The organism is Sulfurovum sp. AR (genome assembly GCF_000296775.1).
Classification (GTDB): domain Bacteria; phylum Campylobacterota; class Campylobacteria; order Campylobacterales; family Sulfurovaceae; genus Sulfurovum; species Sulfurovum xiamenensis.
The window spans coordinates 115,343-228,891 of sequence record NZ_AJLE01000006.1 but is presented as its reverse complement, the minus strand read 5'-3'; the positions used below and the strand labels follow the sequence as shown (position 1 = coordinate 228,891).

Here is a 113,549-nt window from a genome sequence, read left to right as displayed (position 1 = left end):
AAAGAAGAAAGCAACTACACGTTGGGTGCATCTCTGATATCCAGTTGTGATATAGCAGATCCTTTATGGAAAATGGCTTTTTCAGATGCTTTATACGATAGTGATACAAATTATATAAAGATCTATGGGGCAAAAGTATATTTATGGGATATTCCTGTGTTTTACACACCGTATTTAGCTTTTTCTACTGATAAAGAAAGAAGTTCAGGGCTTCTCTTCCCTGCTTTTGGGTATTCATCCAATGGGGGATTTTTGTATGAACAACCTATCTTTTGGGCTATTTCTCCAAGTATGGATATGGAGTTTAACCCTCAGATTCGAACGGCAAGAAGTATAGGGATGTATAGTACGTTACGTTTTGTTGACTCAGCGTATTCATCTGGAAAGTTAAGGGTAGGATATTTCAAAGATAAAACGGAGTATATAGAGGAGAATTCTCTTCCAAATGGTAGTCATTATGGGGTAGAGTTCAACTATGAATCTTCTAAAGTATTTTCTCATAAATTACCCACTGGATTTACAGATGCTCTCTATATCAATACCACTTATCTGAATGATATCGATTATTTGAATTTACAGCAAAGTCATTTGAAACATTTTGGACTTATTCCTTTACAGGAATCCAGAGTGAATTATTTTCTTTATAACAATGATTATTATGCAGGATTCAATAGCAAATATTTTATCGATACAAGAAAAGAAGATAATAGTGATACATTACAGATACTACCTTCTATACAATTACATAAATACTTAAGTCATTTACTATGGGATAATCTTACCTATAGTGCAGATCTCCGTATCAATAATTTTGATAGAGAAAAAGGTACAACTATGCGTCAGGCAGAGATCAAGGTACCAGTGGAATTCACGACCTCCTTTTTTGATGATTTTTTGAACCTCTCCTTTGGAGAAGAGTTATATTACAGTAAATTCTTTTTTGGTAATGGAGAGTACCTTTATGATGATTTTGAGTATTATAGTAATATACATAAGGTAAAACTTTTTACAGATCTAACGAAAAAATATGATGGCTTTATCCATGTACTGCAACCGGCTTTAGCATACATTAGACCTGGGAATGAATACAAGTCCCCTTCATTGTCTGCACTGGATGTGAACCAAACAGCATTGTTCACGGTAGGGTTACCAGAAGAGCACTATGCATTTAATTTAAGCCAATACTTTTATGATGAAATGATGAATTTAAAGTTTTTTCAAAGATTGACGCAGACCTATAACCCTGACAGAAGCTATGAGTTTGCTGATCTGAGTAATGAAATGCAGTACAACTGGAATGGGTGGAGTTTGTATAATAATGTGATCTATTCATATGAGTATGGTAAAATACGTGAGTCAGCCAGCCGTGTTACCTTGAATGAACAAGGTTCCCATTTTAGTTTGGGGCATACCTATAAACAAATATTACCTGATGTACCGACGTATATTACCGGTAATATCAATGCAAATGAAGTCTATTTTTCTTTTGAATATACACTCAATGAACAAATGCAGTTGAATGGCGGTGTCACATATGATGTGGATGATGCATCAAGTAAGCAGTGGAGATTTGGGGGGAGTTATCATCGTGATTGCTGGAATGCTACAGCTTCTGTTCGACAAGACATTGTACCTAGGCCAACAGGCTATACAGAGGATACTACTTTCTATTTGCAGTTGAACTTTATTCCTTTTGGTGCAGTAGGAACAGAATAATGAATATCAATCCTAAAGATGAGATAGAAAAAGCGTTAGAGATATTACATCTGCCTAAGTTGATCAGCAAAGCAGATATAAAAAAACAGTACCATTTTTTGGCTAAAAAGAATCACCCTGACCTGGGTGGAGAGGTTGAAAACATGGAGCAGTTAAATCATGCGTATAAATTATTGATGAAGTATATAGAAGAGTTTCGTTATACTTTTGATGAAGAAGAGATTTCCAAACAATTCCCAGGAGCAGATTATGCCCAACGATTCAAACCCTAATGCCTATTTTGAAGATAGAGAAGATGCCTCAAAACAGTTGATCGAGACGCTTCCTATAGAGCTATTCACAAAAAATGAAACGGTAGTGATAGGTGTCAGTGAAGGGGGCGTTTATTTTGCAGATAAGATATCCAAGTCTATTAATGCACAGATGGATATTTTACTCGCAGAACCTATATTGGCACCGAATAACCCTGAGTTGGCTATCGCAATGGTCTCCGAAACAGAAGATGTGGTGATACATAAAGCACTGGTAGATGCATTTGAGATCAATGAAGACTATGTCTATGGCGAAGCCCACAGAAAGTATGAAGAAGAAGTACTCTCTTATGTCTATAAATATCGAAAAGGCAAGGATTTGATCTCTCTCAAGGGGAAATATGTTATCTTAGCTGATGAGTGTATAGAAACAGGACTGACCATGATGGTTGCACTGAAGTCGGTCATCGCAAGAGGAGCTAAAAATATTTTTATTGCAACACCTATATTGGATAAAGGTGTCTATCAAAATCTTCTTACGGTGTGTGATGGTGTATTTTGTCCTCATAAGATACAAGACTATATTTCGATAGAATACTATTACAAAGATTTTGAAAGATTGAATTTTGAAGAGATATCCTTCATGGTCCATGATCAAGAAGTAAAACCAAAAGAAGTAGAATAAATATATTTTTATGAAAATAAACATGCAAAACAGCATAGTATGAAAGTATTTAACAGTTAAAAGGAAAGAGAAACGAATGAAAGAACAAAACATAGAGATCAAGGTAAACAGTCTCGAAGAAAAATATGAATTTAATAAAATAGCAAAGCAGGCAAGTGGTGCAGTGATGTACCGACAGGGGAAAGCGGTACTGATAGCAGCTGTTGCAGTCGATGAAAAAGCAGTCGATGAGGATTTTCTTCCTTTAACTGTGCAGTATATGGAAAAATCTTATGCTGCAGCCAAGATCCCTGGCGGTTTCATCAAGAGAGAGACAAAGCCTGGTGACTTTGAAACACTGACATCTCGTATTGTTGACCGCTCTTTACGTCCGTTATTCCCTAAAGGGTTTCACTATCCTGTAACGATCACAGTGATGGTGATAAGTGCAGATTCAGAGGTTGATATGCAGGTAGCTGCTTTACATGCGGCAAATGCAGCACTGTATGTTTCAGATATCCCAGTGACCACAAGTATCGCTGCAGTCAGAGTTGGTACAGTCGGAGATGATATCGTTATCAATCCGACACTTACACAACAGGCAGAGAGTGAACTGGATCTTTTGGTTGTTGGTTCAGGTAAAGATGTAGTGATGATAGAGATGCGTACACTTGCCACTGAGGGTGAAGAGGGACAAAGTGCCAATGAGTTTGATGAGTCAGCACTGGTTGATGTGATCGCAATGGCAGCAGAAGCTATAGATGCAGCATCAACTGCTTATGCAGATGCCTTTACTCCTATGGTAAGACAACCGCTGGACCTACCATTAGCTGAAGAGAAAATAGATGCATCACTGTATGCAATGATAGAAAAGAATTATGCAGCGGATGTCGAAAAAGCTATCTCACATATGGCAAAGAGTGAGCGTTCTACTGAACTTAAAAAAGTGCGTACGAAAATCATGGAAGCTCTAGAATCAGAGGGTAAAGAGGCAGATAAAGAACTGGTATCCAAAGTCCTGGAACGCTACAAAAAAACAGTGGTTAGAGCGATGATTCTAGATAAAAATATTCGTGCAGACGGCAGAACACTCGATGAAGTAAGACCTATCAGCATCGAGACAAATCTTTTACCTTCTGTACACGGGTCATGTCTTTTTACACGTGGCCAGACTCAGGCACTTGTCACGGTGACACTTGGCGATAAAAAAGATGCACAGATGTATGAACTGATCACTGAGAAAAACGCTCAGTCAGAGAACTTCATGGTACATTATAACTTCCCAGGTTACTCTGTAGGAGAAGCGAAATTTATAGGTGCGCCTGGTAGAAGAGAGCTTGGACATGGTAATTTAGGAAAAAGAGCATTAGAGCCTACTTTAGATCTAAACTATGATGGAAGTATCCGTTTGGTCTCGGAAATTTTAGAAAGTAATGGTTCGTCCTCTATGGCGACTATCTGTGGTGGTGCATTGGCATTGCGTGCTGCTGAGGTACATACTACAGCACTTGTGGCAGGTATCGCTATGGGTCTAGTGAGTGAAGGTGACAAGTATGCTGTACTGACAGATATCATGGGGCTGGAAGACCATGATGGGGATATGGATTTTAAAGTAGCAGGTACTTCAAAGGGTATCACCGCACTTCAAATGGACATGAAACTCGGTGGTATAGACTTGGCTGTACTAAGAGATGCATTACAAAAAGCCAGCCAGGGTAAGAATCATATTCTTAATATTATGGAAGAAGCAGAAAAAAACATTGTTTCAAGTGCTGCACTTCCTAGTACAGAACATTTTACAGTACATCCAAGCAAGATAGTAGATATCATCGGGAAAGCAGGTGCAACGATCCGTGAGATCATAGAAAAGTTTGAAGTCTCCGTTGATCTTGACCGTGATGTAGGTGGCGTAAAAATTTCAGGTGAAGACAAAGAAAAAGTAGCAGACGCAAAAGCCCATATAGAAGAGATCGCTTCATCCCCTGTGAAAAAGCAGATGGAATATAAAGTCGGTGAGAGCTATGAAGGTAAAGTGAAAAAGATCGTAGATTTCGGACTCTTTGTTGAAATGCCAGATGGCTTTGATGCACTGCTCCATATTTCAAAAGTAGCCAAAGAACGTGTTAATAACCTTTCAGAAAGATACAGCGAAGGTGATACGATCACTGTTGTAGTGATGGAACAAAAAGGCAAAAAGGTTGAGTTGGCAACCCCTGAGTTTTTAGCGTAAATTTTTTCTTCTATACTTTGTCCATTTTTGGCAAAAGTACAGAAGGTTTATTCTCAGTATATGTTATATACTTTTCTACATATTCTATAAAATTCGTATTTTAAAAATCCCTTTTCTCCCTAAGTAATTTCAATAAATATAATTATGATTAATATTGATATTTTTATATTATTGATGTACAATAAAATAATATACGAGGAAGGGAAAGAAAATGAAATTAATCAAATTAATAATGATCTTAGGTGCACTGTTGTTGACAAATCTTTCGGCTGCAGTGATTTCAGGCTATTGTTTTGAGGATGTGAATGGGGATGGTATTAAAGATCCCGGGGAAATTTGTGCAGAGGAGGCTGTTTGGGCAAAGATTGTAAATCTTTCTACTGGGCATGTAGAGGTATCTAAAAATCTTTACAGTATAGATCCTGAAACATCAGGTTATTTTGAGTTCAATACACATAGTAAAACAGGACAATTTAAAGTTTTTCTTGACAATAATGCTGATGGAAAAGATACAGTAGCTACCCCTCCGGTAAATACTCACTTCACAGTGGATCCATTGGGTGATGGGACTGATACAAACCGAACAAACGGTGAGACATACTATACTATTGATCCTGGAGAAGAGGATACAATTTATGAAAATCAGGACTTTGGATTTCAATTTGGTGGGGATTGTGTCTGTGAGGGTGCAGATGGCATTATTATTAAAAAAACGATAAATATTAACGGTGATGTTAGTGATTGGGAAAGTGTTCATACGGATGCCGACAATAATGTATGTGACCATGGAGATTCAGAAGACAAAGATGCGATTGTTCAATCTACAGGTAGAAACCTGGTTCAGTTTACATGGACGGGAGATAATGACTTTGCCTATGGATTTACGCGAAGAGTAGGTTCAAGTACCAATACTCAGACATTTATCTATTATGCAGATAGAGATGGTGATGGTAGAATGGAAGCAGAGGATTTCGCACTTGTAGCTGGTTGGCAGGGTAATACGGGAGCAACATCACTGTATTATTATCCTTATTTACCTGCTGATCTTGTGAATGGTGATTCTATGGTATGGACACAGGCAGATATAGATGCAGGTAAATTGCCTCCTGGTGGACAGACACCAGACACTTCTTGGATAGGATCTGGAGATGGCTATACGCTGGCAGGAAATCTTGATACAGGCAGTGGTGTAGATTTAATCGCTGCAGGTAATGGTCTTGCACAGGGAGTGACTGAAGCTAGTGGAGGACTTGATGATGCAGGTGTTACAATGGAGTGGCGTGTTCGCTGGGATGCCATCGGATTAACGCCATTCCAGGGAATTACTTACCATATCAGTACTATGAATTCTTCAGTCAATGATAACAATCCTCCAGGTCAGGTTGATGATAATATGGCAGGATGTTATGGTGAAGCGACACTTAGGTATTGTGGTGTTACGTTGGTGCCGGATCGTTCTATCATACTTCCTAGTGGTTCTGTTGGACCAGTTTACTTTGAACATAATCTTACCAATACTGGAAATGGGGATGAGAATTTAACTTTAAGTTTAACCCAAACAGAGAGTGATTTTACTGTCACCTATATAGAGTATTATAATGATGCTAATGGTAATGGTGTAGAAGATCTAGGTGAGGAAAACTTAACCGGAGGACCTCTAGCCCTTGGTGCAGGTGAATCGATCAATCTCCTTGTCAAAATAGGACTTCCAACCGGTTTGGATGATAATATTGCTACGGGTGAGATCAATGCTACAACTACGAGCTGTGCAGTTAACAAGAGTGCCGTTGTATATGATCAGATCCGTGTGCTTCCTCTTAATTTTGACCTTGACATCACAAAAGAAGTCAGTGATGATAATGCAAGTTGGGTGGACACAATCGAGCTCAGTGAAGGAAGTCCAGCTTATTACAGGATAACCGTTACCAATAACGGACCAGATGGTGCAACGGATGTTACGGTAAATGATGTGCTCCCTGCTAACGTGAACTATATCGGCTATTATGCCACCCAGGGAACATATGGAGCTGGACAGTGGATGGTTGGTAATTTGGCTCTTGATGGTAGTGCAGAGCTATTTATCGATGTCAATGTAAGTCAGACAGCAGGAGATTTGACAGTGATTCAAAATATCGCATCTACTACTGATACAAATGATACCGATACCAATGATCAGGATGATGCAAACATTACTGCCATTCATATCCCTGTGGTTAATCTCCAAATAGTCAAAACTGTCAGTAATCCAACTCCTTATGAGGGAGAAGATATCAACTATACTATCACAGTGACAAAATTTGGTATTGATGATGCGGAAAATGTTGTAGTGAACGATATCTTGCCTCCATGGGTCAGCTATGTTGATTCTACTGCATCCGTAGGAAGTTATGATGAGACAACTGGAATATGGGATATTGGTACAATGAGTAATTCTGTTGAGACTCTCATAATTCAAGCTACTGTTGATACCAATGCAACATTACATAATCCTATTGTAAATACAGCATCTGTGAGTACTGACACCACTGACACCAATCCTGATGATGATATTGCATCTGCTACATTTAATGCTAGTAACCCTGCAGACTTGGGTATAACGAAAACAGTAGATAATCCAAACCCTCAAGAAGGTGATACTATTGTATATACGATCAGTGTGACAAATTATGGCCCACTTGATGCAACTAATATTTATGTCCAAGAAGAGCCATTTGATGGTAATCTTTCAATCACAGGGACAGATACTACACTTGGAACCTTCAATGCACCATGGTGGCATATACCTGAGCTTAATGTTAGTCAAACAGCTGTTCTAACGGTTACAGCAATGGTAGATCTCAATAGTACGGGTGATATACTGATCAACAATGTTATAATCGATACCGAGAGACTTGACCAGAATGATACAAATGGTGAAAATGATAAAGCTACTGCAATTGTGATAGTTGGCTGTCCATGTGACAACATTTCAAGTGATAGTGCTTCAGCTATGAATAAAACAGTCGGTCTATTGATGATATGTATGACTCTGCTGATCGGACTTATTTTTGTCAGAAGAGAAGAAAAATATAACAGAAATGAAAGATAAGGGAGGGGTAAAGATGAAAAAAACAATACAAATAATGACGCTTAGTTCACTTATGGCAACAAGCAGTCTATTTGGAGGGGGTAATATCGCTCCAGTGGTACCGATAGAAGAGGTTGATCCAAATCCTTTTTATGTCGGTGTAGGTCTTCTTTGGGCAGGAATAAGCAGAGATTGTTTTTGTCCTCCTGATAGAAATGTCAGATTGAAAGATTCCACATGGGGAGGAATAGTAAGAGCAGGGTATGATTATAATCAATATATCGGGATAGAAGCTCGTGCACTTCAATCAAGTATAGAGAGTGACTGGGCAGATAAAACAACACATTACGGCATTTTTCTTAAACCAATGATGCCAGTAGGTGAACAGATGAATATCTATGGTCTTCTTGGATATGGTCATACAAAAGTCGAAACTGACTGTCCTTTTCTAAAGGATGAATATACCTATAATGGTTTCAGTTATGGTATAGGACTTGAATATGACCTTTCTGATAAAGAGGATGACTATGAGGCCCACAAAGAGAATGAATCGGATGTTCTGACTTTTGATAGAGAATTTGATGGACATGGCGATCAAGAAAAAGGCTGGGGCCTTTGGATAGATTATCAAAATCTTATGCATAATAAGGGACCAGATAACTATAAAACAAATATAGTTAGTTTCGGTATCACTTACGACTTTTAATAAGAAACTACAGAGTTAGAGAATGATCTAACTCCGTTTTCTTGATAGTTTGATAAATGCTATAAAAAGTCCCAATCCAACACTTATCAATAGCGCATTGCCAATAAGGTCATGCGACCAATAAAAATTTTCTTGTTCTCCTTCTTGTTCTACAAAATAGACTACTAACAATATACGAAAAACATTTATAAATGAAAATATTGTATATCCAAGACTCATCCACACTATTTTATACCATAGCCCAGAAGGGTATGCAAGTATGGATGCAAACAAAAAGAGTATAGGTATGATGCCATTACATGTATGGTTAATAATAATTTTATACTGGGGGTTTATCCAAATATCAATACCTTGAAGTTGTCCTGGCTGTAAAAATATTTCCAGAAAAAAAAGTGTGAGTTTTGTTTGTACTTCATTGATAAAAGTACTCAATATTGAAGTTTCATTGTAAAACAAGATAAAGAGTACTATCAAATATAAAAAGTATAAAGATACAAATCGTTTCATAATAATACTATAGCACCATAGTGCTTATTGCACACCATATGTAGTTTTCAGTCAAATAGTACATATTATGAGGGGGGATAATGAATGTATCAATCCCTATACGGGTAGGGTAGTACAAAAGTGATTCTAAATAGATTTGCATTTAACAAAATTTAATCATGATAAAGATATAATTCGACGTTATTTGAAGTGATCAGTAGGGAAATGTAGGCATTTATGTCTATGTTGGCGATCATTTAGTATCGTTTACGCTATCCGAACAGACTTCTAGAACAGTCGAAGAGACTTAAAACCCATTAATTTAAAGGATATAAAATGAAAAAGTTTTTCTTACTTTTCTTAGCACTTGGTGCTGTTGCATTTGCTGGTGAAGCAGATGGTGAATCTATGATCAAAGCATATTCAGTAGTTGCTGCTGGTATCGGTCTTGGTCTTGCTGCACTTGGTGGTGCTGTTGGTATGGGTAACACTGCTGCTGCGACTATCGCTGGTACTGCTAGAAACCCAGGTCTTGGTGGTAAACTAATGACTACAATGTTCATCGCTCTTGCAATGATCGAAGCACAAGTTATCTATACATTGGTAATTGCGCTTATCGCTCTTTACGCTAACCCATTTATCGGTTAATCTTAAAGACACTGAAAGGTTGTGATGGATATAATCCGTCACAACTTTTCAAACCCTCATTTTGTAAAGTCCAGTAGTACTTTTAAACTACAAGTCTATGTGCGTCAGTGGTGGAACGGTAGACACGCTACCTTGAGGGGGTAGTGCCCTACGGGTGTGGAGGTTCAAATCCTCTCTGACGCACCATCTTTCTCAAACCTTTTAAATAGTTATATTTCATCCTGTATCTTTACTGTATTGATATCCATACAAAATTCGATTACTGCACTTTTTTATTTTCTGACATTCAAATGCTATTGTACATATTGGTTCAGGTTTTGAAGTGTTTCGTGTTTATATAGAGAACTAATTTGATTATCAAAAGGTACATAATTTTATTTTTAAGGATCTATGTCAGATGAATGGAATGATGCTTACACCGTCTTTTATAGGCCATATTGTCATGATATAGGCTATAGAATATAATCTATACGTATATTAACTATTATCTATTTAAATAATATAATATTATATTTAGTCTTTTTTTTAACAAAAGTGTATGAAATGCCGTAAAATAGGGCTTTTTATTATATTTTTATCTTTTTTTAAGAATTAGTTGTGATATAATGATTCCATCTTAAAAACAAGGAAGTAGAATGACAAAAGCAGATTTCGTAGAATTGGTACAGAAAAACGGTGAGTTTGAAAGTAAAGCAGCAGCAGAGAGAGCGGTAAAAGCATTTATCACTTCAGTAACTGAAGCATTAGTAAAAAAAGAAACTGTATCATTGGTAGGTTTCGGAACATTCTCTACAGTAGACGTAGCAGAAAAAAGTGGTAAAGTTCCAGGAACTGATAAAACTTATACAAAACCAGCACACACAGCACCTAAGTTCAAAATGGGTAAAACACTTAAAGACGCTGTAGCAGGTAACTAAGTTCATTACCATATCTACTACCTAATGGTAGTAGATACTCTTCACGTTATTTCCCCTTACATTTTTAAAACACCCTATAACCATCCCTAAGATATACTACATTATTATTTTTTCTAAGGATATTTATGCAATTACAACATACAATATGTTTAGGTGTGGCAGGGAACTTTGCACACCATTTAGAACAAGCAGGTGAACTCAAAGATTTCGAAAATGTCATGACTGCTGAACCTGATGCACCCAAAGGTATATTTCCTTTTTATCTCCCTGGATCAGATTCTTTTTTAGGCGTGTACTCTATAGGTACAGACAGACTTACCCTTCCAGAGTATGAAGCCAATGCACAAGTTGAACCGGAGATCGCTGTACTCTTTGATATAGTCTATGATGAGGGGAAAAAGGTCATTGATCTCATCGCTCAAAAATTTACTACGTTCAATGACTGTACTATCCGTAAAGAAGGGGCAAAAAAGATTTCAGAGAAAAAGTCATGGGGGCGCAATTCTAAGGGTATTGGTGATACATGGATACCTATTGACAGATTTGAAGAGGGTGGTGTGATGGATCATTATCATTTATGTTCTTTTGTAAAACGTGAAGGTATCTTACATCCCTACGGTGTGGATGCCCCACTGTTAGGATACTCTTACTTCTATACGAAGCTGAAAACATGGTTGATCGACAAAATGAACACCCAAGAAGATTTCGGACCTCTGGAAAACATCGCTGCACATCTTCAAGCAACACATTATCCTAAACAAGCCCTCATCTCTATAGGTGCGACAGCCTACGCAGAGTTTGGTAAAAAGAATTATTTAAAAAGTGGAGATGAAGTCTATGTCATTGCTTATGACCATCGTACAGAGGACTCAAGTATAGAACCATCGGCTCACAAGGTTATATTACACCAAAAAGTAAGCTCATAGTTTAAAAAGAATGAGGCTTGCAGACATCACAAGCATACCGATCACAAGGCCAAAGATGGTGGTATGGTCATTACCATAGACTCTAGCAGCAGGTAAGAGTTCATCAAATGAGATATAGACCATAATACCTGCAACCACACCAAATGTGATCCCTAATGCCAGATCTCCCATGATAGGTACCAAAATGAGGAATCCAATGATCGCACCTACAGGCTCTGCTAATCCAGAGCCCAAGGCATAAAGAAAGGCTTTTTTACGATCTCCTGTTGCATGATAGACTGGAAGAGCGATGGCCAATCCTTCTGGAATGTTGTGAAGTGCTATGGCTAGTGCAATAGATATCCCGGTAGTCATATTATTTAGGGCTGATACAAAAGTAGCAAATCCCTCTGGAAAGTTATGTAAGGCAATGGCAATAGCCGTAAAGAACCCCATACGTGCCAGTGGTGCTCTATAGTTTTGGATAGTTTGTGTATCCTTGTTATCTATACTGTTTTCAATATCAAGGGTATGGTGGGGATTGATATTGTCAGGAATTAATTGATCAATGACAAATGAGAGTGCAATACCTACAAAAAAAGCAACAAGGCCTAAGCTTTCACCTAAAATCTCTCCATATTTTAACGTAAAAGCATCTTGGGATTTGACAAGGATCTCTACAAATGAGACATAGATCATAACGCCTGCAGAGAAGCCTAGACCTACGGATAAAAATTTTGTATTTTTCGCACCGCCCCAAAAAGTAAAGAGAGCACCAAGGGCAGTAGAAAGACCTGCAAACAAGGTTAACAAAAATGCAGGTAACATCTCTGCGATGGTCAATGCTTGCATCTTTCTACTCCATCATATTTTATTACATTATGAGATACTCACTATCTGTCAGCCTAAGTTTCAATCATCACTTTTTAGTGCATATTTTTTTTGAGGTCTGTTATAAACTCAGTGATATCATCATGTAGTGCCTGAAGATCCTCTTCATGTTCTACCTCATCTGCAAGTATTTCTGAGACGATGTCATACGTTACGATATCTTTATCTCGTGTCATATCTGCGAGTTTTGAATAGACTGAGATAGCACACTGTTCTCCTTTAATTGAATCTTCAAGTATACTTACTACATCAAAATCTTTTGGTTCTTCATATCCACAGTTCGTATGCGTAAACCACTCTTGTGGATTGAGGAGAGGAGTCCCACCAAGCTGAAGAATTCTGTCTGCTACCATATTTGCATGTCTGAGTTCATCTGTCGCATGCTGTGTCAGTTCTGCTATAGCTGCATCCTTCATAATACCCTTGATGACTTTGGCTTCAATGAAATATTGATAATAAGCCAACCATTCATCCGCATACGCTTTATTGAGCATTGAAATAATCTCATTGATATCTAAACCTTTGATAATCGAATTACCTCTTTTTGCCATACTAGATCCTTTCAAAGTTATTAAGGAAAAAAATTATCCTTTGTTCATTGTAACGCTATTAAACTTAAAGGGAAATAGTTCTTTTTTTATGTACTAACGAAAAATTGGCTAAAATACTGAAAAGAGATAGAGAGGGTAGAATTTGAAAATAAGATATTTTTTTCTGGCAGTGGTATTGGTAATATTTTATGGATGTGAACAGGGTAATGTTTCTAAAGCCCGTCTGATGGAAGATACGACGAAAAAACAGGAGGCTGGAGCATCTGATAAGCAGGCATATAAAGAAGCGAATGAAACCTTGGAACTTCAAAAACTGGTCGGGGCTAACCAGATCGCTTTAGCAAAAATCGAATCAGAGAAACTTCAGCAACTTAAAACACTGGAACTGGAGCAGACAAAACTGCAAGCGCAAGAGGCAGCTAAATTACAGGAGAGTAAATTAGCGTATGAAAAAGAGCTGCAGGGCATGAAACTTGCTCAGGAGAAAGAACTTACTATGCTTCAGGAAGAACGGCTTCTATCTAACCAGGGGAATCAAAACAGACTGTCCCAGATCATACTCATCGTAAGTACGTTGCTTGTATTGCTTATTTTACTACTTCTGCTATGGATCCATAAAAAGAACAAAGCCCATGAAGCAAAGATGCATGAAGCCTCTTTAAGACACGAGGAGTTTATGCAAGCAAGTCAGCAGCATCATGAAAAGGTCACAAAAATGTTAGAGATCGTAGTGGATGAAAAAACAGATAAAAATATCAAAAAAGAGTTAGTGAAAATGCTCAAAGAACAGGGAGAAGACCCAGTTCTTTTATTAGAAGATAAAAAAAGCTAAAGGCTAGTTGCCAAACCAGCTTTTAACTCTGTCAAATGCTGATTCGAAAGTGCTTTTGTGTGGTCTACTCTCCACACCATAACTCTCTTGGAGTTTTTCGAGAAGCTCTTTTTGTTCATCACTGATCTTCTTAGGAAGTACCATACGTACTTGTGCGATAAGACGTCCTCTTCTTCCGCTATGTACATCAGCCACACCTTCACCATTGAAGACGAACTGTTCTTTATCTTTGGTGCTTTGTTTAAGCTCCAGTTCCAATTCACCGTCAAGCGCAGGGATGGAGATAGTTTCTCCTAGGATCGCTTGTGTGAAGAAGACAGGTACTTCTATATAGATATCGTTTCCATTACGTATGAAGTTTTCGTCTTCTTCTACATGGAAGGTAAGGTAGAGGTCACCACGTTGTCCGTTTTTGGCTTCGTTTCCGTAGCCTTGTGCTCTTAGGCGGTTACCAGAATCTACTCCAGCAGGAATGTTCACAGTAACGGTATCTTCTTTTTCATGATACCCTTTACCATGACAGCTCCCACACTCCTCTTTAATACTTTGTCCTTGACCATGGCATTTTGGACATGTTTGGGCAAACTGCATAGGCCCTTGTCTCATTAGCACCTGTCCCTGTCCTTGACAATAGTCACATGTTTCCAGTTTTGCATCTTTTGCACCCGTACCTTGACAGTCATCACAAGGTGTTTTGTAACGGATCTCTATTTTCTTTTCACAGCCAAAGACCGCTTCATGAAATTTTAAAGGCACTTCTATCTCAAAGTCCAGTGCATATTTTTGGCCCGGGTCTCTGCGCGCTTGGCCAAAACCGCCGAATCCACCGCCAGAGCCTCCGAACATAGAGTTAAAGATATCCATGATATCATCCATGTTCGCACCGCCAAATCCACCGCCCATGCCGCCTTGGCCTTCGAGACCTGCTTTACCGTAACGGTCATAGATCGCTCTTTTTTCTTCATCGCTGAGTACCTGGTAGGCTTCGTTGACTATTTTGAACTTATCTTCCGCTTCTTTATCATCAGGATTTCTGTCTGGATGATATTTCATCGCAAGTTTTCTGTATGATTTCTTAAGCTCAGCACCTGAACAGTCTTTGCTGACTTCAAGTACTTCATAATAATCTAAATCTGTCATTGATATATCTCCATAGCTAGGGAATGTTTTGGGGCGAATTCTACCATAATTTGGTTATAATCACAAAAATATAAATAATAGGTAGTTTATTATGGTTGTACATATCGTCACATTTAAATTTAAAGAAGAAAATAAAAAAGCCAATATCATACAGGCAAAACAGATGTTGGAAAATCTTATGGGGGCGGTACCGACACTAAGAAGTATAGATGTAGGTTTGAATTTCTCTACGGAAGAACGCGCGATGGATCTCAGTATCATTACGGTATTTGAAAGCAAAGAAGGATTGGATGCTTATGCGATACATCCAGAACATCTTAAAGTGGTAGACTTTATCAAAACAGTGGTTGAATACTCTAAAGTTGTAGATTATGAGAAGCGTTAAGAAATGATGAATAGTTTCATGATTTTAGCTTCGGAACCGAAGTGGTCGGAACGTAGTATAGCTATGAAGGCGGCGTCCTAATGAAACACTACAAGATAGAAGCCTTTGAAAACCTGGTGGAGGCCTTTGGTTCTTTACCTTCCATTGGTAAAAAAACAGCGATTCGTTTAGCCTATCATGCAGTGATGGAAGACGGATTTGGGGCTATGAAACTAGCACATGCACTGGAAACAGGTGTCAATGCCATACAAAAATGCAGCAAATGCCACAATATGAGTGAAGATGAGCTTTGTGCCATTTGTTCCGATCCCTACAGAGATAATACAAAACTGTGTATTGTACAAAGTGCTAAAGATATCTTGACCATAGAAGAGAGTGGACAGTTTGACGGTGTCTATTATGTGGTAACTGAGGTAGGCGATCTGGATGAAGCACATCTATTTTATGCAGTAGGAGGGGTGGATGAGATCATCTTTGCATTTCCTCCGAGCATTGCTACAGATACAATGATCCTTTACATAGAAGATAAGCTTAAGGGGCTTGAGATAAACTTTACGAAGATCGCCCAGGGTGTACCTACAGGGGTAGACCTGGAGAACATAGATGTGATGTCACTTTCACGTGCTTTAGAAGCGAGAGTGAAGATCTAGCAGTGTAGCGGATAGAGAGTCTATTCGCACTTCTTGTCTATATACTCCTGCACAAATTGACGTACCTCTGCATAGACAAAAGAATCTTTATACCCCTCTATTTTTCCACCGCTCGCATTGGGGTGTCCACCACCATTTCCGATGTGAGCAGCCATAGCAGAGACATCCATTTTGTTGTTACTTCTCAGTGAAAAATGTCCTCTGAAGTTCACATCCATATAGAAGTCATAGTCATCATTTTCTACCATACAGGCATTTCCTATGAGGGAAGTATTCCCTACATTGTAGCCAAGTATACCCCTATAGCCTTTGTAGTGGATGGTAAGTCGTTGTTTGTCCTTGGTAAGCAGGTCTGTGACATAAAAGGCAACCAGGTTGTCTTTGGTGTTGTTTTCACCTTGCCTAAAAAATGCTTTTTTGATCTGGTGTAGATCATCATCCAGTTGTATGGGTGCATCTTCTTCGCTTACTCTTTGTTTTGCAGCTTCTATAAGAGAGAGTTTAAAGGCTCTGTCCTCTGCCGGAAATAAAATACGGTTGACTTCTCTTGCCCCGGAGATCATACCAAGCATCACTTTTCCATATTCGAACAGTGTATCATCACTGAGCCAGATATCGATGGCATTGATCGCGTTTACGATAGTAGCGAAATCACTGCTCTTATCAAATTCATAATGTTGCTGCAGCCAGTCATAGGTAATAAGCGTAGCACAACGTGTGGTGTCAAGTTTATACCAGGCAAAACGTTCTGCAGCAGGTGCTCCTGTAGCATGATGATCAAGCAGTTGAAGCTTCGCACCGATACGTACAGCTTCATTCTCTATCCAAGTACCCTCTTTGGTAGTAAGATTGAGGTCTGTAATGAGAATGAGTGCTTCGACATCATCTCCATGTAAAAACTTATCCTGTTCGATCTTTTTAACGATCTCAGCCAGTCTTGCCGTTACTTCCGGGCCATAGTTTGCATTATAGCAGTCGATGATGTCGAAACATTGTTCTGAGAGATATTGACATCCGTAACCATCAAGATCGATATGGGAGAGGTGGTAAACATGTTGTTTCATAAAAATATGCCTTTTGAGGGTAAAATATAAATGTATTATACAATGAAGTACTTGTAGGTCGATAGAATCGACCCCTGAAGAGATGTAAATGGTGATAGGGTTAAAGTATGTCGCCCAGTGTTAAACCATTTAAAAAATCATCTATCTTCGTTTGAAAATTGATGAGAAAAGGTGAGATAGCACAACTTCCTATGGTCCCATTTGGACAGGTACTTGTATAGCTGGTACAGTCAAAGACAGCAGGTGCTTTACCTTCAGCAGCAATAATGATATCTTTCACACTGATCTCATTTACTTCTTTGGCTAAGATAAATCCACCATGCGCACCTTTGCGTGATTCAAGGATACCTTGTTTTGCAAGACTTTGTAAAATCTTTGCAAGAAAACTTTTAGGGATACAGAGTTCATTAGCCAACTGTTCTGCACCGATAGGACTGTCAGATTTTCGTATAGCATCTAAAGAGAGTAGAGCATATTCACTTGCACGGGTCAATAGCATAATCAAACCTTTTTCTTAATTAGGAGTATTTTACTCTAATTATTATTAAAATATAGGCATGGTATCTGCCAATATTCGTCTAAGCTTATTATGCTATGATTGCGTTCCCAAATTGAATTTTGGAAATTAAATACCAATCAGGAGGTCATTATGGCTTTAGATCAGGCGAAAAAAGCAGAAATTATTGCTAAATATGCTAGAGGAAACGGCGATACAGGTTCAACAGAAGTACAAGTAGCTCTTATTACAGAGAGAATTAAATACTTAACTGATCACCTTAAAACAAACAAAAAAGATCACTCTTCAAGACTAGGACTACTTAAACTAGTAGGTCAAAGAAGAAGACTTATGAGATATCTTAAAAATACAGATCTTGCTAGATGGAACACTATCAAAGCAGATCTTGGTATTAGAAACTAATACTTCATCTCTTATCAGCCTTTGGGCTGATAAATTCTATACACACTAAACTACAAATACTTTTCCCATCCAATTCCCAAAAACACTTTATTTTACACACAAGTTACACATCAATTTGCTAACTTACAAATAGACATTTAGGCACTTTTTACTAAGTTTAGTCATATCAACTCAACTAGTACTTGACAAAGATACACTCAATGTTGTATAATTGCCGCAAGCATTAGATATGAAGATGCACTATTTATAAAATTTATAAACAAAAGGAGGTCTGTATATGAGTCAAGAGAATGAAAATCTTGAGGAACCTCAGGCAGAAGAACTCGAAGAGCAGACAGAAGGAGAGGAGACTGCGGAAGTTGATCCCCTTGAAGCTGCACGTGCAGAAGCTGCTGACTATAAAGATAAGTACCTCAGAGCCCATGCTGACTTTGAAAACACTAAAAAGCGTTTAGAGAAAGATAAAATGAATGCTGTATCTTATGCAAATGAAAGCTTTGCAAAAGACATTTTAGCAGTTATGGACTCTTTTGAGAACGCACTTGCATCTATGAAAAGTGCAGATGAAGAAAATAGTTCGGAAGTACTTGAAAAGATGAAGGAGGGAGTCAACTTAACCTATGATCAGCTTAAAAAGATATTGGAAAAAAACCATATCAAAGAAGTGGAGTGTGAAGGTGAATTTGATCCGGAAGTGCATCAAGCGATCATGCAAGTGGAAAGTGATGCACATGAAGCAGGTGACATCGTTCAAGTGATGCAAAAAGGGTATATGATCAAAGATCGTGTATTGAGACCAGCGATGGTTTCAACCTGTAAATAAGAAATGAATATAGAATAATTAAGGATTTAATATGGCAAAAGTATTAGGAATAGATTTAGGAACAACAAACTCTGCGATGGCAGTGTATGATAATGGTGAGGCAAAGATCATTGCAAACAAAGAGGGTAAAAATACCACACCTTCTATCGTAGCATTTACAGATAAGGGTGAAGTACTTGTAGGTGAGTCTGCAAAAAGACAAGCGATCACAAACCCTGAGAAGACAATTTACTCTATTAAAAGAATTATGGGTCTTATGATGAGTGAAGAGAAGGCTAAAGAAGCACAAAGCAAGCTTCCTTACCACATCATAGACAGATCTGGTGCTTGTGCTATCGAAGTGGCAGGTAAAACGTATACACCACAAGAGATCTCTGCAAAAGTACTTATGAAAATGAAAGAGGATGCAGAAGCATATCTTGGTGAGACTGTAACAGATGCAGTTATTACAGTACCGGCATATTTCAATGATGCACAAAGAAAAGCAACAAAAGAAGCTGGAACGATCGCAGGATTGAATGTACTTCGTATTATCAACGAACCAACATCAGCTGCACTTGCATATGGTCTTGACAAAAAAGAATCAGAACAGATAGTAGTATATGACCTTGGTGGTGGTACATTTGACGTTACTGCACTTGAGACGGGTGATGGTGTCGTTGAAGTTATGGCAACAGGTGGGGATGCATTCCTTGGTGGTGATGACTTTGATAACAAGATCATTGATTTTGTAGCCAATGAGTTCAAAGCAGATACTGGTATAGATATAAAAGCGGATGTGATGGCGCTTCAAAGAGTTAAAGATGCAGCAGAAACAGCAAAAAAAGAGCTTTCAAGTTCAACAGAGACGGAAATCAACCTTCCGTTCATTACTGCTGATGCATCGGGACCAAAACACTTAGTGACAAAGATCACTAGAGCAAAATTTGAATCGCTTATCGGTGATTTGGTAGCAAGTACGATCAAAACAGTACAAGGTGTACTTAAAGATGCTGGGCTTAACACTTCTGACATTAACGAAATCGTTATGGTTGGTGGTTCTACAAGAGTACCATTGGTTCAAGAAGAGATGAAAAAATTCTTTGGTAAAGAACTTAACAAATCTGTAAACCCTGATGAAGTGGTTGCACTTGGAGCGGCTATCCAAGGTGGTGTACTTGCAGGTGATGTAAAAGATGTACTATTGCTTGATGTAACACCACTTTCTCTTGGTATTGAAACATTAGGTGGTGTAACAACTAAAGTGATTGAAAAAGGAACAACAATTCCAGCGAAGAAGTCACAAGTGTTCTCAACAGCTGAAGATAACCAGCCAGCAGTGAGCATCCATGTACTTCAAGGTGAAAGAGAGTTCTCTAAAGACAACAAATCACTAGGTATGTTCGAACTTAGAGATATCCCGGCAGCACCAAGAGGTGTGCCACAGATCGAAGTAACATTTGATATCGATGCGAATGGTATCTTGACTGTATCTGCACAAGACAAAGGTACTGGTAAATCTCAAGAGATCAAGATCACTGGTTCGTCAGGACTTTCTGATGAAGAGATCGAAAAAATGGTTCAAGATGCTGAAGCGCACAAAGCTGAAGATGAAAAAAGAAAGGCAGTAGTTGAAGCAAGAAATCAGGCAGATGCACTGGTTCATCAGACGAAAAAGTCATTGAGTGATCTAGGCGAAAACTTTGATGAGACAGAAAAAGCAAGTATTGAAGCGGCTATTGAAGAGCTTGAAGCTGTAATTAAAGATGACTCTGCAACAAAAGAGCAGATAGAAGAAAAAGTAAAAGCATTGACTGAAAAAAGTCACAAGCTTGCTGAAGCTATGTACGCTAAAGAGCAAGGCGGTGCAAACCCAGAAGCAAAAAAAGCAGACGATGACGATGTTATCGATGCTGAAGTAGAGTAAGTCTCTGCTTTGATAAGCCATACTATTCATAAGAGGCATACGCCTCTTATGATTGGAATAAAATTGAAAATAAGAGATAAAGATTTTTTATTTTGAGTTTTACTTCTTCTATAAAATATGACTATAATCAAGTGTTCTATGAATCAAAAGTCAAATGGATGCTGTGCCATCAACCATAGGTACGTACCCTCTTCACTAGTTGCTACATCAAACCGTATCGGTAATTCGGATACCATGGCACGTAGACTGATCCCTGCATCATATTTCATGTCATTGACAAGATCAATCGTGTATTGATCATGTACCCTTCCGGCTTCTGCAAACAGAACGACCTGAAACCAATCTACTTTTGCTGGTATCCAGGAGATGTCCTTCAGAGGATTGTAGTCGATGATAGCTCTGTATTCCGCAGCAGCGTACAAGGCTGCCTTGTCTGAAAAACGATCTTGATCATAGCCTCTCATCCTGTTAAATCCACCCAGTCTTGCCCCTTCCCACATAGGGGGACGATGTGCATCAAACCCGGTAGAGATCTCTGTATCATTATCCCAGGAGAATGAGTACCCTGTCCATAGACTTAAAGCCAGGACATTTTGTTTTGTGAAAGAAAAAGTGTCAAGTTCAAAGTAGTGATTATACTTAAACTCTAAAAAGTCCCAACTCTGAAGAGAGTCTCCCCAGCCAAAATCTTTTGAGTATTGCACTTGGAACTGGTATCCTCTAGAGGGGTTAATATCAAGATCAGTGTTATCATGAGTAAGAAAAAATCTCACTCCATTGGTATTCCATGTGGGGCGAGATGTCCCGTTTTCCCACCAAATAGAATCTTCCCACATCTCTGTATTCTCTGTATTGTCTGTTTGGGAAAATGTCCGTATCCCTACAGAAGTTCTACCGGTTATGAAAGGTACACCGCCTCCACAATCCTCTCTACCTACACAAAAACCTCCTTCCAGTCTATAGAGGCCTTCAGGGTTGTCCACTCCTTCTCCTATGGGAAGTGTGTATCTGAAGGTAGTGGTAAAGAAATCTGAATCACCTGAACTTATGTAGACATCATCTTTATTAGATGTATGTGAGCCATCTATATAGTAGCGGTTTTTTGGGAAATAACTTTTGAAAGCCATAAAAGAAAAAAAGAGTCGATCGGTGTAAGGAAGTTTATAGTCTGAAAAGGAAATAAATCCTCCGGAAAAGGTCGCTTCATCCGGCTGCTCATTGATGGTCACATCTTGTGGAAGGCCGGTAAAGAGTGTGGCTGTAAATCTAGTTTGAGGTTGGAACAAGCTTCTTCTCATTGTACTTATCCCTCCTGCAAATCCTGTAGCATCACTGGAAAATGCATAAGGTAAAAAGATCCATGTTTTACATTTTGTTGTATTACTGTCATTTTCCACTGCACTTAAAAGTGTGCTACTTAACAAAATAAATAATAAATACTTTTTATTCTTCATTCGACTATTATATCCAAAATATTACTTTGGATATTTTAGGCTATAATACATCTATGATAGCGATACGATTTAAGGATAGAATATGGAAATGAAAAAGTGTAGCACACTTGAAGAAGCGAGAAGTGAGATCGATAGTGTGGATAGAGAGATAGTAGAACTGATTGCTAAACGCAATGAGTATATTAAACAGATCGCACATTTTAAAACCAGTGTAGATGAGGTCAAAGCAGAGGATAGGATCGCAGATGTGATCGCCCATGTAAGAGAACAAGCTATTTCTCTTGGCCTCTCTCCTAATCTTATCAATGATCTCTATGTAAGAATGATAGATGAGATGGTGGAGAGTGAGATCTCCGAATTTAAGAATGCACAGAGATATTAATCTTCTTCATCATCTTCATCGTCTGAACCTGTAATGACACCAACTGTACCCCCTGCGACATCTAAGGTGGTACCCACAACAGAACCTGCAACAGAGATGGGTGCAGTTACCACTTGCGTACAGCCGGATAAGAAAAGAAGAGTGATGAATAGATAGAGTGTTGATTGTTTAAAACTTGGCATAGAGTGCCTCCCTGTAATGAATTGTTAACCCTTGTCGGGCGGGATTATAGCATAGACTCTTTGTGTACTCATCTACACAAAGAGTATGATAAAATATATCATTGAATTAAAAGAAGGTTTAGCATGAATATCTTACTACTTGAAGATGATGTGATATTACAGGAGATCATAGAGGAGTTTCTTGTAGAAAAAGGGTATCAAGTAGAGAGTTTTTTTGATGGTGAAAAAGCACTTGACGCGATAGGTTCCGGTTCTTATGATATGCTGCTTTTAGATGTGAATGTACCCAATATTGATGGTTTTGAAATACTCTCCTATCTACGTGAGATCGGTAATACAACACCAGCGATATATATCACCTCTCTTTCAGGGATAGAGGATCTCAAAAAAGGTTTTGATCTGGGTGCAGATGATTACTTGAAAAAGCCTTTTGAACTTGAAGAATTAAATGCCCGGATTGAACATATTGTTAGACTTTACCGATTACAAGAAGAGATAGAGTTTGACGGAATGAAGTTTATTCCTAAAGCACATCAAATTTTTCTAAAAGACGGTGTGATCGAGATGAGACAGAAAGAATCACAGGTACTGGAGTACTTTATCCGCAATATAGGAAAGATCATCTCTTGTGATGAGATCATAGAAAATGTCTGGGATGATGAAAATATTCCTGCCCATGCGACCATACGTACGTATATTAAAAATCTGAGAAAGATGTTTGATAAAGAATATTTTGAGAACATAAAAGGAGAAGGTTATCGTTTTAACATCGTATGAGCGTAAATCACTTTTTAGTTTTTTAGCTGTTTATTTGATATCAGTCTTTATTTTACTTGCTATCATAGGATACCTTTTCTTTGAAAATAACCGTGTTTCTATGCAAAATGCCATGAAATTTGAAATGATGTACCAGGCGCGTATGTTGTCATCATCCATCGTGATGAAGGCTATGGATGATGACACAAAAAACGAGATGGATTTGGCGAGTCAACATGACTTTTTAAAACATTTAAAACATTGCCGTTTTCAAGTAGGATACTATGATAAGGACAAAAAACCTATATACTCAGAAGTCGATGAGTTTAAAGTGACGGATCAAAGCTTCTTTATTGAAGATGGAAGTGCTTACACAGTTATGGAAGATAAGAGCGACCATTTAGGTGTGCATTATATCGTGTTAAAAGAGAATGCGCTTTCAAAAAATGTACAGAGTTTACGTATCAAGATCATAGGCTATCTGGTATTATCATTCATACTGATGGGAATCGTAGGATATTTTTTAGGCCGCCTGTTTCTAAGACCTGTCAGAGAACAGATAGAGTCTTTGGATAATTTTATTTCAGATACTACACATGAACTCAATACACCCATTTCAGCCATATTGATGACGATACAGTCTCTTAAAGATATCGAGCCTAAAAAATTGCAACGTTTGGAAGCCAGTGCCAAAAGGCTTTCTGTGATGTACAGTTCTCTCACCTATAGACTTGAGGGGAAGGTAGAGCCCTCAGAAGTATTGTGTTTTTCCGATGTGGTAAAAGAGAGGGTTGAGTATGTGAAGGAACTCATTGATTCCAAACGTCTGCATATATCATTGGATCTTGAACCTACAGAAGTGCTGATGCCTAAAACCTCTTCATATAGACTCATAGATAATTTACTCTCTAATGCTATTAAATATTCTGATGTAGGAGATAGCATTGGTATTACGTTGAAAGATCATGTCTTAAAAGTGAAAGATACGGGGGTCGGTATAGATAAAAATGTACAGGAGGATATCTTTAAACGTTATTATAGAGAAAATGATGAACGTGGAGGTTTTGGGATAGGATTGAATATCGTACTTGCTATTTGTAAACAATACAAAATAAAATTAGACCTGGAGTCTAAAAAAGGAGAAGGAAGTACTTTTATACTTACTTTTCCTGTCGTAAAAAAATAAAGTTATTCTACGCTGTCCATAAGGATACCAATGATATCGGTCATGGTGAGGATACCGTAAAGTTCATTGTTATCAATGACCAGTAGACGTTTAATACTGTTTTGTACCATCATTTTTGCCGCATATTTTACATCTAGTTTTGCAGAGACTGAGAAGGCTGGTGTTGTAGCGATATCATAGACATTAAGCAGGTCTATGTCACCATCTTCTGCAACAATACTTTGTAGAATATTTTTAAAGGTCAAAAGACCATAGGCACCATCTTCTGTGTTTTTATCTACAATAACAGAGCGTACTTTATGTTCTTTCATTAACTTTAGTGCTTCTCTTACTGTAGACATCGGTGAGATCACTATCAATTTTTCTTTAGGTGTCATTACATTTTCTACTAACATCTATTCCTCCTTTATATCATCGATTTGATATCATGTTCAAATTTGTGTAACTCTTTTGTATCAAGACCTGCAACATGCGTTAATGGTAGCGTAAATGCCAAGCCACTGTTTTCCGGGTTGTCCAGATCGAACTTTTCACGAAGTAATCGCATGACCTGCAGTGAGAGTTTTCTTGGTAAGACAAAAAGCAGCACAGAGACATTTTCTTCAAGTGTAAGACCAAAGAATACCTTTTTCTCTTCAAGCCCGATATTCTTTCCATGTAGGATGGTCACAGAGCCTGCTCCTGCTCCCTTGGCAGCTTCGATAGCGGCTTCTTCATCTTTATCTTGTATGATGACGATCAGTGCTGTAAATTTCATAATACTTCTCCTTCAATATTGGATGGTTCTACCTTCTGTCTCTTTTTATAATACTCTGCATGAATACCATACCCCATCACAGTAAGCATTGGAAACAGGGAGGCAAAGGCAATGAGACCAAATCCATCTATCAATGGATTACGTCCCTCTATGTTCTCTGCCAATCCCAAGCCCAGTGCTGCCACCAATGGTACAGTGACCGTTGAAGTAGTAACCCCACCACTGTCATAGGCAATAGGTATAATGTAATTTGGTGCGAAATAGGTAAATATAATAACAAAGATATAGCCTACAATTATATAGTAATGTATCGGATCACCGGCAACGATACGGTATGAGCCTAAACCAATCCCAATAGCTACACCAAATGCGACTATCATTCTAAGTATATTTTGTTTAATTTTCCCTTCACTTATCTCTTCTGCTTTGATTGCTATAGCCAAAAGAGCAGGTTCTGCCATCGTTGTAGAGAAACCTATGAGAAATGCAAACAGATAAATAAGCAGGTTGTTGCCCATATCTGTGAGCTGAAAGGCAATCGTCTCTCCTATAGGGAAAAGCCCCATTTCAAGTCCTACGATGAATGCATACAGTCCCAGGATCACCATAATGATACCAGTAGCTATTTTATGTAAGTGTGCTACAGGTTTTTTGATAATGAGATACTGAAAAAAGAATATGACTATGAGAATAGGGGCAACATCCTTGATCACACCCAGAAGTTCCATAAAGGTATCCATTGCAGAAAATGTATATGCAGTTGCTGCAGACCTTACAGTTTCAACTACTTCTGAAACAACGGGTGCTGCGCTGCTTGTCTCTCCTAAACTATAGACAATAATGCCATAAATCTGTACAAATATCATAGGTGTCAGAGATGCAAAAGCGATGAGACCAAAACCGTCTATGGCAGGGTTACGGCCTTTGATACTTGAAGACAAACCGATTCCCAGTGCAGCAACCAGTGGCACTGTGACCGTAGAAGTGGTGACTCCTCCACTGTCATATGCCAGTCCTATGATCTCTTTAGGCGCAAAAAATGTTACGAGTACGACCAAGATGTACCCTGTAATGATATAGTAGGCGATAGGATGACCCAATAAGATACGAAGTGTCCCCAATGCAATGGCAAAACCTACAGAGAGCGCCACGGTCATACGAAGCCAGAATGCATCTACCAGACCATTAGATATCAGTGCAGCCTTATCTGCAATAGCGATAAGTGCAGGCTCTGCGACAGTGGTTGAAAATCCTATGGTAAAAGCAAAAAGCAATAGCCAAAAGACCGAGCCTTTTTTAGCAAAGTCTATGGCCAATCCTTCACCTATAGGGAAGATACCCAGTTCAAGACCACGGATAAAAAGCGCCAAGCCTACAGCCACTATCGTAAGACCTATGATGATCGAAGTGAGATTATCAGGCACAGTTCGGATGATAATACCTTGAAACAGCGCCACGACAATGATAATGGGAAGGAGATCTTTAAAAGAATTTTTTAGATCTCCGTAAAATATATTTAAACTTTCTTTCATAGAAAGAAATTATATCTATTATAAGATTATTATATGCCATAAAAGTATATTTTCTTCGATAGAAATGTAAAATTGTATCCTTTGGTTTCAAGTCTCACAGTTCAGGGTTTAAAACTTAATCTTTCTTCGGGTTACATCCAGTATTGATCCCAAACAGGGCATAGGGTGGACACCATCCGATGATCGCAGTAAAGAGAAGTACGCCTCCAACCACATCAGCAATGATATTGCCATTCATGATACCCCAACCCAGTAGTGCTACACCCAGTACAATCCTAATGATTCTATCTACTTTTCCTATATTGCATGTCATGATCGACTCCTTTAATGATGATAATGCCATTATGACATAGTGGTGGGGAGTAAGTGTGTAACGCATGTTGTATCTTTGTAGCATAGAATATGTAATCTTACCTCTCTACAAAGATTTTGCGGTATATTTTCATTTTCAACATGATATTGATTTGTAACTACGGTACAGGAAATGGTGAAAATGATTCAAAAGTATTTTTTTGTTTTTATTTTAATAATTGTTATCAATTTAATAAACTCTTAAGAATTCTTTTGATAAATTTCCGCCTAGGTAATAATTTAGATAATAATTATCAATTTAAATGAAAAAAAGAAAAGGGAATACAAATGAAAAGAGTAACTACGGCATTAAGCCTAGCAGCTATATTGGCAACAGGAGTTCAAGCAGCATCACTAGAGGAGAGAGTGACAGCATTAGAAGAACAGAACACAGTACTTACAGAAGAGGTACTTGCTACACAAACAGGTGGTTTTACACTGGTAGACACACAAAAATCATACAGCGGTATGGGACCAGCAGCTTCTAAAGTCTATTTCTCTAAAAACCCACTCTCTATAGGTGGATATGGCGAGATGTTCTATGCAAATCCTGATAATGGAGATGATTTTGCAGATGTCTATAGATTCATTACCTATTTTGGATACAAATTCAATGACTGGATCGTACTGAACACAGAGATAGAGTTTGAGCATGGTGCTGATGCTGGAAATGGTGGTAAAGTAGTTGTAGAGTTTTTCTATCTTGACTTCTTACTTAGTGAGCAAGCTAACTTAAGACTCGGGCATGTACTTACACCAATGGGGCTGGTAAACCTCAGACATGAACCGACACTCTTCAACACAGTACAAAGACCAGATATTGAAAAACACCTTCTTCCAAGTACTTGGCATGAAAATGGAGCATTGGTCTATGGTAGATTCGACAGTGCAGATATTGACTATACAGTGGGTATGATCAATGCATTGAATCTAAACAGTGAATATACAAGAGGCGATGATACTCAGAGTAAATGGATAAGAGAAGGTAGACTCGGTGCGAGTAAGGATGCATCTTTTGAACCTGCATTTGTAGGACGAGTGGATTATACTGGTATCAATGGACTGATGGTTGGTGCTTCTGTATATTATGGCGAAGGTTCAAACCTTAAAGATCCAAAAGCAACTGATCCAATTCAGGATGTATCTGGACTCACCACTACAATGTTTGATATCCATGCAAGCTATGATAACGGTCCATTCTCAATGTACGGGCTTTACACACAGACAAACTTGGATGGTGCAGAGAAGTTAAGTGGTAATGCAGTTGAAAAAGCAAGTGGTTATTATGTGAATGCATCTTATGATGTCTCTTCGTTAGTAGGACTTGATTATAAATTACCGGTTTTTGCACAGTATCAAGACTTTAACCCTGTAGAAAAGACAGTGAATGGATCAAATGAAGATACATTTCAGACAGAAATTGTTACAATCGGTTTAAATTTCTTCCCTGCGGATCAGGTGGTCTTGAAAGCTGACTACGCGATGAAAGAAGTGAATAATGTAGATACTAATACATTTTCTTTCGGTCTAGGCTTTATATTTTAATACGTGGATACACAATGAAAAAAATCTTGTTTACACTGCTACTCGGGACACTGCTGTCCCAAAGCAGTGTTGCCGGTAGCAAAGCGTCTGTAGATGATGTGATCAAATCTTCATTTACCGATGTGACTACCATAGATCCAAAACAGATTATACTGACAAAAAAACAGTTTTCTCAGGTACAGTCCAGAGCGAAAACAGCTGTGAGAACTAAAATTTACCGTTATTACGATATTAAAAGTCAAACTGAAAGATTAGGATATGCGGTATTGATAGCAAGAAAAGTAAGAGGAAAGAAGGCCACAGTACTCTATGCATTTGATAACTGCGGTACCTTGAAATTTACGGAAATTATGGCATTTGGCGAACCACCGGAGTACATACCGAACAAAACATGGATGGGCCAACTGCAGAATAGAGATGCGTCGGCAACACTGACCGTAGGAAAAGATATCCCTACGATCAGTGGTTCCACTCTTTCTGCTAGGTCGATCACAGAAGGTGCAAGAGTAGCCAGAGCCATTTATGAAATTGTTTTGAAGTAATCGATTATGAAATTTTTAGTGACAAAAGATCTGGCACACTCTACCTTACTCAATTATCTGATGGGCAGTGTTGTATTTGCGATATTTCTCTATCTTGGATTTGATGCAGTGCTTCACGCGTATGTTATCGGTTTGGATATCGATAGTGCTTCAGTGACACTTTTTGGGGATGTAGAGAACTTTGTAGAACCAATACTGATAGATTCACTGCTGCTTCAAGTGCATATTGATCTGTTTATGACACTCTTTGCACTCTTAATACTTTCCTCTATCTATATTCGTCTTTATTCGGATAAAGTGATGACAAAATGGGTTGTACATCTTCTCTTTATCATGGGAATGTTAGCACCTATGACATTGTTACTTGCCTATTTTGTCAGTCCGTCATTTACTGCTATGTGGTTGATCAGTTTTGTACTATGGCATGTGCTGGCTTCTATAGTTGCTATTATCATTTTAAAGAAACTCTTGTTCAAATGAAAAATATAGCACTCTATAGTCTTCCTATCAGATATATGCTCATTTATGTTCTTTTGATCTTAATGAGCGGAATATGGCTTTTTTTACTTTCTCAGGGATTAGAGTGCAGTGACACTGTGATAAGTACACTGAAAAATATCATAGCATCTCCTGTAGAAAAGAGTGTAGAAGGTCTGATAGAAGTAGCTACGCCGCATCTTTTTGCTATAGGAACACTGATCTTTGTCACAGCACATTTTATGTTGTTCAGTACCAAATTTTCACAAAAATTGTCTTTTATCGTGGCAATGTTTCTCTTTGTTTTTGCATTGTTTGATATCTTTTCTTATTTTGCCATTGCCTTTGGACTTGTGGTATCGGGATGGATCAAACTCGTAGCACTTTCAGGTTTTGTACTGTTATTTTTACTTATACTTGGACTGGTCGGGTTTTCCTTATAATCTAACCACTCTATGTCAAGGAGATTGGTTAAATTTCCATAAAGTATCTTTCCTTCTTTATCTACCACTACAAAACCAATCTCTTTATTTTTTTTAAAAATGCCAATGCTTCTGTTCTGGACATGACAGAAAGTGCTGTGGCATAGGCATCGATCTTTGCATTGTTTGCAGTGGTAAAAAGTGATACGGACACAAATTCACGGCCCTGTGAAGCTGTTTTTGGATTGATGAGGTGATGTTCTGATTGTGTGGTGGCAAATCTCCTGTAGGTCCCGCTTGTAGAAATGGAGAGCTGAGGGTTTTTACTTTGGATTTTGGCAAATGTCTGTTCAGAGTAGGGTGACTGAAGATAAACCTCACAACGATCCAAACATCTGATATCTCCGCTCAGAGCGATGGTCCCTTTTGTAATATTTTTATCGTTAAGGTATTCGGAAACCTTATCTGCACCATAGCCTTTCCCCATACCACCCAAGTCTATGGTGATGTTTTTATCTGTGATGATCTGCTTGTTATCTATCTGGATACCGTGGATATCCAGATGGGCACTTTGCAATGCTTGTCTAGAGGGGGAATAGGTTTTTTCTTCACCAAAATGATAGAGTTTTTTGGAGATCGATCCAATTGTAATATCAAAATAACCATTAGTTTGTTCATAATAATCTCTTGATAGTGTAAGGGCTTCAGCCAGATAAGGATCATACTTTACATGATGGTCCTTATTCAAGTTTGCCAGTACAGCAGTCTCATCATAGGTAGAGAGGGAATTTTCGATACGTTTGAGTAGTTCAAATGATTGGGTGATCTCCTGATTGTATTTTGGTGGTAATGAAATGCTTACAAAAGTACCCATAAGTACTTGTGTACGTGTTTGCAGTTCCTCTTGTGCAAGTACAAACAGAGGAAATAAAAGAACAAAGAGACGTCGCATTAACGTTTCTCTAAAATTTCTATGATGCCTTTAAAATCTTTTTCATGTCCAAAACAGCTGTTGGAATTACACAGCATAAAACCGTCATTGGTGTCATTTTTCAATAGCGAGAAAGGATGAGGGAGGATATCTAGCTCTTTTATATGTGTTTTCAGGACATCCTCTTTGGCTTTGATAATGACATCATCTTTGAGATAACGGACCACCATGCGGCTCATACGTGGAGTAGAGATGGGTTGGCGCATAATATCATAAGAGTAGATCTCGAGTGTTTTAAAGACAAACTTTTTATAGACGACATCCACCAAAGAAGAGATGCTGTAAAGCACGGAGAGCATGGTAGCAACGGAAGAGGGATAGGAGCTGTCATAGATGTCCGCATTGGTTTCAAACTCTCCGCGTGAGAACTTCCATTTTCCCTGGACAAAGTATTTTTCAATGGCACTGTTCGTCAGTTTGGTTGCCGTCATAAGATAGGTTTCATCAAGTGTACTTTCATAGGCTTCAATAAGCGTTTCTGCAAGATAGGCATAATCTTCCAAAAATGCTTTGATCTTTGGTTTTTTACCCATCAGCGTAGAGTGAAAGAGTTCAGAATTGATGTACATACTTTTCAGTAATGCATCCAGGGATCTGAGCGCTGGTTTTAGATAAGCATTATCTGCACGAGAGGCTTTGAAGAGCGTTTTGATCATCATAGCATTCCATGAAACAAGGACTTTTTTATCTATGAAAGGGTGAGTACGCTTTTCTCTACGTTTTCTAAGTGCCTGTATCGCTTCATCATAGTAAGGGATATCGTTATGTGTGGGATCCTCTATACGTACAATGTTTTTACCTTCAAAGTTTCCTTCTTTTGTGATATGCAGTGCCTCGGCAAGAGCAGTGTGCTCCTCCTTAGGGATACCTGCTTTATCAAAAGACTTTAACGCTTTTTCATAGGTATAGACAAAGTATTTGCCTTCTTCTCCTTCCGTATCGGCATCAGAGGCAGAGTAGAAAAGACCATCCTCACTCATTTCTTCTATCATAAAATCTATCGTTTCAAAAGCAACAGATCTGTAAAAATCCTTTCCACTTACATGATAGGCTTTGAGGTAGACTTCTGCCAGCAGGGCATTGTCATATGTCATCTTTTCAAAATGAGGTACGAGCCATTCATTATCGGTAGAGTAACGGCAAAAACCACCCTCCACAAGATCTCTCAATCCACCTTTTGCCATACAGGTGAGTGAGTGTAGTGCCATGTCACGTGTCTCTTTATCTCCTGTGATACGGTAGAGGTCTAAGAGTAGATCAAGCATCGAGGCTTGAGGGAATTTAGGCGCTTTGTTAAAGCCGCCGTTTGTATTATCAAAGAGTTGTTTGGCCTGGTCTGAAACCCTTCCTATGATGCTGAGGTCCAATTTTGTAGCCTGTATTCTATCTTCTTTAGGATTGAGAAAACGGAGTATCTCATCGGCTTTTTCGGTAAGCAGAGCTTTTTCTTTGCTGTATTTGTCAGCGATGACTTCGAGTAGGCTTGAAAAGCTCATCATCCCATAACGTGGCTCATCAGGTATATATGTAGCAGAGTAAAAAGGCTTTCGTTCTTGTGTGAGAAAGATGGACGTAGGCCAGCCCCCCGGACGCTGGTTCATCAGCTGGTAAACTTCCTGAAAATGTTTGTCTATATCCGGACGCTCTTCCCTGTCTACTTTGACTGCAACAAAGTGTTTATTCAGTATCTTCGCAGTCGCTTCATCTTTAAAAGATTCATCTTCCATCACATGGCACCAGTGACAAGAACTGTACCCTATGGAAAGAAAGATCGCCTTGTTTTCTTTTCGTGCTTTTTCAAAGGCTTCTTCTCCCCAAGGGTACCAGTCTACAGGATTATCAGCATGTTGCTGTAAGTAAGGGGAGTGCTCATTTTTAAGACGATTTGCCATTTTTAACCTTTATTGTTAACCAATTATTGGTAATATTACACAGCGTATACACGAATAGTACAATAGAATACTATAAAAGTTTAATATAAAAGAGAAAATAATGAATGATTTAGTAAAAAAGTTACTCTTATTGAGTTTCCTTTTCAGTACATTTGCATCTGCAGGGTTTGAGAGTGTACTGAAAAAACAGAAGTTTTTATCGCCGGATGAAGCATTCCAAGTAAGTGCAGTACTCAAAGATGAAGTGATAGAAACCAAGATCAACATGGCAGATAAAATTCATGTGTATGAAAATTCACTAATATATAGAATCATTTCTCCTTCCTCTATTGCATTGACCGTTACAAAACCACAAGCACATGATTTTGATGGTGATATGGTGTACGAAAAAGAGGTACTTGTCCTTATTCCTGTCAAAGAGATCGCGTCCAAAGTTAAAGGTGATTACACACTTGAGATCGAGTTTCAAGGGTGTTCAGATGCAGGCATCTGTTATCAGCCGATTAAAAAAACTTTTGATTTCAAAGGAGCAGAACTCGGTCTGTTTGATAAGATATCAAAACTCGTAAATGAGGGTAATACAGCGAAAATAGCAGATATATTGGTGAATGAAAGCTCTATATTCATCTTGCTTCTTTTCTTTATTTTTGGTTTATTGCTATCGTTGACACCATGTATTTTCCCTATGATACCCATCTTGTCTTCGATTATCGTTTCGCAGCAGGGAGGAAATGAAAAACCAAGCGTAGCCCAGGCATTTTTCACCTCTTTGGTCTATGTCGTTTCTATGGCGCTGACCTATACAGCGGTAGGGATCATAGCGGGACTAGTCGGTGCAGATATCCAGACCGCGATGCAGACACCTTGGGTCTTGACGCTTTTTGCAGCGATGTTCGTGGCTTTGGCATTCTCCCTATTTGGATATTATGAGATAGGGCTTCCAGCTTCATGGCAGTCGAAATTAAGCAGTGTAAGTGACAATGCCCAAGGTAAGGGTATCTTGGGTACGGCTGTTATGGGATTGCTCTCTGCATTGATCGTCGGGCCGTGTGTTGCACCACCGCTTGGCGGGGCTGTACTGTTCATTTCCCATACGGGTGATGCACTTCTGGGAGGGGCAGCACTCTTTATCATGAGTATAGGTATGGGTATGCCACTACTTATTGTCGGACTGGGAGCAGGTAAATTTATGCCAAAACCTGGTGGATGGATGACAGCGGTTTCTCAAACATTTGGTGTGATGATGCTGGGTCTTGGTATCTTTATGCTTTCACGTATACTTCCGGACAGTCTTACGATGATATTGTGGGCATTGTTGTTGATAGGTTCAGCACTCTATATGGGAGTATTTAATCCTAGCAGTGCAACACATGGCGCAAAGAAACTGTTTCAGCTATTGGCTATGGTATTTTTACTCTACGGGGTATCACTCTTCATCGGCGGTATCAGTGGTGCAAGTTCAATGATCAGACCTTTTGAAAAATTTACACAGGTGCAAACCAGTGTAACACCTACTGCATCTATGAGTGCAGACAAAGAGAGTCACAGAGGCTATAGTGTTGAGCGACTTATGAAAGAGGTACGTGAATCAGAGAAGCCTGTAGTGGTGGACTTTGGGAAAAAGTCTTGTACTGCATGTACAGAACTCGAAGAGATCACATTTCCCGATCCACGTGTACAAGAGCATCTTAAAAACTTCACGTTTATCAAGATAGATCTTACAGACAATACGGATGCAGACAAAGCATTACTGAAGAAGTTTGAACTCTTCGGTACTCCAAACATCATCTTTTTTGATAAAGCAAATAATTACTTGCCTGAAAAAAGTTTGACAGGATTTATCCCTCCTGAAGATTTCGCCACACATTTGGAGCGTATCACGCAATAAGCTTTCATGCTTTTTGCTATATAAAGCATTTTTCTTCTTTTTTCTATTGAATCTTATAGGGTCCCTATGATGTTCAAAGGTGCAATGTATGCGAAAGGTGATGCTGCAACGAGTTATGTAGATACGAATAAATACTGGGTGATGTTTGATTACAAATACTAATGGGGTTTATATGTAGAAGGATAGTTATCTTTCTGCAGCCAATTATAGTACAGGTTAGTACATTATTCAGCTATAATGTCACTATCACATTGTGAGTATATCACAATACAAAGAAACGGAATAACACAAATGAATGAAAAATCAAAAAACTTACATATAGAGATCGGAAAAATCAATACCCTCGAAGTTGCTAGAGATACGGATTACGGATTATTTTTAGAAGCAAAAGATGACAGTGAAGTACTGCTTCCGAATGTATACGTCATGGAAGATGAGATGCCTATTGGCGCACTGATAGATGTATTCATCTATACAGACAGTGAAGACCGCCCTGTAGCGACTACTAAAATGCCTTATGCCAAATTGGGTGAGTATGGCTATTTTACGGTGGTGGACTATAAGTCTTATGGTGCATTTGTAAACTGGGGACTCCCTAAAGACCTCTTTGTGCCTCTTTCCCAACAAAAAGAGTATTTTAATATCGGCAAAAAGTATCTTTTACGTGTCTGTCTGGATGAACAAACGGGCCGTCTTTATGGTACGCAGAAAATAGGTAAATATTTCAACAGAGACATGAGTGGCCTGCATCAAAATAAAAAATTGGATGCCATTGTTCTGGCTAAGACACCACTAGGTTTTAAAGTTGTAGCGGACAACCAGTATGAGGGGATGCTTTTTGATAATGAGATCTTTGAAGTGATACGTGTAGGTGACCGTAAACAAGTCTATATCAAAAAAGTAAGAAAAGACTATAAATTGGATCTTTCGTTACAGCCCATTGGAAAACAAGCAAAGATAAGTGAAGCTGAAGGCACTATCTTGCAATTATTGAAAGAAGCGGACGGCACTTTGCCTTTTACCTATAAAAGTGATGCCGAAGAGATCAAAAAAGTTTTCGGCATGAGTAAGAAGAATTTTAAACGTACGCTGACAGAACTTATCGAAGCTAAAAAGATAGAATTGCTGGATGATGCAATTGTTCTGTTGTAATATACTGGGTATAGAAAGAGAAAAGGAAAAGATATGGAATTAGCAGATTTATTGAAAACGGCAGCTTCTATGATACAAAAAAATGGTGATGATACAACCGCTGGACTTGATGAGAATCATATCGTTAATGCGCTCAATACCCTTGTAGGAAATGGAGCAGGAGGACTTGATCTTGTGAAATTTGTAGGCGGGTTGTCTCAAAATGGTCTGGGTGAGATCGTGGGATCATGGTTAGGAAACGGCGAGAACAAAGCTATCTCCATGGAGCAGATCACGACACTGCTGGGTGCTGAAAATGTGGCTACCTTTGCTTCTGATCTTTGTCTATCCAAAGAGAGTGCAGCACGTGCTTTAGCCAATGTCATACCCCAGGTTGTAGATCTGGCAACAAGAGGAGAAGGTACGATTATGGATGAAATGCTTGCCAATACAGGTGGATCTAATGGGGCTATGGAGATGCTGAGCAAAATGTTCCGTTAAACCGTTTAGATAGATATTTCTCTAATTTCTCTCATACCTTATAAAACCTTCTATATAGAACATTTTATAAGGTTTTCTATTGAAGAGTAAAGATTTATAGTCTACAAACGTTACTACAGTGAATAACCTTATAAAATATGTTAGATTATAAGGTTTTGATTCTTATGAGATAAAACGTTTGTCGTGAGCGATAATTTTCTGCTTGCGTAACAGATTGCGTTCCGCGTATTCATTATATGTTTTAAAAAAGTTATATACAACTTAACAAGTCTGAACTGACAACTTCCAAAGTTTGCTAAAACTTTGTAATATATTACCCTTACAAACTCTTATACCATTTTTTAAAAAGTTCATAAATATAAAAAACTAGAAAATAATAAATTACGAATATTAGTATAGTTAAAAAACTTTTTGGATAAAAATATATGAATACCCATGCCATTGATTTATTAATTTCTGGAAATAAAAAGAGAGGGAAAGCAATTAATGTTGGATAGAGTTGAACAATTGGTATGAATAGTAGTAATGAAAGTAGTATTGTTTTTTCTATTACTTTAATAGCTATTGGATTTTTTAAAACAATTTTTTTCCAAAAAATATCGATTTTTATTATTTTGATAATTAAAAAAATCATCCAGTATAAAACTGAGTAAATTACTGCTGTAATTAATTGTCCATATAGTGTAGGAAGATACCAGTCCACATTTTTGACATGTATAAAAAATGGTTCACCTAGTTCCCGCAAGGGAAAGTAATAACCTACATAAGCTAATTGACCGGGTATGCCTAATAGAAGTTTTAATACGAAAAATATAGTAGGTAAAAAAATAATTATCAACCATATTAATATTGACTTTTTATTCATAATTCTCCTAATTTGAGCATTTTCATATAACTATTTATTAGCCGAAGACTTTGTCCTGCTATTATGATATTTCAGTATTAAGAGTATATAGAAATAGCTTGTTCTAAAACCTTATAAAATATATAACTTTATAAGGTTTTGAATCTCATGTATTTACTCTTTGTATGACAATATGTCATACTTATCGTATTCTTTTTTATACTTCGATAGAATGTTATTAAAACTATGGGGTTTATGTGCGATACTTGCTTTTATTTTTACTGCCACTATTAATTTTTTCCAAACCTTTTAAAGTAGCCACTTATAATGTGGAAAACCTTTTTGATGCAGAGTATGTCGGTACGGAGTATGATGACTACACGGTAAAACACAATTGGACACAACGTATGGTGGACATCAAACTGAACCATACTGCTGAGGTCATCTGTGATCTTGATGCAGATATACTGGGGCTTCAGGAAGTAGAGAATGCTCATATACTTCAACAGCTGATGACCCGGTTAAAGAGAGTAGGATGCCCCTATAGATATTCGGCAATCACTCATAAAAAGAATGCATCTATTCAGGTGGCTCTTTTATCTCGTTATCCTATAAAAAGACAAAGTGACATTGAGGTGAGTGTGGCTGCAGGTGTGAGAAATATATTGGAAGTGGAGGTAGATATAAAAGGGAAACCCTTAACATTGTTTGTGAACCATTGGAAATCCAAGGCCTATCAAGGGTATGAGAGTAAACGTATCAAGTATGCGAAGGCTTTGCAGTCTCGTATCGCAAAGATGCCAGAGACAAAAGAGTATATCATATTGGGAGATTTTAACAGTGATCATAATGCTCATCTAACTTTAGAGAATAAGATCAACGACACGCATGGTAAAACAGCATTCAATGATGTGCTGAAAACCAAAGTAGGTGACTATCTCGTCGAAGAAGACGAAATGGTAAAAGCAGATAAAGGGGTGCATTATACATTGTGGAAGGAGTTACCGGTTGATCAGCGTTGGAGCCATAAGTTTTATGGAAAAAAATCCAGTTTGGATCAGATCGTACTTCCCAAACAGATGTTTGACAAGAAGGGTGTAGATTATGTCAACAACTCTTTTAAAGTCTTTAAGAGATCGTATCTTTTTACAAAGAAAGGGTACATCAACAAGTGGGAGTATAAAAATGGTAAACACAGGGCAAAAGGATATTCTGACCATTTACCTGTGTATGCCTATTTTGATACAGCGCCTTATATCGCTGAAAAGAAAAAAAGAAATGTACAAAAAGTAGAGATAAAGTGTATTGAGGATCTCTATACTATAGAAGCATTGGAAGGGAAGATCAAACTTGAAAATGTCGTAGTGGTATTAAAAAGAGGTCGTAGTGCCGTAGTGAAACAGAGTATACATGGACGAGGTATTTACTTATACGGTTGTGCAGACAGATTGGAAGAGGGGCATAGGTATGATCTTCTTGTAGAGGGTATCAAAACATATCACGGATTAAAAGAGATCACCCATGCCTATAGAGTCAAAGACAATGGTGCTGTAGATAATGAACAATATATGCTGAGTAGTGATACATTTATGCCAAAAAAGATACAACAGAACGAAGTGCTTAAAGGGATCTCAGGTATGTATAAAAATAATTTTTTGTATGTCAACGAGAAAAAGGTTCCAGTCTATTTTAAAAAGAAGAAACTTGCCCCTGAAAATGGTAGTCGTCTAAAGATACACTATGCACATCTTGGTTATTATAAGAAGCTACAAGTAGTGATATACACTAAAAAAGATTTTGAGGTATGGGAGTAAATATGGCATATTATAGTTGGATCTTGGCATTTCACGTGATGAGCTTTGTCTCTTGGATGGCGATGTTGTTTTATCTGCCGAGATTGTTTATCTATCATCGTGAAAATGCTGATACGAAAGCATTTACAGATATTGTGGAGATACAAGAGTATAAACTCTTTAAATATATAGGTGTGCCGGCTATGTGGGCAACGATCATCTCCGGTGCGTTTATGCTTTATCTGAATTCAGGCATTTTCTCAAGTGGCGGATGGATGCATGCCAAATTGCTGCTTCTTGCGTTTCTTATAGCCTATCACTTCTCTTTAGAGAGTATTCGAAGAACACTGATCGATGATCCACACTATAAAAGCAGCAAATACTTCAGGATCTATAATGAAATACCGACCCTGCTTATGATATTTATTGTGATTATGGTAGTAGTTAAGCCCTTTTAATGCATTTGTGTTATAATCAATCACTATAATCTTGAGTATATACCAAAGCTTTAGTGCGTACCATCAGAGAGCTTTTAACCTCTCAAAAATATATTAGAAAAGGAGAATAGTATGCAATTACCAGCTATCTCATTACCAAAAGTAGAATTTCCGTTTGATATCCCTGTTTTATGGCACCCTGTCGTAGACCATTTCGTGATCGCTCTACCAGTTGTGATCCTCTTGTTGGAGCTTGTCAATTTAGTGTTGAGAAAGAAAGCAATCAGCGGTATGTCTTTCTTTTTGATTCTTTTCACTGTGTTCGCAGCGATTGGCGCATATTTTACAGGACTGGTGGATGGAAGCGAAGCTTACCCTACATTGAATGATGCGGCTAAAGAAGCTCTTGCTGCGCACAAAAATTTAGGGACCTACCTGATGTTGGCCTCAGGGGTTCTTTTACTTTTCAAATTAATCTCCATGCTTACAGATAAAAGTATTATAAGAGTCATATATATCTTCATTCTTATCGTATTTGTTGCAGGTATTTTTGAACAAGGTGAAGAGGGTGGAGAACTTGTGTACAAACATGGGCTAAATGTTGCACAAGTTAAAGTACTCGATGATGAACTCTTTGATGTGCAAGAAGAACTTGATGAAACGATAGAAGAACTCGAAGAGATGAAAGCTTCAGTAGAAACAGAGAAAGAAGAGAACATAGAAACAAACACTACTCAGACTGAAGCAGAAACAGCTGTAGAGACTACGCCTGTTGAAACTGAAGTGAAAAAAGAAGTGGAAACACTACAAGTAGAAGGCATGCCAGAAGAGATGGTACAACCGGAAATTGCTACACATTAAGTAGCCATCTTTTATCTTATGATCCGCCATCTCCGGCGGGTGTATACTCTATTTCATAACGCTCATCATCCACTTTTGTTTCCAGATTTGATAGATACTTTGCCATCTCTATGGTTTGATTTTGATCAAGTGCTTTGGCAAATGATACCATGATCGTACCAAAAGCAGAACGGGTCTTTCCCTTTTGTAGATCTTTAAGTCTTCTCAATAATACCTCTTCCCTTACCCCTTGCAGTCTGGGGGATGCACCCATACCTTCTCCATACATTCCATGACATCCATTGCATCCATTTTGCAGGTAGAGTGCTTCCATTTCGTTATTCGCATGAGAAAAGCATAATATGGCGGTAAAAATAAAGAGTTTCTTCAAAAGGTATATCCTTGCTGTATTGTTATGACATTCTAACAAAAAATTGTAGATAGAAAAAGAAAAGGGTCATCCATAGACAATTCTTGAAAGATAAAGTCCTTCCGGAGGAGCAAGTTTGGTGGTATGTTTTTTTTGGCATGTGAGTTGTTCTTGAAGTTGTGTGATACTCATATCCCCCCTGGCACAACGCATCGCCGCATCCACCATCATACGTACCTGAGAGCGTAAAAAGCCATTGGCTTGAAAATAGATAAAGTGATATCCGTTACGTTCGACATAATCGGTACGATAGATCTTCCGGATAGTAGTATGTGTAATCGTACCTGTCTTATGAAAGAAATTAAAATCATGTTCGCCCTCAAATATTTTGAGTGCATTGATCAATAGAGCAGGATCGAATGCTTCATAATATGAAATATATTTATGTTCAAAAACAGAAGGTTTGTGTGTTTTAAATACATAACGGTAGACTCTTTTTTTCGCACTGAAACGTGCATGAAAATCATTGGCTGCAACCGAGATATGTTTGAAAGAGATATCCGTCAATTTTCGGTTTAAATTATGTTTGAGTTTCTCCAGGTCGCTCCAGAAATCCGGTAGGTCAAAGTGTATGACCTGACCGGTAGCATGTACGCCGGAATCTGTTCTTCCACTTCCAACGATAGGTGAATCTATCTGTAAAGAGGCAAGTGCCTTCTCTATAGCAGCAGTAATGGTCATTTTGGTAGATTTTTGTTTTTGAAAGCCCTGATAGGGACTTCCATCATAACTGATCACAGCTTTTACACGCATAGAAAGCCCCTTAGAAGTACTTGGCTACACGTTTTTTAAAGAGCCATTGACCTAGTATGGTAACAGCACTGATAGTAAGGACCAAGATAAGAGGATTTCCCCATTTTTCTAAAGACGACGCGATGACATAGAAGAACAGTGTCGTGACAAAGATGATAAGAAATGAACGGTTTTGTTGATAACGAGGATTGATCATGGTAAAAGAAGCAACAAGATAGACTGAAAGCAAAGGAATAAGGCTTGTGAAAACATAAAATAGGATTCTATGCATTACCTTCTCTCTGCTTTCTTTCCCTTCACTCCAATAGGAGAGGATACTTTGAAATTGAAATCCTTGGCTTTTAGACCTGTCAAAAACTTCCATGGTTTCATATTCTGCCTGTTGTAATTTTGTTTTTGCATAGGTATATCCATATCCCTTATGCAGAAGTAGAGAAGTCAGATTTTCATTGTTATTGATGTGACCTGTTTGAGATGAAAAGAACTGTTCATCTGCTTTATTTGTATGGTTATAGATGACAATATCATGAAAAGTATCCCCTGTTTTCTCTTTGACATACATATAATAGTCTCCAAATTTTTGACCCAGTTCACCAGGAATGATGTTCAGTTTTGCTTCATTTTTTTTCTCTTCTTTGAAGGCTTTATAGAATTGTTTACTCAATGGCATAGCTAGAAAAGAGATACTGGCCAATAGGAGTGAAAAAAGAAGACCGAGCAGCAGCAGACTGCTGAGTATCTTTTTTGCTTTCAGTCCGAGTGCATAGAGGGCAATAAGTTCATTGCCCTGAGAGAGATTGATCAGTACATTTGCCAAGGCGGCGACAAAAGAGAGGGGTATCGTATAAAAAATAATTTCTGGTATAGAATAACTGTAAAGGAGGATCAATTCTGCAAAACTGATCTGTATTTTGGAGGTCAGTGCTGATATTTTGACAAAAAATACGAGAGATATAATAATGAAAAATGGCAGGAATATCATCAAAAATGACTTGGTAAAGTTTGATGATATATAGCCTTTGACATTAACCATAAATGATTGTTTCCAAGAGTTGTGTGGCTTGTACATCATAGAGATATACAATAAAGGTAGCTAAAGCTAAGAAAGGTACGAAAGGTACGCCTTTATCTCTCCATATCAGTGCAGGGATCATGGCTAACAGGGCAGAGAGGAAGAGTGCAACAAAAAAGTTTGGGAATCCAAGCAGTGCACCCATGGTTCCAGCAACAATGACATCTGCACCACCCATCGCTTGCTTTCTTGCGATCAGTGATGAGAACAGGCCTATCAGGTAAAGTCCACCCGCAGCAATGCTTGCATAGAGAAGTGCCATCAGAAATTCAGGTTGTACAAGGGCAAAAATGAGTGCTGCAAAGTTTACATTGTCCGGGACTGCCATATATTTGAAATCTATCATCACAAGCGCAAGCAGTGCGGCAAATGAAGCAGCAATAAAAGGCAGGTACCAGACCAATCCTAGTTTGAAATAGAGTGCTATAAAAATAATACCTGTCAGGAATTCAACGATCGGGTACTGTGCAGATATCTTCTCTTTACAAAAACCGCATTTACCACACAGGACTATCCATGAAAAGAGAGGGATATTATGATACCACTTAAGCGGGGTTTGGCAGCTTTGGCATTTGGATGCGGGGAAAACAATACTTTCACCTTTTGGTATACGGTAGATGACTACATTCAAAAAAGATCCTATCATAATGCCAAATATAAAAACCAGGATGCCTGTCACTGTTTCTATCATTTAATACCTCCAAAACGTCTATTACGTTGTTCAAAATTTTCTATAATTTTCTGCAACTCTTTACTTGAAAAATCAGGCCAGAGTGTAGGGGTGAAATAGAGTTCACTATAAGAGATCTGCCACAACAGGAAGTTGGAAATACGTTCTTCCCCACTGGTACGGATCAGCAGATCTATATCGCTGTACGGTGTCTGCAATGCTCCAGAGATATCCTCTTCTGTTACACTTGTCTTACCTTCTGCAATAAGGCTATTGACCGCAGAGGTTATTTCTGCACGACCACCGTAATTTAATGCAAGCACCTGTGTAAGACTGGTATTGTTTTTGGTGAGTTCTTCCGTTGTTTTAATACGATCCTGTAAAGACTTGCTAAAGGCTTCAATATTGCCAATAGCTTGAAAACGGATATTATGTGATTGATAAGTTTCCAGTTCTTTTTGGAGATATCGGTTAAGCAGTTTCATGAGGTATTCCACCTCAAGTTTAGGACGTTTCCAGTTTTCGGTACTAAAAGCGTAAAATGTAGCGGTCTCTATACTTGGGTGTTTCGCGCAGTACATCGTAATATCACGAATGATCTCTGCCCCTGCTTCATGTCCTTTGGTACGTTTCAGACCACGCTCTTTTGCCCATCTTCCATTACCATCCATAATGATAGCAAGATGTTTTATTGTATTTTCAGACATTAGTCTCTTCTTCATTGATAAGTTTTTTGGATTCATCTAGTATCTTAGTAGAGAGCGTGAGTTTATCTGCACGACCTAGAGAAACTTGTGTTTCCTTGGTAATAAAGGTGATTTCATTTTCATTACCACCAAAGCTTTTGGCATCTTTTAAAAGGTTGTAGCACACTGCATCCACACCTTTTTTTTCTAAAAGGGCTATGGCATTGTTTAATCCTTCCTGTGTATCCATTTCAGCTTTAAATCCCACCGTTTTGATAGCATTTTTGTCGATCGAAGCCAGTACATCAGTAGTCTGCTTGAGTTCAATATTCCACGTATCGCCAAGCATGGATTTTTTTAGTTTACCACTTTGCGGCGCTTTAGGTGTAAAGTCTGCAATCGCTGCTACCATAAAAAGATAAGGTATTTTCATCTTGTGGCTGCTTTCTGCTGTGACTTTTTGAATAGCGTGCTGCGTGGACTCTAAAATATCTTGTGCATCGTTAGCTTCTATGGTTGTAATGGCAGAGGGCAGGTCATCGAATCCCATCGTAGAGATATACGAAACATCCGCACCTCTCAAATAGAGTGCGACAGAGAGTGCTTTGGCCATTTTCCCTGATGAGAAGTTTGATATATAGCGTACTTCATCCAGCTTTTCTCGCGTACCTCCACCTGTCACGATGATAGATCTGTTTTCCCAAAATGGATCACGATATAGTGCTTTGGCGACTTCAAAAAATACCTCAGTCGGTTCTGCCAGTGCACCAGATCCCACATCTCCACAGGCAAGGAGTTTATCCTGGGGATTGATCATCGTATAATTATTCTCCTGTAAAAAGGCAAGGGCATTACAGGTAGCAGTTTTTGCTAGCATCTGTGTATTGGCTGCAGGAGCGATGAGAATCTTATCTTTAAATGCCAATGCCGTTTGCGTTAAAATATTATCCGCGATACCCTGTGCAATTTTGTTAATGGTATTAGCTGTGGCTGGGGCGATAACAAACACATCACACTTTTTACCCAACTCTATATGATTGAGCTCACTGGCCCAAGATTCACTCTTCTCTGTTAACACAGGATTACGTGTCAGGGCCTCAAATGTGAGTGCAGAGACAAAACGCTCGGCAGAGGGGCTCATGACTACATGTACCTCTGCACCTGCTTTGACAAATAGGCGGGCGATCTCACAGGCCTTATAGGCAGAGATACTGCCAGTAACGCCTAAGAGTATTGATTTACCCGTTAGATCAATTTGCATATTATTTGTCTCCGAAAAATTTATAAAAGAAATTTTTCACCGTTCTTAGCGGTGCTCTAGAGATGGCAAGCTCACCTTGTGCAACGTTTTTGTTGATGGTACTTCCTGCTGCTATCATCACATCATCTTCTATGGTCACCGGTGCGACAAGTTGTGTATCAGAACCCACAAAGACATTTTTACCGATCTTGGTTGGGTATTTGTTCTTTCCATCGTAATTACAGGTAATGACACCTGCACCGATGTTCGTACCTGCATCTATAGTTGCATCTCCCATGTAGGAGAGGTGTCCGGCTTTGACTCCTGTCAGTGTGGATTTTTTTACTTCAACAAAGTTACCGATATGTGTATCAATGAGTGTTGAATGCGGCCTTACCCTTCCCATAGGACCGACATCGGAATTCTCTATATGTGCATCTTCTATGACAGAGTGCGTTTTAATATGTGAAGCAATAATATACGCAGCACCCTGGATGCTGACACCATTTTCCAAGATACACTCACCTTCAAAAGTGGCACGTGAATCAATGTAAATGGTCTCAGGCAAACGCATAGAGACACCGGCTTTCATCCACTCTGTTTTGATACGTCTTTGCATGATCTCTTCTGCATGTGCCAGATCGAGCTTGGAATTCACCCCTTTGAACTCCTCTTCATCCACCATGACAGGGTGGACGATCTTCCCCTCATCTACTGCCATCTTGATGATATCTGTTAGGTAGTACTCTTTTTGGGCATTATCGTTATTGAGATGCGGGATGTAGCGTTCCAGTAATTCTTTTTTGACGCAGTAGACACCTGCGTTGACAGTCTGTATCTCTTTTTGTGCAGGAATGCAGTCCTTTTCTTCTACGATCTCCACGACATTACCTTGGTTGATGACGACACGTCCATAGCCCGTAGGATTGTCCAGTTTGATCACAGACATATTGATGTCAGCATCTCCCTGCATCAGTGACTCCAGTGCAGACATCGTGACGAGCGGCATATCACCATTGAGTATCAATGCTTTAGAGTGTTTGACCGTGACACCTTTCATAGCCCCACCCGTACCTGGAAACTGTACGGAATCCTGCATGTGAAAATGTATACCGCTGTAGTATGCCTCTATGGTTTCTTGGATCCGTTCCGCCTGATGGTAGAGTACCACAGTGATATCATCAGAGATCTTCTGTGCGGCATCAATGGCATGGAAGAGCATAGGTTTTCCGGAGATTTCATGAAGTACTTTGGGGGTCGTGGACTTCATTCTTGTACCTTGACCTGCTGCGAGTATGACAACACTTATAGACATTTTGGACCTTTTGGGTAAAATTACGAAATTATAATATTATTGTGATTATATCCAATGCAAATTAAAGGTATGAAGTTTGAATTGTAAACATTTTGGAAGTTGTGGTTCCTGCGGACTCTATGAGATAGGCTATGAGGAACAATTAAAGCAGAAACAGCAGTGGGTTTCCGGGCTTTTGGAGCCTTTTTATCAGGGTGACTTAGAGGTTTTTAATTCGCCTTCCGACCATTATAGGGCCCGAGCAGAGTTCCGTATCTGGCATGAGAGTGAGAGATGTGATTATGCCATGGGGAACATCGAGAAAAATGCTGCGATCACTGTAGAAGAGTGTCCCAAAGTCATCGAAGCTATAGAAAAACGTATGTGGAAGCTGCTTGAAAAGATCAATGCATCGACAGATGTGTTGAAGCAGCGTCTTTTTGCCGTGGAATTTTTGGCAACGACTACCGATGAATGTCTTATCACGATGTTGTATCACAGAAGACTTGATGATGTGTGGAGTGCTGAGGCCAAGAAACTTGAAGCAGAACTCAACTGTAAGATCATGGGGCGTAGCCGTAAACAAAAAGTGATCCTTTCGAATGAATTCGTTACAGAAACGTTGGATATAGAGGGTCAAACATTCACTTATGTACAGTATGAAAGCGGTTTTACCCAGCCAAACCCTGCTGTGAATGTCAAAATGATTGCGTGGGCCATTAAGCAAGCCAAAACGGTAGGGTATGGGGATTTCTTAGAGAGTTACTGCGGTCTGGGGAACTTCACACTGCCTCTCTCTCATTACTTTGATAGAGTATTGGCCACAGAGATCAGTAAACGATCCATTCATGCAGCACTGGAGAATTGTGCGCTCAACGCTATTGACAATATCACTTTTGCAAGACTAGCATCAGAAGAGATGACAGAAGCTTTGAATGGGGTAAGAGAGTTTTCCAGACTGAAAGGGATAGATCTGAAAAGTTATAACTTCAGTACGGTTTTGGTAGATCCGCCAAGAGCAGGATTGGATGAGGGGACCATAGCGCTTATTTCAAATATAGAAAATATTATCTATATCTCATGTAACCCTGAAACACTTGCAAGAGATCTTGCAACACTGACCAAAACACATGATGTGATTGAAGCAGCGATGTTTGATCAGTTCCCACATACGGAGCATGTGGAGAGTGGTGTATTTTTGAAGAAGAGATCAGTGTGATTCAAGGTGCACGATCTAGGTTGTCGTAGAGAGCAGCCTTGATGAGGATGGCGTATTTGCCTTTGAAGCTTGTCTTTTCAGTAATAAGATCTTGATCTATCTTATGCATATGCTTTTTCTTACGGTAGGTAATGATCATGCCATCTGGATGCTTTTTTATGAACTTAGAGATCTTTTGTTTACCTGATAAGACGATGATAGGATCATGGAGTCTTCCTAAAAAATGAAACTGATCATGGTATTTTTTATCTTGTGCTACTGGTATACCTTTTTGTTGCAACGATGATATTGTTCGTGAAAAGTCCGAAATATCTTGTGCGGCTAAAAAATTGTGAATGGAAAAATGTACGGCAAAAACAGCCACTATGATACTTAATGCCATAGCCTTTATGGCATTGTGTTGCAGATTGAAATGCTTTTTTAACAGATAGAATCCAAGAACGAACAGTAAAAATGCCGACAGCAGAAAAGCAGTGTGATCCACAGGAAATGTGATGGATTTTGGTGCAACAAAAGGTGCAATGGCAAATACTATAGCAAAGAAAAGGTAGGTATACCCTAGAGACTTTGTATAGCCTTTCATGTCAGGATCAGTAGTCGTGAGAACCCTTGAAGCAAAGAGGGAAAATGCAGCGATTTCGGGTAAGATATAATGCACCTGTTTGCCGCTGATAAATGAAAATATCAGCAGTGCAAAGAACATCCAGATCAACAGCATTTTCAACCCGTGATCCATCGTGATCTGTTTGAATGAAGTATAGAATGCCTTATGGAACGACCATGGGAAAAGGAGTAATGGTAATAGAGCAAGATACCACCAAATAGCTCTTTGGTGTGCAAAAGAGTTGACCATCCTATCGGCTGTCTGCCCCCAAAAAATAGCATGTTGATAGGCTTCACCACCTGCGATACCTGCAGGGATCGCCCAGCAAAGTGCAATGACAACACCCCCTAAAAATGCTAAGAAAAATTTAAGATATACACGTTTATCTATTTTTTGAGCATTCCAATAGGATGCCAGTATTAAGAGTGGAAGCAAGTGGACTAAAATAACCGGTCCTTTGGTCAGTATGCCAAAGCCAAATGAAAGTGAGATAAAACCAAAGGAGAGAGGGGTCTGTTTTTGTATAGCCTGTACGATACCCAAAACACCGAGAAATACCCAAAATGTCAATATGATATCAAACATAAACAGTGAATTGTAAAAAGTAAATATCAAGGTACCTGCCAAGATCAAAAGGGTGTTCTGGGCACCTTGAAGATCTTCTTTCCAGAGTGCAAGATAGAGTCTATAGGCCAGTACCAGTGTCCCAAAACCAAATAACATAGGTATGAAACGTACAGTGGTTTCATTCACACCAAAAAGTGACCAGTTCAAATGCACCAACCAAAATATAAATGGAGGTTTGTGGTGGTAAGGTTCACCATTGAGTAGTGGAACCAAAAAGGAGCTTTTATCCCACATCTCCCATGCGACACTTAGATAACGTGTTTCATCGATGATCCAAATAGGACGAAAATAGATGCCGATAGCTGCCACCAGGATAAGTATGAAAAAGGGAATGGAGAGATGTTTTATCATGACTTGTACTTTTTTCCTTCAGTAGAGATAGAGATAAAATACATATCGTTTTAACTTTTTGAGATAGAATGAACTCTGTCTTGAGTCTAAAACGTATGATGGTGTATGTGACGAAAAGTATATCCTTATTCTCTTTAACATCATTCTCAATGGTTGAAATTTTATCTCTATCCTATGTGAAGATCCATAAAAATCCTCCATAAAAGTAGTAAATATATATGCCTGGAAAATCATTGAGAGCTTTTATATTATAGTACGTTATAATATTGGGAATCTACATTAAAAAACATATGGAAATAGTATGATATGAAAAGTAACTATAGAATGAGTATCATTGTACCTGTCTACAATGAAGTGGACAATCTAGATAGGATAGAGGCTGTTTTTACAGAATATTTTGCTCACAGTAACACCAAAAGTAAGGTCATATTTGTCGATGACGGCTCTACGGATGGCAGTTTTGAGAAAATAATGGAAATTTGTAAAAAAGATGATTTCAGCTATATAAAATTCGATAAAAACTATGGATTGAGTACGGCTATTAAAGCAGGGATTGATGTGTGTGATACAGAGCTTGTCGGGTATATCGATGCAGATCTGCAAACCACACCGTTTGATTTTGATCTACTCCTTGAAGAGATAGACCAGTATGAGGCAGTTATTGGATTTAGGGGTAAACGAAAAGATACGTTAAGTAAGAAAGTACAGTCCTCTTTTGCCAACTCTATCAGACGTGCCTTGATCGATGATGGCGTGATCGATACCGGATGCCCTCTGAAGGTCATGAAAACTGATGTGGCAAAAAAAATACCTTTTTTTGACGGGATGCATCGTTTTATTCCTGCTTTGATCAAACTTCAAGGCGGTCAGATACAGCAAAAAAGCGTTCAACATTTTGAACGAACGGCAGGGGTATCAAAATTTAATATCTTTAATCGTTCCATTAAGCCTCTTCAAGATGCCTTTGCCTACCGCTGGATGAAAAGCAGATATATTACCTATAAAGTTGAAGAAAGTAATCCTAGTGTATGAGTAGTGGATGGCTCTCGTATGGACTCTTTGTCTATGTTATAGGATTCAGTGCACAAATTCTTTTTTCGGCACGTCTTCTTGTACAATGGATACAGTCAGAAAAAGTGAAAAAAGTACTCACCCCGGAACTCTTTTGGGAATTGAGCCTTATGGCCTCTTTTTTACTCTTTGTATATGGGTGGTTACGTGATGACTTTGCTATCATGTTGGGACAGTCAATCACCTATTTTATCTATATAAGAAATATGCAGCTTCAAGGATCTTGGAGAAAGATCCCTTATTTTTTACAAATCTTTTTATGGTTTTTCCCTCTATTTATTGTTCTTTATGCCTACAACAATAACGTGATCGATATGCATCGTCTCTTTAAAAATGAGGATATCCCTTTGTTTCTTTTACTCTGGGGAAGCATCGGACAAATTCTTTTTACGTTTAGATTTGTTTACCAGTGGATCTACTCAGAACGTATGAAAATATCTCATCTCCCACTTGGTTTTTGGATGTTAAGTCTGACCGGTTCATTCATGATATTAAGTTATGCCATTTTCAGAAAAGATCCTGTTTTGCTTCTAGGACAACTTTTTGGGTTTATCATTTATACCCGCAATATTATGATAGGACTCAAAAATAGTAATAAAGAGTGAAGTGAAGTCTTAAACAGAGATAGAGGATATATTTTGTTTCTGAAAATTGTATGATGCATAGAAATAGAGAATAGAGAAGCAACCCTTCAATGAAGAAGGGCAATGGAACTTACTATCTTCATAGTAAGTTCAAAGAGAATGGAAATTACTTCCAACCCTCTTTCACGATTTGTGCAGATTTTTTATAAGGGTATTTTTTCACCAATTCTTTGACTGAAAGTTTTTGGTCTCCTTCTCTCATGAAGTGAGCCAATGTAACTGAAGCCCAATAGTCATTTGCATATTCCGTTCCTTCAAGTTGAACAGGTACCCCATTATTATTGACGGTGTGACATGCAGTACAGGTCACTGGTCCGGTATATTTACCATCAGGACTATACTGAAGTGCTTGCTGGTGTGTTGTCACATCTACGGATCTTTCATCACCGTCATATCTTGTAGAATAAAGACCATGCGTCGACTCATGACACGTTTGACATGCAAGGTTACCATGTGCTTTAGAGTATCTATAGAGTGAATATTTGTTAGGCTGATCGATCGGGAAGTATTTACCACCGGTATCCTGCTCAACAAACGGTGCTAAGTGACAATCCGCACAGTGAGGTTCAGAAGCGGACAACCACCAGTCGTTACCAGCAGAAGCTGCTGAATATGGTACATCTCCACCTGTTTTATGGTTCCAAGGCTTGAGATCGAGTTTACCGTCTTTACCTACATTTTTAACCAATGTTGCAGACTTGTGATCTGTGTAGTAACTAAGGACTTCATCCTTCTCACCAGCTGATTTAGGGTCTGCCCAGGAAGCAAATTTCTTCATGTCTCCACCTGTGATACCTGCTACCATTTCTTTAAGAGATTTGTTTCTAAGTGTTTTCCCCTCTTGTTTGGAATCATTGGTCAAGTCATCTGCAGCATAGAGTGCTTGCGCCACTTTCGTGTGACAGTTCGTACAGTATAGACCTCGAAGTTCACCAGCATCTTTGCCATGCTCATCTTTGGTCGCAACGTTCTCAAGCTGCCATTTCCCATAAGCATTAAGGAAGAATGGAGGTTTTGCATTAGGGTTGGAGTGTGCATCACGTCTTACATAACATCCACCACCAGACTTTCTGATATCACCTTTAGAGAATCTTGCTTCACCATATCTGTCTGTTACACGGAACGGGTTCGTGTCATCATTCATATTAGGGTTTTGGAAGTGTGTTGGGTGACAGGATTGACATGATTGTGATCTACCAGCTGCATCAGGCATAGGCACCATGGCAAGGTGGAATCCGTGTACTGCTTCTGAAAGAGGTTTTGCTTTCACCGTTTTGTAACCGCTAGCCGTTACTCTTGGCTCTTGTAGGTTCCCAGAAACATTATCCCCGTGACAGTCTGTACAATTTACAAAACCGACTTTACCTAAACGCTGTGCAGGCGCATCCGGACGATAGTCTGAAAGAAATGTCGTACCATGATGCTTATCGTGGAGTGAAAGGATGTTGATAGAACCTTCAGAAAGTCTTGCCATATACTCGGATGTATCAGGGTAGGATTTCCAGTAGTCATACTCTTGATCTCCTTGTTTAAGACCTTCATCTCTGGCCATTTGAGCGGCTTTACCGGTACGTGAGTGACAGGAATAACAGTTAGGAATATCCACCGGGTTTGTACCGAAGTAAGAAACCGCGCTTCCATCAGGCTGTTTTATCTGCTGTCCTGCATCTGTATGAAGTTCAACAGTGGAGTACTGGAAGGGTTGGAAATCTCTTTCTGTGACCGTACGAAGTGAACCTTTTCTTGTACTATCGTTGAATGCTGTTAAAGGCAGACCCAGTGCATCCCATAAGTGTGAAGCAGTTAGGACAAGTTTAACATCTTTTACTGGAGGCACGAGGGTATCGGTCATCACAACATTACCGCCATCTTTACCGGCATAGGTCATATACCCGGTCATAGGTGCACCGGAAGGACCATGATCCACTTTGACCTGGATCTGACGACCTACTCTAAGTCTGTCTTTTTCTGTGACACCTGCAGGCATGGTACCTTCAAGATCTTTATAGATAAAGAGGTGTGTCCATACATAGTTGGCAACATTATCACCCGGACTATCAAGGTGCCCATCCCCATCGGCATCTTTCGCTACCATCCAGTACTTCATTTTATTCCCTTCAGAGTATGAGTTGTCTCTGGTATAGGCAAAAAGTTTGACATTGTCATTGGGTGTCATAAGCTTAGGAAGGCTGCTCCCTTTTCCTACTCTGATCGCTTGTGACTGTATGGAGTTGTATGGAGGGATGACACAGCAGTAGCTCATATCAAAACCAACACAGTGCATACCAAGTTCATAGTTTACAAACATGCTATAGTCTGCTTTGGGTTGATAGGCAGTTTTCCCTTTTATTTTTACTGCCTCTAATTTATCCATCGAAAACGGCGGCGTTTTGTCATAATCAGCGGCAGAAAAAGCAGCAGTAGAAAGAAGTGACAAGGTTACTGTGCTTTTTAGAATTTTTGAAATCATTTTAGTCTCCTTTTAAAAATTGATTACTTTTTATTTTTGCATGTGTGTTGTTAATAAAACTTTAAATTATCGTAAAAATACAAATCTTCTAATATAATAAATGATTATTATTTTTCCTAAGAATATTTATTATAATTTTTTCGAATAACTATGAGAATATGAGGTTTTAATGGGGTAATAAGTACGTCAGTTTACAGAGGAAAAATGTGTATGCATCCATTTGATCCTATGAATGTTTATTGTTATAGGTTAAAGGATGTATGAGAGGTACAGTTTACTGCTTAACGGTACTTTTGTATCTCAGTATAGCAGAGTCTGTCTCCCTGGTACTATTTGACTTTTCTATTGTTCGGGTTAAAATCTAAACCATGAAGTGCTTCAATGGTCGTATCGGGTTTTTTAGCTTGTACTTTTTTCATGATATTGATAGGCCTGTCCATTTTATAAAGTTCCATTCTGGTCACTTTCCCATCTTTGTCATACCATCGTTTTTCACCCTCTTTATATCCATGTCTATACATAACATCGTTGTCGAGTATTCCGTCCTCATTATACTCTTTTTGTAACCCCTCTTTTTTGCCGTTTTTAAACGTGACTTCAGAGGCGAGTTTACCTGTACTGAAGTAGTACTTCTCTGAACCCTCTTTTTGATCATTAATATAATTGACCTCTATACGCAGTGTACCGTCAGCATAAAATATTTGATTGATGCCATGGCGTTTACCTTTTCGATAATGGATCACTTCAAGATGGTTTCCTTCTCTGTCATACCAATTGAGCGGTCCCTCTCTTAATCCTTTAACATTTTTCACTTCAAATGCCAGTTGACCGGTATTATAATAGACCTTTTCTAGTCCATCTTTGACGCCCTCTGCAGTTTCTGTTCTTGTACCTTTTAGATATTCAATCTGTGATTTGACCACACCATTTTCAAAATGATCTGTGAAAAGTTCTGCCTGAAGCACAACTGTACCAAGTAACGTAAGTATGATTAAAAGTGTTTTTTTCATAGTGGTCCAAGTTATGCGATTAAGGCTTGATGTTCAATTTTACTACAGTAATTCTGTACCACTTTCATTCCTGCCTCTTTAGCTTTTTGTGCTGCAGCATTGTTCACTAGTCCAAGTTGACCCCAAAATACTTTAACGTCACCTCTTCTAATGCAAGCATCTGCAATCGCATCAAATGCACTGGGTTTTCTAAAGATATTCACCATATCAATTTCAAAAGGGATATCTTCAAGTGAACGGTAGACTTTTTCCCCTAATATCTTCTCTTCTTTGGGATATACAGGGACTATTTTATACCCTGCATTTTTAAGATATCTTGCAACCATATTACTTGCCTTGCTTTCATCTGGTGAAAGACCAAGGATCGCGATCGTCTTGACACTTTCAAAGATTTCTTTCATCTCTTCACGATTAGAGTTGACCAGCGGCATTTCACATTCCATGCTTTATCCTTAATTTTGATATACTTCGGACAATATAATAGCTAGGAAAGATAATGTTAGACTTAAAAAGTATCCAAAAAGCCTATGAAAGAGTATCGGATGTTGTACACCGTACACCCTTTTCGTATGCCCCTATTTTAAGCCAAATGAGTGGCTATGAAGTGTACCTTAAAAAAGAGAATCTTCAACGTACCGGTGCATTTAAACTCAGAGGAGCATTTAATAAAATTGCTTCTTTGATAGAAGCAGGTGACAGAGGTGGCGTTGTTGCTTCATCTGCGGGTAACCATGCACAGGGTGTGGCTTTTTCAGCAAAACACTTTGGTATCGAAGCAACCATTGTCATGCCAGAATCCACACCGCTTACGAAAGTGATGGGCGTGAAAGAGTTTGGTGCCAATGTGATACTTCATGGCTCTAACTATGATGAAGCCTATGCCTATGCCGTCAAATTCGGGGAAGAGAACAACTATACATTTGTACACCCTTTTGAAGATGATGAAGTCATGTCAGGTCAAGGTACAGTTGCACTTGAGATAATTGAAGAGATGAAAGATCTTGATGCTATGGTTATATGCGTAGGTGGAGGGGGACTGATCTCAGGTATGTCTGTAGCAAGTAAGGCACTGAATCCTAAGTGCAAGATCATCGGTATCTCTTCAGCAGGAGCACCTGCGATGAAACAGTCTTATGATGCAAAGACACCTATAGATACGACTTCGGTAAGGACGATCGCTGATGGTATCGCCGTAAGAGATACGTCACCGATCACTTTAGAGTATATTCTAAAAAATGTAGATGTGTTTGAGACAGTGGGTGAAGATGAGATCGCTGCTGCCATACTTTTTTTGTTAGAAAAACAAAAAGTGTTGGTAGAGGGGGCAGGTGCCGTAGGTGTTGCTGCCCTTTTACATGGAAAGATAGACTTGCCTAAAGGTTCAAAAGTGGCTGTGGTACTGAGTGGAGGAAACATTGATGTGACAATGCTTTCTCTGATCATCGAAAAAGGATTGATGAAGTCTGCACGTAAGATGAAACTGCTTGTTACACTTGTAGATAAACCGGGGGCGTTACAGGCATTAACCGAGATACTCACAAAAGTAGGAGCGAACATTGTACAGATAGGGTATGATAGAACCTCTATAGATCTGGAATTCGGTGATGCAAATGTCTCTGTCTCCTTGGAAACCAAAGGTGTGGAGCATCAGGAACAGATAAGAGAGCAACTCAAAGAGGGTGGGTTTGCTTTTAAAGAAGAGCATTAATGATAGCGATAGATCTAGGTTCAAATACTTTACGTGTATTGGAGTATGAATGTAGCACGGGCAGACAGATAGCTGAATTTGAAAAGATCGTGAAGACGGCAGATGGTCTAGCGCAGTATGGGTTGATCAATGACGAGGCTGTAAAAAGGGTCATCTCAGGCATACAGGAAGCACAAGAACAGATCGATTTCTCTTCTTCTGTAGTAAGGGCTGTGACAACAGAAGCTGTACGTAGAGCAGAAAATTCAGAGGAAGTCCTCTTTCAGATCCAAAAAGAGACAGGGGTGCATTTTGATATCATTTCGGGTGAAGAAGAAGCAAGACTCACTTTACTTGCAGTAAAGCATAGACTCTCTGTATTACAAGATACTTCAGAGAGTTTTGTACTGATTGATATAGGTGGAGGTTCTACCGAACTTATCTTCCATTATGGAGATGAAACGATCTCTAAAAGTTTTCCTTTAGGGATTGTAACTATTGCACAAACCCATGAAACATTGGAAAACATAGACAAAGTCCTTCCTGAAGAGATGGCTGAGATGCAACGATTTTGTAACCATCTTTATGAGAAAAAAGGTAAAGTCAATACTTTCGTAGCCACAGCCGGTACACCCACTACCGTAGCTGCGATGAAACTCGGACAAAACTATGAAACCTATGATGCATCAAAGATCAACGGTATCTCTCTTGAGATAGATGAGTTAGACTTTTACTTGAAAAAATTACTCTCTATGCCATTTGAAAAGAGAGAGATCGCTGTAGGTACCGGACGTTCTGATCTGATTGCTGCAGGTATACTTATCTATAAACAACTCTTTACATTATTGGGGTTTGGAAGTTGCATTGTGATAGATGATGGTCTGCGCGAGGGTGTGGCCATAGAAGCTTGCGGGCACGAGACCCATTAAACTCTAATCTTTTTTAGATATAATCAAAAAAAATTTAAATGGAGTGTAGACCATGCAAATGAGTGGTGCACAAATGGTGTGTGAAGCGATCATCGCTGAGGGTGTTAAGACCGTATTTGGTTATCCCGGCGGAGCGATCATGCACGTTTATGATGAAATTTACAAACAAGAAGGGTTTGAGCATATCTTGAACCGTCACGAACAGGCAGCGGTTCACGCAGCAGATGGTTATGCAAGAGCTACAGGTGAAGTAGGTGTTGCAATGGTGACAAGCGGGCCAGGATTTACAAACGCTGTCACTGGGCTTGCAACAGCCTATATGGATTCAATTCCTATGGTTGTTATCTCTGGACAGGTGCCTTTATCGCTGATCGGTACAGACGGGTTTCAAGAGATAGATGCTGTAGGTATATCCAGACCATGTACAAAACATAACTTTCTGGTACGTTCGTTGGAAGAACTTCCGCGTTTACTGAAAGAAGCATTTTATATCGCGCGTTCTGGACGACCAGGACCGGTACTTATCGACATTCCTAAAGATATTACCGTAGATATCGGTGAGTTCGTGTATCCTGATTCTGTCAATATTCCTACGTATAAGCCAACATACAAAGGAAACAAAAAGCAGATAGAAAAAGCGGTTGAAGCGATGAAAAAAGCAAAGAAGCCTTTGCTTTATATCGGGGGTGGAGCTGTACTTTCAAATGCAAGTGACCTTGTACGTGAATTGGCTGAAAAAACACAGATCCCTACCGTTGAAACATTGATGGCAAGAGGTGTAATGGGTGCAAAGAATCCATTGCTTCTTGGTATGTTGGGGATGCATGGGAACTATGCATCCAATATGGCAATGTCAGAAACAGACCTGGTAATCTCTCTTGGTGCCAGATTTGATGACAGGGTTACAGGTAAACTTTCTGAGTTTGCCAAATATGCAGACATTATCCATGTAGACATTGATGCAGCGAATATTGGTAAACTTGTGGATGTTGACTATCCTATAGTAGGTGATGTAACAGAAGTACTTGAAGCGATGTTACCGCTTCTTGATGGTATAGATACGGACAGATTCCAGGCATGGAGAGAGATACTCAAACGCTATGATGAGCTTCACCCTCAATCTTATGTTGATTCTGATGATGTCATTAAACCGCAATGGGCCATAGAACGTATCGGTGAACTGGTAGGTGAAAATGCCATCATTACTTCAGATGTTGGACAGCACCAAATGTGGGCAGCACAGCATTACCCGTTTGACAGACCGCGCCAGTGGATCAATTCCGGTGGATTGGGAACTATGGGCTTTGGTTTCCCTGCAGCATTGGGTGCGAAAAGAGCCTTCCCGGATAAAACAGTGATCAATGTCACAGGTGACGGTTCAATTTTGATGAATATGCAAGAACTTGTAACAGCGGCTGAGTATAAAATACCGGTCATCAACCTGATACTCAATAACCATTTCTTAGGGATGGTTAGACAGTGGCAGACGTTCTTCTATGAGAAACGCTACTCTGAGACAGACCTGACATTCCAGCCAAACTGGAAAGCCTTGGCCGAGGCATGTGGCGGGATCGGGTATGATGTTACCACGAAAGAAGAGTTTGACGCAGCGATCAAAGACGCTATAGCACAGGACAAAGTATGTTTCATGAATGTTGCCGTGAACCGTTTTGAAAATGTACTTCCTATGGTACCAGCTGGAGGAGCACTGTTTAATATGATGTTACCGCAAAAAGGAGAGAAATAATGGAAAATGCTATGAATGAAAGACGTGTTATTTCCGTTATCGTATTGAATGAGAGTTCTGTACTTGCACGTGTGACATCACTTTTTGCAGCGCGTGGCTATAACATCGCATCACTCACTGTGGCACCAATACCCGATAGTGAAATGTCACATATTACGATCGAAACGAATGGTTCTCCTAAAGTGATGGAACAGATCACGAAACAACTGCATAAACTCATACCCGTCTATAAGGTTATAGAGCATGAAGAGATGGTTGAAAAAGAGATGGTATTGGTGAAGTTCCCTATTACCGAACACTTAAGTGATATCGGAGCATTGTGTGCAGCCTATAATGGTGGCATCGCCAATGTGGGTAAAGAAATGATCATTGCCATGGTTGCAGACGAACCTGTACGTATTCAGCATTTTATAGAGGCAGCTCAACGCTACAATCCTTATGAGATAGTACGCGGCGGTGTGGTTGCCATAGAAAGATAAAAATTATTCTACCTCTATCACTCTCCTTGCTTACAGGAGAGTGACATCTACTTTAAGTTAAAAGGACCACTTTATGACTTACACACTCTCTCAAATAACAGAACATATCGGTGTAGATTTTCATGGTGAGGATATCACTATCGAAGGGATACATACCTTAAGTGAAGCTACTTCCACACAACTCAGTTTTTTTTCGGACAGTAAATATGCTTCACAATTGGCAGATACCAAGGCTGCTGCTGTATTGATCGATGAAAAGCATGCTGGATTGCTGCCTTCCGGAACGATCGCACTGGTCACAGATGAAGCGTATCTTAAACTGGCACTTGCCTCTAAATTTTTTGCACATAAACTTGAGAGTGGTTCATCAGAACCTACAGTAGGGAAGGGATGTGATATAGATAAGAGCGTCTCTTTTGGTAAAAATGTGACACTTGGAGATAACGTGACTATCTTACCCGGTTGTTATCTTGGAGATAATGTGACTGTTGGTTCCGGAACATTATTGCATCCCAATGTAACCCTCTATCATCATACAAAAATTGGTTCTGAGTGTATCATTCATAGTGGTACGGTCATTGGTTGTGATGGGTACGGTTTTGCACATACAAAGCTTGGTGAACATGTGAAGATCTATCAGAATGGTAATGTGGTTGTAGAAGATGATGTAGAGATCGGTGCAAACTGTGCCATAGACAGAGCTGTGTTTGGTACCACCTATATACGTAAAGGCACCAAACTGGATAATCTGATACAGATCGCACATAACTGTGATGTGGGTGAACACACCCTTTGTGCTGCCCAAGTGGGTCTTGCAGGTTCTACGACTTTAGGCAGAAATGTAGTCATGGGTGGACAAAGTGCCACTGCGGGACATTTGGAAGTGGGTGCCTTCGCAATCATCGCAGGAAAAGGTGGTGTGACCAAGTCCCTTGAAGGGGGTAAAACCTATGCTGGTTTCCCTGCGATTGATCATAAAATGTGGTTACGTCTGCAGGCCAAAATGATGGGTTTGCTCAAAGGTAAAAAATAGTTAAGTCATTGTAATATAATCATTGATATTAAAAATTTAAAGGAGAAGATATGAGTGGCACAGTGACAAAAATAGATGAAATGGGTTTGAGTGGTACAAAAGATGGGAAGATCACGATTACGACAGTAGCAGAACCTTATGGCCCAAAGAGTGAAAGTGTAGCAAGTATCGGTATTTCACTGCAGGCAGGTGCTGAAGAGCCGGATTGGAAAGTGCATATTCCTAAAGCAAATATCGATGCAGTGATCGCGGCATTGCAAGAGGCAAAAAAGGCTTTATAGCCTTTGATATACTTTTTGGTTAATGGGTTGCCCCATTAACTACACTTCATCATTCTTCATGACCTTGTATTTGTCAAAAGCTCTTTGCATAAGGTCTTTATCTGGGATCTTTCTTCCTGCGATATATCCGATGAGATTGCCATCATCATCCAATTTAGGTTTGATCCATACAACCACATTGTAATATTTACCTTCGCTTGTCATATTTTTGACAAAACCTTCCCAGTAGTTTCCACCTTTGATTGTTTCCCATAACTCTTTGAACGCTGCTTTTGGCATATCCGGATGTCTGTTTATGCTGTGTGGTGCTCCAATGAGTTCTTCTTTCGTATACCCGGTAAGTTCACGAAATTTACGATTGGCATAAGTGATGATACCTGCCGGATCTGTCTCCGTGATCATTACACCACCATCAAATGGTACTTCTACATCTATAGGATCTGGTTTTGTGATCTCTTGACCGGTAATAATATTTTTAACTGTTTTTCCCATTTTTTCTCCATGGACAATAGATATGTTGTATTAAAGGTTTATAGGACACAATGAAGTACAAATGCAGATCAAATACATTTGGCAGTTTGGCGATCTGCATTGAGACCCATAACTTTCTGCCCTCACTTCACAATGAGTTTAGCCTTATATTATGATACATTATATAGTATCTATCTATAGCTTATATGGACATAATACACTACCTTACGACCAAGATTTAATCATATTTTCTTCATACTTTGCTACAATTACAGAATTATGATAAAGGGGCGTTTTTTGTCTATTACAGAAACAATCAAATCACTTTTACAAGAGCGTATACTCGTCATCGATGGTGCAATGGGTACACAGATACAAGACCTTAAAGTTCCGGCTGACGCATGGTTGGATGACAAAGGTATTTCTCAAGAGGGGTGTAATGAGTTATTGAATGATACAGCACCGGAACTTATAGGACGTATACATAAGCGTTATGCTATGGCGGGTGCCGATCTATTAAAGACAAATACATTTGGTACTATGCCATGGGTACTTGATGAATATGATATGGGTGAACGGGCCTATGAACTTTCTAAAAAAGGTGCGCAGCTCGTCAAAGAGGTATGTAATGAGTACGGTACTGAGGAGTCACCGAAGTTTGTCTTAGGTTCTATAGGACCTGGAACAAAGCTTCCTTCTCTAGGGCATATTCATTATGATGAGATGTATGAGGGGTATAAACTTGTTGCGCTTGGACTTATTGATGGGGGATGTGATGTTTTCCTTTTGGAAACCTGTCAGGATCCTCTACAGATCAAAGCAGCACTTCATGCCTGTCAGGATGCAAATGATGAGAGAGAAGTTCAGCTTCCTATCATGGTTTCTGTCACGATCGAACTCAGTGGAACCATGCTCATAGGTACCAATGCCGAGACGATAGTTACCATCCTTGAACCGTTTGATATATTATCGCTTGGATTTAACTGTGGTACTGGACCGGATCAGGTAAAAAAACATCTCAAGACACTCTCTGAACTCTGGCATGGACCTATCTCAATCCATGCGAATGCCGGACTGCCTCAAAACCGTGGAGGATACACCTACTATCCAATGGGACCAGATGAATTTACTGAAAAGCAATTGGAATTTACAGGGTATGATGGAGTAAGCTTTTTAGGTGGATGTTGTGGTACTACGCCTCAGCATATTCAGGCGCTTAAAAAAGAAGCGGAAGTGATAATTCCTAAAAAACCAACAGGGAGTATCAAACCAAGTGTGGCATCTCTATTTAACACGGTAGAACTTTTCCAAGAACCGGCTCCTTTACTGATAGGAGAGCGTTCCAATGCGACGGGGTCAAAAGCATTTAGAGAGCTCATTCTGGCCAGTGACTATGAAGGTACACTTACTGTTGGTCAGGCACAGGTACGTGATGGAGCGCATATGCTTGATGTCAATGTGGAGTTTGCAGGGCGTGACGGTGCTAAGGATATGAGAGCGGTTATGGAGCTCTATAACCAGAAGATACCACTTCCTCTGATGCCAGATGCTACACGACCCAATACCATAGAAGAGGGACTGAAGTGTATCGGTGGAAAGCCGATCATTAACTCAACGAACCTTGAAGATGGCGAAGAAAACTTTGCAACCTATTGTAAATTGGCTAAGAAGTATGGGGCTGTGCTTGTCTGTCTTGTGATCGATGAAGAGGGGATGGCAAGAACCAAAGAGAAGAAAGTAGCAGTGGCTAAACGCATGTACGAACTTGCCGTGAACACACATGGGCTGGAACCGCAGAATATCATGTTCGATATGCTGGCCTTTACTGTGGGTACGGGTGAAGAAGAAGACAGGTTTGCGGGGAAGAATGCCTATGAAGCCATCAAAGAGATACATGAGATCTATCCTGAGGTAGGTTCTACTCTTGGACTCTCAAATATTTCATTCGGACTGGAAAAACATGCGAGATTCTACCTGAACTCGGTCTTCTTACATCACTGTGTACAAGCAGGTATGACATCCGTGATCATCAATGTGAAGCATATCATTCCACTTGCAAAAATGACAGCAGAGGATATTGCTATTTGTGAAGAATTACTCTTTACACCAGATGAGAAATCATTGTTTAAATTCATCGATCATTTTGCAGATGCAGTGGTAGAAGATGAAGGTGCAGATGAAGCCTATGAGGCTATGAGTCATGAAGAGAAGATCAAAAAACTTCTTATGGATGGTGACAAAGAACGTATGCTGCCACTTGTAGAAGAGGCTCGCCATGAGATACACCCGGATGTGATAGTGAACGAAATTCTTATTGACGCGATGAAAGTGGTGGGTGAACTCTTTGGTTCAGGACAGATGCAACTTCCTTTTGTTCTACAAAGTGCTGAGACGATGAAAACAACGGTAGATTACCTCAATCCTTATTTGACCAAACAGGAAAAAGAGACAGATACCACACTGGTGATCGGTACAGTCAAAGGTGATGTCCATGATGTGGGTAAAAACCTTGTAGACATTATCCTTTCGAATAATGGTTTTAAAGTGGTCAATGTAGGGATCAAAACTGAACTTCAAGAGTACCTTGATGTGATAGAAAAACAACCCATACAGGCTATAGGGATGAGCGGTCTCCTGGTGAAATCCACAGCAGTGATGAAAGAGAATCTTGAAACGATGGCCGAGATGGGTATGGAGATACCTGTACTCTTGGGTGGTGCAGCACTGACACGCTCTTTTGTGGATGATTTCTGTAGACCTATCTATAAAGGCCCTATATTCTACTGTCGTGATGCATTTGACGGTGTGATCGCTATGAGCCGTATAGAGAAGTTCAATGAAGACCCAAGTGTAGGACTGGATACACGTCTGGCTGGAGATATGGTAGAACGTGTAGAGAAAGAAGTAAAAGAGGTGGTGATACCACCATTTGAAGAGATAGAGATGCCTGAGAAAGTGGAGATACCTACACCGCCATTCTGGGGAAGAAGAGTACTACAAAAAGAAGACTTGGATCTCTCCATGATCTACGAGTGGATCAATACACGTTCTGTCTTTAAGATGCACTGGGGCTATAAGAGTAAAGGTATGGATAAAGAGGCGTATCAAAAGCTCATTGATGAGACGGTCTATCCTGCTTTTGAACGCTTGAAAAAAGAGTTTATCGAAAAAGATCTTTTTGAACCAACGATCATCTATGGATATTATCCTTGTAGGAGCGATGATCAGGAATTGTTCTTGTTTGATGAGAGTGAAGGGTGGAATGTCGATGCCAATGCCAACCGTGAACCTTTAAACAAGGTTATCGGCAGGGCAGTCACGAAATTCTCTTTTCCTAGACAAGGCAGAAAACCTCACCGGGCACTTTCTGACTTTTTCAGACATGACAGACACGATGTCATTGCACTTACCTGTGTCAGTGCAGGTGCGAAATTCAGTGCCTATGAAAAAGAGCTTTACGATGCAGGTAAATACCTGGAGTACAATATGGTACATGGGCTCTCCGTTGAACTGGCTGAGGCATTGGCTGAAGTCGTACATAAACAGATACGTTTGGATCTGAATATCACTGCGAACGATGAAGGCAATACGTTACGTGATGTGCGTATGAACCGTTATCAGGGGGCGAGATATTCGTTCGGATACCCGGCATGTCCAGACCTTGAACAGAGTAGAGAGTTGTTTGATATGTTAAAACCCGAGGAGTTTGGTATCGAACTCTCTGAGACATTCCAGATCGTACCAGAGCAGAGTACTACGGCACTGGTGGTACACCATAAAAGTGCGACCTATTATTCTTTATAAGTTTTGAGGACTTTATCTGATTCCCATAATCTATATGGGAATCAGTGTCATATGTTCATATGACACTGATGTTTTTCCAGATCAAGCTTTACTTCCTCCATGGATCATATCTGAAATGATCCCTTGTTCATCTCTGCTTTCAGCAACAATAACCCCGATGATATGCAATGGCACAAAGATCAATACGGCATTATAAACAAGTTCATGTATCTCTTTGATATCATGGGCTGTATCTTTTGTAAGAGAAAGTGCTTCATAAAAGTGAATGGTCAATCCTGTAATGGCCATAAAAAGCAGGACAGCATAGAAAACGATATAACTCATAGTGACCATTTTTTTATGGAAGGTCTTTTCTTTGAAGTTTTGATAGTTGCTTTTGCCACTTTGGGTAAAAAAGAGCAAGAGTCTCCACAGGAGTAAAACTGCAAATGCATACCCTAAGAGGATGTGCCACTCCCACATAGGTGCACGGATAGCTGTGGCAAGTGTTTTCGCTTGATCAGCTGTGACTTCAATATTGATCTCTGAAAGTTTTTGAGTAAGCAGCTCAGAGTTCGATCTCCAACTTAAAAAGGTTTTACGTAAAAATACTGTTCCAAGCAGGCCTAAAATAACCGTTGCATGTACCCAGTGCCACACTCTAAAATCTAAACGCCACTGTTTCATTGTCTATCCTTTTACATAAAATCTATAATGATTAGTATATTATAGTATCTTTAATGGAAAATGGTATAGACTAAAGTAAATAGTTGAAGAGAAGGATGTTTAGAATGAAATTGGAAAAGGGAGTGTATAGACACTATAAAGGAAACCTTTATGAGGTGTTTATGACAGCACAACACTCAGAGACTGAGGAGTGGATGGTGGTCTATAAGGCTTTATATGGGGATCAAGGAATGTGGGTGCGTCCGTATGAAATGTTTGTAGAAAAAGTTGAGGTAAATGGTCTCTTCATCCCCCGCTTTGAAAAGCTGGAGGGTGAAGGTTAGATCCCTTCCATTCTTCTGGCCTCAAAGCTCACTAACACTTCCCCCAAAAACCTGAAATGAAGTTCTATAGGACGACAGCAGACTTCACAGTCTTCAATATACTCACTCTCTTCCTCCGAACTGTCCAGTATCATGGAGATGCGTTCCCAGCAATAGGGACAGGTAAAAAAATGTTCCATGCAGACTCCCTGTTTTTTTATATGATTTTACTATAATTTGGAAAAAAGAGTCTATATGTCATCCATTATCGAGCACTTTCAAACCCTCACACAGATCCCGCACTGCAGTAAAATAGCAGATAGGTTATTGGAATTTTTAGTAGCGTTTGCTGAAGAAAGAGGATATGAAGTTGAAGTTGATGATGTTAAAAACATTTACCTCTCAAAAGGCAGACCGACACTCTGTCTTCAGGCACATTATGACATGGTCTGTATGGGCAAGGCTCCTGTTCTAGAAACCTATATAGAGGATGGCTGGATGAAAGCCAAAGGGGCTTCACTGGGTGCAGATAATGGTATGGCCATAGCGATGATGATGCAGCTTATGGATGAAGGCCAAGAGTTGGAGTTTCTGTTGACTGCAGATGAAGAGGTGGGGCTCATAGGAGCAAATGAAGTTGCCTTTGATCTGAAGAGCCCATACATGCTAAACCTGGACAGTGAAGATGAAGCAGAAGTTTATATAGGGTGTGCAGGCGGTGTGGATATTACAGCCTCAAAACAAGACAACTATGTGGATGGAAGCGGGTACTGTTATGAAGTGGCGGTCAAAGGACTGGTCGGTGGACACTCAGGTGTAGATATCGATAAAGGTATTCCTTCGGCAATCAAAGTACTGGGCGAGTATTTACATGAGCATCAGGTCACACAGTTGGCAAGTATCTATGCTGGGGAACGCCGAAATTCTATTCCAGCCAATGCAGTGGCCATTGTACGTAGTGCATCGAAGTTGGAGAACATAGCGTTGGTCAAGGTACGTGAACTAACTGAGAGACCGAAAGTGTTGAGTGAGGGTGAAAAAACTATAGAGATGATACATCGATTCAAGCACGGCGTACATGCACAGAATGAGGAGCTGGGCATTCCTGACGTCAGTATCAACCTGGCGATTATCACTGCTGATGAGAAAGGGGGACTTCTTGTGGAAACCAGTGCACGTGCCATGGATGCGGTGAAGCTGGAAGATATTTCACAAGAAACATTGGCGTTCTTTAACACTTACGGTTTCCACGTAAAACTTGAAGATAAATACCCTGCGTGGAAACCGGATATCAGTGATTTTACCAATCTTGTAAGCCAAGAAGTGCAATCCGTGTTCGGTAAAACAAAGATGATGGCGATACATGCAGGACTTGAATGCGGCGTTATCGCAGAGAAATACCCTGACATGAAGTTTGCCTCCATCGGGCCAACGATCCGTTACCCTCATTCTACCAGAGAGATGGTGGATCTAGAATCTGTAGAGCGTACGTTTAAGGTAGTGAAACAGATCATAAGATCAGTGAGTGAAGAACAGAAAAGGGATTGAATAATGACTAAGAGAATTCTTACACTTTAAAGGTTTGTTTTGTTTTGCAATGGGCCTCCATAAAGCATCCTTCACACTCAGGTTTGACCGCTTTACATCTGTAGCGTCCAAAGAGTACCATGGCCTGATGGAGCAGGTGTAGGTCAGTTTTAAACTTCTTACTTAACTCTTCTTCACACTTTACAGCGGTTTTGGCATCAGAGAGTCCTAAACGGTGTGCAACCCTGAACACATGGGTATCTACAGCCATGAGATTGGCTCCTGTGTACTCTATCATGACGACATTGGCTGTTTTTTGACCTACACCTGCAAGTTTGACCAGTTCATCACGTTCGAGTGGTACTTCATTCCCATAGTTTTCGACGACGCTCTGTGCCATTTTGATAAGGTTTTTGGCTTTGTTGTTGAAAAATGAACAGGTATTGATGTATGATTTGACTTCATCCAGATCAGCATTGGCAAGAGAGACTGGGTCAGGATAGGCTTCAAAAAGAGCAGGGGTGATGATATTGACACGTTTATCTGTACACTGCGCAGAGAGCATGACTGCAATGAGCAGTTCATAAAGATTACGATACTCTAATTCAGTGACAGAATCAGGATAGTGTTCAAGAAAGATACTTTTTATCTCTTCTATCTCTTTTTTGGTTGCTTTTTTGACTTTTGCCATACTGATTTGCCTTCTTCTAATAAAATAGTAATTAGAATAGTAACACATTAATAAATGATTTACCCAAGAGGGTTATACTTCTTGGGTAAATTTAAGTCATTAAGGATAATTCAATATGTTAAAACTAGCAAAAACTTCACTTCTTGCTGTCGCTGTCATGGCAACATCAGTAGTGGCGTCAGATATACTTGTAACAGTCAATGGTAAAAATATCACTAAGCAGGATGCACAAGCATTTGTAGCTGCCTCTGCACCTCAGGCAAATTTCATGGAACTTCCACCAGCTGAGAAAAAAATGGTTACAGAGAGACTAGTAGAAAAGGTCCTTTTTACAGAACTTGCAGCACAAGAGGGTATAGATAAAAAACCTGAATTTAAAAGAAACATGGAAAAGATAAGAGATGAACTTATGGTAAACATGTGGATGAAAGAACAGTTGGATAATGCCATTGTCAGTGAGAGTGAAGCAAAAGCATTTTATGATAAAAATACCGACAAATTTATGGAAAAAGCTTCGATGCATGCAAGACATATCTTACTTGAAAATGAAAAAGATGCACAAGATATTATTGATACATTAAAGTCACTGAAAGGTGAAGCACTCAAAGCCAAGTTTATCGAGTTGGCTAAAGCGAAATCTACAGGACCTTCTGCACCTAATGGTGGAGATCTTGGTACATTTAACCAAGGTCAGATGGTTCCAGAGTTTTCAAAAGCAGTGTGGGCACTTGATAAAGGTCAAATAACGACAAAACCTGTTAAAACACAGTTTGGTTATCACGTGATCTACCTTGAAACAAAAACGGAAGCAAAACCCGCCTCTTATGAGAAAGTTAAAAATAATATCATTACTTTACTAAAGCAACAGCAGTTTACTGTTAAAATTAAAGAAGTTGCAAAAGAACTTAAAAGTAAAGCCAAAATTGTTGATATGACAGAAGAGGTAAATGCAACTAAGTAATTTTAGCCATTAAAATAGGGAAAAGAGTATGACAAAAATTTTTATGGGGGTAGGAGTATCGTTTAGTTTAATGATGACTTCAGTCTCTGCAGATGATTTAAAAAACAGTTTAACAGATATGTTAAAGACGAAAGAGACATCAGGTATGGTGGATCTGGGTAATATAAACCTGGATGCAAAGCCAAAACAGCCAAAAACACGATCTTCTAAAGCAGTGATCGCTACGGTCAATGGGCATAAGATCATCAAAAAAGAAGCAGACAGTTATCTTGATCAGCGTACACAGGGTAAGGTAACCAACTTTGACCATTTGCCACCGGAACAACGTTCAAGACTCATTCAGGAACTGGCGCTTCCTATGATGGTACTGGATGCTGCACAAAAAGAGCTGTCTGAAGAAGAGAAACAGGCAGTCTATACACGTGCATGGATGCAAAAAGAAGCACGCAAGATCAATGTCACGGATGAACAGGCTTTGACAGTGTATAATCAGTTAAAACAACAAGCCGAAGAGAATAATACTACCCAAAATATCCCACCATTTGAAAGCATTAAGGATAAACTTAAAATCCAAATTATTGAGAAGACCTTGGTCGATAAACTTATCAAAGATGCAAAGATAGAAGTATTGTAAGAACGTTTATTAATGAGTAATTGGTAAATATTAGGTAGAATACACACAACATTATACAAAAGGAAATAGAGAATGAAAAAAACTCTTGTACTATTAGGTCTTACGCTGGCATTTACAACACATCATGCAGTAGCTGCAACGGCTGCGGGTACAGTGAATGGTATAACCATTACTGTTGAAGAAGTAAACAGTGCACTTAATACACTTACCAAAGGTCAGAAGACTTGGGAAAAACTTACAGCCGCTGAGAAAAAACAACTGATTGAAATGATGGCACCGGCTAAACTGGTAGCGGCAGAATCAAAAAAATCTTTAAACGATAAAGAAAAAGAAGCGGCACTTGCAGGTTTCTGGATGCAGAAAAAAATGGCAACAACCGAAGTGACTGACAAAGAAGCAGAAGATGCATATAATAAGATGAAAAAAGCAGCCGAAGAAGCAAAAAGTACCCAAACAATACCGCCATTTGATGCAGTGAAAAATAACATCAAGATGCAACTTGCACAAGAAAAAGTTGTGACTCAGCTCATGAAAAATGCAAACATTAAAATAAAATAATTGCATAAAAAGGAAATTGTAAATGTCTACAAAAGTTCTAGATGTAGTGCCAGCGGGTGTAGTGACAGGGGATGACCTTCAAACATTATTTAAAATTGCAAAAGAGAACGGGTTTGCCTTACCTGCGGTGAATGTGGTGAGTACCCCTTCAGTGAATGCTGTACTCGAAGCTGCTAAAAAAGTTAATTCTCCTGTCATCATCCAGTTTTCAAATGGCGGTGGTGCATACTATGCAGGCAAAGGATTGCCTTCAGACGAAGCAGCGATATTAGGGTGTATCTCAGGTGCCCAGCATGTACATACGGTAGCCAAAGCCTATGGTATACCTGTTGTGCTTCACACGGACCATGCAGCAAGACCACTTCTGCCTTGGATAGATGCATTGTTGGATGCAAGTGAAGCACATTACAAAGTACATGGTATCCCTCTTTTTTCTTCTCATATGTTAGATCTTTCAGAAGAGCCTATAGAAGAGAATATCGCTACATGTAAAGCCTATTTGGAGCGTATGTCAAAGATAGGTATGACACTTGAGATAGAGCTTGGTGTCACAGGTGGAGAAGAAGATGGGGTTGATAATACCCATATCGATAATGCATTGCTCTATACACAGCCTGAAGAGGTAGCGTATGCGTATGAAGAGCTCTCAAAGATCTCTGATAAGTTCACGATCGCTGCTTCATTTGGAAATGTGCATGGGGTGTATAAACCGGGGAATGTTTCACTTACACCAAAGATCCTTGACAATTCTCAAACGTATATCGAAGAGAAGTACAATACCGCTAAAAAACCTGTCAATTTTGTCTTCCATGGTGGTTCAGGTTCTGAACTCTCGGACATCAGAGAAGCGATAGGTTATGGTGTGGTTAAAATGAACATCGATACAGATACTCAGTGGTCATTCTGGGATGGTGTACGTAACTATGTTGCTAAATATCATGATTACTTGCAAGGACAAATCGGTAACCCGGAAGGTGAAGATAAGCCAAACAAAAAGTATTATGATCCAAGAAAATGGTTACGTGCTGCTGAAGAGTCGACAGTTGTAAGACTTGAGAGAGCATTTGATGACCTTAACTGTTTAAATAGAAACTAACATAATGTTCATTATCCCGGGGATCTACCCGGGAATTTAGAAATGAAAACCTTACATTTTCCCTCTCCGATCCAATCAATCACTTTTGATAATCATCATTTTTATCTGAAACGGGATGATATGATAGACGCTGATTTTTCCGGCAATAAAGCACGAAAATTTTACTATTTTCTTCAAAATGATTTTCCTAATGTAACTAAACTTGTTTCTTATGGCTCTGCACAGTCCAATGCCATGTATTCACTCTCTGTATTGGCAAAGATGAAAGGATGGGAGTTTGAGTATGCAGTAGACCATATTGCTGACTATTTGAAAGAGCACCCTCATGGGAATTACAAGGCTGCACTGGAGAATGGCATGAGTATCATCAGAAAAGAGAATATTTCTTCCAACTATCCTGAGAGTGTTCTTTTTATAGAAGAGGGTGGACGGCAAAAAGAGGCAGAATTTGGACTACAGGCATTGGCTGAAGAGATCATATCATGGCAAGAAGAGAATGATGTGACACCATTAAATATATTTTTGCCTTCCGGTACCGGTACAACAGCACTTTTTTTACAAAAATATCTTCCTTCACACAAAGTATATACAACCGCATGTGTTGGAGATGAGCATTATCTCAAAGAACAGTTTTTAGCGTTGGAAAAGGATGAAAATCTTCATCCTGAGATATTGATTTTGGAGAAAAAGCACCATTTTGCTAAACTTTATAAAGAAAACTATAAAATTTGGCTAAAATTACAGCAACAAACGGGAGTGGAGTTCGACCTCCTTTATGACCCCTTGGGATGGAGAGTTTTACTTGCACATCCTGAGGTCTTTTCTCTCCCTACACTCTACATCCATCAAGGTGGTGTGTTAGGCAATGAGAGTATGCTCCCGAGATATGAACGAAAATATAAAGATATAGATAAGGATATATTGTGAAAATATTTTACAGTAGTGACGATACATTTGATGCAAATTTTGATGAATTACTTCAGCGTGGTAAAATGGACATTGAGGGTGTGACAAGCATCGTAGCCGGGTTACTGAAAGAGATACAGACCCAAGGAAATAGTGCAGTAAAAAGTCAGATAGCGAAGTTTGACAGATGGGAACCGGCAAATGATGAGGCACTTTTGGTTTCTACAGAAGAGATGGCAAAAGCCTATGATGCGATTGATCCTGACCTTCGTGATGCATTGCACCTTGCGTATGACCGTATAGAAAGCTATCATCAGAAACTGATGCCAAAAACATGGATGGACAAAGAGGCCAATGGAACAATTCTGGGGCAAAAGGTCACTGCTGTAGATAGAGCAGGACTTTACATTCCTGGTGGAAAAGCGGCTTATCCAAGTTCACTATTGATGAATGTGATCCCCGCACAAGTTGCAGGTGTGAATGAGATAGTGGTATGTACGCCTACACCGGATGATGAGATCAATGAACTGTTACTGGCAGCTTGTCACCTTTGTAAAGTGACTAAAGTCTTTAAAGTAGGTGGTGCTTCTGCGATCGGTGCAATGGCGTATGGAACTGAGACCATTCCCAAAGTGGATGTCATTACCGGTCCTGGAAATATTTTCGTGGCTACAGCAAAAAAACTGGTTTACGGTGAAGTGAACATAGATATGATCGCAGGACCATCTGAGATAGGGATACTTGCAGATGAGAGTGCAAGAGAAGACTATATTGCTATTGATCTTCTTTCACAGGCAGAACATGATGAAATGGCAAGTTCTATCCTCATTACTACTGATGGAGAACTTGCGAATAGGGTCAGTGATAAAGTAGAAGAGTTCCTTGAGACCCTTTCACGTGAAGAGATAGCCAGAAAGTCTATCGAGGAGAGAGGTGCAATCATTGTGACCCAAGATATGGATGAAGCGATCGAACTGATGAATGAGATCGCACCTGAGCACTTGGAAGTGATCACGAATGATCCAATGAGTTTACTGGATAAGATTAAACATGCAGGTGCTATCTTCCTGGGTGAAAATACACCAGAACCTATAGGTGACTATGTGGCAGGACCAAACCACACACTACCTACAGGTGGAACAGCGAAATTCTATTCTCCTTTAAGTGTAGAGCACTTCTTGAAGAAATCTTCTATTATCTCCATGAGTAAAGAAGGGATGCAGGAGATCGGTGATGCGTGTGCTATGATCGCAAATACAGAAGGGTTAACGGCGCATGAAGAGTCTGTGCGTATCAGACTTAGGGATTAATCTTCTTTTTTTCGTTGCTATGATCTCCATAGTAACGAATGCTTCACTTCTAAAACATACTTTCTTTACTATTCAAGTTTCTTTTTATTCCTTTTTTTCTTTGTTGATGCAACAAAAGAATAAAACGAATCCAAAAAAAGAAAATGCAAAGAACTGTCGTACATCACAAATTTCCATTTGTTTTTGAACTTTTAAACACGTAAATATTGTAAATGAATATTTTTTTAGTTTTTGAATAAAGAGATAAAAATTTAAGTGATTTTTTGAGAAAATGGCGCGGCGGACGAGACTCGAACTCGCGACCCCCTGCGTGACAGGCAGGTATTCTAACCAACTGAACTACCGCCGCACCTAAACCAAATAGATGGCTGAAAAGAATTGTACATAAACTTACTTAAATGTACATGGTGGTCGCTACAAGACTCGAACTTGTGACATCTACCTTGTAAGGGTAGCGCTCTACCAACTGAGCTAAGCGACCAGTATTTAATGTTTATTTGGACAGATTGGCGACCCCTAAAGGATTTGAACCTCTGTTTTTACGTTGAAAACGTAATATCCTTGGCCACTAGATGAAAGGGTCATCAAGAACCATAAACATAAATTGTCAAAAATGGTGGTCGCTACAAGACTCGAACTTGTGACATCTACCTTGTAAGGGTAGCGCTCTACCAACTGAGCTAAGCGACCAAACATCGTATATTGTGGTGACCCTTCATGGATTCGAACCATGGGCCCACTCCTTAAAAGGGAGTTGCTCTACCAACTGAGCTAAAAGGTCATAAGATATTATGGCGCGGCGGACGAGACTCGAACTCGCGACCCCCTGCGTGACAGGCAGGTATTCTAACCAACTGAACTACCGCCGCACCTATAAAAAATAATGGTGGTGACCCTTCATGGATTCGAACCATGGGCCCACTCCTTAAAAGGGAGTTGCTCTACCAACTGAGCTAAAAGGTCACACGTTTTTTTGCACTCATTTTTTGAATAAGTGGACGGAATTATAGCTCAGAAACCTTTGATTGTCAAGAGAATTATGGGAAATGTTTTTAAATTTCCAATACTTCAGCCAATTTCTCGATAGCAAACAGGGTAGATTGTTCTTGAACTTCTTCTCTTGTGCCATCAAAGTTACAATGAAACACCTCTTTGGAAAAAGGTGTTTGTACCCCGATATATACGGTTCCTACAGGTTTGAACTCTGTACCGCCTGTAGGGCCTGCTATACCGGAAACAGCTATAGCATAGTCAGAACCTGCCATTTTTTGTATACCATCTAGCATTTGTGAGACACAAGGTTCACTTACGGCACCATGGTTTTCGAGTACTTCTTGAGTGACACCGAGCCATTGATGCTTGATATCGTTCGAGTAGGTGACACATGAGCCATGGAGAACCTCAGAAGCTCCCGAGATTGCAGTGAATGCTGCAGCGATCCGACCACCAGTACAACTCTCAGCAAAAGAGATGGTTTGTCCCTCTTTGGTCAATTTTTGAATAATTTTTTCTGTAAGTTCTTTTATATTTTTCATAAGATAATTGTATCAAAAGTAGCTTCTAATACTCTTTTAGGTACAATCACGGGATAATATAAGACTAAGGTATTATCAAACATGGATTTTAAAGACACACTCCTCCTCCCAAAAACCGATTTTCCAATGCGTGGGAATCTTCCAAACAATGAACCTAAAAAGTACAATGCATGGTTTGATGCCGAGATTTATGAACAGATGAAAACAAAACGCGCGGGCGCTGAAATGTTTACACTTCATGATGGACCTCCCTATGCCAACGGTGACATTCACATTGGACATGCACTGAACAAAATACTTAAAGACATCATTTTAAAATATAACTATTTCCAGGGTAAAGCGGTACGTATGACTCCGGGCTGGGATTGTCACGGTCTGCCTATCGAGCAGAAAGTTGAAGAGAAACTGGGTAAGAGCAAGAAAGAAGCGATGCCTACAGAAAAATTCAGAGAGCTTTGCCGTGCGCATGCAGCGAAGTTTGTAGATATACAAAGAGACGGGTTTAAAGCTCTGGGTGTTATAGCAGACTGGAATAACCCTTATGTAACGATGGACTTTAAGTTCGAAGCAAATATCTATAGAACACTTTGTGAAGTAGCCAAGAGAGGGTTGTTGGTTGAACGCCACAAACCTATCTTCTGGTCATGGGCAGCTCAAACAGCTTTGGCAGATGCAGAGGTAGAGTATGAAAATAAAGAAGACTACTCTATCTACGTACACTTTGAACTTAGTGATGCTGCTAAAGAGAAGATGGGAATTGAGGGTAAAGCAGGTCTTGTAATCTGGACAACAACCCCTTGGACGCTTCCTTCAAATACAGGTATCGCGATCAATCCTGAAGAGATGTATGTATTGACTGATGATGGGCACATCGTGGCAGAAGCTAGATATGATACTATGATCGAAGAGGGTGTGGTAAGCGGACATGCAAGTAGAAAGCTAACGGCTAAAGAGATGGAAGGAGTCTTAGCGATCAATCCACTCAATGGACGTAGTTCAAAAGTCGTACTGGGTGATCATGTAACAATGGATGGTGGTACAGGGTGTGTCCATACGGCTCCGGGACATGGTGAAGATGACTATAGAGTAGGACTTAAGTATGGCCTTGATGTTGTGATGCCTGTAGATGAAAGAGGGTGTTATGATGAATCTGTGGTAGGTCTTCATCTTCTTCCAAACCCTCAAGAGTTTGTGGGAATGCATATCTTTAAAGCGAATGAGCCGATCTTGGAACTGCTTGGTGAGAACTTACTAAAACAAAGTAAGTTTGTTCACTCTTATCCACACTGTTGGAGAACCAAAAAACCTTTGATCTATAGAGCAACGAACCAATGGTTCATCTCTGTAGACGATACGGCAAAAGGTGAAGATACATCTCTTCGTCAAACAGCACTTGATGCGATCGAAGATGTAGCTTTCTTCCCTGCTTCAGCTAAGAACAGACTCAAGCCAATGATCGAAGGACGTCCTGACTGGTGTATCTCCCGTCAAAGAAGCTGGGGTGTACCGATCGCATTCTTTAGAAGTAAAAGTACTAAAGAAGTGATCTTGGATGAAGATGTACTTGAACATATCGCATCATTCTTTGATGAAAAAGGTGCAGATGCATGGTATGAGATGAGTATTGCTGAGCTATTGCCTAAAGGAAGTAAATATAACCCTGATGACCTAGAGAAGATCAATGATATTCTTGATGTTTGGTTTGATAGCGGTTCAACATGGAATTCAGTGATCAAGAGCGGTAACTATGATGCAGGAGAATATCCAACATCACTCTATATCGAAGGAAGTGACCAGCATAGAGGTTGGTTCCAAAGTTCACTGCTTCTAAGTGCTGCGATCGAAGGTAAATCCCCATATAAAACACTCATCACTCACGGGTTTACTGTGGATGAGAAGGGTGAAAAGATGAGTAAGTCCAAAGGTAACGTCGTTGCTCCGGACAAAGTCGTCAAAGAGTATGGTTCAGAAATTCTCAGACTCTGGGTAGCACTTTCTGATTATCAGTCAGACTTGAAGATCTCTGACAATATTTTGAAACAGACAGCTGAACAGTATAGAAAGATAAGAAATACGTTCAGGTTTCTACTTGCAAATGTGGATGATCTTGAAACCTATGTGAGTACTGATGACTATGGTGAATTGGACAGATGGATACTCACTAAGGCAGCAGAGGTATTTGCATCGGTCAAAAGTTCATTTGATGCCTATGATTTTCTTAGAGGATTTGCAACATTGAACCACTTCATTACCAATGAACTTTCAGGTATCTATATGGATATCACCAAAGACAGACTCTATTGTGAAGATAAAAATGATCCTGTTAGAAGAGCTACACAGTCTGCTATGGCACACATTGCCAAAGCGATGTTGGGACTCGTGGCTCCGGTATTGACCTATACAGCAGATGAGATCCTGGAGTATGCACCGGCACTTTTCAAAGATGGGATGGAGAATGTATTTGATCTAGTCTATGTTGCAGTGCCAACAGTTGAGGCAAGTTTTGATGATACCATACTTATCACGGCACGTGAAAAATTCTCTGAAGCGGTAGACAAACTCAAAAAAGAGAAATTGATGAAATCTACGCTTGAAGTGGAGATCTCAGGAGATATAAGTGCATTTGCCATCAATGATAGTAAAGACCTTGAAGACTGGTTTGTTGTATCGGCGATGAAATCAAGCAGTGAGGGTGAAGAGGTCGCTTCGTTTGAAGTTGAGGGCAAAACGTTCACAGTACATAAGGCAACTGCTTCAAAATGTCCGAGATGTTGGAGATTTACAAGCAGCAGCGATGAGTGTGCCTGTGAGAGATGTACCAAGGTTGTTGCCTAATGTTCGATATGACTCAACCGATACAAATGGAAGTGATCGTTGGTTCGATCGTTTTTATCTTTGGATTGGTGGGGATAGGTTTGGCAGTAGTAGAATATTATAAGAGAAAAGGAAGCAATTCGTGATAACACTTAAAGAAGCGCTAACAAAATCTAATGAAGAATTAGAAGAGATAAGAGTACAACTTGAAGTTAAAGCCAAAGAGAGTGGACTCAATGCTTATGTAGGATTTGAAAGTTCAGGTGAGGGGGTACCGATCCTTATCAAAGATAACATTCAAGTCAAAGGGTGGAGTGTGACTTCTGGTTCTAAAATTCTTCAAGGATATATCGCTCCTTATGAGGCGACAGCTATCACTAACCTGAAATCAAAAGGGATGATGGCATTCGGTAGAGCCAATATGGATGAGTTCGCTATGGGTTCAACCACAGAGAGCTCTTTTTATGGCCCTACGAAGAACCCGCATGGAAAAGACCGTGTACCTGGAGGGTCTTCAGGCGGGTCAGCTGCAGCTGTTGCCGGAGGCATTGCTATTGCTGCACTCGGATCAGATACTGGTGGATCTATCAGACAACCGGCAGCCTACTGTGGTGTAGTGGGGATGAAGCCTACTTATGGAAGAGTCAGCCGTTTTGGTCTTGCAGCCTATGCTTCTTCTCTTGATCAGATAGGCCCTATCACCCAGAATGTTGAAGATGCAGCAATATTGTATGATGCGATCAAAGGGCATGATCCAAAAGATTCAACTTCAGCAGATTTTGAGATAGAAGATATCGCCAATAACATAGACTCTGATGTTAAACTCACGATTGCAGTGATCGATAACTATATCTCTGAAGCAGATGAAGATACACAAAAAGCCTATGCTCAGACAGTCAAGGCACTTGAAGAAGCAGGTCATACGATCGTACATAAAAATATGCAAAACACCAAGTATGACATCGCGACCTATTATATTCTGGCTACGGCAGAAGCGGCAACCAACCTTGCACGTTTTGACGGGGTACGTTATGGAACAAGGGCTGAATCAAACACCACCGAAGAACTTTTCTATCATACACGATCCGAAGGCTTTGGAGAAGAGGTAAAAAGACGTATCCTGCTTGGTAATTTTGTCCTTTCATCAGGATATTATGATGCTTATTATGTCAAAGCACAAAAGGTAAGACACCTTATCAGAGATGAGTTCAACGCTATTTTTGAAGAGGCTGATCTGATACTTTCACCGGTTGCCCCATCGGTTGCACCGAAGATAGGATCGTCTGAAGACCCGCTTGAAATGTATAAAAGTGATATGTATACCATCGCTATCAATCTTGCAGGACTGCCTGCCATTTCACTGCCAGTTGCTAAAAATGATGAGGGAATGCCTATAGGGTTACAACTCATTGCCAAAGCATTTAACGAAAAAACACTTTTTGACGGTGCCGCAAGCATGGAAAAAGCTGTAAACTATATTAAATAAACGAAGGAAATAAAAAAATGAGAATTAAAAAAAGAGCATTAACATTTGAAGATGTATTACTAGTACCACAACATTCAGTTGTGCTTCCTAAAGAAGTTTGTTTAAAAAGTAACTTGACCAAACGTGTAACATTGAATACACCTATCGTTTCTGCAGCGATGGATACTGTCACTGAGTACAAAGCAGCGATCGCTATGGCACACCTGGGTGGTATCGGAATCATTCATAAAAATATGGATATAGCAACACAGGCTAAGCAAATTATGAAAGTAAAGAAGTCTGAGAGCGGTATTATCATCGATCCAATATTCATAGGTCCAGATAAGACAGTGGCAGATGCGGATGCATTGATGGGCGAATATAAGATCTCTGGTGTACCTGTAGTGGATGATGAGTTGAAACTTATAGGGATCATCACAAACCGTGATATGCGTTTTATCACTGATATGAGTTTGAAAATTGCTGATGTGATGACAAAAGCTCCTTTGATAACGGCAAAAGTAGGTATCACTCTTGAGGAAGCAGCAAAGGTATTGCAAGAGCATAAGATAGAAAAACTGCCAATCATCGATGACAATGGCGTACTTCAGGGGCTTGTGACCATTAAAGATATCGAGAAAAAAGAGAGATTCCCTAATGCAAATAAAGATCAGCATGGACGTTTAAGGGTAGGTGCAGCGATCGGTGTAGGTCAGATTGATCGTGCGACTGCACTGGTAGAAGCAGGGGTAGATGTGATCGTACTTGATTCTGCACATGGGCACTCACAAGGTATCATCGATACATTGAAACTCATTAAAAAAACACTTGATGTCGATGTGATCGCAGGGAATATTGCAACTGGGGCAGCTGCACAGGATCTTATTGATGCAGGTGCTGATGCAGTTAAAGTGGGTATCGGACCTGGGTCAATCTGTACGACTCGTGTCGTTGCAGGTGTGGGTGTACCTCAAATATCAGCAATTGATGAAGTGGCACAAGTAGCAAATAAAGCAGGTGTACCTGTGGTCGCTGATGGTGGTATCAGATACTCTGGTGATGTAGCAAAAGCCTTAGCTGTAGGTGCCAGCTCAGTGATGTTGGGTTCTGCTCTTGCAGGAACCTATGAAGCACCGGGTGATATGATCCTCTTTAACGGAAGACAGTTTAAAGAGTATAGAGGTATGGGAAGTATCGGTGCGATGACCAAAGGAAGTACAGACCGTTACTTCCAGGAAGGTACCGCAGCAGATAAACTTGTACCGGAGGGGATTGAAGGACGTGTGCCTTACAGAGGGCGCATTGCGGATGTTGTGCATCAAATGGTAGGTGGACTTCGTTCATCTATGGGGTACTGCGGTTCGGAGTCGATCAAAGTATTCTGGGAAAAAGCGGAATTCGTTGAAATTACTTCTGCCGGACTTAGAGAGAGTCATGTGCATGATGTGACGATCACCAAAGAATCTCCAAACTATTCTTCTTAAAGATTCTCATCATAATCCCCGTATGTGATACGGGGATTCCTTTCGTCTATAAATACGATATCTTTTCTTCCAATTAATCCTCTCTTCAAGCAAGCACAAGCTATAATTTACCTATATTATGAAATAAGGAATTGTAATGCACGAACAAACACTGGCCGTCCATGCAGGATATGAGAAAGATGCACAAGGGACTATGGCAGTACCTATCTACCAAAGTACAGCGTATGAGTTTAGAGATACGGAACATGCAGCGAATCTCTTCGCACTGAAAGAGCTTGGAAATATTTATACACGTCTTATGAACCCTACTACGGATGTGTTTGAAAAACGTTTTGCGGCACTGGAAGGTGGAGTGGCTGCGATCGGGACTGCATCTGGAATGTCGGCTATTTTTTACGCTATCGCAAACGTGGCTGAAGCGGGTGATAATATCATCGTCGCAAAACAAGTGTATGGCGGAACAACGACACTTACCGGACATACGATCAAACGTTTTGGTATCGAGACACGTTACTTTGATGTGAGAAATCCCTCAGAGATAGAAGCTTTGGTTGATGAGAGAACAAAGATCATACTTTTTGAGAGTATTACAAATCCGAGTATTGATGTGGCTGATTTTGATGCTATCGTGGCTATCGCAGAAAAACACGGTATCTTGACTTGTGTGGATAATACTGTTGCAACACCAGTGTTATGTAAACCCATAGAACATGGTGTGGATCTGAGCGTACATAGTACAAGTAAATATACGACAGGACAAGGGTTGGCACTCGGTGGTATTATCGTTGAACGCGAGAATCTGGTAGAGAAGATCAAGGGTAATGCACGTTATGATCACTTTAACACTCCAGATGCGAGTTATCATGGACTTGTGTACTCTGATGTACCTCTTCCTATTTTTACACTGAGAGTACGTTTGGCACTTCTACGTGATCTTGGTGGTGCACCAAGTCCATTTAACTCATGGTTGCATATTCAAGGTCTTGAGACTCTGCCACTACGAATGAAACAGCATTCCAGTTCTGCACTTGCTATAGCAGAGTTTTTAGAGGCACATCCAAAGGTGAAAAAAGTGAATTATCCAGGGTTAAAGTCAAGTGATCAAAATCCATTAGTTCAAAAGTACTTTAAAGAGGGGATGGCAAGTGGTCTTCTTTCATTTGAAGTCGAGAGTAAAGAGTTGGCACAGAGTATTGCTGATGCTACAGAGATCTTTGCGGTGGTTGTAAATATTGGTGACAGTAAATCGATCATCACTCACCCTGCAAGTACGACCCACCAGCAACTTTCAGCCAAGGAGCTTGAAGAGGCTGGTGTTCCTGGAGGTTTAGTACGACTGAGCGTAGGTATAGAAGATACACAAGATCTTATCGATGATTTGGCAAAAGCACTTGGATAGTTATAAAGCGCAAATTAGATAAAATACGACAAAATAATATAATGAATGGACATGATGCTTGTATGTGACCCCGTCGCATGAGCCAGGAGTTGAAGTTATCGCTAGTATATCATTCTGTATGTCATAGTGACAATAGGGTTTTTGGCTTAGCTCAAAAATGTCCAATAAATAAAAAAGCAGTCTATGGAAATCACAACTAAAACAGCACAATTTAGCTCTCCTCTCTACCTCGAGAGTGGGCGTATCTTAGAACCGTATGAGATCGCCTATGAGACATATGGAGCGTTAAACGAAGAGAAATCCAATGTTATTTTAGTCTGTCATGCCCTAAGTGGTTCCCATCATGCAGCCGGAACCTATGAAGGTGAACGAAAGGCCGGATGGTGGGATGGACTGATCGGTGATGGTAAAGCGGTCGATACCAACAAATATTTTGTGATCTGTACCAATGTGATAGGGTCATGTTTTGGCTCGACAGGACCTATGAGTAACAATTATCCCAGTGAAGACCCTTATAGACTTCGGTTTCCTGTAGTGACCATCAAAGATATGGTACGTGCACAGATGCATCTTCTCTCGCAATTAGGTATTTATCATGTACGTGCGATCATAGGTGGTTCTATGGGAGGTATGCAGGCACTGCAGTTTGCTGTGGACTACCCTAACTTTGCAGATGAGATCATCTCTCTTGCCGCGACATATGCAACAAGACCCTGGACCATCGCATTTAACAAAGTGGCAGTTGAAGCGATCAGAAGAGATCCTCGCTTTAATCATGGTAACTATGAGAAAGATGCATTCAAAGAGGAAGGACTGGATGGATTGGCTATAGGACGTATCGCAGGGCATATCTCTTACCTAGCACCGGACTCTATGGATAATAAGTTTGGACGTAACTATGTGAACAATGATGGACTTTTTGAACTCTTCGGACGTTATGAAGTCGAGAGATACATGGAGTACAATACCAATAACTTCTCACGTATATTTGATCCGCTTTCCTATCTATATATAGTAAAAGCAATCAATACATTTAATTTAAGTCGTGGATATGATTCGTTACATGATGCGGTTCTACGTATTAAAGCCAATGTGCATTTGATCAGTTTTTCATCTGATTATCTCTTTTTCCCTTGTGAGATGGAACATATCGCAAAAATGATGGAACGTAATGGACAGTCACATACGTATTTGGAAGTTCAGAGTAGTTATGGACATGATGCCTTTTTAGTGGAGTTAGATAAATTTGAAGACCATATTAAGGATGTATTGCAATGAAATTACCTGAATTGTTAAATGAAGCTTTAGTGAGAGGAATTGGAGATGAGCTTTGCTTATCTCCAAGGAGAAAGGGATAATATGAAAAATGAAACATTTGAAGAAAAACTAGAACATTCAAAAGAATTGCTTGAAAAATTGATGAATCCCGAGATCACACTTGAAGAGTCGGTCAAACTGTATGAAGAAGGTTTAAAAAATATCAAAGAGGCACAGACACTGATAGAAGAAGCTAAAACAAAGATCACAGTGATAGAACAGGCCAATCAAAACAGAGGAGATACTCAGTAATGGCACAACTTGTTGTAGCTGCACTCCAATTACCAACATTGGGTATGAATGCAACAAGGCTTGAGTTTTATCTCAAGCAAGCCAAGCAGAGAAATGCAGAGGTCATGCTGCTTGGTGAGTATGTACTGAATCATTTTTTTAAAGAGTTTGCTACGATGTCACCCAATATGGTGAAAGAACAGACGCGCAAACATACAGAACTGCTTAAACATCTTGCGCAAAAATATGATATCGTCTTTGTTGCTCCTATTATTGTCACGAAAAAAGATGGATATCATAAAACCATTGTGAAGATCACGCCTAAGACTACAAGATACTATGAACAGCAAATCCTTCTTCCTTATGCACATTGGAATGAAAAAAAGTTTTTTGCCAATCCTATCACAACACTAAAGGATCCTATGACCTTCAATATCAAAGGATTCAGAGTGATGGTCATGGCCGGATTTGAACTTCATTTTGATCATTTCTGGCAAAGAGCAACGGAAAAAAAGATAGATCTTGTATTGCTTCCTACCGCTTCAACATTTGGATCCCATAACCGTTGGAGAGAGATCATCAAAACCAAAGCCTTTTTACATGGATGTTATATACTGAGAGCAAATCGCTTAGGTGAGTACAGTGATGATGAAGTCAAATGGAAATTTTATGGTGACACGATGCTTGTTTCTCCAGAGGGGGAAATAGAGATGATGCTGGAAGATAAAGAGTCTATGCTGGTTGAGGTGATAGATAAAAGTGAAGTGCTGGAACACAGAAAAGCATGGGCGTTTGAAAAAGAGTTGCAGTTAAGAATGGGTTAATTCTTTCTTGCCAAGAGAAAGACTTTGATAAAAATGTATAAAAAGGATTTGATATGACACCAGAGCAATATTTTAACAGACAAATACAGTTATGGGGTGAGGCTACACAAAAATCACTTCAAAATAAAAAGATAGCCATCATTGGTTCTGGTGGTCTGGGTTCTACTTTAGCGATGGCACTAGGTACTTCAGGTATAGGTGAGATACACATGGTGGATTTTGATATCGTCTCAAATCATAACATCCATAGACAGATCGCATTTACACTGAAGGATGAAGGAAAAAATAAAGCCAAAACTGTAGCTGCATTGATAGAATCTAAAAACCCATTTGTCAAAGCGCTTGCTTTTGATATGGATTTTGATGCCTTCAAAGAATTGGGAAACACGTATGACCTCATACTTGATGCCACAGATAATCTTCCGGTAAGAAGTGAGATAGATAAGCATGCCAAAGCAACCCATACACCTTGGATTTATGCAAGTGTTGAAGAGTTTAACGGACAGGTCTGTTTCTTTGATCAGGCAAATTTTCAAGTATTCAATATTTCTGATCATAAACCTGGCGGTATTACAGCTCCTATCGTGATGCACATCGGATCTCTACAGGCAAATTTGGCATTACGCTATCTTGCCGGGCTTTCTGTGACAAAAGATAAACTCTATTATCTCTATTTCAATGATGAGGGCGAGTTAATGACACAAAAATTTGGTATGCCAGAGGCGTAAACCTAAAACAAATAGTGTTAAAATATGATAAAGGATCACTATGAAACTTAAAACATTATTTATATCAGGAATGATTTTGTTCTTTGCCGGGTGTACACAAGAGACTCAGAACAGTTTGAGCCGTTCACTGCAAAACTGGACAGGAACCAATGGTGTACTTGATATCTATGCCGGTGATAAACTGGTACATAAGTTCATCAAAATAGATAAACTTTCAACCGCGTATGGAAGTAGTGACAGTAAGCAAAGACCGTATCGTTACGGGTATGGAATTGATGATCTAAACTTTAACGGTAAAAAAGATGAAGGGGAGAAGAAAGTCTATTTTGAATTTTCTGATTACTCAACATCATATATATTTTATGAAAGAAATTAAGGAGAACAAGTAAATGAAATTTATTTCGACAAACGAAGCACCCGCAGCAATAGGACCATACTCACAAGCAGTGGTGGCAAATGGATTCATCTATACCTCAGGACAGATCGCATTGACACCGGAAGGTGTGATGGCTGCAGATGATGTAGAGAACCAAACACATCAAGTGATGAAAAATCTTTTTTATGTACTTGAAGCAGCTGGAGCACACTTTAATGATGTGATCAAGACAACGATCTTTTTGGCAGATATGAATGACTTTGAAAAAGTCAATGCGATCTATGCGCATTATTTTGGTACACATAAACCAGTACGTAGCACAGTAGCGGTTAAAACACTTCCAAAAAATGCACTGGTTGAGATAGATTGTATAGCAATTGCCGGAGCGGATTATACTTACTAGAGACAAAAGTAGGGAATACCTAAGGAAAGTCGTTTAGTTTAAAAAAATATTAAAACAACTTTGGGTATAATCACGAACTTTTTAAAAAACAATAGATATAAAGGGTTTTGCAATGTACGCAATCATTAAAGCAAGTGGCCAACAATTTAAAGTTCAAGAGGGTGATATCATCTGTTTTGACAACATGAATCTTGAGCCAAAAGCAGCGGTAGAGTTTAAAGAAGTTCTAGCGCTAGACAACGGTGAATTAACTGTGGGAGCTCCTTTCGTAGAGGGTGCTGTAGTTAAAGGTGAAGTAATCAATGAAGGTAGAGATAAAAAAGTTATCATCTACAAGAAAAGAAGAAGAAAAGATTCAAAACTTAAAAGAGGTTTCAGAAGAGACTTTACAAGAGTTAGAATTACTAAAATAGCATAAGGAGATCAGATGGCACACAAGAAAGGACAAGGGTCCACTCAAAATAACCGTGATTCAGCTGGACGTCGTTTAGGCGTTAAAAAATTTGGTGGTGAAGCAGTTATCCCAGGTAACATTATCATCAGACAAAGAGGAACTAAAGTTCACCCAGGTAATGGTGTAGGAATGGGTAAAGACCATACTATATTTGCACTTATCGAAGGTGTAGTGAAGTTTGATAACAAATCTGCTACTCAAAAGAAAGTTTCAGTAGTACCTGCATAATCCCTTTATAAGTCCGACTGGTTCGGGCTTATTTATCCATATTTTCCTCATACTCTTCTATCACCAATAGATGTTTGCATCTATTACGTCCTAAGAACCAACCATTATTATAATTTTGATCGTTATTAAAAAGCATATGTGATTTTGAATACGTGCCTTTAGATGTGGTACACCCATCAATAATACCTTTTTGATAGTTTACAGGTAAGTCTTTACCAAAATAGATACCGCTATGATAATATCCATTTTGATGTACAGGTTCTTTTTTTGAGCTACAACCTGTAAGATAGAATAATAGACTTCCAATGATGAAGAATGAGATAGATGTTCGATGAAACATATATTCGCCTTTTAGATCAAATATAAAAATTATAGCGATTCTTCCCCTAATTTAGGTATAATTTCATAATTCATATACTCTACTCATATACATAAGGTATATATGGTAGTTTTTTTCACAAGATTAAAGGTTATAAATGTTTGTAGATAGTGTAGAACTAACAGTTAGTTCTGGTAAAGGTGGTGCGGGTGCCATCTCTTTTTGGACAGAAAAGTTTGTCTCTAAAGGTGGTCCCGATGGTGGTGACGGAGGACGCGGAGGTTCTGTGTTTTTCAAAGTAGACAATAATACAGATACTCTCTCGGCACTTCGTGGACGCAACCATATTAAAGCAGAGAATGGTCGTCCCGGAGAAGGACGTAAGTGTTATGGTCGCAAGGGACACGACACCATTATCACGGTTCCTCCTGGCACAACAGTCGTTGATATGGAGACAGGTGAAGAGCTTCTTGACCTGGTCAATGAAGGAGAAGTGGTTCTTTTCCTTGAAGGGGGTAAGGGTGGTTTAGGAAATATGCACTTTAAAAGTTCAAGTAACCAAAGACCGACCTATGCACAGCCTGGACTTCCAGGGATCACCAAACATGTAAGACTTGAAATGAAACTCATTGCAGATGTAGGTTTAGTAGGATATCCAAATGTAGGAAAATCCACATTGATCTCTACACTTTCCAATGCACGACCTCAAGTAGCCAATTATGAGTTTACAACACTGACACCGAAACTCGGTGTGGTGCATGTAGGTGACTTCGATTCTTTCATGATGGCTGATATACCTGGTATTATTGAGGGTGCCAGTGATGGTAGAGGCTTGGGCTTGGAATTTTTGAAGCATATTGAAAGAACAAAAACATTGCTTCTTATGATCGATGCGGCAAATTACCGAGAGATGAAGTATCAGTATGAGACGCTTCTGGTTGAATTAAAACGTTATTCTGAAACACTTGCTACACGAAAGCATGCGATCGCTATTACCAAAATTGATTCACTTTCACAAGAGGAAGTGAATGTTTTGACAGAAACATTCTTAGCGGACATAGGTTTGGAAGCAAATAATACACTACAGAAATATAAAGCAGATACAAACTATCTAAGTTATGGATTTAAGACTGATTTTGGTCTACAACTGCCAGAAGAGAAACCATTTTTTGTACTTCCTATCTCATCTGTAGCACACTTAAATACGGAAGCACTGCGTTATGCGATCAGTGATTTTGTCAAAATGGTCAAAGTAGAACAAGAAGCTGAGTAAGTAGGTCTAATGAAAAGAATAGTCATTAAAGTGGGTTCCCATGTTTTAACAGAAAATGGTGCCATTGCTAAACCACGTATGCTGGCACTGGTACAATTAATAGCCGAACTGAAAACACATCACTATGATGTGATCTTGGTGAGTTCAGGTGCAGTATCTGCAGGTTATACTCAATTACCACTTGATCGAAGTCAAGTCGCAAACAAACAGGCACTGGCTGCGATAGGCCAGCCACTCCTTCTCAAAATGTATCAGGAGAAGTTTGCCAGGTTTAATTTACTCTGTTCTCAAGTACTTTTGAGTGCAGATGTGTTTGGCGAACCTGAACACATCGCACATGCGAAAAATGCAATAGATACATTGTTAAAAAATAATGTGGTACCTATCATCAATGAAAATGATACCGTCAGTATCGAAGAATTGGTTTTTGGAGACAATGACAGACTCTCTGCACATGTGGCACACTACTTTGATGCCTCACTTCTTGTCATACTCTCAGATATCGATGCTTTTTATGATAAAGATCCAAATAAATATGACGATGCCAAACGAAGAGTAGTAGTCAATAGACTAGCAGAGGATGAACTCAACGCTGAACATACGCCCAATAATGAATTTGCAACAGGTGGAATTGTGACGAAACTACAATCTGCAGATTTTTTAATGAAACAGGGCAGAGAGATGTTTTTGGCAAGTGGATTTGATCTGGGTGATGTGAAAGCATTTCTTGTAGACGGTGAGCATAAGGGTGGAACACTTTTTAAAGCCTAAACACGTGAAGTTATAAAAAGAAGAATGGAATGAAATACAAAATAGTTTACATGGGAACACCCCACTATGCAAAAGAGATACTCAAGACACTGATAGAAGCTGAAGATATGGAGGTCTCTCTAGTACTCACACAACCAGACCGTCCTGTGGGACGTAAGAAAGTGTTGACAGCACCTCCTGTGAAAGAGTTGGCATTAAAGCATGGTATTGATGTCCTTCAGCCTCATCGCTTAAGTGATGAGGGTATTGAAGATACGATCAAAGCGTTGAAACCTGATTTTATTGTGGTGGCGGCATTTGGACAGATACTGCCTAAAAGTATATTGGATATTGCCCCTTGTATTAATTTGCATGCTTCACTTTTACCTCAGTATAGAGGTGCTTCTCCTGTACAGCAATCTCTGCTTCACGGTGACACCAAAACGGGTGTCACTTCCATGCTGATGGAGGAAGGACTGGATACGGGTCCCATGCTTGAAAAGATTGAGTTTGTTATCCCCGAAGATATGCGTCTTCATGCACTCATGGCACAATTAACCTCTGATGCCTGCAGACTGACACTTAGCACTATTAGAAATTTTGAGAATATCACACCTCAAGTACAAGATGAAACCGAAGCAACACTCTGTAAAAAGATCAAAAAAAGTGATGGCGAAGTAGATTTCTCAGATGCAAGTGTCATCTATAATAAATACCGCGCATTTGAAGGTTGGCCGGGTATTTTTGCTGCGAATGGTACAAAATTTGACGGACTATCTCTGGCAGATACAGGATCACATAACAAGGCATTTGAGATTCTCTCTTTTATAGATGAAAGTGTAGTAGTCGGTTGCCTGAAGGGATCTTTGCAGATCGAAACGATCCAGCCTGCATCAAAAAAGGCAATGTCAGCCAAAGCATATTGTGTAGGAAGGGGGCTAAAAGTTGGAGATAGTATCATTTGATACGCTTGCTTCTACACAAACCTATCTTTTGGAACAATTAAAGAAGCAAAGCGTGCAAGCCCCTTTGGCCGTGATCGCCAATCAACAGTATTCCGGTATAGGAAGCCGTGATAACTCTTGGTCAGGAGGAGAAGGAAACTTTTTTGCCTCCATCGCCGTGAACTTGGAGGATCTGCCTAAAGATCTACCGCTTGAATCTGCTTCTATTTATTTCTCTTTTATCATGAAACAAACACTTGAGGCACATGATGAAAATATCTGGTTAAAATGGCCTAATGATTTCTATTTAAATGATGAAAAAATAGGCGGTACAATTACAAAAAAATTCAAAAATACGTTAGTATGTGGAATGGGAATAAATTTAAAAGATTCTCAAAATGGCTACAGAGCCTTAGAATGCGATATTTCAGCTCAATTTCTACTGGAAAAGTACCTTTTGGCACTCGAAAAATTTCCAAAATGGAAGGAAGTTTTTAGAGAGTATGAGATAGAATTTGAACTAAGCAGAAAGTTTTCAGTGCATATTGAAAACGATAAAAAGAGCTTGTCAGATGCGACTTTATGTGCAGATGGCTCTTTAATGATAGAGGGGAAGAGGGTGTTTAGTTTACGATGAGTGAGATAATTAGTATAGCCAACCAAAAGGGTGGCGTAGGAAAAACAACAACAGCAGTCAATCTGGCAGCCTCTTTGGCTGAAAAAGGGAAGAAGGTCCTTCTTCTTGATATTGATCCACAGTCCAATGCAACAACAAGTTTAGGTTTTAGCAGAGGGGATTATGAATATAATATCTATCATGTACTGATTGGAAGTAAAAAACTTTCAGAAGTGATCCTTAAAACTGACGTTAAAAACCTTAAACTTGTGCCTTCTAACATTGGGTTGGTCGGTATAGAAAAAGAGTTTTATAATCCTAAGGCAAAAAACAGAGAATTATTCCTGAAAGGAAAACTTCAAGAGGTTGCTTCTAAATTTGATTTTATTATTATAGATTCACCTCCGGCATTAGGACCTATTACCATTAATGCGTTGAGTGCATCTGATTCAGTGATCATACCGATCCAGTGTGAGTTTTTTGCATTGGAAGGATTGGCACAGCTACTCAATACGGTAGGGCTTTTGAAAAAGACGATCAACCCGAAACTCAAGATCAAAGGTTTCTTGCCTACAATGTACTCTGGTCAGAATAATCTTTCTAAACAGGTGCTGGCTGATTTGAGCCATCATTTTAAAGACAAACTTTTCCATGTAAAAAAAGGGAAAGGGTGTATCGTTGTACCACGAAATGTCAAGATCGCAGAGAGTCCGAGTTTTGGCAAACCAGTGACTTCATATGCTGCAAGTTCAAAAGGTTCTGTAGCCTATAGAGATCTTGCAACCGTCATCGCAAGAGGTTAGGTATGGCATTAGGCAGAGGACTAGGAGAGATCCTTTCTGAAGTAGAAGAGGCGTATGAAAGAGACTTAAGTGATATTGACAGTTTTGAGCTTGAGTCTCAAGGTGCTAGGGTAGAAGAGATCGCTGTTGAAAGTATTGCAGCAAACCCTTTTCAGCCGCGTAAACATTTTGATGAACAAGCCCTCAAAGAGTTAAGTCACTCTATTGTAGAGCATGGACTGCTTCAGCCTATCGTTGTGATAGAAAAAGGGGATGGGTATCTTCTTATCGCCGGTGAGCGTCGTCTTAGAGCACACAAGCTTGCAAAACTTAACACGATAAAAGCCATTATTGCCAATGTGGATATCGATGAAATAAGACTGCGTGAACTTGCGCTGATCGAAAATATACAAAGAGAGAACCTCAATGCAATAGAACTGGCAAACTCTTATGCAGAATTGATAGAAGTACATAATATCACACATGATGACCTCTCATCTATTGTACACAAAAGCCGTTCACAGATCACCAATACCATGCGTCTTCTAAGCCTCTCTTCTTATGCCCAGGAGCAGCTTGTTGAGGGAAAGATATCACAAGGTCATGCAAAGGTCCTGGTCGGACTTGATGAAAAGAAACAAAAAATTGTGATAGACAGTGTCATCGGCCAGAAACTGAGTGTACGTGATACAGAAAATATGGTCAAGAATCACAAAGAGAGTGGTTCTGTGCCTATATCCAAACCAGCAACTGTGAAGTTATTGGATAAGTATGCTGATGTGTTATCTGAGACTCTACCTTTTAAATATAAGCTCAAAGCAAAAAGTATTGAAATCAGTTTTGAGAATGACAAAGAGGTTGAAAAGTTTTTAGCACAGTTACAAGCCAAGAATGGGTAGAAGATAAACACTTTATTTAAACAAAATCTATAATTCCTCTTTATATTTAAAATACTCAAAGATTTTAATCATATCCTCATGTCAATAATGATAGAATAACGCGAAATTACATGAGGAGTTTTAATGCTTGACATACAACCACCATTGATGTTGTTCGTATTGGCTTTGTTTCTAACCCTACTTGTTCTTTTAAATAATATGCTATTTCAGCCATTGGTGAAATTTATGGATGACAGAGATCACTCTATAGCAAAAGATTTAGAAGCTGCAAAAGGTCTTAGCGGTAACAGCGACGAACTAAATGCAAAGGCAGATGAAATTATCAGCAATGCTAAAAATGAAGCTGCTGGAATCAGACAGAAAGCAATTGATGATGAAAAAACATTGGCTGCAAGTAGAATTGAGACCAGACAAAATGAACTAGAAACTGAGTATAACAAATTCGTAGAAAAGCTAAACTCTGACAAAGAGAACCTTAAAAACTCTCTTCTTTCTCAAATGCCTCTTTTCAAAGAGAGCCTAAAAGCTAAATTTAGCAAATTATAGGAAGGGATGAAGATGAAAAAAATAGTACTATTGTCTTTGTTTATGGTACCTGCTATGCTTTTAGCTAGTGGTGATGCTGAATCAAGCCGTTACTTTGCTCAAACTGGTAGAGAATCAGACTTTTGGCCAAGAGTGATCAACTTTACGATCTTTGCATCTTTGCTTTACTATTTGATCGCGAATCCGATCAAAAACTTTTTTAAAGGCAGAAGTGAAGGTATCGCAGAGCAATTGAATGAGATCGAAAAGAAACTTCAAGCAGCTAAAGATGAGAAAAAAGAAGCGCAGAATCGTTTAGATGAAAGTAAAAAGAGAGCAGAAGAAATTCTTGCTGATGCAAAAGCAGAAGCGATTCTCTTAGCAGAAAAGATCGCGACTGCAAATCAAAATGAGTTGGCTCTTTTAGATAAGCAACTTGAAGAGAAAATGTCTCTAGAAGAGAGAAAAGCTGCAAGAGAAACAATCGATGAGATCTTAAGTGAGAATATCACTGCAGATGACATCATGTTGGATGAAGCTAAAGTGGTTGAAATTATTTCTAAGAAGGTGGCGTAATGGAAGAGTTAATTGCCAAAAGATATGCAAAAGCACTTTCTTCAGTATCTAAAGACATCGCAGGTGTTTTAGAAGTACTTAATGTACTTAGTGAAGTGGTGAACAGCAGAGAGATCAAGTCTACATTGACATCTCCGATTATTTCAAGTGAAAGTAAGACAGAAATGATCTTATCTGCACTTGGTGAGAGTGATGTAGCACTTGTGAACTTTATTAAGATTTTAGGTGAAAACGGAAGACTTGATCTTATCCCTGCTATTACAAAAGTATTGAATTCGGATCAGCAAAGAGTTTCAAATGAGTATGAAGGTGTATTAAAAAGTGCATCATCATTGAATGAAGCTGAATTGGCTAATCTTGAAGAAACACTTAAAAAGTATACAGGTTCAACGATCAAATTGACACAAGAAAAAGGTGACTTTGACGGGGTACGTGTTGCAGTCGATGATTTGGGTATAGAGGTAAACTTCTCTAAGCAGAGAGTTAAAGAACAATTAATTGATTTCATTAAGAAATCTTTGTAGTTATCTAATAGAAAGGAGTATCAGTGGCAGTTAAATTGCAAGCAGATGAGATAAGTTCGATCATCAAAGAAAGAATTGAGAATTTTGAAATTGATGTTGACATCAATGAAGTAGGAAAAGTAGTAGGTATCGCAGACGGTATTTCAACAGTATATGGTCTTAACAATGTTATGGCCGGTGAAGTTGTAGAGTTTGATAATGGTGCTAGAGGACTTGTATTAAACCTTGAAGAAGCAAACGTTGGTGTTGTTGTTCTTGGTTCAAGTGCAGGTATCAAAGAAGGTATGAGCGTTAAAAGAGCAGGAGACCTTCTTAAAACACCAGTAGGTGACGGTATGATGGGTAGAGTAGTGAACCCACTTGGTGAGCCTGTAGACGGTAAAGGTGCAGTTGAAGCAACTGAGCACAGATTTATCGAAGAAAAAGCACCAGGGATCATGGCTAGAAAATCAGTTCATGAACCGCTTCAAACAGGTATCAAAGCGATCGATGCACTAGTACCGGTTGGTAGAGGACAAAGAGAGCTTATCATTGGTGATAGACAAACAGGTAAAACTACTTTGGCTATTGACACGATCATCAACCAAAAAGGTCAAGATGTAGTATGTATTTATGTTGCAATTGGTCAAAAACAATCAACAGTAGCTGCTACAGTGAAAAAACTTGAAGAGCATGGTGCAATGGATTACACGATCGTTGTAACTGCTGGTGCAGCTGATTCTTCAGCACTTCAGTTCCTAGCTCCTTATGCTGGTGTAACAATGGCTGAATATTTCAGAGACAATGGTAGACATGCTGTGATCTTCTATGATGACCTTTCTAAGCACGCTGTTGCATATAGAGAGATGTCATTGATCCTTAGAAGACCTCCAGGTAGAGAAGCGTATCCAGGTGATGTATTCTACCTTCACTCAAGACTACTTGAAAGAGCTGCAAAGCTTTCTGATGAACTAGGGGCTGGTTCTATTACTGCATTCCCTATCATTGAAACACAAGCAGGTGATGTTGCGGCGTATATTCCGACAAATGTTATCTCTATTACTGATGGTCAGATCTTCCTAGAAACTGATCTATTCAACTCAGGTATCAGACCAGCAATCAACGTAGGTCTTTCTGTATCAAGAGTTGGTGGTGCTGCGCAGATCAAAGCAACAAAACAAGTATCTGGTACATTGAGACTTGATCTTGCTTCATTTAGAGAACTTCAGGCATTTGCACAATTTGCATCTGATCTTGATGACTATACAAGAGGTCAGCTTGAACGTGGTCAGAGAATGGTAGAGGTACTTAAACAAGGACCTTATCAGCCAGTTGCAATTGAGAAACAAGTTGTGATCATCTTTGCTGGTGCAAATGGATACCTTGATGATATCCCTGCATCTTCTGTAACAAAATTTGAAGCAGACCTTATGCCATTTATGGAAGCAAAATATGCGAATATTCTTGATGCAATCAGAAGTGAAAAGAAGATCTCTGATGATACAGATGGAGAATTACGTAAAGCTATCGAAGATTTCAAAGCTTCATTCGCTGGATAAGAAAGGCTTAATATGGCTAATTTAAAAGAGATAAAGCGTAAGATTGGAAGTGTAAAAAACACACAAAAAACCACTAACGCTATGAAGCTTGTCTCTTCTGCTAAACTAAAAAGAACAGAAGAGCTTGCTAAAAGATCTAGAGTCTATGCTGATAAATTGACAGGTCTATTGAATGAGATCGCTCAAAAAATGCAGCAGTCTAATGCTGACGGTATAGATAATGTCTATTTTAAGGATGCACAAAATCCTAAGATGGTAGACATTGTATTTATTACAGCAGATAAAGGTCTTTGTGGTGGTTTTAATTCACAAACAATCAAAAGAGTAAACAAGTTGGTTGCTGAGTATAAAGCACAAAATGTGAAAGTACGTCTTAGAGCAGTAGGTAGAAAGGGTATCGATTATTTTAAATTCAATAATTTTGAATTAAACAATGAAATCGTAGGACTTTCTGCTGCACCAGACTTTGGCCAAGCTGCAGAGTTTATCTCTGAAGTGGCTGACTCTTATGTGAATGGTGAGACAGATAAGATCATTTTGGTACACAACGGTTATGTAAACATGATCACTCAAGAAGTAAGAGAGGATCAGGTTTTACCAGTAGATTCGTCAAAATTAAAACTTGATGTGGTTTCAACTTCAGAATTGGAAGTAGAACCAGATGATGACGATACACTACTTGATGCATTGGTTAAGCGTTATATTGAGTATACAATGTATTACTCACTTATCGATTCATTGGCTGCAGAACACTCTGCACGTATGCAAGCGATGGATGCGGCAACAAGCAATGCTAAACAAATGGTAAAAGACCTTACTGTGAAGTATAACAAAGCAAGACAAGAAGCGATTACTACTGAACTCATCGAGATCATCAGTGGTATGGAATCAATGAAATAATTAGAGGAGAAGTAATGACAGGTAAAATAGTACAAGTCTTAGGTCCCGTTATCGATGTGGATTTTACAGACTATCTACCGGAAATCAATGAAGCGTTAGAAACTACGTTCATGGTTGATGGTAAAGAGCAAAAATTGGTTTTAGAAGTAGCAGCACAACTAGGTGATAACAGAGTTAGAACAATTGCTATGGATATGAGTGAAGGATGTGTTAGAGGTCAAGAAGTGAAAGCAACTGGTGACTCTATCAAAGTTCCTGTAGGTGAAGAAGTACTTGGACGTATCTTCAACGTTATCGGTGATCCTATCGATGAGGCTGGTGATGTAAATGCAAAAGAGTACTGGTCGATCCACAGAGCACCACCAGCATTTGAAGAGCAAAGTACAAAAACAGAAGTATTTGAGACAGGTATCAAAGTTGTTGACCTTCTTGCTCCTTACAACAAAGGTGGTAAAGTTGGACTCTTCGGTGGTGCAGGTGTTGGTAAAACCGTCATTATTATGGAACTTATTAACAACGTTGCAATGAAACACAGTGGATATTCTGTATTTGCCGGTGTTGGTGAAAGAACACGTGAGGGTAATGACCTTTACTACGAAATGAAAGAATCAAACGTACTTGACAAAGTTGCACTGTGCTACGGTCAAATGTCAGAGCCTCCGGGAGCAAGAAACAGAATCGCACTTACTGGTCTTACTATGGCTGAGTACTTCAGAGATGAAATGGGTCTTGATGTATTGATGTTTATCGATAACATCTTTAGATTTGCGCAATCAGGTTCAGAGATGTCTGCACTTCTTGGTCGTATCCCTTCAGCCGTTGGTTACCAGCCGACATTAAGCAGAGAGATGGGTGCACTTCAAGAGAGAATTACATCAACAACTAAAGGTTCAATTACTTCTGTTCAAGCAGTATATGTACCAGCGGATGACTTGACTGACCCGGCTCCAGCTTCTGTATTTGCTCACTTGGATGCAACAACAGTACTTAACAGATCGATTGCTGAAAAAGGTATCTATCCTGCGGTTGATCCATTGGATTCAACTTCAAGAATGCTTGATCCGCAAATTATTGGTGAAGATCACTACAATATCGCTAGAGGCGTACAGCAGATCCTTCAAAAATATAAAGATCTTCAAGATATTATTGCGATCCTTGGTATGGATGAGCTTTCTGAAGATGACAAACTTGTTGTTGAAAGAGCAAGAAAGATTGAAAAATACCTTTCTCAGCCATTCCACGTTGCTGAAGTATTTACAGGTTCTCCGGGTGTTTATGTTACACTTGAAGATACACTGGAAGGATTTAAAGGTCTTATCGAAGGTAAATATGACGATATGAATGAAGCTGCGTTCTACATGGTAGGAAATATGGCTGAAGCTATTGCTAAAAACGATAAGATTAACGCTAAGTAATCTTAGTTCTTGTCTTATAAAGGATAATTATGGAACTTATGAAGCTAGAAATAGTCACACCGAACGGTGTGATTTTTGACGCTGAAGTAAAACAGGTAACATTGCCAGGGTCAGAGGGTGAATTCGGTGTTTTAGCCCATCACGCTACTTTGGTATCATTACTTGATACAGGTGTCATTGTGATCGATAAAGCAGACGGGAGTGAAGTAGCTGTTGCTATTAACTCTGGGTATGTAAAAGTCGATGAAGAGAAGACAACTTGTATCGTAGATGGTGCAGTAGCGCTTTCTGGTGCGGATAGTGATCTTGCTCAAGCACTTGAAGCAGCAAAAGAGTTACTTAAGAGTGCTGAATCTTCTAGTACAGCTATCGCAGCTGCGGTAAGCAAAGTAGAACACATCGGAAAGTCTTTATAACTTGAACTCTCTCGCTACTTATTTCTTTGAAAGCAGTGCAATTACTATATTTGTACTGCTTTTACTCTCAGGATATTTTATTGCTACATTTTGGGTATTTTTGGATAGATTTTATATCTTGAATGCACGTATCGCATCTGAAGCAAAATCACTGAAGGCACTTTACACAGGTCAGTCAAAATCAGTGGCCAGTAACTCACTTATTTTTACTTATCTGTCTCGTGTGAATGTACCCAATAAAGCGATACTCCAAGCTGCATCGTCTGATGCTATACGTGTCTCTACCAAGGGACTTACTTGGCTCTCAATTATCGCTTCTACTTCGCCATTTATCGGTCTTTTCGGTACGGTGGTAGGGATACTTGAAACCTTTACAAAACTAGGAGCACAATCAAGTGCATCTTTGAGTGTCGTAGCACCAGCGATATCTGAAGCACTTATAGCGACTGCAGCTGGTATTGCCGTAGCGATATTTGCGTATTCGTTTCATTTGATACTGAAACGCAAGGCTTATGAGTTAAGTTCACTGCTCTCTTCTCAATCAGAAGTGATCCTCTCTCAGGTTAACGAGGAGTAGTCATGTTTAGTTGGGATGATGATCCAGACTTGAACATTACACCGCTTGTTGATGTGATGCTTGTATTGATGGCTATACTTATGGTCACGGCTCCTACGATTACTTTTCAAGAACAGATTACACTGCCTCATGGCTCTAAAACTGTTAAAGTCGAAAAACCAAAAACACTTACGATCCGTATGGATAAAGATCAAAAGATCTATCTTGGTAAAGATACCTACGCTTTAGATACTTTTGCAGATGATTTTGTGAATCAGGCAATCAAGTATGATAAAAACTCTGAAGTCTATATACGTGCAGATGAGAGTTTGAAATATAAAAATATTATGTATCTTCTTAAAAGCGTGAAAGCAGCAGGTTTCGAGAAGGTTTCTCTGATAACATTATGATCAAAAAGTCATCTACACTTATTTCAGGATTGTTGGCTGTTGGCATCTATATAGGTGTCATCGCTTTGATACTATTTTATTTCAATACACGTGAAGAAAAAAAACCGGTGCATTTTGTGAAGAAAAATGAAGATCGTATACGTGTCTCAATGAGTGATCCCAAAACCCAGGTAAAAAAAGAGATCAAACAGGTACCTAAGAAAGTAGTGAAACCTAAGCCTAAGCCAAAACCAAAACCTAAAGAAGCTGTGAAGAAGAAAGTGGTTGAGAAAAAGGTGATTAAAGAAAAAGTGGTTAAAAAAGCAAAGGTTGTTAAAAAGAAAAAAGATGTTAATACAACCAGGCCCAAAAAGTTAAACAAACCAAAAGACCTGTTTGCAAATATTACGTCTAAAAAGAAAATTGAAAAGCCTAAACCGGTTAAGCCAGCACCTGTAAAGCCTAAAAAACCTGATATGACTAAAGTTGCAAAGAAACCTAGTGCAAGTGATTTGGTTTCTGATTCATTAAAGATACAAAAAAAGAGTGATGTTGGTATCGAGAATGCCTATTTGGCTAAGATAGAGGAGAAACTCAAAGGGTGGCCGGCACAAAGCGAATATGCAGGTGAGAAGGCAAAAGTATGGCTCAAAGTAGAGCCTAATGGCAGATTTGAATACAAAGTGATCACTGCATCTGGGAATGAAGCTTTTAACAGTGGCCTTATGGCTTATTTGGAGCAGTTGCAAACGATAGGATTTGGTCCGCATAAGGGAAACAGGGCCTATGAATTAGAGGTTGAATTTGTAGCGACTGAATAGACTGATTATTCTTCCTGATAGACTTTGACTCTATAGGTAGAGATCTCAGGATGATGTGAGAGACAGTCATGGCCAAGGTTTGCTTTAAGGCATAAGCTGGAGAAGAAATCATCAAAGTGCGGTAACTGTTCCCAAACCTGAGGTAAATACGTCGCTTGTCTACCATCTAGTTTCAGTACGACACCATCCTGAAAAGGAATGACTTTATTTTTTAAGTCCTCTATATCACTATATTGTACTATGTGTGGCTCTGAAAGAATAGAGACTTCCAGTTTGATCTGATCCAATTCTTCTGTACTAAGCGGTAAAAACCGGGGATCATACAGAGCAGCAGCCTGTGCATTATGTATGATGTCTTCATAGAGTGGACGATGGGCCTGCAGTGAACCTATGCATCCGCGTAGTTGTCCATGGGTTTTTGTGTTAAGGGTAACAAAAGCAGCACCTTTTTCTTTAAGAGCCGGATAGGTTTTTAAAGCATCTTCCAGATCAAAATCTGCAGGTTGATTCAGTGCCGCTGAAATAGCAGCTTTGGCTAAGGCTATCACTATATCATTCAACGTATACTCCTTTATTTTTTATTTTATCATAAATTCAATACACTCAAAATATTTTGATATTAATTAATGAATATTTTAAGCGAGCAAGGATACAATATAGACCACAACACACACTAAAAATAGAGGAATATTTTTGAGATATTTATTAGTTATTTTCGCATCAATGACCTTTTTTACATTAAACGTTTTCGGGGTAGATGCAACACTGAAAATAGAAAAAGATGTAGAACAACGTGCACGTATTGCGCTTATGGATGGTTCATCTGAACAGAGCAGTAAAGTGTTTAATATTTTACTTTCAGATCTTAAGGTCTCAGGACATTTTTTAGCCGACAATACACACCATATCGGTGAGATTTCTTCTGATTATATTATACCGGCTCTGAAAAGCCAGGAGTATGTCATTAAGTATGCGATGGACCAACGATCCGGTGCAAAACTTCTGGTACGGCTTTTAAAAGCATCCAACGGTACACAGATCTTTAAAAAAAGCTATGCGATCTCTTCAAAAGAAAAAATGCCGTTTCTTATACATAAAGCGATAAGTGATATTAACAATATTTTGCAATATCCAAGTATCTCTTGGATCAATCGTTATGTTGCCTATGCTGTTTATACAACACCAGGACGCAGTGAAATACGATTGGCTGATTATACCTTCAGTTATAAAAAAACCATTATCAAAGGTGGATTGAACCTTTTCCCTAAATGGGCGGACAGAGCACAGAGAAATATTTATTATACTTCTTACAAAGGTACACTTCCTACACTCTATAAGCTCAACATCTATAATGGGACAAAAACGAAGATAGCAAGTTCTGAAGGAATGCTGGTCTGTTCTGATGTCAATAATGATGGTTCAAAACTTTTACTTACGATGGCACCTGAAGGACAGGCAGATATCTACGAATATGATCTTGCATCCAAATCAAAAAAAAGGATAACGACTTTTAAAGGTATTGATGTGAACGGCAGGTATGTAGATGATGAGAGTCGTATTGTTTTTGTCTCTAACCGTTTGGGCTATGCAAATGTATTTAAAAAGTCTATATCGGGTGGACCGACCTCTCAAGTGGTCTATCACGGGCGTAACAACAATTCCTGTGATGCTTATGGAGATAAAATAGTCTACTCCAGCAGGGAGAGCAGTAATGCATTTGGGGATAATACCTTTAATCTTTACCTTACCTCTACAGGAAGTTCAGACACAAGACCGATCACAACAACCGGCTCAAATCAGTTTCCTCGTTTTTCTACGGATGGATCTGTGATACTCTTCCTTAAACAGAGAGGTCGCAGCTCTTCCATAGGATATACGAATTTGACAAGTCAGCAGAGTTTACTTTTCCCGTTCAACGACAGAAAAGTTCAATCCATTGATTGGTAATACATTTTTTTCAGAAAGTCATGTAATGACTGCTCTGATACTATTTTAATACAAAAAGGATACACAATGACACATAAACTACTTTTAACTACATCACTCATTTCATTACTTTTGATCGGATGTGCACAACCTGCACCCGATTTAGCAGGTAAAAACAATATTTCTGATGCAAACCATATCGAAGGTGATACGGTTAGTATAGATGAAAATACCTATGGTTCAGGCTCTACTGCAAATTATAACAGCAGCAGCGATGGTTTCAAAAGTATCTATTTTGGTTTTGCAGACTATTCGATCTCTCCGGATATGGAAAACAATATGAATCATAATATAGAGGTAGCCAATACTGCAGCTTCTAAAATAAAAATAGAAGGTAACTGTGATGAATTTGGTACAGATGAGTACAATTATGCCCTGGGCTTAAAGCGTGCAAAAGCAGTAAGAGACAGTATCGCAGCACAGGGGATCGATCCAAGTAGAATGGTAATGGTGAGTTTTGGTGAGAGTAATGCTGTATGTACTGAAACCAGTGACAGCTGTTATCAAAGAAACAGAAGAGTTGACATTCGTTTAGTAAAGTAGGCTGGAGATGAGAGGTATACTAAATAGGGTTGCAGTACAGAGTGTTTGTATGATTTTTGCAAGTACTCTTTTGGTACATGCCGAACCTTCTGTGTACGGGTTTGGAACGGATGAACCAACGGTAAATGAACAGACTACAGGAAGCAGTAATACCAGTGTAGCTTCCCTACAGCAACAAATTGCTGAGCAAAATGAAAGAATAGACGGACTGACTACGATCATAGAGGGATTGAGTGCTTCCATCCATGAGTTGCAGCAGTCCAGAAGCACAGCCACCTCTTCTATGGAGACGAATGAATCATCCAACACCGCTTTGCTTCAAAAGTTAGCCGCTATGATCGATGAGATCAACGCGAACTATGTCAGTAAAGAAGAGTTTCAGAATGTTTTGGGTCATAAAAGTCAGGCAAAAAGTACCACAGAAACACTCCCTACAGCAAATGGATCCACTGAGGGTAAAACCAATGCACAACTCTACAGTGAAGCGGTACGGTATTTTGTAAAAAAACGCTATGATGAAGCAGCAAAAAGATTTACGATCACCGATACAAAAGGCTATAAGCCTGCAGCATCAAACTATTATTTGGGAGAAATAGCCTATTACACCAAGAAGTATGAAGATGCGATATTTTATTTTAAAAAGAGTGCAGGTATCTATGACAAGGCTTCCTATATAGATACACTGCTACTGCATACCGCTGTTTCCCTTGAAGAGACTGGCGATAAAGGTCAGGCAAAAGCATTTTATGAGAATATTATAGAGAACTACAAGGGTAAGAAAACGGCAAAGATCGCTAAAGAAAGATTGAAAAAACTTTAGGACAATGCATTTGATATTTAAAATCCTCTTCATTTCTATGACTCTTTTTACTGCGGGCATCACAAGTGAAGAGGTTGAAATATTGCCACCCATAGGGACAGAGACGATGCCTATCGCTAAAACGGTCTTTAAACAGATCAGTGATGAGAATGAAAAGATCGTGGATCTTACAGGAAAAGATTTTATCGTTGTTTCTGTACGTGAACGTGGAAGTGATGGACGTTTTTATGCCGTGGACCGTGATGGTACTGTATGGTGGAGCGGTCCTGTGACTTCAGGTGCCCCCGAATTTAGAAGCCCCTCGGGTATTTTCACGATCTTTCAAAAAAAGCGTTATCATATGTCTAAGGATTTTCCTGACGAGAGCGGTGTGAATAATATGGATTATATGATGAAGTTTACCAAAAGAGGACATGCTTTGCATAAAGGGAGTGTGGACTGGATGTCCCATGGTTGTATACACATTGACCCAAAGGATGTACCAGTGATCTATCATTGGACAACCTATAAAACTAAAGTGGTTATCACCAGACATACCTATATGCCTTTTGCGAAAGAGGACTTGAGGAAAATTTACGGGAAAAGGTAAAAGTGTTAGCATATCATAACCTTTGTTTTTTTGTGTGCATGTTCTATGGTATGGATGAAGGCTGCTGAGATACTGATAGCAGGATGATTGATCTTATACATTCAAGATCTTTGGTTCATGTCAAATAAGAGAAAAAATATCTCTTTCCTAAGGCTCACTAAAGTTTGATTGGTTAGAATAGCACAAATCTAATATATAGGAAACATTATGACAGTAACAAATGAAAATTGTGTAGTCGGTATCGAATACGAGGTAAAGCAAGCAGGTACAACAGAAGTTGTAGACAGCAACAAAGGTGGTGCGCCACTAGAGTTTATCATTGGAAAAGGGCAGATCATTCCAGGTCTTGAGAACGCACTTGTAGGTATGTCTCAAGGTGAAAGCGGAGACATTATGGTTGCTGCTGCGGATGCATATGGTGAAGTAAACCCAGAAGCAATCCAAACACTTCCAATCGAGCAGTTCGAAGGGGTGGATCTTGTAGAGGGTATGACACTTTATGGTCAAGGTCAAGATGGTCAGACTGTACAAGTTACAGTAAAATCTTTTGATGATAAAGAAGTGAATGTAGACTTTAACCACCCATTGGCTGGTAAAGATCTTATGTTCTCAGTTACTGTTTTAAGTGCAAGAGAAGCAACTGCAGATGAAGTAACATCTGGCGTAGTTGGTGGTGCACCTGCAGCTGGCGGTAGCTGTGGTTCAGGATGTGGTTGTCACTAATCCTTCATTTTCTTTAGCGTCATCTTTGGATCAAAGATAGGCGCTACGTTGCTCAAACAGCGTACATTTACTTTTCACTCCAGATCTTTTTTATACAGAATTAACCACTTACAGAGTAAAATATATCCCTAATCAATACACATTTATAAGATATTTTGATATGATAGTTCTTAGGAAGTTTGGAGGGATGGACATGCATAAGATAGAAAAGCTTTTTGATATTAATATTGTTTTGATGACTCTGTTTTCTTCTGTGGAGACGATCAGGGAAGAAAAAAATATTGAACTGATATATGATATGGAATCGACAATACCAAGAGAATTGAGAGGTGATCCTGATGCATTGTTACGTGTACTCAGTAAAGTACTCACTTTTATTTGTGAGAATACCGACCAAAACGAGATCGTACTCTCTTTAGATGCCCCTGAAGATTTTGTCTATGAAGAGTTTATCTCCTTTACGATCAATGAGACACATATCGGAAAAGAGAAGATCCGGAAATTTTTAGAGGTCAATTTACATGATGATCTTGAGATACTAGATGGAAAGATCGTATATGAGAAAGATGCAGATATACAGTTAGATATACCGTTCATGATCAGTGAATTGGGACATAGAAGACACTATAGATTACCAGATATCTCAATGCTGGGTAAAAAGGTTTTATTGATCTGTCAAAATGAAGCCATAGCCCACAGTATTGAAAAAATGTTTAAGTATTTCCTTTATGATGTCGATGTGGGGGTTGATGTTTTTAAAGCACAGGGAAGTGATCTAACGCCTTATGATATTTTAATTATAGATGAACATCTAAATACGGAAGAGTTTGAACATAGTATCGCCCGTATACAGCAGAACATACCTCTTAAATATGTACTGCTTAAAGATGCGCATATCGTAGAGTCGAAAATGATCAGTGTCTCTACCAATTTGATCAAACCTGTGACAGAAGAGAGTGTCTATGAATTGATCATATCTCTTTTTAACAATAAAACGGCTCGAAGAGACGTAAGATCACACTCAAAGATGAATGTGATTGACCTTGAAAAACTCCTTCATTTCAAGAAAGATGATGAAAAGTGTCAAGACCCAAATAATAAGATACAAGAGAGTCTTGAGGCGATGATCGAAAAAAGAAGAGAGATGGATTTGCCTATCTTGGATAAAGTAATAGGAGAAGCAAATACAAAGAACAGAGGTCTGACATATACCAATGAATTGAAACTCTTCTTAGATACTTTTGATCGCTCAGATCTTTACTTTAGAGAGATCGTTAATCAAAGATCAATCAGCAAAATCAAAGAGTTCTGTATAGATCTTGAAAGACATGCAAAACTGATTGGGGCTGAGAGTATGTTCAAGCTGGCTGAAACTCTCAGTCTTATTTTTGTCTATGATAAACTTGATATGCTGCCTATCTACCCTGGAAAGTATCACATAGAACTCCAAAAACTGCTTGAAGCAATAAAGAAGGAGCTACAGTTAAAATAGTCTTACGGACTATGTCTCTGTAAGCACTTCAAAATCACTTTTACCCACATTACAATCCGGGCAGACCCAATCTTCGGGGATATCTTCGAATGCAGTTCCGGGTGCTATCCCTGAGTCCGGGTCTCCGATCTCAGGGTCATAAATGTAATCACAGACGGTACAAATATACTTTTTACTCATGATAAACCTCCTGTTTGTTTTGTATTACTATCATATCATAATTTAAAGATGGTAAAGTAAATAAAAATTATAATCTTCACCCTAAAAGATGATAAAGAAGTAATGGCTAAAACCTAAAAAAGTTATATATTATAAGGTTTTATAAACAGAAGAACATTGGAATTTCGAGATCATTCTCTATGTATTGTCCATCCCGCTTTTTCAAATTGTTCTGCTGCTTCTTTTTCAAGTATTCCTATGATGACGTTTGGAGGAGAGGTAAATACCGGTGTATATCTTGCCAGTCCATGGTCCTGGAGAATATCCCACCTTGAGTATCCTCCCATGTGCGGTGTTCGAAGAGCAAAAACAACCTCTTTGATATGTTGTTCACGCATCATAAACGAGCACATCGGACAAGGTTCACAGTTTGAGTAGAGTGTACACTCCGAGAGATCAGAAGTCCCGAGCGCTTTTTGGGCTCTTCTCATAGCGATCACTTCTGCATGGTCAGTGATGTCGTCATGCATGGCAGAGTTACGTGCTTCGGCTATTATCTCATTATTTTTGACAACAACAGAACCAAAAGGATTGTCTCCTGAGTCTAGGGAGTCCTGTGCTAACTCGATACATCGTCTAATAAATTTTTCATGCTCTTGGGTCTTCATCTAAAAAATGTTCCTTTGTCTCTGGGGAAAGGTTTATTCCTATACCCCCCCCATCTATCTTTGCTAATTTGGACAGTGTCCATACTTTAATTTGTTGACATTGATAGTATAGATTTCAATCCACCGTATCTGATCTTCTTTTCTATTGCATGAATGACGGCAAAGCAGATAGATGATTTTGCCTTCTTCTTTTTTATAGTATTTCATCATATCATATCTATAATGAGTATGTCAATAATAATATTTTCTACTCCAATGATCCCATTGAATACACGTAGATTTTGTGGTCTACGTCTAATATCAATTGCACGATAGTTATTGTTTGAAATCAGTACATGAAGTTTTACTGGAAACTTTGCTTTACTCATAGTTAACCATTTTCAAATAGTATAAAATATACTTTTTACTGATGATAATTCTCCAGCATGTTATCTATTGCTATCATATCATAATTTAAAGATGGTAAAATACTGAAAATATTTTAATACTTCTAAAGGACACGTATGTCAATCAAATGTGCATTTTTATTTCCGGGGCAAGGTTCACAAGCTGTAGGGATGGGTCAAGACTTTTTTAACAATTCTGATATTGCAAAAAAGATGGTGGCTGATGCCAGTGAAAGAACAGGTATCGATTTTGAACACCTTCTTTTTGAAGAGAATGATAAGCTTGAAAAAACAGAGTTTACTCAACCGGCTATTTTGCTTGTATCTGCTATCGCACACAAGCTTTTTGAAAATGAGATGCCGATCAAGCCTGTGTATGCATTGGGTCACTCTCTGGGTGAGTTCTCTGCACTGGTCTCTGTAGGTGCGATAGATGCGATAGATGCGGTAGAACTGGTGAATCTACGTGGTAAACTGATGGCTGAGGCCTGTGCCGGTCAGGATGTGGGGATGATGGTATCTCTTGGTCTTGCAGATGAAGTGGTTGAAGAGATCTGTGAAGCACAAAGAGAAGCGGGATTAAAAGTATGGCCTGTAAATTATAATGCTGAAGGGCAGATAGTGATCGCAGGGATTAAGTCTGACCTTGAAGTTTTAGCGCCTCTTTTGAAAGAAGCAAAAGCAAAAAGAGCGATGCTGCTTAATATGTCCGTGGCAAGTCACTGTCCTCTGTTAGAGTCTGCAACTGCTCCATTGTCTAAAAAACTTACAGAGGTGCTAAAAGATGAGTTTATTGCGCCAGTGGTATCAAATGTCACTGCAAACACATACAATACCAAAGAAGAAGCTTTAGATCTGCTCCCTAAACAGTTGGTCTCTCCTGTACTCTATAAGCAGTCTATCGCAAACTTTGATGATTCTGTGGACTGCTATGTTGAGTTTGGACATGGCGGTGTACTTAAAGGACTGAACCGTAAAGCAACAACAAAGCCTCACTTTGTTGTCTCAGATATGGCATCCTTGGAAACAGCGATCGAAGAGATCAGTAAATTAGGATAATCATGACCAGTCAAAAAATTGCCATCATGGGGGCCATGCCTGAAGAGATAGAACCTATTATAGATAAACTGGATAATGTAGGTACGACCGTTTATGGAAATAACAAATACTATGAAGGTTCTTACCATGGGCAAGAAGTTGTTGTAGCCTATTCTAAAATAGGTAAAGTTTTTGCTACATTAACTGCGACAACACTCATAGAAAAATTTGGATGCGATATGCTTCTTTTTTCAGGTGTGGCAGGAGCTATTTCTAATGAGCTTAGTATTGGAGATCTTATTATCGCAGATGGCTTGTGTCAGCATGATTTGGATATTACGGCTTTTGGTCATCCTTTTGGTTATGTACCTGAAGGAGAAGTGTGCATCCCTACAGATGTAGGTTTAAGAAATATTGCTAAAGATATAGCAAAGTCTAAAGGTTTGACCCTTAAAGAGGGTGTGATAGCAACCGGAGATCAGTTCGTGGCAAACGAAGAGCGTAAAAACTGGATAGGAACTACCTTTAAAGCAGATGCTTTAGAGATGGAAGGCGCAAGTGTTGCGGTGGTGTGTAATGCGTTAAATGTACCTTTCTTCATTCTACGTGCGATCTCGGACAGTGCCGATATGGATGCAAGTTTTAATTTTGATGAATTTTTGGAAAGCTCAGCAAAGATCTCTGCCGATTTTATTTTGAGTATGGTGGATGCCCTTGAACGATAACCAAAGACGTACTGCCTCTAAAAGCATCCCTATAAGCAAAAAACTGCTCAAATTGGCAGGTAAGACGAATGCTGAGTTCAGACTAATAGGTGAGGGTGATAAAGTACTGGTCGGTCTGAGCGGAGGTAAAGATTCCCTGGCGCTTGTACATATCTTGAAACACATGCAGCGACACGCACCTTTTCATTTTGAGTTTGAAGCGTGTACGGTGAAATATGGTATGCCTGATGAACATTATGCTTTTTTAGAAGCACATTGTAAAGAGTATGGTATCAAGCATACCGTTTTTGATACCAATATCTATGAAATTTCCAATGATACGATCAGGGAAAACTCTTCATTCTGTTCCTATTTCTCGCGTATGAGAAGAGGGGCACTCTATAGCTTTGCTGAACAGGGCGGTTTCACCAAGGTGGCACTGGGACATCACTTTGATGACACGGTAGAAAGTTTCTTTATGAACATGTTCTACAATGGAAGCATGAGAGCCTTGGCACCTATCTATAAAACAAGCAGAGGTTTTCACCTGATACGCCCGCTGATCCAAGCACGTGAGACACAACTGCGTGCCTTTGCCGAAGAGAATAACCTGAAGGTCATAGGAGATGAAGCCTGTCCTGCCATGTTAAAAGAGGTAAAGATGCCGTATGCAAGAGCTGCGACCAAAGCATGGTTGGCCGAGCTTGAGAAAGAGAATAAAGATGTCTTTAAAATGTTCAAGGCTTCCTTTAAACATATCCATGATGATACCTTCTTTGACCCTGAACGCTGGAACCGAGATGATATAGAGGAAGTACTGTGAGATACCTCTTGCTACTAAGCTTCGTGTTTGCATCTTTGATGGCTGAGGAGCAAATACAACCCCGGGAATTTACCGTGAAGCTCATCAAAAGATGTGAGTCCCTTGCATTAAGTGTGGAACCTAACCGAAAAGCCAAAAAGATCTATACCCGTGTCTGGACAGAGGAGTGTGTCCAAAACCTCGGCTGTTTAAGAGAAGTCACACAAAAAGAGCTTGATGAGATGAATGCGACCAGAAGGAGCTATATGGCATGGAAATACCCTGTATGGTGTAAAGTAGATGCAGATGGTCAAAGAGGCTGGGTCCGCAAGCAGTTTCTCTCTGATGAACCTTGTAAGCAGACAGACTGATCTTTTTCGAAAAAAGCATGAATCAATTTACCGCTACAGCATCAGGCCGTCTAGACAAGATACTTGCCAAGCAGTTGGACGTAAGCCGTAACCAGATCGAAAAACTTATCAAAGATGGACTGGTATCCGTCAACAGTAAGACCATCACAAAAACAAGCTTCAAGGTAGAAGAAGACGATGAGATAGCCTATGCATTCAAAGAGGCTGAGAAACGTGAGGTAGCACCTGTGGACTTTGATGTCGAGGTGATCTATGAAGATGAGTATCTTTTGGTGGTGAACAAACCTGCTGGCCTTGTGGTCCATCCTGCCCCTTCGGTGAAAGAGCCTACACTGGTAGATTGGCTGATCCAGAAAGGCATATCTCTTTCCACCATCAGCGGAGAAGAGCGTTATGGTATCGTACACCGTATCGATAAAGAGACTACGGGTGCACTCGTCGTGGCCAAGAACAACAAGGTGCATGAAGCACTGAGTTTACAGCTACAGGATAAGAGTATGGGACGTTACTATCTGGCATTGATAGACCATCCGCTCAAAGAGAATACAGTCGTAGACAAACCGATAGGACGTAATCCTAAGAACCGACTCAAAATGGATGTGGTCCCAAATGGCAGAAACGCTAAAACAGCCTTCGTAAAACTGCTGACAAGCCAACATAATGTTGAGCTCATTGCAGCAAAACTGTTTACAGGAAGAACCCATCAGATACGGGTCCATTTAAATACGCTTGGCCGCCATATTTTGGGCGATGATTTATATGGATTTAAGAGCAAAAGAGATAAAATTTCTAGAGTTAATTTGCATGCATATTTACTGTATCTGGTCCACCCTGTAAGCGGTGAAAGAATGGAGTTTGTCGCCCCACTTTTTGATGATATGAAAATGTATTTATCTAAAAATTTCGATCAAGGTGAAGTAGATGAAAAAATCGATCCTCGTACTCTGGGTGACCTCTTTAATTACCTTTAACGGGTGTGGTGCTGTCAAGGGATTGATGACCTATGGTACAGACCCTTCATTGGAGACGATCGAACAGGTACATGCTTTACCAAGGATGAATTCTGTAGGTTTTGAATGGAAGAAGATAGATGACCGTCGCATACACGGGATCAACATCTACAGAAGTGATGCTTCGAAAGAGAGAGAAGGTTTTCAACGTATAGGCACGGTGGGTAACCCTTATGCAACCCATTTTGTGGATACGCATGTCAATGCCGACAGTACATACCGTTACTCATTTAGTACCTTTGCATATGGAAAAGAGTCCGGACACAGTGAGCCGATAGAAGTAAGAACATTGCCTCCATTCTCGGCAGTCTCTTTTGTGAAAGCCTATAGGGTCGCACCCTCTGTGGTAAAACTTCTGTGGAAACCGCATGCAAATACAAGTATCAATAGTTATATCGTAGAGAGATCGGTGGATGGTTCTGAATGGAAATTTGTTTCACAGGTACAAGGGCAATTGATGGTTGAATACATTGATACTTTTGTAAGAAGCGGACATACATACAGCTACCGGATCATCGCACAAAGTTATGACAAAATACGCGCTTATCCAAGCGAAATAACCAAAATTACATTATAAGCAGGAACAATGCCACACTTAAAAGTTACCCCCTTTGATACATCTATAATAGAACAGCAGATAAAAAATAGTCCTATGATGACCTTTTGCGCCACTGCACTGAACCGTAGCGATATGCTTATCGGTATTGAACATGCAGGAGAAGAGTTCTTACTTCAACTCAAACCCGATGACAAAGCCTACTTACTCAAATATGACAAAGTGACCAGACCTCTTAAAGTGAACATTCTCAAAGAGGCACTGGAGAGTGTTTCCACAACGTTGAACCTGGATGTGCTCTCTTCCAATATCGCTATATCCAATACCAAAAGTCCACTCTCTTCAGAACACTTTAAAAAGATAGAGGATTTTGAAAACATCACCTATCCCAAAGAGAAGATCTCCGTTGAGGTAGGTTTTGGAAGTGGACGGCATCTGCTTCATCAGGCGAAAAAAAATCCCGATACGCTTTTTATAGGGTTAGAGATCCATACACCTTCAGCACAACAGGTCCTCAAGCAGATAGAGCTGCAAAAGCTTGACAATATTTGGGTGGTGAACTACGATGCAAGACTCTTTTTGGAGATGCTGCCTTCGAATGTTTGTGAACAGATCTTTGTACATTTCCCTGTGCCTTGGGACAAAAAGCCTCACAGAAGGGTGATCAGTCCCAGTTTTTTAGATGAGTCAATGAGAGTATTAAGAAAAGGCGGGCGTTTAGAGCTTCGTACAGACAGTGACAAATACTTTTGGTATGCGTTGGAAACGTTCTTTTCTATCCCTAAAGTTGAAGTAGAGGTACGTAAAAATGAAGCATTGGAAGTGACAAGTAAGTATGAAGCAAGATGGCTGAGACAGGAAAAAGATATCTATGATGTCTATGTCAAATGCACGCAAGAATCAGCACCTAAAGCGTTGAATATAGATTTTAATTTTAATGATGTAAAATATACGTCAGGGATAGAAGAATGTTTACCGAAAAAAGCATTGGTATTTGATGGGTATTTCATACACTTTGAACGGGTGTACAAAATATCTGAAGAGAGTCTACTTATCAAGTGCGCTTTTGGAAGTTTTGACAGACCGGAACATAAATATGTTTTATTAGAAAAAGAGAGTTGCAGATATTTTGTCTCTCCGCCTGTGAAGACGACAGTCAACTTTCAAGCACATCAAAAACTAGCTGAGCAGATAATGCTCGTTAAAGGAGAGTAGCGCATGTCCAATGTGATTCACGCTTCACATCTTACCCTCACCTATGGAAAAGCAGGGAAAGAGGTCATTAAAGATGCCAACTTCAGCATTAAAAAAGGTGAATTTGTTT

At 39.4% G+C, this 113,549-nt stretch carries 125 protein-coding genes, 8 tRNA genes and 1 riboswitch (2 of these 134 running past the window's edge); of the genes, 90 read left to right on the top strand and 43 right to left on the bottom strand.

The window, feature by feature from the left end:
- The 6 genes from SULAR_RS06245 to SULAR_RS06220 all read left to right on the top strand — a co-directional run.
- Window positions 1–1,716, top strand: partial view of an LPS-assembly protein LptD gene (locus SULAR_RS06245; protein ID WP_238536367.1) — the 3' portion only. The gene continues 327 nt to the left of window position 1, outside the view; 1,716 of the gene's 2,043 nt are visible here — the last part of the coding sequence; its start codon lies beyond the left edge, outside the window; its stop codon occupies window positions 1,714–1,716.
- Window positions 1,716–1,988 (top strand): DnaJ domain-containing protein, encoded by a 273-nt coding sequence (locus SULAR_RS06240; RefSeq protein ID WP_008244129.1) that lies wholly within the window; start codon window positions 1,716–1,718, stop codon window positions 1,986–1,988. Before SULAR_RS06245 ends, SULAR_RS06240 begins: the two co-directional genes overlap by 1 nt.
- Window positions 1,966–2,652, top strand: coding sequence for a phosphoribosyltransferase (locus tag SULAR_RS06235; protein WP_008244126.1), 687 nt, complete (start codon window positions 1,966–1,968; stop codon window positions 2,650–2,652). The genes SULAR_RS06240 and SULAR_RS06235 overlap by 23 nt, the downstream gene beginning before the upstream one ends.
- 76 nt (window positions 2,653–2,728) lie before the next feature.
- Entirely contained in the window at window positions 2,729–4,861 is a 2,133-nt protein-coding gene (locus tag SULAR_RS06230) for a polyribonucleotide nucleotidyltransferase (protein WP_008244123.1), read from the top strand.
- Between the two features lie 211 nt (window positions 4,862–5,072).
- The gene (locus SULAR_RS06225; protein ID WP_008244116.1) at window positions 5,073–7,949 is read left to right on the top strand and encodes a DUF11 domain-containing protein; all 2,877 of its coding nucleotides are present in this window, start codon (window positions 5,073–5,075) and stop codon (window positions 7,947–7,949) included.
- 13 nt (window positions 7,950–7,962) lie between these two features.
- On the top strand, window positions 7,963–8,634 hold the full coding sequence (locus SULAR_RS06220; protein WP_188084888.1) for a porin family protein: 672 nt from the start codon (window positions 7,963–7,965) through the stop codon (window positions 8,632–8,634).
- A 27-nt stretch (window positions 8,635–8,661) separates the two neighbouring features.
- Here SULAR_RS06220 and SULAR_RS11470 read toward each other — a convergent pair whose 3' ends face one another.
- Complete coding sequence (locus SULAR_RS11470) at window positions 8,662–9,141, bottom strand: exosortase/archaeosortase family protein (RefSeq protein WP_008244112.1); 480 nt, start codon at window positions 9,139–9,141, stop codon at window positions 8,662–8,664.
- 315 nt (window positions 9,142–9,456) lie between these two features.
- Here SULAR_RS11470 and SULAR_RS06210 point away from each other — a divergent pair, with 315 nt between their 5' ends.
- From SULAR_RS06210 to SULAR_RS06195, 4 genes are all read left to right on the top strand, one after another.
- The gene (locus SULAR_RS06210; RefSeq protein ID WP_008244110.1) at window positions 9,457–9,768 is read left to right on the top strand and encodes a F0F1 ATP synthase subunit C; all 312 of its coding nucleotides are present in this window, start codon (window positions 9,457–9,459) and stop codon (window positions 9,766–9,768) included.
- A 101-nt stretch (window positions 9,769–9,869) separates the two neighbouring features.
- Window positions 9,870–9,954: transfer RNA gene (locus SULAR_RS06205), tRNA-Leu, on the top strand.
- A 449-nt stretch (window positions 9,955–10,403) separates the two neighbouring features.
- Complete coding sequence (locus tag SULAR_RS06200; RefSeq protein ID WP_008244108.1) at window positions 10,404–10,685, top strand: HU family DNA-binding protein; 282 nt, start codon at window positions 10,404–10,406, stop codon at window positions 10,683–10,685.
- 125 nt (window positions 10,686–10,810) lie between these two features.
- Window positions 10,811–11,611, top strand: coding sequence for a DUF5718 family protein (locus SULAR_RS06195; protein WP_008244106.1), 801 nt, complete (start codon window positions 10,811–10,813; stop codon window positions 11,609–11,611).
- On the opposite strand, the gene zupT is transcribed toward SULAR_RS06195, so the two are convergent.
- Window positions 11,606–12,442, bottom strand: coding sequence for a zinc transporter ZupT (zupT, locus tag SULAR_RS06190; RefSeq protein WP_008244104.1), 837 nt, complete (start codon window positions 12,440–12,442; stop codon window positions 11,606–11,608). The genes SULAR_RS06195 and zupT overlap by 6 nt on opposite strands.
- A 74-nt stretch (window positions 12,443–12,516) precedes the next feature.
- Entirely contained in the window at window positions 12,517–13,032 is a 516-nt protein-coding gene (locus tag SULAR_RS06185) for a ferritin-like domain-containing protein (protein ID WP_008244102.1), read from the bottom strand.
- Between the two features lie 142 nt (window positions 13,033–13,174).
- Between SULAR_RS06185 and SULAR_RS06180 the strand changes: the two genes are divergently transcribed.
- Entirely contained in the window at window positions 13,175–13,864 is a 690-nt protein-coding gene (locus SULAR_RS06180; protein WP_008244100.1) for a hypothetical protein, read from the top strand.
- A gap of 3 nt (window positions 13,865–13,867) precedes the next feature.
- On the opposite strand, the gene dnaJ is transcribed toward SULAR_RS06180, so the two are convergent.
- The gene (gene dnaJ, locus SULAR_RS06175) at window positions 13,868–15,004 is read right to left on the bottom strand and encodes a molecular chaperone DnaJ (protein WP_008244097.1); all 1,137 of its coding nucleotides are present in this window, start codon (window positions 15,002–15,004) and stop codon (window positions 13,868–13,870) included.
- Between the two features lie 91 nt (window positions 15,005–15,095).
- Here dnaJ and SULAR_RS06170 point away from each other — a divergent pair, with 91 nt between their 5' ends.
- Window positions 15,096–15,389, top strand: a complete 294-nt coding sequence (locus tag SULAR_RS06170) for a Dabb family protein (RefSeq protein ID WP_008244094.1) — start codon at window positions 15,096–15,098, stop codon at window positions 15,387–15,389.
- Between the two features lie 80 nt (window positions 15,390–15,469).
- Window positions 15,470–16,039, top strand: a complete 570-nt coding sequence (gene recR / locus SULAR_RS06165; protein WP_008244089.1) for a recombination mediator RecR — start codon at window positions 15,470–15,472, stop codon at window positions 16,037–16,039.
- 20 nt (window positions 16,040–16,059) lie between these two features.
- Here recR and SULAR_RS06160 read toward each other — a convergent pair whose 3' ends face one another.
- Both SULAR_RS06160 and SULAR_RS06155 read right to left on the bottom strand, forming a co-directional pair.
- Complete coding sequence (locus SULAR_RS06160) at window positions 16,060–17,103, bottom strand: DHH family phosphoesterase (protein ID WP_008244087.1); 1,044 nt, start codon at window positions 17,101–17,103, stop codon at window positions 16,060–16,062.
- A 100-nt stretch (window positions 17,104–17,203) separates the two neighbouring features.
- The gene (locus SULAR_RS06155; RefSeq protein ID WP_008244085.1) at window positions 17,204–17,602 is read right to left on the bottom strand and encodes an Rrf2 family transcriptional regulator; all 399 of its coding nucleotides are present in this window, start codon (window positions 17,600–17,602) and stop codon (window positions 17,204–17,206) included.
- Window positions 17,603–17,752: 150 nt separating this feature from the next.
- Here SULAR_RS06155 and rpsO point away from each other — a divergent pair, with 150 nt between their 5' ends.
- From rpsO to dnaK, 3 genes are all read left to right on the top strand, one after another.
- Window positions 17,753–18,022 carry a 30S ribosomal protein S15 gene (rpsO, locus tag SULAR_RS06150; RefSeq protein ID WP_008244083.1) on the top strand — a complete coding sequence of 90 codons (270 nt, stop codon included), beginning with the start codon at window positions 17,753–17,755 and terminating at the stop codon, window positions 18,020–18,022.
- A 277-nt stretch (window positions 18,023–18,299) separates the two neighbouring features.
- The gene (grpE, locus tag SULAR_RS06145) at window positions 18,300–18,845 is read left to right on the top strand and encodes a nucleotide exchange factor GrpE (protein ID WP_008244081.1); all 546 of its coding nucleotides are present in this window, start codon (window positions 18,300–18,302) and stop codon (window positions 18,843–18,845) included.
- Window positions 18,846–18,876: 31 nt separating this feature from the next.
- Window positions 18,877–20,751 (top strand): molecular chaperone DnaK, encoded by a 1,875-nt coding sequence (dnaK, locus tag SULAR_RS06140; RefSeq protein WP_008244080.1) that lies wholly within the window; start codon window positions 18,877–18,879, stop codon window positions 20,749–20,751.
- Between the two features lie 143 nt (window positions 20,752–20,894).
- Here the strand turns inward: dnaK and SULAR_RS06135 are convergent, their stop codons facing one another.
- Window positions 20,895–22,175, bottom strand: coding sequence for a BamA/TamA family outer membrane protein (locus SULAR_RS06135; RefSeq protein WP_188084886.1), 1,281 nt, complete (start codon window positions 22,173–22,175; stop codon window positions 20,895–20,897).
- Between the two features lie 112 nt (window positions 22,176–22,287).
- Here SULAR_RS06135 and SULAR_RS06130 point away from each other — a divergent pair, with 112 nt between their 5' ends.
- Window positions 22,288–22,587 carry a chorismate mutase gene (locus tag SULAR_RS06130; RefSeq protein ID WP_008244078.1) on the top strand — a complete coding sequence of 100 codons (300 nt, stop codon included), beginning with the start codon at window positions 22,288–22,290 and terminating at the stop codon, window positions 22,585–22,587.
- Here SULAR_RS06130 and SULAR_RS06125 read toward each other — a convergent pair.
- Window positions 22,584–22,769, bottom strand: a complete 186-nt coding sequence (locus SULAR_RS06125) for a DUF6726 family protein (RefSeq protein ID WP_008244077.1) — start codon at window positions 22,767–22,769, stop codon at window positions 22,584–22,586. The two genes, SULAR_RS06130 and SULAR_RS06125, sit on opposite strands and share 4 nt — an antisense overlap.
- Before the next feature lie 123 nt (window positions 22,770–22,892).
- Here SULAR_RS06125 and SULAR_RS06120 point away from each other — a divergent pair, with 123 nt between their 5' ends.
- Together SULAR_RS06120 and SULAR_RS06115 are read left to right on the top strand one after the other, a co-directional pair.
- Window positions 22,893–23,546, top strand: coding sequence for a response regulator transcription factor (locus tag SULAR_RS06120; RefSeq protein WP_008244076.1), 654 nt, complete (start codon window positions 22,893–22,895; stop codon window positions 23,544–23,546).
- Between the two features lie 34 nt (window positions 23,547–23,580).
- Window positions 23,581–24,711, top strand: a complete 1,131-nt coding sequence (locus SULAR_RS06115) for a HAMP domain-containing sensor histidine kinase (RefSeq protein ID WP_008244074.1) — start codon at window positions 23,581–23,583, stop codon at window positions 24,709–24,711.
- Between the two features lie 2 nt (window positions 24,712–24,713).
- Here SULAR_RS06115 and SULAR_RS06110 read toward each other — a convergent pair whose 3' ends face one another.
- The 4 genes from SULAR_RS06110 to SULAR_RS06095 all read right to left on the bottom strand — a co-directional run bounded on the left by SULAR_RS06110 (window position 24,714) and on the right by SULAR_RS06095 (window position 27,313).
- Entirely contained in the window at window positions 24,714–25,106 is a 393-nt protein-coding gene (locus SULAR_RS06110) for a CBS domain-containing protein (protein ID WP_008244072.1), read from the bottom strand.
- 11 nt (window positions 25,107–25,117) lie between these two features.
- Window positions 25,118–25,468, bottom strand: coding sequence for a hypothetical protein (locus SULAR_RS11345; RefSeq protein WP_008244070.1), 351 nt, complete (start codon window positions 25,466–25,468; stop codon window positions 25,118–25,120).
- Window positions 25,465–27,000: a DUF1538 domain-containing protein gene (locus tag SULAR_RS06100; RefSeq protein WP_008244068.1), complete on the bottom strand. Its 1,536-nt coding sequence runs from the start codon at window positions 26,998–27,000 to the stop codon at window positions 25,465–25,467. The genes SULAR_RS11345 and SULAR_RS06100 overlap by 4 nt, the downstream gene beginning before the upstream one ends.
- Window positions 27,001–27,115: 115 nt before the next feature.
- A complete protein-coding gene (locus tag SULAR_RS06095) occupies window positions 27,116–27,313 on the bottom strand; it encodes a DUF2892 domain-containing protein (protein WP_008244066.1) in 198 nt (65 codons plus the stop codon).
- 326 nt (window positions 27,314–27,639) lie between these two features.
- Here SULAR_RS06095 and SULAR_RS06090 point away from each other — a divergent pair, with 326 nt between their 5' ends.
- Genes SULAR_RS06090 through SULAR_RS06075 form a run of 4 tightly spaced genes read left to right on the top strand, consistent with a single transcriptional unit; the run spans window position 27,640 to window position 30,358 of the window.
- Window positions 27,640–28,896 (top strand): porin, encoded by a 1,257-nt coding sequence (locus SULAR_RS06090; RefSeq protein ID WP_008244063.1) that lies wholly within the window; start codon window positions 27,640–27,642, stop codon window positions 28,894–28,896.
- A 14-nt stretch (window positions 28,897–28,910) separates the two neighbouring features.
- A complete protein-coding gene (locus tag SULAR_RS06085) occupies window positions 28,911–29,438 on the top strand; it encodes an FMN-binding protein (RefSeq protein WP_008244061.1) in 528 nt (175 codons plus the stop codon).
- Between the two features lie 6 nt (window positions 29,439–29,444).
- Window positions 29,445–29,918, top strand: coding sequence for a hypothetical protein (locus tag SULAR_RS06080; RefSeq protein ID WP_008244060.1), 474 nt, complete (start codon window positions 29,445–29,447; stop codon window positions 29,916–29,918).
- Window positions 29,915–30,358 carry a hypothetical protein gene (locus tag SULAR_RS06075; RefSeq protein ID WP_008244058.1) on the top strand — a complete coding sequence of 148 codons (444 nt, stop codon included), beginning with the start codon at window positions 29,915–29,917 and terminating at the stop codon, window positions 30,356–30,358. The genes SULAR_RS06080 and SULAR_RS06075 overlap by 4 nt, the downstream gene beginning before the upstream one ends.
- Before the next feature lie 67 nt (window positions 30,359–30,425).
- Here the strand turns inward: SULAR_RS06075 and SULAR_RS06070 are convergent, their stop codons facing one another.
- A complete protein-coding gene (locus SULAR_RS06070; RefSeq protein ID WP_008244054.1) occupies window positions 30,426–31,289 on the bottom strand; it encodes an FAD:protein FMN transferase in 864 nt (287 codons plus the stop codon).
- On the bottom strand, window positions 31,289–33,220 hold the full coding sequence (locus SULAR_RS06065) for a thioredoxin domain-containing protein (protein ID WP_008244052.1): 1,932 nt from the start codon (window positions 33,218–33,220) through the stop codon (window positions 31,289–31,291). Before SULAR_RS06065 ends, SULAR_RS06070 begins: the two co-directional genes overlap by 1 nt.
- 100 nt (window positions 33,221–33,320) lie before the next feature.
- Here SULAR_RS06065 and dsbD point away from each other — a divergent pair, with 100 nt between their 5' ends.
- The 3 genes from dsbD (at window position 33,321) to SULAR_RS06050 (ending at window position 36,740) form a co-directional block, all read left to right on the top strand.
- Window positions 33,321–35,108, top strand: coding sequence for a protein-disulfide reductase DsbD (gene dsbD / locus SULAR_RS06060; protein ID WP_008244035.1), 1,788 nt, complete (start codon window positions 33,321–33,323; stop codon window positions 35,106–35,108).
- A gap of 291 nt (window positions 35,109–35,399) precedes the next feature.
- A complete protein-coding gene (locus SULAR_RS06055) occupies window positions 35,400–36,260 on the top strand; it encodes a S1 RNA-binding domain-containing protein (RefSeq protein ID WP_008244032.1) in 861 nt (286 codons plus the stop codon).
- Window positions 36,261–36,293: 33 nt separating this feature from the next.
- Window positions 36,294–36,740 (top strand): YidB family protein, encoded by a 447-nt coding sequence (locus tag SULAR_RS06050; protein WP_008244030.1) that lies wholly within the window; start codon window positions 36,294–36,296, stop codon window positions 36,738–36,740.
- Window positions 36,741–37,059: 319 nt separating this feature from the next.
- Here the strand turns inward: SULAR_RS06050 and SULAR_RS06045 are convergent, their stop codons facing one another.
- Window positions 37,060–37,605, bottom strand: a complete 546-nt coding sequence (locus SULAR_RS06045) for a hypothetical protein (RefSeq protein ID WP_008244027.1) — start codon at window positions 37,603–37,605, stop codon at window positions 37,060–37,062.
- A gap of 236 nt (window positions 37,606–37,841) precedes the next feature.
- On the opposite strand from SULAR_RS06045, the gene SULAR_RS06040 reads away from it, so the two are divergent.
- From SULAR_RS06040 to SULAR_RS06030, 3 genes are all read left to right on the top strand, one after another.
- Window positions 37,842–39,398 (top strand): endonuclease/exonuclease/phosphatase family protein, encoded by a 1,557-nt coding sequence (locus SULAR_RS06040; RefSeq protein WP_008244025.1) that lies wholly within the window; start codon window positions 37,842–37,844, stop codon window positions 39,396–39,398.
- Window positions 39,399–39,400: 2 nt separating this feature from the next.
- The gene (gene hemJ, locus SULAR_RS06035) at window positions 39,401–39,835 is read left to right on the top strand and encodes a protoporphyrinogen oxidase HemJ (protein WP_038000202.1); all 435 of its coding nucleotides are present in this window, start codon (window positions 39,401–39,403) and stop codon (window positions 39,833–39,835) included.
- 111 nt (window positions 39,836–39,946) lie between these two features.
- The gene (locus SULAR_RS06030) at window positions 39,947–40,675 is read left to right on the top strand and encodes a DUF2231 domain-containing protein (RefSeq protein WP_008244021.1); all 729 of its coding nucleotides are present in this window, start codon (window positions 39,947–39,949) and stop codon (window positions 40,673–40,675) included.
- Between the two features lie 16 nt (window positions 40,676–40,691).
- Here the strand turns inward: SULAR_RS06030 and SULAR_RS06025 are convergent, their stop codons facing one another.
- From SULAR_RS06025 to glmU, 7 genes are all read right to left on the bottom strand, one after another.
- Window positions 40,692–41,045: a c-type cytochrome gene (locus SULAR_RS06025; RefSeq protein ID WP_008244019.1), complete on the bottom strand. Its 354-nt coding sequence runs from the start codon at window positions 41,043–41,045 to the stop codon at window positions 40,692–40,694.
- A gap of 66 nt (window positions 41,046–41,111) precedes the next feature.
- A complete protein-coding gene (gene truA / locus SULAR_RS06020; RefSeq protein WP_008244017.1) occupies window positions 41,112–41,837 on the bottom strand; it encodes a tRNA pseudouridine(38-40) synthase TruA in 726 nt (241 codons plus the stop codon).
- 10 nt (window positions 41,838–41,847) lie between these two features.
- A complete protein-coding gene (locus SULAR_RS06015) occupies window positions 41,848–42,870 on the bottom strand; it encodes an LptF/LptG family permease (protein ID WP_008244015.1) in 1,023 nt (340 codons plus the stop codon).
- Entirely contained in the window at window positions 42,863–43,600 is a 738-nt protein-coding gene (locus SULAR_RS06010; RefSeq protein WP_008244013.1) for an A24 family peptidase, read from the bottom strand. Before SULAR_RS06010 ends, SULAR_RS06015 begins: the two co-directional genes overlap by 8 nt.
- Complete coding sequence (locus tag SULAR_RS06005) at window positions 43,597–44,286, bottom strand: di-trans,poly-cis-decaprenylcistransferase (protein WP_008244011.1); 690 nt, start codon at window positions 44,284–44,286, stop codon at window positions 43,597–43,599. The genes SULAR_RS06010 and SULAR_RS06005 overlap by 4 nt, the downstream gene beginning before the upstream one ends.
- Window positions 44,279–45,526: a bifunctional phosphopantothenoylcysteine decarboxylase/phosphopantothenate--cysteine ligase CoaBC gene (coaBC, locus tag SULAR_RS06000; RefSeq protein ID WP_008244010.1), complete on the bottom strand. Its 1,248-nt coding sequence runs from the start codon at window positions 45,524–45,526 to the stop codon at window positions 44,279–44,281. The genes SULAR_RS06005 and coaBC overlap by 8 nt, the downstream gene beginning before the upstream one ends.
- A gap of 1 nt (window position 45,527) precedes the next feature.
- Window positions 45,528–46,820, bottom strand: coding sequence for a bifunctional UDP-N-acetylglucosamine diphosphorylase/glucosamine-1-phosphate N-acetyltransferase GlmU (gene glmU / locus SULAR_RS05995; protein WP_008244008.1), 1,293 nt, complete (start codon window positions 46,818–46,820; stop codon window positions 45,528–45,530).
- A gap of 76 nt (window positions 46,821–46,896) precedes the next feature.
- Here glmU and trmA point away from each other — a divergent pair, with 76 nt between their 5' ends.
- Window positions 46,897–48,018, top strand: coding sequence for a tRNA (uridine(54)-C5)-methyltransferase TrmA (gene trmA / locus SULAR_RS05990; protein WP_008244006.1), 1,122 nt, complete (start codon window positions 46,897–46,899; stop codon window positions 48,016–48,018).
- A 1-nt stretch (window position 48,019) separates the two neighbouring features.
- Here the strand turns inward: trmA and SULAR_RS05985 are convergent, their stop codons facing one another.
- Window positions 48,020–49,600: a glycosyltransferase family 39 protein gene (locus SULAR_RS05985; RefSeq protein ID WP_008243998.1), complete on the bottom strand. Its 1,581-nt coding sequence runs from the start codon at window positions 49,598–49,600 to the stop codon at window positions 48,020–48,022.
- A gap of 306 nt (window positions 49,601–49,906) precedes the next feature.
- On the opposite strand from SULAR_RS05985, the gene SULAR_RS05980 reads away from it, so the two are divergent.
- On the top strand, window positions 49,907–50,632 hold the full coding sequence (locus SULAR_RS05980) for a glycosyltransferase (protein ID WP_008243996.1): 726 nt from the start codon (window positions 49,907–49,909) through the stop codon (window positions 50,630–50,632).
- Complete coding sequence (locus SULAR_RS05975) at window positions 50,629–51,276, top strand: lipid-A-disaccharide synthase N-terminal domain-containing protein (RefSeq protein WP_008243994.1); 648 nt, start codon at window positions 50,629–50,631, stop codon at window positions 51,274–51,276. The genes SULAR_RS05980 and SULAR_RS05975 overlap by 4 nt, the downstream gene beginning before the upstream one ends.
- Before the next feature lie 145 nt (window positions 51,277–51,421).
- Here the strand turns inward: SULAR_RS05975 and SULAR_RS05970 are convergent, their stop codons facing one another.
- From SULAR_RS05970 to SULAR_RS05960, 3 genes are all read right to left on the bottom strand, one after another.
- Window positions 51,422–53,785: a hypothetical protein gene (locus tag SULAR_RS05970; RefSeq protein WP_008243991.1), complete on the bottom strand. Its 2,364-nt coding sequence runs from the start codon at window positions 53,783–53,785 to the stop codon at window positions 51,422–51,424.
- Window positions 53,786–54,114: 329 nt separating this feature from the next.
- Entirely contained in the window at window positions 54,115–54,795 is a 681-nt protein-coding gene (locus SULAR_RS05965) for a toxin-antitoxin system YwqK family antitoxin (protein ID WP_008243989.1), read from the bottom strand.
- Window positions 54,796–54,806: 11 nt separating this feature from the next.
- Window positions 54,807–55,238, bottom strand: a complete 432-nt coding sequence (locus SULAR_RS05960) for a CoA-binding protein (protein ID WP_008243987.1) — start codon at window positions 55,236–55,238, stop codon at window positions 54,807–54,809.
- A 53-nt stretch (window positions 55,239–55,291) separates the two neighbouring features.
- Between SULAR_RS05960 and ilvA the strand changes: the two genes are divergently transcribed.
- The 6 genes from ilvA (at window position 55,292) to SULAR_RS05930 (ending at window position 60,951) form a co-directional block, all read left to right on the top strand.
- Entirely contained in the window at window positions 55,292–56,503 is a 1,212-nt protein-coding gene (gene ilvA, locus SULAR_RS05955; protein ID WP_008243985.1) for a threonine ammonia-lyase, read from the top strand.
- On the top strand, window positions 56,503–57,411 hold the full coding sequence (locus SULAR_RS05950; RefSeq protein ID WP_008243983.1) for a phosphatase: 909 nt from the start codon (window positions 56,503–56,505) through the stop codon (window positions 57,409–57,411). Before ilvA ends, SULAR_RS05950 begins: the two co-directional genes overlap by 1 nt.
- A 52-nt stretch (window positions 57,412–57,463) precedes the next feature.
- Window positions 57,464–59,158 carry an acetolactate synthase large subunit gene (locus SULAR_RS05945; RefSeq protein ID WP_008243981.1) on the top strand — a complete coding sequence of 565 codons (1,695 nt, stop codon included), beginning with the start codon at window positions 57,464–57,466 and terminating at the stop codon, window positions 59,156–59,158.
- A complete protein-coding gene (gene ilvN, locus SULAR_RS05940; protein WP_008243979.1) occupies window positions 59,158–59,637 on the top strand; it encodes an acetolactate synthase small subunit in 480 nt (159 codons plus the stop codon). Before SULAR_RS05945 ends, ilvN begins: the two co-directional genes overlap by 1 nt.
- 73 nt (window positions 59,638–59,710) lie before the next feature.
- Window positions 59,711–60,670, top strand: a complete 960-nt coding sequence (gene lpxD / locus SULAR_RS05935) for a UDP-3-O-(3-hydroxymyristoyl)glucosamine N-acyltransferase (protein ID WP_008243977.1) — start codon at window positions 59,711–59,713, stop codon at window positions 60,668–60,670.
- A 50-nt stretch (window positions 60,671–60,720) separates the two neighbouring features.
- Window positions 60,721–60,951: a hypothetical protein gene (locus tag SULAR_RS05930; RefSeq protein ID WP_008243976.1), complete on the top strand. Its 231-nt coding sequence runs from the start codon at window positions 60,721–60,723 to the stop codon at window positions 60,949–60,951.
- A gap of 39 nt (window positions 60,952–60,990) precedes the next feature.
- Here SULAR_RS05930 and SULAR_RS05925 read toward each other — a convergent pair whose 3' ends face one another.
- On the bottom strand, window positions 60,991–61,443 hold the full coding sequence (locus tag SULAR_RS05925; protein ID WP_008243975.1) for a PAS domain-containing protein: 453 nt from the start codon (window positions 61,441–61,443) through the stop codon (window positions 60,991–60,993).
- 77 nt (window positions 61,444–61,520) lie between these two features.
- A riboswitch (cyclic di-GMP riboswitch) is annotated at window positions 61,521–61,596 on the bottom strand.
- Between the two features lie 123 nt (window positions 61,597–61,719).
- Between SULAR_RS05925 and metH the strand changes: the two genes are divergently transcribed.
- Window positions 61,720–65,226, top strand: coding sequence for a methionine synthase (metH, locus tag SULAR_RS05920; RefSeq protein ID WP_008243974.1), 3,507 nt, complete (start codon window positions 61,720–61,722; stop codon window positions 65,224–65,226).
- Window positions 65,227–65,307: 81 nt separating this feature from the next.
- Here the strand turns inward: metH and SULAR_RS05915 are convergent, their stop codons facing one another.
- Complete coding sequence (locus SULAR_RS05915; RefSeq protein ID WP_008243973.1) at window positions 65,308–65,892, bottom strand: cytochrome b/b6 domain-containing protein; 585 nt, start codon at window positions 65,890–65,892, stop codon at window positions 65,308–65,310.
- A gap of 104 nt (window positions 65,893–65,996) precedes the next feature.
- Between SULAR_RS05915 and SULAR_RS05910 the strand changes: the two genes are divergently transcribed.
- Window positions 65,997–66,215 (top strand): DUF1653 domain-containing protein, encoded by a 219-nt coding sequence (locus SULAR_RS05910; protein ID WP_008243972.1) that lies wholly within the window; start codon window positions 65,997–65,999, stop codon window positions 66,213–66,215.
- On the opposite strand, the gene SULAR_RS05905 is transcribed toward SULAR_RS05910, so the two are convergent.
- Window positions 66,212–66,394 (bottom strand): CPXCG motif-containing cysteine-rich protein, encoded by a 183-nt coding sequence (locus SULAR_RS05905; RefSeq protein ID WP_008243971.1) that lies wholly within the window; start codon window positions 66,392–66,394, stop codon window positions 66,212–66,214. The two genes, SULAR_RS05910 and SULAR_RS05905, sit on opposite strands and share 4 nt — an antisense overlap.
- Window positions 66,395–66,449: 55 nt before the next feature.
- Here SULAR_RS05905 and SULAR_RS05900 point away from each other — a divergent pair, with 55 nt between their 5' ends.
- Window positions 66,450–67,742 carry a M20/M25/M40 family metallo-hydrolase gene (locus SULAR_RS05900; protein WP_008243970.1) on the top strand — a complete coding sequence of 431 codons (1,293 nt, stop codon included), beginning with the start codon at window positions 66,450–66,452 and terminating at the stop codon, window positions 67,740–67,742.
- A 19-nt stretch (window positions 67,743–67,761) separates the two neighbouring features.
- On the opposite strand, the gene nth is transcribed toward SULAR_RS05900, so the two are convergent.
- Window positions 67,762–68,412 carry an endonuclease III gene (gene nth / locus SULAR_RS05895; protein ID WP_008243969.1) on the bottom strand — a complete coding sequence of 217 codons (651 nt, stop codon included), beginning with the start codon at window positions 68,410–68,412 and terminating at the stop codon, window positions 67,762–67,764.
- 115 nt (window positions 68,413–68,527) lie between these two features.
- Between nth and SULAR_RS05890 the strand changes: the two genes are divergently transcribed.
- The 6 genes from SULAR_RS05890 to hisD all read left to right on the top strand — a co-directional run bounded on the left by SULAR_RS05890 (window position 68,528) and on the right by hisD (window position 73,877).
- Window positions 68,528–69,373, top strand: a complete 846-nt coding sequence (locus tag SULAR_RS05890; protein WP_008243968.1) for a peptidylprolyl isomerase — start codon at window positions 68,528–68,530, stop codon at window positions 69,371–69,373.
- Window positions 69,374–69,401: 28 nt separating this feature from the next.
- Window positions 69,402–70,007 (top strand): hypothetical protein, encoded by a 606-nt coding sequence (locus SULAR_RS05885; RefSeq protein WP_008243967.1) that lies wholly within the window; start codon window positions 69,402–69,404, stop codon window positions 70,005–70,007.
- A 72-nt stretch (window positions 70,008–70,079) separates the two neighbouring features.
- A complete protein-coding gene (locus tag SULAR_RS05880; RefSeq protein WP_008243966.1) occupies window positions 70,080–70,565 on the top strand; it encodes a hypothetical protein in 486 nt (161 codons plus the stop codon).
- A 22-nt stretch (window positions 70,566–70,587) separates the two neighbouring features.
- Entirely contained in the window at window positions 70,588–71,661 is a 1,074-nt protein-coding gene (gene fbaA, locus SULAR_RS05875; RefSeq protein WP_008243965.1) for a class II fructose-bisphosphate aldolase, read from the top strand.
- Window positions 71,662–71,703: 42 nt separating this feature from the next.
- The gene (locus SULAR_RS05870; RefSeq protein WP_008243964.1) at window positions 71,704–72,588 is read left to right on the top strand and encodes a 1-aminocyclopropane-1-carboxylate deaminase; all 885 of its coding nucleotides are present in this window, start codon (window positions 71,704–71,706) and stop codon (window positions 72,586–72,588) included.
- Window positions 72,585–73,877, top strand: coding sequence for a histidinol dehydrogenase (gene hisD, locus SULAR_RS05865; RefSeq protein ID WP_008243962.1), 1,293 nt, complete (start codon window positions 72,585–72,587; stop codon window positions 73,875–73,877). Before SULAR_RS05870 ends, hisD begins: the two co-directional genes overlap by 4 nt.
- Window positions 73,878–74,149: 272 nt before the next feature.
- On the opposite strand, the gene SULAR_RS05860 is transcribed toward hisD, so the two are convergent.
- From SULAR_RS05860 to SULAR_RS05825, 8 genes are all read right to left on the bottom strand, one after another.
- Window positions 74,150–74,226 (bottom strand) — tRNA-Asp (locus SULAR_RS05860).
- Between the two features lie 56 nt (window positions 74,227–74,282).
- Window positions 74,283–74,358 (bottom strand) — tRNA-Val (locus SULAR_RS05855).
- A gap of 26 nt (window positions 74,359–74,384) precedes the next feature.
- Window positions 74,385–74,460 (bottom strand) — tRNA-Glu (locus tag SULAR_RS05850).
- A 31-nt stretch (window positions 74,461–74,491) separates the two neighbouring features.
- Window positions 74,492–74,567: transfer RNA gene (locus SULAR_RS05845), tRNA-Val, on the bottom strand.
- 15 nt (window positions 74,568–74,582) lie between these two features.
- Window positions 74,583–74,658, bottom strand: a tRNA-Lys gene (locus tag SULAR_RS05840).
- An 11-nt stretch (window positions 74,659–74,669) separates the two neighbouring features.
- Window positions 74,670–74,746: transfer RNA gene (locus SULAR_RS05835), tRNA-Asp, on the bottom strand.
- Between the two features lie 18 nt (window positions 74,747–74,764).
- A tRNA-Lys gene (locus tag SULAR_RS05830) sits at window positions 74,765–74,840 on the bottom strand.
- A gap of 89 nt (window positions 74,841–74,929) precedes the next feature.
- A complete protein-coding gene (locus SULAR_RS05825) occupies window positions 74,930–75,412 on the bottom strand; it encodes a CinA family protein (RefSeq protein WP_008243960.1) in 483 nt (160 codons plus the stop codon).
- Window positions 75,413–75,493: 81 nt separating this feature from the next.
- On the opposite strand from SULAR_RS05825, the gene ileS reads away from it, so the two are divergent.
- The 13 genes from ileS (at window position 75,494) to rpmA (ending at window position 87,135) form a co-directional block, all read left to right on the top strand.
- Window positions 75,494–78,247 carry an isoleucine--tRNA ligase gene (gene ileS / locus SULAR_RS05820; RefSeq protein WP_008243958.1) on the top strand — a complete coding sequence of 918 codons (2,754 nt, stop codon included), beginning with the start codon at window positions 75,494–75,496 and terminating at the stop codon, window positions 78,245–78,247.
- Window positions 78,247–78,372, top strand: a complete 126-nt coding sequence (locus SULAR_RS11425; protein WP_008243956.1) for a hypothetical protein — start codon at window positions 78,247–78,249, stop codon at window positions 78,370–78,372. The genes ileS and SULAR_RS11425 overlap by 1 nt, the downstream gene beginning before the upstream one ends.
- A complete protein-coding gene (gene gatA, locus SULAR_RS05815; protein WP_008243954.1) occupies window positions 78,369–79,712 on the top strand; it encodes an Asp-tRNA(Asn)/Glu-tRNA(Gln) amidotransferase subunit GatA in 1,344 nt (447 codons plus the stop codon). The genes SULAR_RS11425 and gatA overlap by 4 nt, the downstream gene beginning before the upstream one ends.
- 17 nt (window positions 79,713–79,729) lie before the next feature.
- The gene (gene guaB, locus SULAR_RS05810; protein WP_008243951.1) at window positions 79,730–81,175 is read left to right on the top strand and encodes an IMP dehydrogenase; all 1,446 of its coding nucleotides are present in this window, start codon (window positions 79,730–79,732) and stop codon (window positions 81,173–81,175) included.
- Window positions 81,176–81,311: 136 nt separating this feature from the next.
- Window positions 81,312–82,574, top strand: coding sequence for an O-acetylhomoserine aminocarboxypropyltransferase/cysteine synthase family protein (locus SULAR_RS05805; RefSeq protein WP_008243949.1), 1,263 nt, complete (start codon window positions 81,312–81,314; stop codon window positions 82,572–82,574).
- 183 nt (window positions 82,575–82,757) lie between these two features.
- Window positions 82,758–83,852 (top strand): homoserine O-acetyltransferase, encoded by a 1,095-nt coding sequence (locus tag SULAR_RS05800; RefSeq protein ID WP_008243947.1) that lies wholly within the window; start codon window positions 82,758–82,760, stop codon window positions 83,850–83,852.
- Window positions 83,853–83,933: 81 nt separating this feature from the next.
- Window positions 83,934–84,143 carry an exodeoxyribonuclease VII small subunit gene (xseB, locus tag SULAR_RS05795; RefSeq protein ID WP_038000198.1) on the top strand — a complete coding sequence of 70 codons (210 nt, stop codon included), beginning with the start codon at window positions 83,934–83,936 and terminating at the stop codon, window positions 84,141–84,143.
- Window positions 84,143–84,946 carry a carbon-nitrogen hydrolase family protein gene (locus tag SULAR_RS05790; protein ID WP_008243942.1) on the top strand — a complete coding sequence of 268 codons (804 nt, stop codon included), beginning with the start codon at window positions 84,143–84,145 and terminating at the stop codon, window positions 84,944–84,946. The genes xseB and SULAR_RS05790 overlap by 1 nt, the downstream gene beginning before the upstream one ends.
- Before the next feature lie 53 nt (window positions 84,947–84,999).
- Window positions 85,000–85,674: a ThiF family adenylyltransferase gene (locus SULAR_RS05785; RefSeq protein WP_008243940.1), complete on the top strand. Its 675-nt coding sequence runs from the start codon at window positions 85,000–85,002 to the stop codon at window positions 85,672–85,674.
- A 40-nt stretch (window positions 85,675–85,714) separates the two neighbouring features.
- Window positions 85,715–86,050 carry a hypothetical protein gene (locus tag SULAR_RS05780; RefSeq protein WP_008243939.1) on the top strand — a complete coding sequence of 112 codons (336 nt, stop codon included), beginning with the start codon at window positions 85,715–85,717 and terminating at the stop codon, window positions 86,048–86,050.
- A 13-nt stretch (window positions 86,051–86,063) separates the two neighbouring features.
- Window positions 86,064–86,453, top strand: coding sequence for a RidA family protein (locus SULAR_RS05775; RefSeq protein WP_008243938.1), 390 nt, complete (start codon window positions 86,064–86,066; stop codon window positions 86,451–86,453).
- Between the two features lie 112 nt (window positions 86,454–86,565).
- On the top strand, window positions 86,566–86,871 hold the full coding sequence (rplU, locus tag SULAR_RS05770) for a 50S ribosomal protein L21 (protein ID WP_008243937.1): 306 nt from the start codon (window positions 86,566–86,568) through the stop codon (window positions 86,869–86,871).
- Window positions 86,872–86,880: 9 nt separating this feature from the next.
- Complete coding sequence (rpmA, locus tag SULAR_RS05765; RefSeq protein WP_008243936.1) at window positions 86,881–87,135, top strand: 50S ribosomal protein L27; 255 nt, start codon at window positions 86,881–86,883, stop codon at window positions 87,133–87,135.
- A 28-nt stretch (window positions 87,136–87,163) separates the two neighbouring features.
- On the opposite strand, the gene SULAR_RS05760 is transcribed toward rpmA, so the two are convergent.
- Complete coding sequence (locus SULAR_RS05760) at window positions 87,164–87,475, bottom strand: hypothetical protein (protein WP_008243935.1); 312 nt, start codon at window positions 87,473–87,475, stop codon at window positions 87,164–87,166.
- Between the two features lie 136 nt (window positions 87,476–87,611).
- On the opposite strand from SULAR_RS05760, the gene obgE reads away from it, so the two are divergent.
- The 16 genes from obgE (at window position 87,612) to SULAR_RS05680 (ending at window position 100,378) form a co-directional block, all read left to right on the top strand.
- Window positions 87,612–88,727, top strand: a complete 1,116-nt coding sequence (gene obgE, locus SULAR_RS05755; protein WP_008243934.1) for a GTPase ObgE — start codon at window positions 87,612–87,614, stop codon at window positions 88,725–88,727.
- Window positions 88,728–88,736: 9 nt separating this feature from the next.
- Window positions 88,737–89,498, top strand: a complete 762-nt coding sequence (gene proB / locus SULAR_RS05750) for a glutamate 5-kinase (RefSeq protein ID WP_008243933.1) — start codon at window positions 88,737–88,739, stop codon at window positions 89,496–89,498.
- A gap of 29 nt (window positions 89,499–89,527) precedes the next feature.
- A complete protein-coding gene (gene fmt / locus SULAR_RS05745; protein ID WP_008243932.1) occupies window positions 89,528–90,442 on the top strand; it encodes a methionyl-tRNA formyltransferase in 915 nt (304 codons plus the stop codon).
- Window positions 90,423–91,058, top strand: coding sequence for a biotin--[acetyl-CoA-carboxylase] ligase (locus SULAR_RS05740; RefSeq protein WP_008243931.1), 636 nt, complete (start codon window positions 90,423–90,425; stop codon window positions 91,056–91,058). The genes fmt and SULAR_RS05740 overlap by 20 nt, the downstream gene beginning before the upstream one ends.
- Window positions 91,055–91,840, top strand: coding sequence for a ParA family protein (locus tag SULAR_RS05735; protein WP_008243930.1), 786 nt, complete (start codon window positions 91,055–91,057; stop codon window positions 91,838–91,840). Before SULAR_RS05740 ends, SULAR_RS05735 begins: the two co-directional genes overlap by 4 nt.
- A 2-nt stretch (window positions 91,841–91,842) precedes the next feature.
- A complete protein-coding gene (locus SULAR_RS05730; RefSeq protein ID WP_008243929.1) occupies window positions 91,843–92,718 on the top strand; it encodes a ParB/RepB/Spo0J family partition protein in 876 nt (291 codons plus the stop codon).
- Between the two features lie 123 nt (window positions 92,719–92,841).
- Window positions 92,842–93,264, top strand: coding sequence for a F0F1 ATP synthase subunit B (locus tag SULAR_RS05725; protein ID WP_008243928.1), 423 nt, complete (start codon window positions 92,842–92,844; stop codon window positions 93,262–93,264).
- A gap of 12 nt (window positions 93,265–93,276) precedes the next feature.
- Window positions 93,277–93,819: an ATP synthase subunit B gene (locus SULAR_RS05720; RefSeq protein ID WP_008243927.1), complete on the top strand. Its 543-nt coding sequence runs from the start codon at window positions 93,277–93,279 to the stop codon at window positions 93,817–93,819.
- A complete protein-coding gene (locus SULAR_RS05715) occupies window positions 93,819–94,343 on the top strand; it encodes a F0F1 ATP synthase subunit delta (RefSeq protein ID WP_008243926.1) in 525 nt (174 codons plus the stop codon). The genes SULAR_RS05720 and SULAR_RS05715 overlap by 1 nt, the downstream gene beginning before the upstream one ends.
- 23 nt (window positions 94,344–94,366) lie before the next feature.
- Window positions 94,367–95,881 (top strand): F0F1 ATP synthase subunit alpha, encoded by a 1,515-nt coding sequence (gene atpA, locus SULAR_RS05710; protein WP_008243925.1) that lies wholly within the window; start codon window positions 94,367–94,369, stop codon window positions 95,879–95,881.
- A 12-nt stretch (window positions 95,882–95,893) separates the two neighbouring features.
- On the top strand, window positions 95,894–96,781 hold the full coding sequence (gene atpG, locus SULAR_RS05705; protein WP_008243924.1) for an ATP synthase F1 subunit gamma: 888 nt from the start codon (window positions 95,894–95,896) through the stop codon (window positions 96,779–96,781).
- A gap of 14 nt (window positions 96,782–96,795) precedes the next feature.
- A complete protein-coding gene (gene atpD, locus SULAR_RS05700; RefSeq protein ID WP_008243923.1) occupies window positions 96,796–98,196 on the top strand; it encodes a F0F1 ATP synthase subunit beta in 1,401 nt (466 codons plus the stop codon).
- Between the two features lie 29 nt (window positions 98,197–98,225).
- Complete coding sequence (atpC, locus tag SULAR_RS05695; protein WP_008243922.1) at window positions 98,226–98,612, top strand: ATP synthase F1 subunit epsilon; 387 nt, start codon at window positions 98,226–98,228, stop codon at window positions 98,610–98,612.
- Window position 98,613: 1 nt separating this feature from the next.
- Window positions 98,614–99,189: a MotA/TolQ/ExbB proton channel family protein gene (locus SULAR_RS05690; RefSeq protein ID WP_008243921.1), complete on the top strand. Its 576-nt coding sequence runs from the start codon at window positions 98,614–98,616 to the stop codon at window positions 99,187–99,189.
- 2 nt (window positions 99,190–99,191) lie between these two features.
- Complete coding sequence (locus SULAR_RS05685) at window positions 99,192–99,578, top strand: biopolymer transporter ExbD (RefSeq protein WP_008243920.1); 387 nt, start codon at window positions 99,192–99,194, stop codon at window positions 99,576–99,578.
- Complete coding sequence (locus tag SULAR_RS05680) at window positions 99,575–100,378, top strand: TonB C-terminal domain-containing protein (RefSeq protein WP_008243919.1); 804 nt, start codon at window positions 99,575–99,577, stop codon at window positions 100,376–100,378. The genes SULAR_RS05685 and SULAR_RS05680 overlap by 4 nt, the downstream gene beginning before the upstream one ends.
- Before the next feature lie 5 nt (window positions 100,379–100,383).
- Here the strand turns inward: SULAR_RS05680 and amrA are convergent, their stop codons facing one another.
- A complete protein-coding gene (gene amrA, locus SULAR_RS05675) occupies window positions 100,384–100,938 on the bottom strand; it encodes an AmmeMemoRadiSam system protein A (protein ID WP_008243918.1) in 555 nt (184 codons plus the stop codon).
- Window positions 100,939–101,071: 133 nt separating this feature from the next.
- Between amrA and tolB the strand changes: the two genes are divergently transcribed.
- The 6 genes from tolB (at window position 101,072) to SULAR_RS05645 (ending at window position 106,531) form a co-directional block, all read left to right on the top strand.
- Window positions 101,072–102,325 (top strand): Tol-Pal system protein TolB, encoded by a 1,254-nt coding sequence (gene tolB, locus SULAR_RS05670; protein ID WP_008243917.1) that lies wholly within the window; start codon window positions 101,072–101,074, stop codon window positions 102,323–102,325.
- A 66-nt stretch (window positions 102,326–102,391) separates the two neighbouring features.
- Window positions 102,392–102,907, top strand: a complete 516-nt coding sequence (locus SULAR_RS05665) for an OmpA family protein (RefSeq protein ID WP_008243916.1) — start codon at window positions 102,392–102,394, stop codon at window positions 102,905–102,907.
- Between the two features lie 7 nt (window positions 102,908–102,914).
- Entirely contained in the window at window positions 102,915–103,727 is an 813-nt protein-coding gene (locus tag SULAR_RS05660; protein ID WP_008243915.1) for a tol-pal system YbgF family protein, read from the top strand.
- Between the two features lie 4 nt (window positions 103,728–103,731).
- Window positions 103,732–104,316 carry a L,D-transpeptidase gene (locus SULAR_RS05655; protein WP_008243914.1) on the top strand — a complete coding sequence of 195 codons (585 nt, stop codon included), beginning with the start codon at window positions 103,732–103,734 and terminating at the stop codon, window positions 104,314–104,316.
- A gap of 207 nt (window positions 104,317–104,523) precedes the next feature.
- Window positions 104,524–105,039: a peptidylprolyl isomerase gene (locus SULAR_RS05650; RefSeq protein WP_008243913.1), complete on the top strand. Its 516-nt coding sequence runs from the start codon at window positions 104,524–104,526 to the stop codon at window positions 105,037–105,039.
- A gap of 193 nt (window positions 105,040–105,232) precedes the next feature.
- Complete coding sequence (locus SULAR_RS05645) at window positions 105,233–106,531, top strand: hypothetical protein (RefSeq protein ID WP_038000197.1); 1,299 nt, start codon at window positions 105,233–105,235, stop codon at window positions 106,529–106,531.
- Window positions 106,532–106,540: 9 nt separating this feature from the next.
- On the opposite strand, the gene rd is transcribed toward SULAR_RS05645, so the two are convergent.
- From rd to SULAR_RS11150, 3 genes are all read right to left on the bottom strand, one after another.
- A complete protein-coding gene (rd, locus tag SULAR_RS05640; protein WP_008243911.1) occupies window positions 106,541–106,711 on the bottom strand; it encodes a rubredoxin in 171 nt (56 codons plus the stop codon).
- Between the two features lie 170 nt (window positions 106,712–106,881).
- Window positions 106,882–107,358, bottom strand: coding sequence for a nucleoside deaminase (locus SULAR_RS05635; RefSeq protein WP_008243910.1), 477 nt, complete (start codon window positions 107,356–107,358; stop codon window positions 106,882–106,884).
- Window positions 107,359–107,564: 206 nt separating this feature from the next.
- Window positions 107,565–107,726 carry a hypothetical protein gene (locus SULAR_RS11150; protein ID WP_155993791.1) on the bottom strand — a complete coding sequence of 54 codons (162 nt, stop codon included), beginning with the start codon at window positions 107,724–107,726 and terminating at the stop codon, window positions 107,565–107,567.
- A 135-nt stretch (window positions 107,727–107,861) separates the two neighbouring features.
- On the opposite strand from SULAR_RS11150, the gene fabD reads away from it, so the two are divergent.
- The 8 genes in view from fabD to SULAR_RS05595 are tightly spaced (at most 17 nt apart) and all read left to right on the top strand, a layout consistent with a single transcriptional unit that may run on beyond the window.
- Window positions 107,862–108,803: an ACP S-malonyltransferase gene (fabD, locus tag SULAR_RS05630; protein WP_008243909.1), complete on the top strand. Its 942-nt coding sequence runs from the start codon at window positions 107,862–107,864 to the stop codon at window positions 108,801–108,803.
- A 2-nt stretch (window positions 108,804–108,805) separates the two neighbouring features.
- Window positions 108,806–109,507 (top strand): 5'-methylthioadenosine/adenosylhomocysteine nucleosidase, encoded by a 702-nt coding sequence (locus SULAR_RS05625; protein ID WP_008243908.1) that lies wholly within the window; start codon window positions 108,806–108,808, stop codon window positions 109,505–109,507.
- Complete coding sequence (locus SULAR_RS05620; protein ID WP_008243907.1) at window positions 109,497–110,309, top strand: ATP-binding protein; 813 nt, start codon at window positions 109,497–109,499, stop codon at window positions 110,307–110,309. The genes SULAR_RS05625 and SULAR_RS05620 overlap by 11 nt, the downstream gene beginning before the upstream one ends.
- Complete coding sequence (locus SULAR_RS10915) at window positions 110,306–110,659, top strand: hypothetical protein (RefSeq protein WP_008243906.1); 354 nt, start codon at window positions 110,306–110,308, stop codon at window positions 110,657–110,659. Before SULAR_RS05620 ends, SULAR_RS10915 begins: the two co-directional genes overlap by 4 nt.
- Before the next feature lie 17 nt (window positions 110,660–110,676).
- Window positions 110,677–111,630 (top strand): RluA family pseudouridine synthase, encoded by a 954-nt coding sequence (locus SULAR_RS05610; protein WP_008243905.1) that lies wholly within the window; start codon window positions 110,677–110,679, stop codon window positions 111,628–111,630.
- On the top strand, window positions 111,581–112,246 hold the full coding sequence (locus SULAR_RS05605; protein ID WP_008243904.1) for a hypothetical protein: 666 nt from the start codon (window positions 111,581–111,583) through the stop codon (window positions 112,244–112,246). Before SULAR_RS05610 ends, SULAR_RS05605 begins: the two co-directional genes overlap by 50 nt.
- Window positions 112,247–112,255: 9 nt before the next feature.
- Window positions 112,256–113,440 carry a tRNA (guanosine(46)-N7)-methyltransferase TrmB gene (gene trmB, locus SULAR_RS05600; protein ID WP_008243903.1) on the top strand — a complete coding sequence of 395 codons (1,185 nt, stop codon included), beginning with the start codon at window positions 112,256–112,258 and terminating at the stop codon, window positions 113,438–113,440.
- 3 nt (window positions 113,441–113,443) lie between these two features.
- A protein-coding gene (locus SULAR_RS05595; RefSeq protein WP_008243902.1) for a cell division ATP-binding protein FtsE crosses the window boundary here: on the top strand, window positions 113,444–113,549 show its start. It continues 569 nt past the right edge of the window; 106 of the gene's 675 nt are visible here — the first part of the coding sequence; it begins with the start codon at window positions 113,444–113,446; its stop codon lies beyond the right edge, outside the window.

What these genes read in the sequence shown, in the direction of transcription:
- SULAR_RS06240 (WP_008244129.1), top strand. Translation starts at nt 1,716, where the DNA reads ATGAATATCAATCCTAAAGATGAGATAGAAAAAGCGTTAGAGATATTA.
- SULAR_RS06235 (WP_008244126.1), top strand. Translation starts at nt 1,966, where the DNA reads ATGCCCAACGATTCAAACCCTAATGCCTATTTTGAAGATAGAGAAGAT.
- SULAR_RS06230 (WP_008244123.1), top strand. Translation starts at nt 2,729, where the DNA reads ATGAAAGAACAAAACATAGAGATCAAGGTAAACAGTCTCGAAGAAAAA.
- SULAR_RS06225 (WP_008244116.1), top strand. Translation starts at nt 5,073, where the DNA reads ATGAAATTAATCAAATTAATAATGATCTTAGGTGCACTGTTGTTGACA.
- SULAR_RS06220 (WP_188084888.1), top strand. Translation starts at nt 7,963, where the DNA reads ATGAAAAAAACAATACAAATAATGACGCTTAGTTCACTTATGGCAACA.
- SULAR_RS11470 (WP_008244112.1), bottom strand. Translation starts at nt 9,141, where the DNA reads ATGAAACGATTTGTATCTTTATACTTTTTATATTTGATAGTACTCTTT.
- SULAR_RS06210 (WP_008244110.1), top strand. Translation starts at nt 9,457, where the DNA reads ATGAAAAAGTTTTTCTTACTTTTCTTAGCACTTGGTGCTGTTGCATTT.
- SULAR_RS06200 (WP_008244108.1), top strand. Translation starts at nt 10,404, where the DNA reads ATGACAAAAGCAGATTTCGTAGAATTGGTACAGAAAAACGGTGAGTTT.
- SULAR_RS06195 (WP_008244106.1), top strand. Translation starts at nt 10,811, where the DNA reads ATGCAATTACAACATACAATATGTTTAGGTGTGGCAGGGAACTTTGCA.
- zupT (WP_008244104.1), bottom strand. Translation starts at nt 12,442, where the DNA reads ATGCAAGCATTGACCATCGCAGAGATGTTACCTGCATTTTTGTTAACC.
- SULAR_RS06185 (WP_008244102.1), bottom strand. Translation starts at nt 13,032, where the DNA reads ATGGCAAAAAGAGGTAATTCGATTATCAAAGGTTTAGATATCAATGAG.
- dnaJ (WP_008244097.1), bottom strand. Translation starts at nt 15,004, where the DNA reads ATGACAGATTTAGATTATTATGAAGTACTTGAAGTCAGCAAAGACTGT.
- SULAR_RS06170 (WP_008244094.1), top strand. Translation starts at nt 15,096, where the DNA reads ATGGTTGTACATATCGTCACATTTAAATTTAAAGAAGAAAATAAAAAA.
- recR (WP_008244089.1), top strand. Translation starts at nt 15,470, where the DNA reads ATGAAACACTACAAGATAGAAGCCTTTGAAAACCTGGTGGAGGCCTTT.
- SULAR_RS06160 (WP_008244087.1), bottom strand. Translation starts at nt 17,103, where the DNA reads ATGAAACAACATGTTTACCACCTCTCCCATATCGATCTTGATGGTTAC.
- SULAR_RS06155 (WP_008244085.1), bottom strand. Translation starts at nt 17,602, where the DNA reads ATGCTATTGACCCGTGCAAGTGAATATGCTCTACTCTCTTTAGATGCT.
- rpsO (WP_008244083.1), top strand. Translation starts at nt 17,753, where the DNA reads ATGGCTTTAGATCAGGCGAAAAAAGCAGAAATTATTGCTAAATATGCT.
- grpE (WP_008244081.1), top strand. Translation starts at nt 18,300, where the DNA reads ATGAGTCAAGAGAATGAAAATCTTGAGGAACCTCAGGCAGAAGAACTC.
- dnaK (WP_008244080.1), top strand. Translation starts at nt 18,877, where the DNA reads ATGGCAAAAGTATTAGGAATAGATTTAGGAACAACAAACTCTGCGATG.
- SULAR_RS06130 (WP_008244078.1), top strand. Translation starts at nt 22,288, where the DNA reads ATGGAAATGAAAAAGTGTAGCACACTTGAAGAAGCGAGAAGTGAGATC.
- SULAR_RS06125 (WP_008244077.1), bottom strand. Translation starts at nt 22,769, where the DNA reads ATGCCAAGTTTTAAACAATCAACACTCTATCTATTCATCACTCTTCTT.
- SULAR_RS06120 (WP_008244076.1), top strand. Translation starts at nt 22,893, where the DNA reads ATGAATATCTTACTACTTGAAGATGATGTGATATTACAGGAGATCATA.
- SULAR_RS06110 (WP_008244072.1), bottom strand. Translation starts at nt 25,106, where the DNA reads ATGTTAGTAGAAAATGTAATGACACCTAAAGAAAAATTGATAGTGATC.
- SULAR_RS11345 (WP_008244070.1), bottom strand. Translation starts at nt 25,468, where the DNA reads ATGAAATTTACAGCACTGATCGTCATCATACAAGATAAAGATGAAGAA.
- SULAR_RS06100 (WP_008244068.1), bottom strand. Translation starts at nt 27,000, where the DNA reads ATGAAAGAAAGTTTAAATATATTTTACGGAGATCTAAAAAATTCTTTT.
- SULAR_RS06095 (WP_008244066.1), bottom strand. Translation starts at nt 27,313, where the DNA reads ATGACATGCAATATAGGAAAAGTAGATAGAATCATTAGGATTGTACTG.
- SULAR_RS06090 (WP_008244063.1), top strand. Translation starts at nt 27,640, where the DNA reads ATGAAAAGAGTAACTACGGCATTAAGCCTAGCAGCTATATTGGCAACA.
- SULAR_RS06085 (WP_008244061.1), top strand. Translation starts at nt 28,911, where the DNA reads ATGAAAAAAATCTTGTTTACACTGCTACTCGGGACACTGCTGTCCCAA.
- SULAR_RS06080 (WP_008244060.1), top strand. Translation starts at nt 29,445, where the DNA reads ATGAAATTTTTAGTGACAAAAGATCTGGCACACTCTACCTTACTCAAT.
- SULAR_RS06075 (WP_008244058.1), top strand. Translation starts at nt 29,915, where the DNA reads ATGAAAAATATAGCACTCTATAGTCTTCCTATCAGATATATGCTCATT.
- SULAR_RS06070 (WP_008244054.1), bottom strand. Translation starts at nt 31,289, where the DNA reads ATGCGACGTCTCTTTGTTCTTTTATTTCCTCTGTTTGTACTTGCACAA.
- SULAR_RS06065 (WP_008244052.1), bottom strand. Translation starts at nt 33,220, where the DNA reads ATGGCAAATCGTCTTAAAAATGAGCACTCCCCTTACTTACAGCAACAT.
- dsbD (WP_008244035.1), top strand. Translation starts at nt 33,321, where the DNA reads ATGAATGATTTAGTAAAAAAGTTACTCTTATTGAGTTTCCTTTTCAGT.
- SULAR_RS06055 (WP_008244032.1), top strand. Translation starts at nt 35,400, where the DNA reads ATGAATGAAAAATCAAAAAACTTACATATAGAGATCGGAAAAATCAAT.
- SULAR_RS06050 (WP_008244030.1), top strand. Translation starts at nt 36,294, where the DNA reads ATGGAATTAGCAGATTTATTGAAAACGGCAGCTTCTATGATACAAAAA.
- SULAR_RS06045 (WP_008244027.1), bottom strand. Translation starts at nt 37,605, where the DNA reads ATGAATAAAAAGTCAATATTAATATGGTTGATAATTATTTTTTTACCT.
- hemJ (WP_038000202.1), top strand. Translation starts at nt 39,401, where the DNA reads ATGGCATATTATAGTTGGATCTTGGCATTTCACGTGATGAGCTTTGTC.
- SULAR_RS06030 (WP_008244021.1), top strand. Translation starts at nt 39,947, where the DNA reads ATGCAATTACCAGCTATCTCATTACCAAAAGTAGAATTTCCGTTTGAT.
- truA (WP_008244017.1), bottom strand. Translation starts at nt 41,837, where the DNA reads ATGCGTGTAAAAGCTGTGATCAGTTATGATGGAAGTCCCTATCAGGGC.
- SULAR_RS06015 (WP_008244015.1), bottom strand. Translation starts at nt 42,870, where the DNA reads ATGGTTAATGTCAAAGGCTATATATCATCAAACTTTACCAAGTCATTT.
- SULAR_RS06010 (WP_008244013.1), bottom strand. Translation starts at nt 43,600, where the DNA reads ATGATAGAAACAGTGACAGGCATCCTGGTTTTTATATTTGGCATTATG.
- SULAR_RS06005 (WP_008244011.1), bottom strand. Translation starts at nt 44,286, where the DNA reads ATGTCTGAAAATACAATAAAACATCTTGCTATCATTATGGATGGTAAT.
- coaBC (WP_008244010.1), bottom strand. Translation starts at nt 45,526, where the DNA reads ATGCAAATTGATCTAACGGGTAAATCAATACTCTTAGGCGTTACTGGC.
- glmU (WP_008244008.1), bottom strand. Translation starts at nt 46,820, where the DNA reads ATGTCTATAAGTGTTGTCATACTCGCAGCAGGTCAAGGTACAAGAATG.
- SULAR_RS05985 (WP_008243998.1), bottom strand. Translation starts at nt 49,600, where the DNA reads ATGATAAAACATCTCTCCATTCCCTTTTTCATACTTATCCTGGTGGCA.
- SULAR_RS05980 (WP_008243996.1), top strand. Translation starts at nt 49,907, where the DNA reads ATGAAAAGTAACTATAGAATGAGTATCATTGTACCTGTCTACAATGAA.
- SULAR_RS05975 (WP_008243994.1), top strand. Translation starts at nt 50,629, where the DNA reads ATGAGTAGTGGATGGCTCTCGTATGGACTCTTTGTCTATGTTATAGGA.
- SULAR_RS05970 (WP_008243991.1), bottom strand. Translation starts at nt 53,785, where the DNA reads ATGATTTCAAAAATTCTAAAAAGCACAGTAACCTTGTCACTTCTTTCT.
- SULAR_RS05965 (WP_008243989.1), bottom strand. Translation starts at nt 54,795, where the DNA reads ATGAAAAAAACACTTTTAATCATACTTACGTTACTTGGTACAGTTGTG.
- SULAR_RS05960 (WP_008243987.1), bottom strand. Translation starts at nt 55,238, where the DNA reads ATGGAATGTGAAATGCCGCTGGTCAACTCTAATCGTGAAGAGATGAAA.
- ilvA (WP_008243985.1), top strand. Translation starts at nt 55,292, where the DNA reads ATGTTAGACTTAAAAAGTATCCAAAAAGCCTATGAAAGAGTATCGGAT.
- SULAR_RS05950 (WP_008243983.1), top strand. Translation starts at nt 56,503, where the DNA reads ATGATAGCGATAGATCTAGGTTCAAATACTTTACGTGTATTGGAGTAT.
- SULAR_RS05945 (WP_008243981.1), top strand. Translation starts at nt 57,464, where the DNA reads ATGCAAATGAGTGGTGCACAAATGGTGTGTGAAGCGATCATCGCTGAG.
- ilvN (WP_008243979.1), top strand. Translation starts at nt 59,158, where the DNA reads ATGGAAAATGCTATGAATGAAAGACGTGTTATTTCCGTTATCGTATTG.
- lpxD (WP_008243977.1), top strand. Translation starts at nt 59,711, where the DNA reads ATGACTTACACACTCTCTCAAATAACAGAACATATCGGTGTAGATTTT.
- SULAR_RS05930 (WP_008243976.1), top strand. Translation starts at nt 60,721, where the DNA reads ATGAGTGGCACAGTGACAAAAATAGATGAAATGGGTTTGAGTGGTACA.
- SULAR_RS05925 (WP_008243975.1), bottom strand. Translation starts at nt 61,443, where the DNA reads ATGGGAAAAACAGTTAAAAATATTATTACCGGTCAAGAGATCACAAAA.
- SULAR_RS05915 (WP_008243973.1), bottom strand. Translation starts at nt 65,892, where the DNA reads ATGAAACAGTGGCGTTTAGATTTTAGAGTGTGGCACTGGGTACATGCA.
- SULAR_RS05910 (WP_008243972.1), top strand. Translation starts at nt 65,997, where the DNA reads ATGAAATTGGAAAAGGGAGTGTATAGACACTATAAAGGAAACCTTTAT.
- SULAR_RS05905 (WP_008243971.1), bottom strand. Translation starts at nt 66,394, where the DNA reads ATGGAACATTTTTTTACCTGTCCCTATTGCTGGGAACGCATCTCCATG.
- SULAR_RS05900 (WP_008243970.1), top strand. Translation starts at nt 66,450, where the DNA reads ATGTCATCCATTATCGAGCACTTTCAAACCCTCACACAGATCCCGCAC.
- nth (WP_008243969.1), bottom strand. Translation starts at nt 68,412, where the DNA reads ATGGCAAAAGTCAAAAAAGCAACCAAAAAAGAGATAGAAGAGATAAAA.
- SULAR_RS05890 (WP_008243968.1), top strand. Translation starts at nt 68,528, where the DNA reads ATGTTAAAACTAGCAAAAACTTCACTTCTTGCTGTCGCTGTCATGGCA.
- SULAR_RS05885 (WP_008243967.1), top strand. Translation starts at nt 69,402, where the DNA reads ATGACAAAAATTTTTATGGGGGTAGGAGTATCGTTTAGTTTAATGATG.
- SULAR_RS05880 (WP_008243966.1), top strand. Translation starts at nt 70,080, where the DNA reads ATGAAAAAAACTCTTGTACTATTAGGTCTTACGCTGGCATTTACAACA.
- fbaA (WP_008243965.1), top strand. Translation starts at nt 70,588, where the DNA reads ATGTCTACAAAAGTTCTAGATGTAGTGCCAGCGGGTGTAGTGACAGGG.
- SULAR_RS05870 (WP_008243964.1), top strand. Translation starts at nt 71,704, where the DNA reads ATGAAAACCTTACATTTTCCCTCTCCGATCCAATCAATCACTTTTGAT.
- SULAR_RS05825 (WP_008243960.1), bottom strand. Translation starts at nt 75,412, where the DNA reads ATGAAAAATATAAAAGAACTTACAGAAAAAATTATTCAAAAATTGACC.
- ileS (WP_008243958.1), top strand. Translation starts at nt 75,494, where the DNA reads ATGGATTTTAAAGACACACTCCTCCTCCCAAAAACCGATTTTCCAATG.
- SULAR_RS11425 (WP_008243956.1), top strand. Translation starts at nt 78,247, where the DNA reads ATGTTCGATATGACTCAACCGATACAAATGGAAGTGATCGTTGGTTCG.
- guaB (WP_008243951.1), top strand. Translation starts at nt 79,730, where the DNA reads ATGAGAATTAAAAAAAGAGCATTAACATTTGAAGATGTATTACTAGTA.
- SULAR_RS05805 (WP_008243949.1), top strand. Translation starts at nt 81,312, where the DNA reads ATGCACGAACAAACACTGGCCGTCCATGCAGGATATGAGAAAGATGCA.
- SULAR_RS05800 (WP_008243947.1), top strand. Translation starts at nt 82,758, where the DNA reads ATGGAAATCACAACTAAAACAGCACAATTTAGCTCTCCTCTCTACCTC.
- xseB (WP_038000198.1), top strand. Translation starts at nt 83,934, where the DNA reads ATGAAAAATGAAACATTTGAAGAAAAACTAGAACATTCAAAAGAATTG.
- SULAR_RS05790 (WP_008243942.1), top strand. Translation starts at nt 84,143, where the DNA reads ATGGCACAACTTGTTGTAGCTGCACTCCAATTACCAACATTGGGTATG.
- SULAR_RS05785 (WP_008243940.1), top strand. Translation starts at nt 85,000, where the DNA reads ATGACACCAGAGCAATATTTTAACAGACAAATACAGTTATGGGGTGAG.
- SULAR_RS05780 (WP_008243939.1), top strand. Translation starts at nt 85,715, where the DNA reads ATGAAACTTAAAACATTATTTATATCAGGAATGATTTTGTTCTTTGCC.
- SULAR_RS05775 (WP_008243938.1), top strand. Translation starts at nt 86,064, where the DNA reads ATGAAATTTATTTCGACAAACGAAGCACCCGCAGCAATAGGACCATAC.
- rplU (WP_008243937.1), top strand. Translation starts at nt 86,566, where the DNA reads ATGTACGCAATCATTAAAGCAAGTGGCCAACAATTTAAAGTTCAAGAG.
- rpmA (WP_008243936.1), top strand. Translation starts at nt 86,881, where the DNA reads ATGGCACACAAGAAAGGACAAGGGTCCACTCAAAATAACCGTGATTCA.
- SULAR_RS05760 (WP_008243935.1), bottom strand. Translation starts at nt 87,475, where the DNA reads ATGTTTCATCGAACATCTATCTCATTCTTCATCATTGGAAGTCTATTA.
- obgE (WP_008243934.1), top strand. Translation starts at nt 87,612, where the DNA reads ATGTTTGTAGATAGTGTAGAACTAACAGTTAGTTCTGGTAAAGGTGGT.
- proB (WP_008243933.1), top strand. Translation starts at nt 88,737, where the DNA reads ATGAAAAGAATAGTCATTAAAGTGGGTTCCCATGTTTTAACAGAAAAT.
- fmt (WP_008243932.1), top strand. Translation starts at nt 89,528, where the DNA reads ATGAAATACAAAATAGTTTACATGGGAACACCCCACTATGCAAAAGAG.
- SULAR_RS05735 (WP_008243930.1), top strand. Translation starts at nt 91,055, where the DNA reads ATGAGTGAGATAATTAGTATAGCCAACCAAAAGGGTGGCGTAGGAAAA.
- SULAR_RS05730 (WP_008243929.1), top strand. Translation starts at nt 91,843, where the DNA reads ATGGCATTAGGCAGAGGACTAGGAGAGATCCTTTCTGAAGTAGAAGAG.
- SULAR_RS05725 (WP_008243928.1), top strand. Translation starts at nt 92,842, where the DNA reads ATGCTTGACATACAACCACCATTGATGTTGTTCGTATTGGCTTTGTTT.
- SULAR_RS05720 (WP_008243927.1), top strand. Translation starts at nt 93,277, where the DNA reads ATGAAAAAAATAGTACTATTGTCTTTGTTTATGGTACCTGCTATGCTT.
- SULAR_RS05715 (WP_008243926.1), top strand. Translation starts at nt 93,819, where the DNA reads ATGGAAGAGTTAATTGCCAAAAGATATGCAAAAGCACTTTCTTCAGTA.
- atpG (WP_008243924.1), top strand. Translation starts at nt 95,894, where the DNA reads ATGGCTAATTTAAAAGAGATAAAGCGTAAGATTGGAAGTGTAAAAAAC.
- atpD (WP_008243923.1), top strand. Translation starts at nt 96,796, where the DNA reads ATGACAGGTAAAATAGTACAAGTCTTAGGTCCCGTTATCGATGTGGAT.
- atpC (WP_008243922.1), top strand. Translation starts at nt 98,226, where the DNA reads ATGGAACTTATGAAGCTAGAAATAGTCACACCGAACGGTGTGATTTTT.
- SULAR_RS05685 (WP_008243920.1), top strand. Translation starts at nt 99,192, where the DNA reads ATGTTTAGTTGGGATGATGATCCAGACTTGAACATTACACCGCTTGTT.
- SULAR_RS05680 (WP_008243919.1), top strand. Translation starts at nt 99,575, where the DNA reads ATGATCAAAAAGTCATCTACACTTATTTCAGGATTGTTGGCTGTTGGC.
- SULAR_RS05665 (WP_008243916.1), top strand. Translation starts at nt 102,392, where the DNA reads ATGACACATAAACTACTTTTAACTACATCACTCATTTCATTACTTTTG.
- SULAR_RS05660 (WP_008243915.1), top strand. Translation starts at nt 102,915, where the DNA reads ATGAGAGGTATACTAAATAGGGTTGCAGTACAGAGTGTTTGTATGATT.
- SULAR_RS05655 (WP_008243914.1), top strand. Translation starts at nt 103,732, where the DNA reads ATGCATTTGATATTTAAAATCCTCTTCATTTCTATGACTCTTTTTACT.
- SULAR_RS05650 (WP_008243913.1), top strand. Translation starts at nt 104,524, where the DNA reads ATGACAGTAACAAATGAAAATTGTGTAGTCGGTATCGAATACGAGGTA.
- SULAR_RS05645 (WP_038000197.1), top strand. Translation starts at nt 105,233, where the DNA reads ATGCATAAGATAGAAAAGCTTTTTGATATTAATATTGTTTTGATGACT.
- rd (WP_008243911.1), bottom strand. Translation starts at nt 106,711, where the DNA reads ATGAGTAAAAAGTATATTTGTACCGTCTGTGATTACATTTATGACCCT.
- SULAR_RS05635 (WP_008243910.1), bottom strand. Translation starts at nt 107,358, where the DNA reads ATGAAGACCCAAGAGCATGAAAAATTTATTAGACGATGTATCGAGTTA.
- SULAR_RS11150 (WP_155993791.1), bottom strand. Translation starts at nt 107,726, where the DNA reads ATGAGTAAAGCAAAGTTTCCAGTAAAACTTCATGTACTGATTTCAAAC.
- fabD (WP_008243909.1), top strand. Translation starts at nt 107,862, where the DNA reads ATGTCAATCAAATGTGCATTTTTATTTCCGGGGCAAGGTTCACAAGCT.
- SULAR_RS05625 (WP_008243908.1), top strand. Translation starts at nt 108,806, where the DNA reads ATGACCAGTCAAAAAATTGCCATCATGGGGGCCATGCCTGAAGAGATA.
- SULAR_RS05610 (WP_008243905.1), top strand. Translation starts at nt 110,677, where the DNA reads ATGAATCAATTTACCGCTACAGCATCAGGCCGTCTAGACAAGATACTT.
- SULAR_RS05605 (WP_008243904.1), top strand. Translation starts at nt 111,581, where the DNA reads ATGAAAAAATCGATCCTCGTACTCTGGGTGACCTCTTTAATTACCTTT.
- trmB (WP_008243903.1), top strand. Translation starts at nt 112,256, where the DNA reads ATGCCACACTTAAAAGTTACCCCCTTTGATACATCTATAATAGAACAG.